The 113,013-nt window shown below is 61.1% G+C and carries 108 protein-coding genes and 4 pseudogenes (2 of these 112 running past the window's edge); 54 read left to right on the top strand and 58 right to left on the bottom strand.

The features are described 5' to 3' along the window. The 8 genes and pseudogenes from ACS4RR_RS25230 to ACS4RR_RS25195 form a co-directional block, all read left to right on the top strand. Positions 1–1,302: the 3' portion of an extracellular solute-binding protein gene (locus tag ACS4RR_RS25230; RefSeq protein WP_017969236.1), read on the top strand. It extends 45 nt beyond the left edge of the window; 1,302 of the gene's 1,347 nt are visible here — the last part of the coding sequence; its start codon lies beyond the left edge, outside the window; it ends in the stop codon at positions 1,300–1,302. A gap of 177 nt (positions 1,303–1,479) precedes the next feature. Next, positions 1,480–2,781 (top strand): carbohydrate ABC transporter permease, encoded by a 1,302-nt coding sequence (locus ACS4RR_RS25225; protein ID WP_456190346.1) that lies wholly within the window; start codon positions 1,480–1,482, stop codon positions 2,779–2,781. Between the two features lie 2 nt (positions 2,782–2,783). Beyond that, the gene (locus tag ACS4RR_RS25220) at positions 2,784–3,626 is read left to right on the top strand and encodes a carbohydrate ABC transporter permease (RefSeq protein ID WP_456190345.1); all 843 of its coding nucleotides are present in this window, start codon (positions 2,784–2,786) and stop codon (positions 3,624–3,626) included. After that, positions 3,626–4,047 (top strand): annotated as a pseudogene (locus tag ACS4RR_RS25215) (ATP-binding cassette domain-containing protein); the annotation flags it as partial. The gene ACS4RR_RS25220 and the pseudogene ACS4RR_RS25215, both read left to right, overlap by 1 nt. An 87-nt stretch (positions 4,048–4,134) precedes the next feature. Then, positions 4,135–4,680 (top strand): TOBE domain-containing protein, encoded by a 546-nt coding sequence (locus ACS4RR_RS25210; RefSeq protein WP_456190380.1) that lies wholly within the window; start codon positions 4,135–4,137, stop codon positions 4,678–4,680. Continuing rightward, positions 4,680–5,459, top strand: coding sequence for a glycerophosphodiester phosphodiesterase (locus tag ACS4RR_RS25205; protein WP_456190344.1), 780 nt, complete (start codon positions 4,680–4,682; stop codon positions 5,457–5,459). Before ACS4RR_RS25210 ends, ACS4RR_RS25205 begins: the two co-directional genes overlap by 1 nt. After that, positions 5,443–6,447: a LacI family DNA-binding transcriptional regulator gene (locus ACS4RR_RS25200; RefSeq protein ID WP_456190343.1), complete on the top strand. Its 1,005-nt coding sequence runs from the start codon at positions 5,443–5,445 to the stop codon at positions 6,445–6,447. Before ACS4RR_RS25205 ends, ACS4RR_RS25200 begins: the two co-directional genes overlap by 17 nt. After that, a complete protein-coding gene (locus ACS4RR_RS25195) occupies positions 6,447–7,256 on the top strand; it encodes an inositol monophosphatase family protein (RefSeq protein WP_456190379.1) in 810 nt (269 codons plus the stop codon). The genes ACS4RR_RS25200 and ACS4RR_RS25195 overlap by 1 nt, the downstream gene beginning before the upstream one ends. 47 nt (positions 7,257–7,303) lie before the next feature. Here ACS4RR_RS25195 and ACS4RR_RS25190 read toward each other — a convergent pair whose 3' ends face one another. The 11 genes from ACS4RR_RS25190 to ACS4RR_RS25140 all read right to left on the bottom strand — a co-directional run bounded on the left by ACS4RR_RS25190 (position 7,304) and on the right by ACS4RR_RS25140 (position 20,245). Then, a complete protein-coding gene (locus ACS4RR_RS25190; protein ID WP_456190342.1) occupies positions 7,304–8,959 on the bottom strand; it encodes a GGDEF domain-containing protein in 1,656 nt (551 codons plus the stop codon). 129 nt (positions 8,960–9,088) lie between these two features. Beyond that, the gene (locus ACS4RR_RS25185) at positions 9,089–9,952 is read right to left on the bottom strand and encodes a glycerophosphodiester phosphodiesterase (RefSeq protein WP_456190341.1); all 864 of its coding nucleotides are present in this window, start codon (positions 9,950–9,952) and stop codon (positions 9,089–9,091) included. A gap of 72 nt (positions 9,953–10,024) precedes the next feature. Then, the gene (locus tag ACS4RR_RS25180; RefSeq protein WP_456190340.1) at positions 10,025–11,119 is read right to left on the bottom strand and encodes a pyridoxal-phosphate-dependent aminotransferase family protein; all 1,095 of its coding nucleotides are present in this window, start codon (positions 11,117–11,119) and stop codon (positions 10,025–10,027) included. Between the two features lie 11 nt (positions 11,120–11,130). Continuing rightward, on the bottom strand, positions 11,131–11,910 hold the full coding sequence (locus ACS4RR_RS25175; protein ID WP_456190339.1) for an ABC transporter ATP-binding protein: 780 nt from the start codon (positions 11,908–11,910) through the stop codon (positions 11,131–11,133). Next, positions 11,907–12,698, bottom strand: a complete 792-nt coding sequence (locus ACS4RR_RS25170) for an ABC transporter ATP-binding protein (protein WP_456190338.1) — start codon at positions 12,696–12,698, stop codon at positions 11,907–11,909. The genes ACS4RR_RS25175 and ACS4RR_RS25170 overlap by 4 nt, the downstream gene beginning before the upstream one ends. Beyond that, on the bottom strand, positions 12,695–13,528 hold the full coding sequence (locus ACS4RR_RS25165; protein ID WP_456190337.1) for an ABC transporter permease: 834 nt from the start codon (positions 13,526–13,528) through the stop codon (positions 12,695–12,697). Before ACS4RR_RS25165 ends, ACS4RR_RS25170 begins: the two co-directional genes overlap by 4 nt. Beyond that, positions 13,525–14,514 carry an ABC transporter permease gene (locus ACS4RR_RS25160; RefSeq protein ID WP_456190336.1) on the bottom strand — a complete coding sequence of 330 codons (990 nt, stop codon included), beginning with the start codon at positions 14,512–14,514 and terminating at the stop codon, positions 13,525–13,527. Before ACS4RR_RS25160 ends, ACS4RR_RS25165 begins: the two co-directional genes overlap by 4 nt. 40 nt (positions 14,515–14,554) lie before the next feature. Next, positions 14,555–16,165 carry an ABC transporter substrate-binding protein gene (locus ACS4RR_RS25155; RefSeq protein ID WP_456190335.1) on the bottom strand — a complete coding sequence of 537 codons (1,611 nt, stop codon included), beginning with the start codon at positions 16,163–16,165 and terminating at the stop codon, positions 14,555–14,557. Between the two features lie 122 nt (positions 16,166–16,287). After that, the gene (locus ACS4RR_RS25150) at positions 16,288–17,685 is read right to left on the bottom strand and encodes an LLM class flavin-dependent oxidoreductase (protein ID WP_456190334.1); all 1,398 of its coding nucleotides are present in this window, start codon (positions 17,683–17,685) and stop codon (positions 16,288–16,290) included. Positions 17,686–17,702: 17 nt separating this feature from the next. Then, positions 17,703–18,764, bottom strand: coding sequence for an ABC transporter permease (locus ACS4RR_RS25145; protein WP_456190333.1), 1,062 nt, complete (start codon positions 18,762–18,764; stop codon positions 17,703–17,705). Then, on the bottom strand, positions 18,761–20,245 hold the full coding sequence (locus tag ACS4RR_RS25140; RefSeq protein WP_456190332.1) for a sugar ABC transporter ATP-binding protein: 1,485 nt from the start codon (positions 20,243–20,245) through the stop codon (positions 18,761–18,763). Before ACS4RR_RS25140 ends, ACS4RR_RS25145 begins: the two co-directional genes overlap by 4 nt. 235 nt (positions 20,246–20,480) lie before the next feature. On the opposite strand from ACS4RR_RS25140, the gene ACS4RR_RS25135 reads away from it, so the two are divergent. Then, positions 20,481–21,527 carry a substrate-binding domain-containing protein gene (locus ACS4RR_RS25135; protein ID WP_456190331.1) on the top strand — a complete coding sequence of 349 codons (1,047 nt, stop codon included), beginning with the start codon at positions 20,481–20,483 and terminating at the stop codon, positions 21,525–21,527. A gap of 45 nt (positions 21,528–21,572) precedes the next feature. Then, a complete protein-coding gene (locus ACS4RR_RS25130) occupies positions 21,573–22,781 on the top strand; it encodes an acyl-CoA dehydrogenase family protein (protein ID WP_456190330.1) in 1,209 nt (402 codons plus the stop codon). 79 nt (positions 22,782–22,860) lie between these two features. Here ACS4RR_RS25130 and ACS4RR_RS25125 read toward each other — a convergent pair whose 3' ends face one another. After that, complete coding sequence (locus ACS4RR_RS25125; protein WP_456190329.1) at positions 22,861–24,078, bottom strand: SfnB family sulfur acquisition oxidoreductase; 1,218 nt, start codon at positions 24,076–24,078, stop codon at positions 22,861–22,863. Positions 24,079–24,399: 321 nt separating this feature from the next. On the opposite strand from ACS4RR_RS25125, the gene ACS4RR_RS25120 reads away from it, so the two are divergent. After that, entirely contained in the window at positions 24,400–25,734 is a 1,335-nt protein-coding gene (locus tag ACS4RR_RS25120) for an LLM class flavin-dependent oxidoreductase (RefSeq protein ID WP_456190328.1), read from the top strand. Between the two features lie 40 nt (positions 25,735–25,774). Here the strand turns inward: ACS4RR_RS25120 and ACS4RR_RS25115 are convergent, their stop codons facing one another. Further along, complete coding sequence (locus tag ACS4RR_RS25115) at positions 25,775–26,818, bottom strand: substrate-binding domain-containing protein (RefSeq protein WP_456190327.1); 1,044 nt, start codon at positions 26,816–26,818, stop codon at positions 25,775–25,777. 215 nt (positions 26,819–27,033) lie between these two features. On the opposite strand from ACS4RR_RS25115, the gene ACS4RR_RS25110 reads away from it, so the two are divergent. The 16 genes from ACS4RR_RS25110 (at position 27,034) to ACS4RR_RS25035 (ending at position 42,832) form a co-directional block, all read left to right on the top strand. Further along, the gene (locus ACS4RR_RS25110; protein WP_222335759.1) at positions 27,034–28,068 is read left to right on the top strand and encodes a Gfo/Idh/MocA family protein; all 1,035 of its coding nucleotides are present in this window, start codon (positions 27,034–27,036) and stop codon (positions 28,066–28,068) included. Between the two features lie 11 nt (positions 28,069–28,079). After that, a complete protein-coding gene (locus ACS4RR_RS25105) occupies positions 28,080–28,979 on the top strand; it encodes a TIM barrel protein (RefSeq protein ID WP_170260242.1) in 900 nt (299 codons plus the stop codon). 102 nt (positions 28,980–29,081) lie between these two features. After that, on the top strand, positions 29,082–30,344 hold the full coding sequence (locus tag ACS4RR_RS25100; protein ID WP_017969211.1) for an ABC transporter substrate-binding protein: 1,263 nt from the start codon (positions 29,082–29,084) through the stop codon (positions 30,342–30,344). Positions 30,345–30,410: 66 nt separating this feature from the next. Beyond that, positions 30,411–31,319 carry a carbohydrate ABC transporter permease gene (locus ACS4RR_RS25095; protein ID WP_456190326.1) on the top strand — a complete coding sequence of 303 codons (909 nt, stop codon included), beginning with the start codon at positions 30,411–30,413 and terminating at the stop codon, positions 31,317–31,319. A 3-nt stretch (positions 31,320–31,322) separates the two neighbouring features. Then, positions 31,323–32,210 carry a carbohydrate ABC transporter permease gene (locus tag ACS4RR_RS25090; protein WP_456190325.1) on the top strand — a complete coding sequence of 296 codons (888 nt, stop codon included), beginning with the start codon at positions 31,323–31,325 and terminating at the stop codon, positions 32,208–32,210. Positions 32,211–32,271: 61 nt separating this feature from the next. Continuing rightward, positions 32,272–33,348: an ABC transporter ATP-binding protein gene (locus ACS4RR_RS25085; protein ID WP_020486319.1), complete on the top strand. Its 1,077-nt coding sequence runs from the start codon at positions 32,272–32,274 to the stop codon at positions 33,346–33,348. A 246-nt stretch (positions 33,349–33,594) separates the two neighbouring features. After that, positions 33,595–34,617 carry a LacI family DNA-binding transcriptional regulator gene (locus tag ACS4RR_RS25080; RefSeq protein ID WP_456190324.1) on the top strand — a complete coding sequence of 341 codons (1,023 nt, stop codon included), beginning with the start codon at positions 33,595–33,597 and terminating at the stop codon, positions 34,615–34,617. A gap of 38 nt (positions 34,618–34,655) precedes the next feature. Then, the gene (locus ACS4RR_RS25075) at positions 34,656–35,609 is read left to right on the top strand and encodes an ABC transporter substrate-binding protein (RefSeq protein WP_456190323.1); all 954 of its coding nucleotides are present in this window, start codon (positions 34,656–34,658) and stop codon (positions 35,607–35,609) included. Next, positions 35,606–36,427 carry an ATP-binding cassette domain-containing protein gene (locus ACS4RR_RS25070; RefSeq protein WP_456190322.1) on the top strand — a complete coding sequence of 274 codons (822 nt, stop codon included), beginning with the start codon at positions 35,606–35,608 and terminating at the stop codon, positions 36,425–36,427. Before ACS4RR_RS25075 ends, ACS4RR_RS25070 begins: the two co-directional genes overlap by 4 nt. Beyond that, on the top strand, positions 36,424–37,428 hold the full coding sequence (locus ACS4RR_RS25065; protein WP_456190321.1) for an ABC transporter permease: 1,005 nt from the start codon (positions 36,424–36,426) through the stop codon (positions 37,426–37,428). Before ACS4RR_RS25070 ends, ACS4RR_RS25065 begins: the two co-directional genes overlap by 4 nt. Positions 37,429–37,432: 4 nt before the next feature. Beyond that, a complete protein-coding gene (locus tag ACS4RR_RS25060) occupies positions 37,433–38,512 on the top strand; it encodes a phosphotriesterase family protein (protein ID WP_222386029.1) in 1,080 nt (359 codons plus the stop codon). 36 nt (positions 38,513–38,548) lie between these two features. After that, positions 38,549–39,322, top strand: a complete 774-nt coding sequence (locus ACS4RR_RS25055; protein WP_222386028.1) for a glutamine amidotransferase — start codon at positions 38,549–38,551, stop codon at positions 39,320–39,322. A gap of 35 nt (positions 39,323–39,357) precedes the next feature. Beyond that, positions 39,358–40,200: a BtpA/SgcQ family protein gene (locus ACS4RR_RS25050; protein ID WP_162116676.1), complete on the top strand. Its 843-nt coding sequence runs from the start codon at positions 39,358–39,360 to the stop codon at positions 40,198–40,200. Positions 40,201–40,202: 2 nt separating this feature from the next. Then, positions 40,203–40,850, top strand: a complete 648-nt coding sequence (locus tag ACS4RR_RS25045) for a TenA family protein (protein ID WP_456190320.1) — start codon at positions 40,203–40,205, stop codon at positions 40,848–40,850. A 149-nt stretch (positions 40,851–40,999) separates the two neighbouring features. Beyond that, positions 41,000–41,893, top strand: a complete 894-nt coding sequence (locus tag ACS4RR_RS25040) for a ribokinase (protein WP_456190319.1) — start codon at positions 41,000–41,002, stop codon at positions 41,891–41,893. Between the two features lie 105 nt (positions 41,894–41,998). Further along, positions 41,999–42,832: an inositol monophosphatase family protein gene (locus ACS4RR_RS25035; RefSeq protein ID WP_260111716.1), complete on the top strand. Its 834-nt coding sequence runs from the start codon at positions 41,999–42,001 to the stop codon at positions 42,830–42,832. Positions 42,833–43,013: 181 nt separating this feature from the next. Here ACS4RR_RS25035 and ACS4RR_RS25030 read toward each other — a convergent pair whose 3' ends face one another. The 6 genes and pseudogenes from ACS4RR_RS25030 to ACS4RR_RS25005 all read right to left on the bottom strand — a co-directional run bounded on the left by ACS4RR_RS25030 (position 43,014) and on the right by ACS4RR_RS25005 (position 49,575). Next, complete coding sequence (locus tag ACS4RR_RS25030) at positions 43,014–43,487, bottom strand: chemotaxis protein CheW (RefSeq protein WP_456190318.1); 474 nt, start codon at positions 43,485–43,487, stop codon at positions 43,014–43,016. Next, the gene (locus tag ACS4RR_RS25025; protein WP_456190317.1) at positions 43,487–45,277 is read right to left on the bottom strand and encodes a methyl-accepting chemotaxis protein; all 1,791 of its coding nucleotides are present in this window, start codon (positions 45,275–45,277) and stop codon (positions 43,487–43,489) included. Before ACS4RR_RS25025 ends, ACS4RR_RS25030 begins: the two co-directional genes overlap by 1 nt. Before the next feature lie 321 nt (positions 45,278–45,598). Further along, positions 45,599–46,686, bottom strand: a pseudogene (locus ACS4RR_RS25020) (ABC transporter ATP-binding protein). Between the two features lie 29 nt (positions 46,687–46,715). Continuing rightward, positions 46,716–47,543: an ABC transporter permease gene (locus ACS4RR_RS25015; protein ID WP_456190316.1), complete on the bottom strand. Its 828-nt coding sequence runs from the start codon at positions 47,541–47,543 to the stop codon at positions 46,716–46,718. Next, positions 47,540–48,430, bottom strand: a complete 891-nt coding sequence (locus ACS4RR_RS25010) for an ABC transporter permease (RefSeq protein WP_456190315.1) — start codon at positions 48,428–48,430, stop codon at positions 47,540–47,542. The genes ACS4RR_RS25015 and ACS4RR_RS25010 overlap by 4 nt, the downstream gene beginning before the upstream one ends. After that, complete coding sequence (locus tag ACS4RR_RS25005; RefSeq protein ID WP_456190314.1) at positions 48,430–49,575, bottom strand: extracellular solute-binding protein; 1,146 nt, start codon at positions 49,573–49,575, stop codon at positions 48,430–48,432. Before ACS4RR_RS25005 ends, ACS4RR_RS25010 begins: the two co-directional genes overlap by 1 nt. A gap of 159 nt (positions 49,576–49,734) precedes the next feature. Here ACS4RR_RS25005 and msrA point away from each other — a divergent pair, with 159 nt between their 5' ends. Beyond that, the gene (gene msrA, locus ACS4RR_RS25000; RefSeq protein WP_012760071.1) at positions 49,735–50,244 is read left to right on the top strand and encodes a peptide-methionine (S)-S-oxide reductase MsrA; all 510 of its coding nucleotides are present in this window, start codon (positions 49,735–49,737) and stop codon (positions 50,242–50,244) included. A 6-nt stretch (positions 50,245–50,250) separates the two neighbouring features. On the opposite strand, the gene ACS4RR_RS24995 is transcribed toward msrA, so the two are convergent. Next, on the bottom strand, positions 50,251–51,123 hold the full coding sequence (locus ACS4RR_RS24995) for a LysR family transcriptional regulator (protein WP_260111709.1): 873 nt from the start codon (positions 51,121–51,123) through the stop codon (positions 50,251–50,253). Between the two features lie 97 nt (positions 51,124–51,220). Here ACS4RR_RS24995 and ACS4RR_RS24990 point away from each other — a divergent pair, with 97 nt between their 5' ends. Together ACS4RR_RS24990 and ACS4RR_RS24985 are read left to right on the top strand one after the other, a co-directional pair. Beyond that, the gene (locus ACS4RR_RS24990; protein WP_456190313.1) at positions 51,221–52,006 is read left to right on the top strand and encodes an SDR family oxidoreductase; all 786 of its coding nucleotides are present in this window, start codon (positions 51,221–51,223) and stop codon (positions 52,004–52,006) included. Positions 52,007–52,033: 27 nt separating this feature from the next. Next, positions 52,034–52,732 (top strand): ribonuclease activity regulator RraA, encoded by a 699-nt coding sequence (locus tag ACS4RR_RS24985; protein WP_260111707.1) that lies wholly within the window; start codon positions 52,034–52,036, stop codon positions 52,730–52,732. Positions 52,733–52,941: 209 nt separating this feature from the next. Here the strand turns inward: ACS4RR_RS24985 and ACS4RR_RS24980 are convergent, their stop codons facing one another. Genes ACS4RR_RS24980 through ACS4RR_RS24955 form a run of 6 tightly spaced genes read right to left on the bottom strand, consistent with a single transcriptional unit; the run spans position 52,942 to position 60,171 of the window. Beyond that, positions 52,942–54,231: an amidohydrolase family protein gene (locus ACS4RR_RS24980; protein WP_456190312.1), complete on the bottom strand. Its 1,290-nt coding sequence runs from the start codon at positions 54,229–54,231 to the stop codon at positions 52,942–52,944. A gap of 23 nt (positions 54,232–54,254) precedes the next feature. Then, positions 54,255–55,199 (bottom strand): ABC transporter permease, encoded by a 945-nt coding sequence (locus ACS4RR_RS24975; protein WP_456190311.1) that lies wholly within the window; start codon positions 55,197–55,199, stop codon positions 54,255–54,257. Further along, positions 55,196–56,245, bottom strand: coding sequence for an ABC transporter permease (locus ACS4RR_RS24970; protein WP_456190310.1), 1,050 nt, complete (start codon positions 56,243–56,245; stop codon positions 55,196–55,198). Before ACS4RR_RS24970 ends, ACS4RR_RS24975 begins: the two co-directional genes overlap by 4 nt. Beyond that, positions 56,235–57,767, bottom strand: coding sequence for an ABC transporter ATP-binding protein (locus tag ACS4RR_RS24965; protein ID WP_456190378.1), 1,533 nt, complete (start codon positions 57,765–57,767; stop codon positions 56,235–56,237). Before ACS4RR_RS24965 ends, ACS4RR_RS24970 begins: the two co-directional genes overlap by 11 nt. Beyond that, positions 57,764–59,176, bottom strand: coding sequence for an amidase (locus ACS4RR_RS24960; protein ID WP_456190309.1), 1,413 nt, complete (start codon positions 59,174–59,176; stop codon positions 57,764–57,766). Before ACS4RR_RS24960 ends, ACS4RR_RS24965 begins: the two co-directional genes overlap by 4 nt. Before the next feature lie 8 nt (positions 59,177–59,184). Next, entirely contained in the window at positions 59,185–60,171 is a 987-nt protein-coding gene (locus ACS4RR_RS24955) for a BMP family protein (protein WP_260111702.1), read from the bottom strand. A gap of 207 nt (positions 60,172–60,378) precedes the next feature. Here ACS4RR_RS24955 and ACS4RR_RS24950 point away from each other — a divergent pair, with 207 nt between their 5' ends. Genes ACS4RR_RS24950 through ACS4RR_RS24940 form a run of 3 tightly spaced genes read left to right on the top strand, consistent with a single transcriptional unit; the run spans position 60,379 to position 62,551 of the window. Then, complete coding sequence (locus ACS4RR_RS24950) at positions 60,379–61,008, top strand: CDP-alcohol phosphatidyltransferase family protein (protein ID WP_260111822.1); 630 nt, start codon at positions 60,379–60,381, stop codon at positions 61,006–61,008. Next, a complete protein-coding gene (locus tag ACS4RR_RS24945; protein WP_456190308.1) occupies positions 61,005–61,625 on the top strand; it encodes a lysophospholipid acyltransferase family protein in 621 nt (206 codons plus the stop codon). The genes ACS4RR_RS24950 and ACS4RR_RS24945 overlap by 4 nt, the downstream gene beginning before the upstream one ends. Further along, complete coding sequence (locus tag ACS4RR_RS24940; protein WP_260299853.1) at positions 61,622–62,551, top strand: phosphatidate cytidylyltransferase; 930 nt, start codon at positions 61,622–61,624, stop codon at positions 62,549–62,551. Before ACS4RR_RS24945 ends, ACS4RR_RS24940 begins: the two co-directional genes overlap by 4 nt. A gap of 14 nt (positions 62,552–62,565) precedes the next feature. Here the strand turns inward: ACS4RR_RS24940 and ACS4RR_RS24935 are convergent, their stop codons facing one another. The 3 genes from ACS4RR_RS24935 to ACS4RR_RS24925 form a co-directional block, all read right to left on the bottom strand. Continuing rightward, positions 62,566–62,889 carry a chaperone modulator CbpM gene (locus ACS4RR_RS24935; protein WP_260060111.1) on the bottom strand — a complete coding sequence of 108 codons (324 nt, stop codon included), beginning with the start codon at positions 62,887–62,889 and terminating at the stop codon, positions 62,566–62,568. Between the two features lie 2 nt (positions 62,890–62,891). Further along, positions 62,892–63,806, bottom strand: coding sequence for a DnaJ C-terminal domain-containing protein (locus tag ACS4RR_RS24930; RefSeq protein WP_260299854.1), 915 nt, complete (start codon positions 63,804–63,806; stop codon positions 62,892–62,894). A gap of 118 nt (positions 63,807–63,924) precedes the next feature. Next, positions 63,925–64,392 carry a universal stress protein gene (locus tag ACS4RR_RS24925; RefSeq protein WP_260299855.1) on the bottom strand — a complete coding sequence of 156 codons (468 nt, stop codon included), beginning with the start codon at positions 64,390–64,392 and terminating at the stop codon, positions 63,925–63,927. Between the two features lie 208 nt (positions 64,393–64,600). Here ACS4RR_RS24925 and ACS4RR_RS24920 point away from each other — a divergent pair, with 208 nt between their 5' ends. Further along, positions 64,601–65,449: an NAD(P)-dependent oxidoreductase gene (locus tag ACS4RR_RS24920; RefSeq protein WP_456190307.1), complete on the top strand. Its 849-nt coding sequence runs from the start codon at positions 64,601–64,603 to the stop codon at positions 65,447–65,449. A 31-nt stretch (positions 65,450–65,480) separates the two neighbouring features. Here the strand turns inward: ACS4RR_RS24920 and ACS4RR_RS24915 are convergent, their stop codons facing one another. Both ACS4RR_RS24915 and ACS4RR_RS24910 read right to left on the bottom strand, forming a co-directional pair. Further along, positions 65,481–65,771: a type II toxin-antitoxin system RelE/ParE family toxin gene (locus ACS4RR_RS24915; protein WP_456190306.1), complete on the bottom strand. Its 291-nt coding sequence runs from the start codon at positions 65,769–65,771 to the stop codon at positions 65,481–65,483. Beyond that, positions 65,768–66,016 (bottom strand): type II toxin-antitoxin system ParD family antitoxin, encoded by a 249-nt coding sequence (locus ACS4RR_RS24910; protein WP_260299858.1) that lies wholly within the window; start codon positions 66,014–66,016, stop codon positions 65,768–65,770. Before ACS4RR_RS24910 ends, ACS4RR_RS24915 begins: the two co-directional genes overlap by 4 nt. A gap of 213 nt (positions 66,017–66,229) precedes the next feature. Here ACS4RR_RS24910 and yghU point away from each other — a divergent pair, with 213 nt between their 5' ends. After that, positions 66,230–67,105: a glutathione-dependent disulfide-bond oxidoreductase gene (yghU, locus tag ACS4RR_RS24905; protein ID WP_407767814.1), complete on the top strand. Its 876-nt coding sequence runs from the start codon at positions 66,230–66,232 to the stop codon at positions 67,103–67,105. Between the two features lie 84 nt (positions 67,106–67,189). Here yghU and ACS4RR_RS24900 read toward each other — a convergent pair whose 3' ends face one another. The 5 genes and pseudogenes from ACS4RR_RS24900 to ACS4RR_RS24880 form a co-directional block, all read right to left on the bottom strand. Continuing rightward, positions 67,190–68,704, bottom strand: a complete 1,515-nt coding sequence (locus ACS4RR_RS24900) for an ABC transporter substrate-binding protein (RefSeq protein WP_170256929.1) — start codon at positions 68,702–68,704, stop codon at positions 67,190–67,192. Between the two features lie 19 nt (positions 68,705–68,723). Further along, positions 68,724–70,432: pseudogene (locus tag ACS4RR_RS24895) on the bottom strand (dipeptide ABC transporter ATP-binding protein). Continuing rightward, a complete protein-coding gene (locus ACS4RR_RS24890; protein ID WP_407767811.1) occupies positions 70,429–71,280 on the bottom strand; it encodes an ABC transporter permease in 852 nt (283 codons plus the stop codon). The pseudogene ACS4RR_RS24895 and the gene ACS4RR_RS24890 overlap by 4 nt, the downstream one beginning before the upstream one ends. Continuing rightward, a complete protein-coding gene (locus ACS4RR_RS24885) occupies positions 71,277–72,215 on the bottom strand; it encodes an ABC transporter permease (RefSeq protein ID WP_407767810.1) in 939 nt (312 codons plus the stop codon). Before ACS4RR_RS24885 ends, ACS4RR_RS24890 begins: the two co-directional genes overlap by 4 nt. Positions 72,216–72,266: 51 nt before the next feature. After that, on the bottom strand, positions 72,267–73,157 hold the full coding sequence (locus tag ACS4RR_RS24880; RefSeq protein ID WP_222386004.1) for a proline iminopeptidase-family hydrolase: 891 nt from the start codon (positions 73,155–73,157) through the stop codon (positions 72,267–72,269). A gap of 159 nt (positions 73,158–73,316) precedes the next feature. Between ACS4RR_RS24880 and ACS4RR_RS24875 the strand changes: the two genes are divergently transcribed. The 4 genes from ACS4RR_RS24875 to ACS4RR_RS24860 all read left to right on the top strand — a co-directional run bounded on the left by ACS4RR_RS24875 (position 73,317) and on the right by ACS4RR_RS24860 (position 76,759). Then, complete coding sequence (locus tag ACS4RR_RS24875; protein ID WP_026154676.1) at positions 73,317–74,114, top strand: helix-turn-helix transcriptional regulator; 798 nt, start codon at positions 73,317–73,319, stop codon at positions 74,112–74,114. Positions 74,115–74,179: 65 nt separating this feature from the next. After that, a complete protein-coding gene (locus ACS4RR_RS24870; protein WP_222386003.1) occupies positions 74,180–75,082 on the top strand; it encodes a proline iminopeptidase-family hydrolase in 903 nt (300 codons plus the stop codon). Between the two features lie 90 nt (positions 75,083–75,172). Further along, complete coding sequence (locus ACS4RR_RS24865) at positions 75,173–75,517, top strand: hypothetical protein (RefSeq protein ID WP_407767809.1); 345 nt, start codon at positions 75,173–75,175, stop codon at positions 75,515–75,517. A 132-nt stretch (positions 75,518–75,649) separates the two neighbouring features. After that, positions 75,650–76,759, top strand: coding sequence for a DegT/DnrJ/EryC1/StrS family aminotransferase (locus tag ACS4RR_RS24860; protein WP_456190305.1), 1,110 nt, complete (start codon positions 75,650–75,652; stop codon positions 76,757–76,759). 277 nt (positions 76,760–77,036) lie between these two features. Here ACS4RR_RS24860 and ACS4RR_RS24855 read toward each other — a convergent pair whose 3' ends face one another. Both ACS4RR_RS24855 and ACS4RR_RS24850 read right to left on the bottom strand, forming a co-directional pair. Continuing rightward, a complete protein-coding gene (locus ACS4RR_RS24855; protein ID WP_260111691.1) occupies positions 77,037–78,251 on the bottom strand; it encodes a Gfo/Idh/MocA family protein in 1,215 nt (404 codons plus the stop codon). Next, positions 78,248–79,429, bottom strand: a complete 1,182-nt coding sequence (locus tag ACS4RR_RS24850; protein ID WP_456190304.1) for an ATP-grasp domain-containing protein — start codon at positions 79,427–79,429, stop codon at positions 78,248–78,250. Before ACS4RR_RS24850 ends, ACS4RR_RS24855 begins: the two co-directional genes overlap by 4 nt. A 323-nt stretch (positions 79,430–79,752) precedes the next feature. Here ACS4RR_RS24850 and ACS4RR_RS24845 point away from each other — a divergent pair, with 323 nt between their 5' ends. Next, positions 79,753–80,586: a hypothetical protein gene (locus tag ACS4RR_RS24845; protein ID WP_456190303.1), complete on the top strand. Its 834-nt coding sequence runs from the start codon at positions 79,753–79,755 to the stop codon at positions 80,584–80,586. Positions 80,587–80,627: 41 nt separating this feature from the next. Here the strand turns inward: ACS4RR_RS24845 and ACS4RR_RS24840 are convergent, their stop codons facing one another. The 5 genes from ACS4RR_RS24840 to ACS4RR_RS24820 all read right to left on the bottom strand — a co-directional run bounded on the left by ACS4RR_RS24840 (position 80,628) and on the right by ACS4RR_RS24820 (position 85,416). Further along, positions 80,628–81,596, bottom strand: a complete 969-nt coding sequence (locus ACS4RR_RS24840) for a fatty acid desaturase family protein (RefSeq protein ID WP_170280670.1) — start codon at positions 81,594–81,596, stop codon at positions 80,628–80,630. Between the two features lie 23 nt (positions 81,597–81,619). Then, complete coding sequence (locus ACS4RR_RS24835; protein ID WP_162116645.1) at positions 81,620–82,357, bottom strand: class I SAM-dependent methyltransferase; 738 nt, start codon at positions 82,355–82,357, stop codon at positions 81,620–81,622. Between the two features lie 67 nt (positions 82,358–82,424). Then, a complete protein-coding gene (locus tag ACS4RR_RS24830; protein WP_017969158.1) occupies positions 82,425–83,297 on the bottom strand; it encodes a glycosyltransferase family 2 protein in 873 nt (290 codons plus the stop codon). A 413-nt stretch (positions 83,298–83,710) separates the two neighbouring features. Beyond that, positions 83,711–84,367, bottom strand: a complete 657-nt coding sequence (locus ACS4RR_RS24825; protein ID WP_260111687.1) for a class I SAM-dependent methyltransferase — start codon at positions 84,365–84,367, stop codon at positions 83,711–83,713. 167 nt (positions 84,368–84,534) lie between these two features. Continuing rightward, a complete protein-coding gene (locus ACS4RR_RS24820) occupies positions 84,535–85,416 on the bottom strand; it encodes an alpha/beta hydrolase (protein WP_456190377.1) in 882 nt (293 codons plus the stop codon). Positions 85,417–86,017: 601 nt separating this feature from the next. Here ACS4RR_RS24820 and ACS4RR_RS24815 point away from each other — a divergent pair. Further along, positions 86,018–87,250, top strand: a complete 1,233-nt coding sequence (locus ACS4RR_RS24815) for a protein-L-isoaspartate(D-aspartate) O-methyltransferase (RefSeq protein WP_456190302.1) — start codon at positions 86,018–86,020, stop codon at positions 87,248–87,250. A 10-nt stretch (positions 87,251–87,260) separates the two neighbouring features. Continuing rightward, positions 87,261–87,713 (top strand): DUF421 domain-containing protein, encoded by a 453-nt coding sequence (locus ACS4RR_RS24810; RefSeq protein ID WP_260299865.1) that lies wholly within the window; start codon positions 87,261–87,263, stop codon positions 87,711–87,713. Between the two features lie 78 nt (positions 87,714–87,791). Here ACS4RR_RS24810 and ACS4RR_RS24805 read toward each other — a convergent pair whose 3' ends face one another. The 7 genes from ACS4RR_RS24805 to ACS4RR_RS24775 form a co-directional block, all read right to left on the bottom strand. Further along, positions 87,792–88,556 (bottom strand): FadR/GntR family transcriptional regulator, encoded by a 765-nt coding sequence (locus tag ACS4RR_RS24805; protein ID WP_170256962.1) that lies wholly within the window; start codon positions 88,554–88,556, stop codon positions 87,792–87,794. Positions 88,557–88,580: 24 nt separating this feature from the next. Continuing rightward, positions 88,581–89,645 carry a four-carbon acid sugar kinase family protein gene (locus ACS4RR_RS24800; RefSeq protein ID WP_456190301.1) on the bottom strand — a complete coding sequence of 355 codons (1,065 nt, stop codon included), beginning with the start codon at positions 89,643–89,645 and terminating at the stop codon, positions 88,581–88,583. Beyond that, positions 89,642–90,634 carry an ABC transporter ATP-binding protein gene (locus ACS4RR_RS24795; protein WP_456190300.1) on the bottom strand — a complete coding sequence of 331 codons (993 nt, stop codon included), beginning with the start codon at positions 90,632–90,634 and terminating at the stop codon, positions 89,642–89,644. Before ACS4RR_RS24795 ends, ACS4RR_RS24800 begins: the two co-directional genes overlap by 4 nt. Further along, a complete protein-coding gene (locus ACS4RR_RS24790; RefSeq protein ID WP_260299868.1) occupies positions 90,634–91,641 on the bottom strand; it encodes an ABC transporter ATP-binding protein in 1,008 nt (335 codons plus the stop codon). The genes ACS4RR_RS24795 and ACS4RR_RS24790 overlap by 1 nt, the downstream gene beginning before the upstream one ends. Then, entirely contained in the window at positions 91,638–92,594 is a 957-nt protein-coding gene (locus ACS4RR_RS24785) for an ABC transporter permease (RefSeq protein ID WP_130676566.1), read from the bottom strand. Before ACS4RR_RS24785 ends, ACS4RR_RS24790 begins: the two co-directional genes overlap by 4 nt. A 2-nt stretch (positions 92,595–92,596) precedes the next feature. Further along, the gene (locus ACS4RR_RS24780; protein WP_026154671.1) at positions 92,597–93,553 is read right to left on the bottom strand and encodes an ABC transporter permease; all 957 of its coding nucleotides are present in this window, start codon (positions 93,551–93,553) and stop codon (positions 92,597–92,599) included. A gap of 130 nt (positions 93,554–93,683) precedes the next feature. Beyond that, positions 93,684–95,318 (bottom strand): ABC transporter substrate-binding protein, encoded by a 1,635-nt coding sequence (locus ACS4RR_RS24775; RefSeq protein ID WP_260299869.1) that lies wholly within the window; start codon positions 95,316–95,318, stop codon positions 93,684–93,686. Positions 95,319–95,640: 322 nt separating this feature from the next. On the opposite strand from ACS4RR_RS24775, the gene ACS4RR_RS24770 reads away from it, so the two are divergent. The 7 genes from ACS4RR_RS24770 to ACS4RR_RS24740 all read left to right on the top strand — a co-directional run bounded on the left by ACS4RR_RS24770 (position 95,641) and on the right by ACS4RR_RS24740 (position 101,369). Next, positions 95,641–96,546, top strand: coding sequence for a dihydrodipicolinate synthase family protein (locus ACS4RR_RS24770; RefSeq protein ID WP_456190299.1), 906 nt, complete (start codon positions 95,641–95,643; stop codon positions 96,544–96,546). Positions 96,547–96,557: 11 nt separating this feature from the next. After that, on the top strand, positions 96,558–97,745 hold the full coding sequence (locus ACS4RR_RS24765; protein ID WP_456190298.1) for a sialidase family protein: 1,188 nt from the start codon (positions 96,558–96,560) through the stop codon (positions 97,743–97,745). Positions 97,746–98,101: 356 nt separating this feature from the next. Next, entirely contained in the window at positions 98,102–99,235 is a 1,134-nt protein-coding gene (locus ACS4RR_RS24760) for an iron-containing alcohol dehydrogenase (protein WP_456190297.1), read from the top strand. 29 nt (positions 99,236–99,264) lie between these two features. Further along, entirely contained in the window at positions 99,265–100,251 is a 987-nt protein-coding gene (gene pdxA / locus ACS4RR_RS24755; RefSeq protein WP_456190296.1) for a 4-hydroxythreonine-4-phosphate dehydrogenase PdxA, read from the top strand. A 101-nt stretch (positions 100,252–100,352) separates the two neighbouring features. Beyond that, entirely contained in the window at positions 100,353–100,607 is a 255-nt protein-coding gene (locus ACS4RR_RS24750; protein ID WP_456190295.1) for a type II toxin-antitoxin system Phd/YefM family antitoxin, read from the top strand. After that, the gene (locus ACS4RR_RS24745; RefSeq protein WP_456190294.1) at positions 100,607–101,014 is read left to right on the top strand and encodes a type II toxin-antitoxin system VapC family toxin; all 408 of its coding nucleotides are present in this window, start codon (positions 100,607–100,609) and stop codon (positions 101,012–101,014) included. Before ACS4RR_RS24750 ends, ACS4RR_RS24745 begins: the two co-directional genes overlap by 1 nt. A 58-nt stretch (positions 101,015–101,072) precedes the next feature. After that, a complete protein-coding gene (locus ACS4RR_RS24740; protein ID WP_456190293.1) occupies positions 101,073–101,369 on the top strand; it encodes a hypothetical protein in 297 nt (98 codons plus the stop codon). A 270-nt stretch (positions 101,370–101,639) separates the two neighbouring features. On the opposite strand, the gene ACS4RR_RS24735 is transcribed toward ACS4RR_RS24740, so the two are convergent. Beyond that, positions 101,640–102,122 (bottom strand): RES family NAD+ phosphorylase, encoded by a 483-nt coding sequence (locus ACS4RR_RS24735; RefSeq protein WP_456190292.1) that lies wholly within the window; start codon positions 102,120–102,122, stop codon positions 101,640–101,642. Continuing rightward, positions 102,119–102,550, bottom strand: a complete 432-nt coding sequence (locus tag ACS4RR_RS24730) for an antitoxin Xre-like helix-turn-helix domain-containing protein (RefSeq protein ID WP_170280656.1) — start codon at positions 102,548–102,550, stop codon at positions 102,119–102,121. Before ACS4RR_RS24730 ends, ACS4RR_RS24735 begins: the two co-directional genes overlap by 4 nt. Positions 102,551–102,640: 90 nt before the next feature. On the opposite strand from ACS4RR_RS24730, the gene ACS4RR_RS24725 reads away from it, so the two are divergent. Next, a complete protein-coding gene (locus tag ACS4RR_RS24725) occupies positions 102,641–103,567 on the top strand; it encodes an alanine--tRNA ligase-related protein (protein ID WP_260111675.1) in 927 nt (308 codons plus the stop codon). Positions 103,568–103,655: 88 nt separating this feature from the next. Here the strand turns inward: ACS4RR_RS24725 and ACS4RR_RS24720 are convergent, their stop codons facing one another. The 5 genes from ACS4RR_RS24720 to ACS4RR_RS24700 form a co-directional block, all read right to left on the bottom strand. Next, a complete protein-coding gene (locus tag ACS4RR_RS24720; protein ID WP_456190291.1) occupies positions 103,656–104,426 on the bottom strand; it encodes an ABC transporter permease in 771 nt (256 codons plus the stop codon). After that, on the bottom strand, positions 104,423–105,211 hold the full coding sequence (locus ACS4RR_RS24715) for an ABC transporter ATP-binding protein (RefSeq protein ID WP_260111673.1): 789 nt from the start codon (positions 105,209–105,211) through the stop codon (positions 104,423–104,425). Before ACS4RR_RS24715 ends, ACS4RR_RS24720 begins: the two co-directional genes overlap by 4 nt. Before the next feature lie 8 nt (positions 105,212–105,219). Then, entirely contained in the window at positions 105,220–106,266 is a 1,047-nt protein-coding gene (locus ACS4RR_RS24710) for an ABC transporter substrate-binding protein (protein ID WP_260299874.1), read from the bottom strand. A 52-nt stretch (positions 106,267–106,318) separates the two neighbouring features. Beyond that, positions 106,319–106,756 carry a VOC family protein gene (locus tag ACS4RR_RS24705; protein WP_130676558.1) on the bottom strand — a complete coding sequence of 146 codons (438 nt, stop codon included), beginning with the start codon at positions 106,754–106,756 and terminating at the stop codon, positions 106,319–106,321. A 107-nt stretch (positions 106,757–106,863) separates the two neighbouring features. Beyond that, positions 106,864–107,727 carry a helix-turn-helix transcriptional regulator gene (locus ACS4RR_RS24700; protein WP_260111670.1) on the bottom strand — a complete coding sequence of 288 codons (864 nt, stop codon included), beginning with the start codon at positions 107,725–107,727 and terminating at the stop codon, positions 106,864–106,866. 418 nt (positions 107,728–108,145) lie between these two features. Here ACS4RR_RS24700 and ACS4RR_RS24695 point away from each other — a divergent pair, with 418 nt between their 5' ends. The 4 genes and pseudogenes from ACS4RR_RS24695 to ACS4RR_RS24680 all read left to right on the top strand — a co-directional run bounded on the left by ACS4RR_RS24695 (position 108,146) and on the right by ACS4RR_RS24680 (position 112,784). Further along, positions 108,146–109,159: a sugar ABC transporter substrate-binding protein gene (locus tag ACS4RR_RS24695; protein WP_407767621.1), complete on the top strand. Its 1,014-nt coding sequence runs from the start codon at positions 108,146–108,148 to the stop codon at positions 109,157–109,159. Between the two features lie 65 nt (positions 109,160–109,224). After that, positions 109,225–110,775 carry a sugar ABC transporter ATP-binding protein gene (locus tag ACS4RR_RS24690; protein ID WP_456190290.1) on the top strand — a complete coding sequence of 517 codons (1,551 nt, stop codon included), beginning with the start codon at positions 109,225–109,227 and terminating at the stop codon, positions 110,773–110,775. Then, positions 110,765–111,784 (top strand): ABC transporter permease, encoded by a 1,020-nt coding sequence (locus tag ACS4RR_RS24685; protein ID WP_456190289.1) that lies wholly within the window; start codon positions 110,765–110,767, stop codon positions 111,782–111,784. Before ACS4RR_RS24690 ends, ACS4RR_RS24685 begins: the two co-directional genes overlap by 11 nt. A gap of 2 nt (positions 111,785–111,786) precedes the next feature. Continuing rightward, a pseudogene (locus ACS4RR_RS24680) lies at positions 111,787–112,784 on the top strand (ABC transporter permease). Positions 112,785–112,801: 17 nt separating this feature from the next. Here the strand turns inward: ACS4RR_RS24680 and glpK are convergent. Continuing rightward, on the bottom strand, positions 112,802–113,013 hold the end of the coding sequence (gene glpK / locus ACS4RR_RS24675) for a glycerol kinase GlpK (protein WP_456190288.1). Its footprint extends 1,291 nt past the window's final position; only the last 212 of its 1,503 coding nucleotides appear in the window; its start codon lies off the right edge, out of view — the gene reads right to left on this strand; the stop codon is at positions 112,802–112,804.

Raw genomic sequence — 113,013 nt, 5'->3', positions numbered from 1 at the left:
ATCCTGGCCTCGACCTCCGCAATTGCACTCGCCAAGGACGTTCACATCAGCGTCTGGGCCGGCGGCACCGGCCCGAACGACGTTTATCGCCTCGACGCGATCGAGATCGCAGCCCAGCAGCTGCAGCGCGAAGCTGCTCTCAAGGGCGAAGACCTGAAGATCACCGTCGAGAAGAAGCCCTATTCGGCCTGGGAGGACTTCAAGCAGGCGCTGACGCTTGCCGCCGAAGCCAAGACCGCCCCGAATATCGTCGTCAGCGGCCATGAAGACATCGCGCCCTGGTCGCAGGCGGGCCTCATCGTTCCGATCGAAGATTATGTCGATCTCGACTCATGGCCGCTCAGCGACATCTATGAAAACCTGTTGAAGATCGCGTCCTATAACGGCACCGTCTACGGTATCCCGCAGGACGCTGAATCCCGCCCGATGTTCTTCTGGAAGCCTTACATGAAGGCGATCGGTTACAGCGATGCCGATCTGGATGCGCTGCCGCAGAACGTCCAGGACGGCAAGTACACCATGAAGAACCTGCTCGAGGACGCCAAGAAGATGCAGGACAAGGGTCTCGTCCAGGCCGGCTACGGCTTTTATCCGCGTACGAGCAACGGCCCTGATTACTGGCAGTTCTACACCAGCTTCGGCGGTACGATGGAAGAAGGCGGCAAGCTCGTTTTCGATAAGGCGGCGATGACCCGCACCTATCAGTTCTTCGCCGATGCCGTGAAGGCAGGCGTCACCAAGAAGAACCACATCGGCATGCCGGGCGACCAGTGGTGGAAGGAAGTCGCCACCGGCAAAGCCGGCATTTGGGACGGCGGCACCTGGCACTATGCCCGCCTCGTCAACCAGGAAGGCCTGAAGGATTTCTTCGGCAACGTGATCTTCACGCTGATCCCCGCCGGCGAAGGCGGCAAGGCCAACACGCTGACCCATCCGCTCGTCTACCTGCTGACCGCGGGTCACGACCAGGAAGACACCGAGATCGCCGCCCAGCTGGTCAAGATCGCCTCCGAGCCGCGCACCAACGCGCTGCATGCGGTCAAATCAGCCCATCTCGGCATCTCCAAGTCGGAATCGACGGTCGACTTCTACTCGGCCGACCGCTGGACCCGTGAAGCCACCGAGCGCCTGCTGCCGCATGCCAATGCGATGCCGAACAATTCCGATTTCGGCAAATATTGGAACATCATGTGGAAGAACCTCGAGGCATCCTGGACCGGCGCCAAGACCGTAGACGCCGCGGTCAGTGATGCAGAGAGCGAGCTGAAGAGCACGCTCGGCGACAAGATCGTCATCCGCTAGAACAGGATGATTCCAGGCCGGCTCGGCCTTGAATCTGAAATCTTGTTTTAAATTAAATGATTAGAGCAGGACGTCGTCCGAAAACCGTTCACACTTTTCGGCATCATGCTCTGGGATCGAAGCACTCTTCCGGGCGGCGGCAGCGCCGCCCGGTCGGTCCGCGACGAGGGGGCTTCCATGAAATCGTCCAGAACGCTCGGACTGGTAATGATCGCGCCCGCCGCGATCATGATCATCCTCTTCTTTCTGATGCCGGTCGTTCTGACGGCGGTGTTTTCGATGACCAGCATGACGACGGCGACCGGTATTTCGGGCGGCGTCTACCAGATCGCGCCGAATTCTCTGATCGCGCTGAAATCGGCGCTGCCCGATATCGCCGCCGAGATGGCCGAGCCGCGCTACACGATCGACGAGGCGGGGATCAAGGCTGTCGAAGGTCTCGGGCTCGCGCCGGGGATTGCCGCGGAATTGCGCGCCAAACATGCAGGTGAGGTGTTCACCGCACGCCGCGACGTCGAGCGCATGCTCAAGGATCTTGCCGACCGGCCTTCGACGCGCGACGTCAAGCAGATTTCCGAACAGTTCAACCGCTCCGTCCTCAACACCCGCTTCGACAGCAAGGAGCAGCTCTTTTCGGCGCTGGACAGTCTGGGTTTCAAACTTACACCCGAGCAGAAGGAAACGGTTGCCAAGGCCACTTATACCGGCTGGGTTTGGACGACCGACAATTTTTCGCGCATGACAACCTCGCCCGACATGGCGCGCGTGCTCTTGAATACCGTGCTCTACGTCGCGCTGGTGCTGATGCTGTTCAATGTCGGCTATGCGCTGCTGCTGGCCATCTGGACGCATTACATGCCGCCGACGCCAGCCTCGATCTTCCGCGGCATCTGGCTCCTGCCGCGGATCACCCCCGTCGTCATCTACGTCATGCTATGGAAGTGGCTTGCCTGGGACACGGGCTTCATTTCGATCCTGATCGGCAAGTTCGGCTATCCGCCGAAGAACTATCTTCTCGACAACGCCTATAACGCCTGGTTCTTCGTCGTGCTGATCAACGGCTTCATCGGCGCTTCGATGGGCATGCTGGTCTTCTCCTCGGCGATGAAGGCCATTCCGAAGAGCCAGTTCTATGCGAGCGAGGTCGATGGCGCCTCGCGCTGGCAGCAGATCCGCTACATCATCCTGCCGCAGATGCGTTGGCCGATCCTCTTCGTTACCTGCTACCAGACCTTGTCGCTGCTTGCCTCCTTCAATGAAATCCTGCTTGCCACCAATGGCGGACCGGGCAACGCGACCGAGGTCTGGGCGCTCTCCGCCTATCACACTGCGCTCAGAAACTATGCCGGCAATCTCGAATACGGCCTGGGCGCGGCCATGGCGCTGGTGCTCGTCGTCATCGGCGTCGTGCTGTCGCTGCTCTATCTGCGCGTCTTCAACTACGGCACGCTTGTCGCCAAGCCCTTGATCGAGGATTGACCATGGCCGAACGATCGCAGCCCTCGGCAAATTACCGCAGCTGGCCTGTCATAACGGCGCTGACCATCGTCAGCATGCCGCTGCTCCTGATGTATGTCTATCTCTTCCTCGACACCGTGACCGTCAAGCAGGCGGACGCGCTGCTGCCTTCGGGCTTGACGCTCGACCACTGGCGCTTCCTCTGGCAGACGGCGGAGGGCAAGGCGAACATCTGGCAGGTGACTGTGAATACGCTGCTCTTTGCTGCCTGCACCACCAGCCTCGTGCTTATCGTCTCGTCGATGGCGGGCTACGTGCTGTCACGGCTGAACGTCCCGGCGCGCGGCTTCTTCCTCGCCGGCGTCATGGTGCTGCATGCCTTCCCCTCAGTGACGCTGATCATCGCTATCTTCATCGTGCTGCAGATGATCGGCCTCTACAATTCACTGATCGGCGTTATCCTGGTAAAGGCGGCGATCGACCTGCCGCTCGGCATTTGGTTGATGAAGGGCTTTTACGACACCGTACCATGGGAAATCGAGATGGCCGGCGTCGTCGACGGCGCCTCGCGCTTCCGGGTCTGGCGCAGCCTCGTGCTGCCGCAGGTCAAGCCCGGCATCATGGCGCTCGGCCTCTTCTCTTTTCTCTCCGGCTGGGGCGAGTTCATCCTGCCGCAGGTGCTGGCGCCTGGTAATCAGGTGCAGGTGCTCTCGGTCTATCTCGCTGCCTTCCTGGCCGATGACAACAATTATGACTTCAACATGTTCAAAGCAGTCGGCGTCTTCTACCTCGTTCCGGTGCTGATCGTTTACGCACTCTTCAACAAATACCTCATGAACATCTACGGCGGCGGGAGCAAAGGCTGATGCGCATCCTCCTCGACAATTTTTCGAAGAGCTTCGGCTCCACCAAGGTCATCGAGAACATGACGCTCGAAGTCGGCAACGGCGAGATGCTGGCGCTGCTCGGCCCTTCCGGCTGCGGCAAATCGACGACGCTGTTTTCCGTCTGCGGCATCCATCGGCCAAGCGGCGGACGCATCCTCTTCGGCGACCGCGACGTCACCGACCTGCCGAGCCAGGCTCGCAATGTCGGCGTCGTCTTCCAGTCCTATGCGCTCTATCCGCACATGACGGTCACCGAGAACATCGGCTTTCCGCTGAAAGTGAAGGGCATGCCGGCCGCCGAGATCCGCAAGGGGTCGACCGTATCGCCGCCCTCGTTCAGATCGGTAACCTGATGGGCCGCAGGCCGGCCGAGCTTTCCGGCGGCCAGCAGCAGCGCGTGGCCCTGGCGCGCGCGCTGATCCGCAAGCCCGATGTCCTGCTGCTCGACGAGCCACTCGCAAACCTCGACGCCAAGCTGCGCCTCGAAATGCGATCGGAAATCCGCCGCCTGCAGCGCGAAACCGGCATCACCGCCATTCTCGTTACCCACGACCAGGTGGAGGCGATGAGCATGTGCGACCGCATCGCCATCATGAAGGAAGGCGAGATCGTCCAGGTCGCCACGCCGGCCGAAATGTACAATGATCCGAGGACCGCCTTCGTCGCCGGCTTTCTCGGCAATCCGCCGATCACCTTCCTGCGCGGCGTCGCGGACAAGGGCGCCTTCACAATCCCGCAAAGCGAGATCCGCGTGCCGCTGCCCGATACCGTCGGTGCCGCCGAGGGCACGAAGCTGATACTCGGCGTCCGGCCGGAGCATTTCACGCCGGCAGGCGACATCGCCGTGCCGGGCAAGGTCACCTTTGCCGAAACGCAGGGCCGCGAGAACCTCTATGACGTGGCTCTTGCCGGCGGACCACTGCTGCGCTCCATCCAGCCGGTACGCAGTGATATCCACGTCGGCGACGACGTCCGCTGGGCGATCGACAGCCGCGGCGTCTTCGTCTTCGACGAAAACGGCAGGAGGCTCTGATGCCCCGCGATTTCTCGGCATTCTTCGAGCGTTACGGCTGGCCGTCGGGCAAGGGCAAGCTTCCCTTCTGCATCGGCCATCGCGGCGCCAGCGGCCATGAACGTGAAAACACCATCACCGCCTTCCGCCGCGCCGCCGAACTCGGGGCTGAGATGTGGGAGCTCGACACGCAGTTGACCAAGGACGGCGTGGTCGTCGTCTCGCATGATGACCACCTCGAGCGCGTCTTCGGCATCGACCGCCGCATTTCCGACATGACGGCGGCGGAGCTTGCAGGGCTCGACGGCGTCGACGTGCCAAGTTTTTCGGAGGTGGCCGCTCTTGGCCGCCAGACCGGAACCGGTCTCTACGTCGAACTCAAAGCGCCCGGAACCGGCTTGCTTTGCTGGCGGCACCTTGCCGAGATGAACCAGCATTTCGCCTGTCTCGGTTCCTTCGATACGGCGCAGGTGCGCGAACTTCGCGATGCCGCCTGCGATTTTCCGCTTTCCGTGCTGATCCGGGTCGGCCACGATCCGCATGCGCTCGGCGACGAGGCCGGGGCCGATATCCTGCATCTTTGCTGGGAGAGGGCAGGCGAGCGTCCGCAGGATCTGGTGACCGACGCGTTGATGCGTCGCGCCTTCGAGGAAGGCCGCGAGATCGTGCTTTGGCACGAGGAACGGCCGGCCATCCTCGCTGATATCATGAAACTTCCGGTTCTCGGCATCTGCACGGATCTGCCCGATCTGATGCGGCCACCGGCAGGCAGGGAAAAAGCAGTTGGCAGACAGGGATAAGGGACCGCGCAAGGTAACCTCCTTCGACGTGGCGCGCGTGGCCGGCGTCTCGCGCGCTGCCGTGTCGCGTGCCTTCACGCCGGATGCCAGCGTCTCGCCGAAGACGCGCGAAAAGGTCTACCAAGCCGCCAAGGAACTCGGCTATCGGGTGAACTATCTTGCCCGAAGCCTGACCAACAAACGCTCCGATCTCGTCGGCCTCATCGCTGCCGGACTCGACAATCCGTTCCGCACGCTGCAAATCGAGAATCTGGCAAGAGTGCTGCTCGCCCGCAATTTCCGCCCCATCCTGCTGCCGACCTCGCCGGAGGCCGACACTTCGACGGTCATCGGCCAGCTGCTGCATTACGCCGTATCAGGCGTCATCGTCACCTCGGACGCACCGCCGACCGAGATCTGCGAGCAGTGCGCGGGCGAAGGCGTGCCAATCGTGCTGATCAACAAGGGCAACGACATTCCCTTCGTCGACCGCATTATCTCCGATGACCGTATGGCCGGCCAACTCGCCGCAATCCACCTGATCGACAGCGGCGTGAAAAAGCCCGCCGTGATGGCCGCCCCTGCCATATCCTATACGGCGCGGCGACGCAGCGAGGCCTTCATCGCGCGCTGCAAGCAGCTCGGCGTCGAGGCCCAGTTCCTGCAGATCAGGATCAACGACTACCGGAGCGGCTATGATGCGGCAGCCGAACTTGCCGCATCCGGGATAGACGGGCTGTTTTGTGCCAACGACTACATGGCCTGCGGCGTCATCGACCGCGTCATGCAGGGCCGCGGCCGCGATGATGCGCCGCCGCTCTCCATCATCGGCCATGACGACATTCCTCAGGCGAGCTGGACCGCCTACGATCTCACGACCATCCGCCAACCCTGCGACGTCCAGGCCGAAAAGACGGTCGACCTGCTGATGAGCCGCATCGTCGAGCCGGACCTTACGGCGCGTGTCGAATTTACGCCGGTGACACTGATCAGAAGAAGGACTGCGTGATGAATGCCGCATTCGACGCCGCCGCCATCCGCGCACGGGCGGAGGTCGCGATCACCGTTGCTCTCGAAGTCGGGCGGGAAACGGCCCGGTTTCGGCACGATTCCGACTCCGGCTCGCTTGTCGTCGAGAACAAGGGTTTGCAGGATTTCGTCACCATCGCCGACAGGAGGGCCGAGCAGGCAATCCGCGACGGCCTGCTCTCGCGCTTTCCCGATGATAGGTTCATGGGCGAAGAGAGCGGCGGACGATCGGGTAAGGGCGGCACCTGGGTCGTCGATCCGATCGACGGCACGACCAACTATATCAGGGGCTTCCGGCACTGGGGCGTCTCGATCGCCTTCGTCATCGGCGAAAAGGTGGAGATCGGCGTGGTCTACGACGCTGCCGGAGACAAAGTCTTTCACGCCGTGCGCGGCGGTGGCGCCTTCAAGGACGGGATTCCGGTCCATGCGGCTGCGACCGTCGATCCGGCCAATGCGCTTGTCATTCTCGGCCACTCCCGCAAGACGAGCTTCGACGACCATCTCGCGCTCTCGCGGCGGCTCCACGAACGGGGCATGGATTATCGCCGCATGGGTGCTGCCGCCATCGACCTCGTTCGTGTTGCCGAGGGTGCTGCCGACCTTTATTATGAACGCCATCTCAATGCCTGGGATATGCTCGCCGGCGCGCTGATCGCCGAAGAGGCCGGCGCTGTGGTGGCGATGCCGCCGGTCGACAGGCTGCTTGCGCAGGGCGGACCTGTCATCGCCCACTCGCCGGGGCTTGCCGGCGAATTCGGCTTTATCCTCGACATCGAGGGGTTATAGACACACCATTACCGCAGACACGACACCCGATTGGAGAACTGCGAGCGCTACGAAACAACGCGATTGCGACCGGTCTTTTTCGCCGCATAGAGATTCTGATCGGCGATCGCCAAAACCTCGTTCGGAGACTTGGCAGACAGGGTACTGGCGAGACCTATGCTGATCGTGACGTGCAGCCCGTTGCAGATATCAGACCATTCCCATCGTTCAATGGCTGAACGCAGCCTCTCGCAGAGATCTGCAGCGCCTCGGGGAGCGCCGGCGAACAGGACCACGAATTCCTCGCCGCCAAACCGAATTGCCTGATCGGTAATGCGTAGCTGGCCGCGCAATATAGTTCCGATGGCACCCAGGACCCGGTCGCCGATCATGTGAGAGAAGTTGTCGTTGATCGACTTGAAGTGGTCGACATCCAGCATAGCGATGGAATATGGGCGCTTCTCAGATGTCAACTCTTTGAAGCGGCTGTCGAGATATTTGCGGTTATAGAGCCCGGTCAGTACGTCCAGATAGACGGCACTGGCAAGGATATCGGTTTGCTCCTGCAATTTCTGATAGGAGGCCTCCAGCGTTTCTGCGCGCTTCGACTCCGTTTCGGCAACTTCTTTAAACCGCCTGGTCTCATAGTAGATTTCGGCGAGACGTGCGCGCTGCTGGGTTTTTTCCGCACTATTGCGCAAGTAGGCTTGGTGGTATTTTTTATGGGCCGCCAGCGCCGAATCGAACTGCCCCAGTCCCTCATAGGCCTGCGACAGATAGAGATAGATCTGAATACAGGCATCGAAACTGCCGCCGGCGTCGATCAGCTCCATCGCCTCGAGGAGCGGCGACAGGGCTTCTTCGAATTTTCCGGAATTGTTGTAGATCTGGCCCAAGGTGTAGAGATATTGCTGCCTGTCCCGGACGTAGTTGCTCTCCTGAAACAGCCGGTAGCGGACCATACACTGGAGCGCCTCGTCATGTTCCCCCAGGTGGCTGTGGAACTCGGCTTTGTTGCCGAGACAGATGCGAGCCGCCCAGCTGTCGCCGATCTCGATCGCCATGTCGAGCGCCTGTTCGGTCAGTTCCAGCGCTCTGACCAGCATCTGGTGTTCTTCCTCCGGCTGGCCGAGCGCCCGCGCGATATATCCGCCTTCCGAATGAGCGCCACCGAGATTGATGAGCCACCAGCATTCATAGGTCTTGTTGCCGATCGATCTGGCGAGTGCGACGGACCTCTCGCTCATCAAGATGGCTCGGTCGGGCTGCTTGTTGTACCAGAAGATAATTCCGACGACGTTGGTCGCCAGGCTTTGCGCTTTCGGGTCTGCGGTCTTGTCGGCCAGATCCAACGCGCGGGTCGCTTCTTGGATCGCTTCCTCCGGCAAGCCCAATTCCAAGAGCAACCATCCGAAATAGGCCCGGGCATAGGATTCCTGTTTGGGTTCCCCGCTCAATTTCCAGAAGTCTACCGCCCGCCGGATATGCGTCAGTCCAAGTTCGCCCTTGCCGATTTGAAAACAGTACCAGGCAATGTCGGTGTCGCATTGAGCGGCGAGGCGATCGTCGCCCCGCGCCTCAGCATCAACAAGGATTTCGCCGGCCAGTGTGAGTGCCTCAAGCGAACGGCCTGTACACCCAAGATGCCACGCTTCCTGTAAGCTGGAATTTGCTTGTCGAGTATTTGTTTCGGCATCAACAACTTGCATATCGGACACCAACATTTGTCTGCTGGCTACGGATAGCATTAGAAGTTTAAAATGATGCAAACTGCAAAAAACAGGCGACAAACCTAGAATCAGGGTCTCGAAAGCCTCTCACACCTTTCGGCAGCATGCTCCAATGTCCGCCGGTTAATCCGCCATGCGACGGCGCCAGGCACGTTCGGTCGCCGGCGCCTCGTCGGTGGTAATCTGATCCGGCTTCAGAGCCATCAGCGCCGAAAAGCCTTGCCATTCCTCTTCGCTGAAACCGGCTTCCGGATCCTTCAAGGTGAAGGTCCAGGCATCGACGCGTTTGCCTTCATCCTGGCAGAGCGCGATCAAGTCAAGGCCTTGATTGGCGGCATCCAGGATCAGCGGCCAGTGGAGATAGATCGTGTCCGGCTCGGTCGGGCCGCTGAGGTCGGCGCGCAGTTCCGTCTCGACCGCCTTCCAGCCTCGGGCCTGCCCGATATTGTAGAGCTTGTCTGTACAATCGATCCCGCGCAGGAGGTGGGGAAGTTTTTCCTTGACCGCGACGATGAGATCCAGACTGTCGGCGCTGACGATCACCGAGGCGGTGATATCCCTAAAATGCGTTGCCAGATGCGCGACGCCCCTGGCACCGATGGCTTCGTAGTCGTCCTTCATGTCGAATTGCAGCAATGCGGCTGGATGCGTCGATTGCATCATGGCAGCCAGATCCTCGCTGAGGATCAGCGGCCGGTCGCCCTCTTGCATGTTGATATTGCGGAGATCGCCGATGCTCTTTTCGGCGACCGGTCCATGTCCTGTCGTCTCGCCTTCGAGTTCGTTGTCGTGCAGCACGACGAAACCGCCGTCGGCACGTACGCGCAGATCGAGCTCCATCGAGGCGCCTGCTGAAAATCCCTCCGTCATCACCTCGGCTGAGAACAACGGATCGGCAAACCGCTTGCGCAACCGGTGCCATTTCAGGCGGGTGCGGTGCCCCTCATGTGAGATCTCCAGGCCCTGCGCATCCAGTAATCTTGTCATCTGCACCAAGTCTCCGCGATTGCTACTCTCCTGCCTTGATGAACCATGATTATCAAGGGCCGAGTATGGCTTTCATTGACTGTAGGCTGCGGATATTGCCTCCGAAGCGGCTGGTATATCCGAGGGTTGGCCTGCCTGCCTGAGGGCGGCGCCACACGCCACGACATTCGACAGCACCGTCTGGAATGTGGCGCGCGAACCCGTGTGGTTCAGCCGCACGAGACGGACCGGCGCGGTTCCGACGCCTTCGGTCAGCTCAACCCCGAGCCGCCCAGCAGTTGCGATCAGCGCAGCAGGCGCCAGCGCCTCCGGCAGCAGCACGGCCGTGACCAGGTTCGACGCTTTTACTGCCGGTACCCAAGCCGGGGCTCCGAGTGCGGCAAGCCCGGCGCGTGTCGCCGATGCCGCCAGCGCATGGCGGGCGACGACATTTTCCAGGCCTTCAGCCTCGATGCGGTCGAGCGCCGCCTCCAGCGCGAAGAATTCCAGCGGCGCCGGTGTTCCCGGCAGGCCACGCCGGCCGCCGTCGACCCAGGTCTTCAGATCGACCAAAGACAAGATCGAATCGCGCGGTGCGCCGTCACTGAGCATCAGATCCCAGGCGCGGCCGCTGACCGAAAGCGCGGACACGCCAGCCGGACCGCCGAGCGCCTTCTGTGGCCCGATCACGGCAATGTCGATGCCGAGATCATCGACATCGAGCTGATGGCCGCCGACCGACGCGACCGCGTCGACGACGGTGACGATGCCGCGATTACGGGCGAGCGCCAGTATCTCTGGCAGGGGATTGAGAATGCCGCTCGCGGATTCGGCATGAACCAGCGCGAGAACATCGATCTTCGGACCCGTCTGGAGCGCTTTGGCGACTGTTTCGATCTCGATCGGCAGGCCCGGTTCGGCGACGATATCGGCGACCGCCGCGCCACCCCGCCGCAGCCATTGACCGAACCAGCCGCCATAGGGCCCGGTGATGATGTTGAGTGCTGAAAGGCCGGGGCGCGCAAGGCTGACCGCCGCCGCCTCCAGCGCCACCACCGCCTCGGCCTGCATCAGCACTATGTCATTGCGGCTGCGCAATATGCCGCCGATTCTGTCGGCGAGAACGGCGTAGCGCTCCGCGGGATAGGAGGGCACGCCATGCAGGGGATTCCAACCAAGATCGGACATGGACACTTCCTTCAGCAAGGATCGGTCACGAGACGAGGGACGGCGGCAATAAGCGGGCGGGCGGCCTCCGATTGCGGCGCGACAACGACCGCCGCTGCCGGGCCGGTCTCGACAATCCGCCCACCATCCATGACGGCGATGCGGTGGGAGACGGCCCGGACCACGGCAAGATCGTGCGAAATGAACAGACAGGCAATGCCCTGTTCTTTCTGCAGATCGACCAGGAGCTCGAGGATCCGGCCGCGCACGGTGACATCGAGCGCCGAGACCGCCTCGTCGAACACCAGCAGCGACGGCCGCGTCGCGATCGCGCGCGCAATCGCCACACGCTGCCGCTGGCCGCCGGAGAGCGATCGCACCGGCCGGGCGGCATGATCTGCGGTGAGGCCGACACGCTCGAGCAGCCTGACGATCTCGAGGGGGCGCCGGTCTCTTGCGACGCCGTGGATGCGAAGCGGATCGTCGAGCACCGCACCGACGCTTGCCAGCGGATTGAAGGCGGCGAGCGGATCCTGAAACACCATCTGCATACGCGCCCGCCGGCGGCGCAAAGGCGCGCCGTTCAGCGCGAGCCAATCCTCTCCCTCGAAACGGATCGAGCCGGAATCGGCGCTGAGAAGCCGCAGCAGGATGCGCGACAGCGTCGATTTTCCACTGCCGGAGGCGCCGACGAGACCGAGCGTTTCCCCGGCCGCGATGGTGAGCGACACATTATCGAGGGCAGCAATCCGGCGTCCCGCAGAAGAATACCCTTTCGACAGGTTCTCGATGGAAAGCAGCCTGTCGTTCATGACGGCACCTCCGCGATCAGCGGCGGCGTCGCGAGGTCGCGATGGCTGGCGATAAGGGCGGCGGTATAGTCGCTTTTCGGCGCCGAAAGCACCGAACGGACCGGCCCTGCCTCGAGCAGCCGCGCATTGCGGAAAACGGCGATGCGGTCGACGAAGCCGGAGGCAAGCGCGATGTCGTGGGTGATGAAGACAAGCGTCAGGCCGTCCTCGCGCACCAGCCCGTCGAGCAGGCGGACGATCTCGGCCTGAACGACGACGTCGAGCGCGCTGGTCGCCTCGTCGGCGATCAGCAGGGCAGGTCTCGCGGCGATGGCAGCGGCAATCGCCACACGCTGGCGCTGGCCGCCGGAGAGCTGATGCGGAAAGGCCCGCATCGTCTTGTCAGCCTGCGGTATCCGCATCCGCCCAAGCAGCTCCTCGGCCCTGACATAGGCCTGTTTCCAGCTGAGGCCGAGATGGCGCCTGGCGCCCTCGGCGATCTGCTCGCCGATCGTCAGGACGGGATTGAGACTGGAGCCCGGATCCTGGAAGACAAAGCCGAAATCGCGGCCTGGGCGGGGCGGATGCCCAAGTGCAGGCCAGAACATCTCGCCGCCGACCTTCGCTCCCTCCGGCAGCAGACCGGCAAGGGCACGGGCGAGCGTGCTCTTGCCGGAGCCGCTTTCGCCAATGATCGCCAGCCTTTCGCCGGCGGCGATATCGAGGTCGATACCGTCGAGCGCGGCCGCGCCGCTTCTCTCGCGCCCGTAGGTGACCGAAAGCTGTCGCAGGCTGCAGAAAATGCTCATGCCGCCCTCGCATCGTCATCGCCGAGCACCTTGCCGAGGCCTTCGCTGAAGAGATGGACGCCGAGCACGGTGATGGCGAGTGCCGCACCCGGTATGACGGAGAGATAGGACGCCGAACGCAACACGCTGCGGCCCTCGGCAATCATCGAACCCCAGGTTGCGATATTGGGATTGCCCAGGCCCAGGAAGGACAACGCTGCTTCGGTGAGGATCGCGCCGGCGACGATGGTGGCCGAAAGCGCCAGCACCGGCGGCAACGCGTTCGGCAGGATTTCCCGGAAGGCGATCTCGGCCGGATGCATGCCGATCACCCTTGCCGAGGCGACATAATCCTGCTCACGGATCGCAAGCACCTGCGCCCTCGTCAGCCGCGCCGGATCGGCCCAGGTGCCGAGTGCGATGGCAAGGACGATCACCGGCGTCGAGACGCCGATGGTGCTGACGAAGGCAAGAGCGAGCAGGAAGCCCGGCACGATCTGGAAGGCGTCGACCACCCGCATCAGCGCCTCGTCGACGAGCCCGCCGGCAAAACCGGCCGCAAGGCCGACGCAGAGCCCAAGCACCATGGCCGAAAAGGCCGCCGCAAGGCCAACGGCGAGCGAGGTTCTGGCACCATAGAGCAGACCCGCCAGCACGTCGCGGCCGAGCCGGTCGGTGCCGAGCGGAAAACCCCGATCGGCGAACGGCGCCAGTAGTGCGCGGCCGGCGATCCTCAACGGATCGCCCGGTGAAAGGATGGGAGCGAGCAGCCCGGCCGAAAGCAGGACGAAAAGGATTGCAAATCCTGCCGCGCCTTCCGGCGTGCGCAGCAGTCGCCGCAGCCAGTTCATGCGCCGCCCTCCAATGCGCCGATGCGCGGGTCGAGTGCGGCATAGACGAGATCGACGAGGAAATTGACCGAGATGACCAAGACGGCGCTGGTGACGATGATGCCCATCAGCAGCGGTGCGTCGCGGCCGTTGACCGCCTCCTGCGCCAGCCGCCCGAAACCCGGGATCGCAAAGACGCTTTCGATCACCACGCTGCCGCCGAGCATGGCGGCCGATTGCAGCCCGAGCATGGTGACGAGCGGCAGCAGCGCATTGCGCGCCACGTGGCGCAGCACAATGCGGCTGCGCGACAGGCCCTTGGCGCGGGCGAAGAGCACGAAATCCAGCTTCCACGCCTCGGCCATGCCGCTGCGCATGACCCGCAGGAATAGAGCGAGATAGATCAAGGCGAGCGCGCCGACCGGCAGAACCAGATGATCCGATATGTCGAGGGCGCGTGAAAGTCCTGTCTTGCCGGAAGCGATCGTCTCGACGCCGGCGATGGGAAACCAGCGCAGTTTCACCGAGAAAGCAATGCTCAGGACCAGACCGAGCCAGAAACTTGGAATGGCATAGACGATCAGCGAGCCGATCGACAGGAGCCGGTCCCACAGGCTGCCCGGCCGCGCCCCGGCAAAGATGCCGAGCGCCGAGCCGAGGCCGAAGGACAGCGCCGTCGCACTGCCCATCAGGAGCAGCGTATTGGGCAGGCGTTCGGCAATGAGCACACCGACCGGCCGGCCGAAGGCGACCGACCAGCCGAGATCGAGCCGCGCCAGCGAGGAAAGATAGAGCCAGAGGCGCGCAAGAACGGACCGGTCGAGGCCGTAGCTCTCGCGCAGCGACTGCCTCAGTGCGGCATCGCCGCCGCCGATCGAACCGAGATAGGCGTCGACGGCATCGCCCGAGGCTGACTCAAGCAGGAAAAAGGTGAAGATCACCACGATCAGCAGCACTGGAATGCTGCTGATCGCCCTGCGCCTCAGGAGGATGATTGCACGTCTCACGCCGGACAGGGCCTCCGAAAGAGAATTGCTGCCGATTCTATCACGATTGCAGCGCGGTATCGCCCCAGTTTGAAACGGCCCAGCGCGGGTTGTTCGAGACATTGAGCACGGTGTCGCGCGCGACGGTGATGAAGCCCCATTCCGCGACGTTGATCAGCGGGAGGTCGGCGACGACCAACTGCTGGAACTTGCGGTAGAGATCGGTGCGCGCCGCCGTGTCGATGGTTTCGGATGCCTGCAGGATGATCTTGTCGAGTTCCGGATTGACGTAGCCGCCCTGATTGGAGAAGGGCACGCCGGCTGGCGTACCGGACTGGACGAGAATGGTGGTGGAGATCGCCGGATCGCCGCGGAAGACCGGCGGGCCGACGGCGAGATCGAAGTCATGATCGGTATAAACAGCTTTCTGGTGCGCGGCCGCATCGGCATTGACGATCTCGGCATTGATGCCGATGACGGCGAGCGCCTGGCGAAGGTAATCGCCGAACTGGCGGGTTTCGTTGAAATAGGGCGCTGGGCGAAGCTTCAGCGTAAAGCGGTTGCCGTCTGCCCCTTGCTTGTAGCCTGCCCTGTCGAGGATATCGTTGGCGGCGGCAGGGTTGAAATCATAGGCCGCGACATCCGGCGTGTAGAACTGCGGCGCATTCTTCGGCACGGGACCGGTGGAGGCGGCGGCGTAGCCGACGAAGATCGTGTCGACCACGAATTTCTTGTCGATTGCCTGGGCGATCGCCTGGCGCACCCTGAGATCGGCAAGCTCCTTGCGGCGATGATTGATCTCGACGACGAGTTGGTAGGTCAGGGCCTCATATCCCTTCGAGATCACCTTGATGCCGGCGACCTTCGAGATACGATCGAGATCGGCCAGCGGCACAGCCGAGAAGGCGGCAAGCTGGATTTCTTCGGCTTCGAGCGCCGAGCCCGCTGCTTCGCGATCGGGCAGCACGCGGAAGACGATCTCATCGAGTTTCGGCTGCTCCTTGTCCCAGTAATTCTCATTGCGCGTCAGCCGGTAATATTCGCCGGGTTTGTGTTCGGCGAACTTGAAGGGGCCGGTGCCGATCAGCGTGTTGTTGGCCGGGTTGGTGGCGATATCGGTCCCGTCGAAAATGTGCTTGGCGACGACGCTGGTGACGACAGGCAGCGCGTTGCGGATCAGCTGGAACGGCGTCGGCCTGGAGAAGCGGAAGATCGCGGTGTAATCGTCAGGCGTGTCGACGGCTTCGAGATTGGCGAAGACCAGGCGGCCGAGATTCTGCAGCGGTTTCCAGATGTTCAGCGCGGAAAAGGCGACATCGACCGAGGTGAACGGCTTGCCGTCGTGCCAGGTTACGCCATCGCGCAGCTTGAAGATGACGGAAAGGCCGTCGGCCGAACCCTCCCAGGAGGTGGCGAGGCGCGGCGAAAGCCCGTCCTTGCCGTCGAACGATGCTTCGGCCAGCGGCTCGATCACCTTGCTTGCGACGAAGAAGACGCCGTTCGAGACGACGATTGCGGGATTGAGGTTCTTCGGCTCGGAATCGGCGGCAACGATCAGCCGGCCGCCGCTTGGCGCTGCCTGCGCGAGCGCCTGCCGGGCGAGCGCCGTCGAGGCCAGCAGCAGGGCAGTGCCCTTCATCAGCGTGCGCCGCGAGATAGATGATACGGTCATGACCCCTCCTGATCGGTGAAATTCGGGTGCCTATATTCGGGGCGAAATGCAAATTGTCATAGAGGTTAGATTCGAATGGTTGGACTGGGCGAGATATTTTTTGTCACCCAGCCATTATTGGTTCAGCCGTTGACCGCGACACGTGCCGGCTCGCCGAAGAGATTGCGATAAGCGGCACCCGGATGCGGCGCGACGAGACGCGGCCCCTTGCCGCCCAGTTTTTCCCGCAGCGTTCCCTTGGCGTAGTCGGTCTTGTAGACGCCGCGCTTTTGCAGTTCCGGCACCAGCAGGTCGACGGTATCCTCGAAACTCTCGGGCGTCACGGCATAGGCAAGATTGAAGCCGTCGACATCGGTATCCTCGATCCATTCCTGCATCAGGTCGGCGACCGTTTGCGGCGAGCCGACGAAAACAGGGCCGAAACCGCCGACGCCGACCCAGTCGGCCATTTCGCGCACCGTCCATTCCTTGGTGGGATCGATGGTGGTGAAGGTCTCGACGGCCGATTGCACCGCATTGGTATGGCGGTGCCGCAGCACCTCGTCCGGCCCGAACTGGCCGAAATCGATGCCGGTCCAGCCGGAAATCAGCGTCAGCGCGCCCTCGAAGGAGGCATATTCGCGATATTCGTTGAACTTCCGCTGTGCTTTCGCATCGGTCTCGCCGAGGATGACGGTCTGCAGGTTGAAGGCAAGGATTTCGCGCGGGTTGCGGCCGATGCGTTCGGCCGCCTCGCGGACATTGGCGACGTAGCGCTTCAGCACCGCCTTCGATGGAGAGGCGACGAAGATGCATTCGGCATGGGCGCCAGCGAAGTCCTTGCCGCGGCTCGAGGCGCCGGCCTGGTAGAGCACCGGTGTACGTTGCGGCGAGGGTTCGCTCAAGTGAATGCCGGGCACGTTGAAATGCTTGCCGGAATGGCGGATCGGGTGGACTTTTTCTGGATGGGTGAAGATGCCGGTTTCCCGGTCGCGGACAACGGCGCCGTCCTCCCAGCTTCCCTCCCAGAGCTTGTAGCAGACCTCGAGATATTCCTCGGCGAGATCGTAGCGATCGTCATGCTTCGTCTGTGCCGGCTGGCCGATATTGAGCGCGCCGCTGTTGAGATAGGAGGTGACTATATTCCAGCCGACGCGACCCTTGGTCAGGTGGTCGAGTGTCGAGATGCGGCGGGCGAAGGTATAGGGATGCTCGAAGGAGAGCGACGCCGTCAGGCCGAAGCCGAGGTGCTCGGTCTCGTAGGCCATGGTGGGGACCAGCTGTAGCGGGTCGTTGACCGGCACCTGCGCCGAATGGCGAAGTGCGGCATCGACATTGCCGTTCAGCACATCGTAGACGCCGAGCACGTCGGCGATGAACAGCCCGTCGAACTTGCCGCGCTCCAGCGTCTTTGCCAGATGCACCCAGTAGTCGAGATCCTTGTAGGTTGATGACTTGTCGCGCGGATGGCGCCAGAGCCCTGGCGACCGGTGTCCGACGCAATTCATGTCGAAGGCGTTCAGCCTGAATTCGCGGGTCATGTCTTTCTTCCTTGGAATTAGGGATTGCTGCGGCCGAGGCCGTAGGTTAGCGCCAACGCGCCGACGAGCACGGCGCCCTTGACGAAGTCCTGGGTGTAGTAAGGGGCGTTCAGCATGGTGAGGCCGTTCAGCAGCACGCCGACGAAGACGGCGCCGGCAATGGTGCCAAGCACGTTTGGACGCCGCAGGTTGAAGACGGCAAAGCCGATCAACGCGGCGGCGACCGAATCCATCAGCAGCGAGCCGCCGGAGGAAATATCACCGCGCCCGACGCGGGCAGCGATGACGATGCCGCCGAGCGATGCCAACGTGCCCGATAGGACATAGGCAAGCGTCTTCAGCCGCACCGTCGAGGCGCCGGCAAGCCGGGTCGCGACCTCGTTGCCGCCGGTCGCAAACAGCAGGCGGCCGATGCGGGTGCGTTCGGTGAGGATGAAGAGTGCGATGGCGACCACCGCCATCAGCACCACGGAAACGGGCAGGGTGCCGAGGATGCTGTAGCGGCCGATCAGCAAAAAGGCGGGGTCGTAAGCGCCTGTCGCCTTCGATCCGTCGGGCAGGGTGAGGCCTGATGAAATCGACCGGCCGGCGGTCGGGATCAGCTGCAGCCCGGAAAGCAGGAACATCATCGCCAGTGTCGCGAGCAGATCCGGCACCTTCAGGCGCACGATGAGGAAGGCATTGACGAGACCGACCAGGGCGCCGAAGGCGAGCACCAGCGGCACCGCCGCATAGGCATCAAGATGCCAGACGATCATCGCGTAACTCGCCGCCATCACGCTCGATGCGGCGACCGCGCCGATCGACAGGTCGAAACCGCCAACGGCAAGCGTGACGGTAACGCCGGCGCCGAGAATGGCGACGACGGACACGGCCTGCAGGATGCTCATCAGATTGGCGATATTGATGAAGGCGGGCTCGGCGATGGTGAAACCGACGACGAGCAGTGCCAGCAGGATGAACACTGCGCTCGCCCGGAGGAACGCCCCGAGTGCCGCAAGACGACCGCTATCGGCTTGCGGCGATGGCCTTGGCCGGGTGTTTGCCTGTGGAAGAGTGTCGTCGTCGATCGTCGTCATGCGGATATTCCCTGGATGGCGGAAGGAGCGGTAATTCCGCCTGCAGCGGGCATCAAAACGTGGCGGTCGATGACGAGGATGCGATCTGCCACCTCATAGGCCTCCTCCGGCTCGGAGGTCGCAATCAGCGTTGCCCGGTCGCTGCGGGCGCGGATTGCCCGGATGATGTCATGACGGGCGCCGACATCGACGCCCTGGAAGGGTTCGTCGAGCAGCAGCAGCCGGCTCGGCTCCGCCTCCCAGCGGGCGATCACCGCCTTCTGCTGGTTGCCGCCGGACAGCGACCACACCGAGGCGAACGGACCCGAGGCATTGATGCCAAAACGGGCGATCGCCTGTTCGGCCTCGCGTCGTTCACGGCCGCCGATAAGGAAACCGCGCGGATACCATTTGCCAAGATGCGGCAGGCTGATCGTCGCCGACAGCGAATGGCCGGGCCATCCCGGCGGCATGAGCGAGGAACGATGACGGTCTTCGGCCGCCATGGCGACACCCGCCGCAATTGCCTCGGCGGGGCTATTCGGCCGGTAGGGCCGACCGCCGAGGAACATCGCACCACCGGCAAGCGCCGTCACGCCGAAGATCGCCTGGAGCAACCGGCTTTTGCCGGCGCCGAGTACGCCTGTTACCGCGACCACCTCGCCTTCATGCAAAGACAGGTCGAAGGGTGCGCCCGTCGGCAATAGGCTGATATCGCGCATCTCGAAGATCGCCGGGCCGGTCGCGGAACGCGCATCCGGCCGCGCCGCATCCAGTCTGCGGCCGATCATCGTTTCGATGGCGCTCGAAAAATCGATCGGCCGCGAGAAGGTGCCGACGACGCGGCCGCCGCGCATGACGAGCGCGCGATCGGCGATGGCTTCGAGATCGGCGGTGCGATGCGAGATATAGAGGATCGACAGGCCCTTCTGGCGAAGCCCAAGCAGAATATCGAAGAGACGGCGGCTTTCCTCTCCAGAAAGGCTTGCCGTCGGCTCGTCTAGGATGAGCAGGTCGGCGCGGTTGGCAAGCGCACGGGCGATCGCCACCAGTTGCCGGTCGGCGCTGGCGAGGTCACCGAAATCACGGTCCAACGGCAGGGTGAAGCCGGCGGCATCGAGCATCGCCTGCGCGGCGCGGCGGATGCCGGCGCGCGAGACGAAGAAGGGTGTGCTGCGATCGGCGTACCGGTTGAGCAGCAGGGCATCGGCAACGCTCAGACCGGCCGCGCCGACGAGATCCGTCGACTGATGCACCGTGACGACGCCGGCCCTTGCCGCTTCGGCCGGGCTACGCGGCGCAAAGGGACGGCCATCCAGTCTGACCATGCCGCCATCAGCCGGAAGCACGCCGGAGAGGATCTTGACCAGCGTCGATTTGCCCGCTCCGTTTGCGCCCATCAGCGCCACGATCTCGCCGCGTTCCATAGAAAAATCAGCGCCGGCAAGCGCCCGCGTCGACCCGAAACTGCGGGTGATATTTTCAATGTGAAGAAGCGGCATCTACAAAGGTCCGGGACTGCAATCGAAGCCGGAGTGTGCCCTGTCCGAGCGGTCGAATTCCAGGCACGCCTTTCCCCCGCGAACTGCCCTCGGGAAACAAAGAATCTCCCACAGCCCATAAAATCGGATCATTTACTCTACTAAAAACATAGAGATTATATCTAATAATCCGACGCGTCGCGAGGGCTTCCAGACCTGTCAGACGACGCCTCCGATTGCTAGAAGGAACGCGACGATGAAATCCCTCGCACGGCTCGCACTGTCTGCCGCCGTCATTCCGTTCATTTTCATTCAAGGCGCAAAAGCCGACGGTCTGTCCGGCGCTCCTGCCCCTTTCGACAAGGGCGGCGTCAAGGTCGCGCTGATCAGCTACATCTCGGCCGGCGATTTCTTCCAGGCCTATCAGGCGGGGGCTGAAGCCCAGGCCAAGGCGCTGGCTATCGACCTGCGCATCTTCCCCGGCCGGCAAGACGCCGCCGAGCAGCGCGAGCAGATCCTCCAGGCGATCAATCTCGGCGTCTCCGGCATCGTCATCGACCACGGTCTGCCTGAATCGCTCGGCGACGTCGTGCAGCAGGCGCTCGACAAGGGAATCAAGGTCGTGGCCTTCGACGTCAACCTCAACAATCCCAAGATTCCGCAGGTGGAGCAGAGCGATCACGGACTCGCATCATCGGCGCTTGAACAGGTGGTGAAGGACAACGGCAACAGCTTCAGCGCCGGTTATGTCTATGTTGCGGGCTTCGCGCCGCTCGACCGCCGCAACGAGGTCTGGGACAAGTTCAAGACGGACAATAAAGGCGTGGTCGAAAAGGCCCGCTTCGGCAATGTCAGCGACACGACGGCGACTTCGACCGCCGATCAGGCGAAGGCCGTGCTCACTGCCAATCCCGATATATCGGTCGTCTTCGCCCCCTATGACGAATTCGCTCGCGGCGTGAAGCTCGCCGCCAACGATCTCGGCATCGCCAAGAAACTGAAGATCTATTCGGCCGACGTGTCGACGGCCGATATCCAGGAAATCACCGAGGAAGGCAGCCCGTGGGTTGCGACCGTCGCGACCAATCCTGCCGTCGTCGGCGCCGTCTCCATTCGCGCCGCAGCCCTCGAAATCGCCGGGCAGACGGTTCCCCACCAAATCACCGTGAAGCCGACGCTTCTGACGCAGGAGAGCCTGCGTGCAGCCGGCGTCAAGACGATCGAGGAACTGGCCGAAAAGATCCCGGCCTTCAGCACGAGCGATGCGGCGACCGCCAGCTGGATCCCGGACAAGCTGTTCTGAGACCTCGCACTCGGATCATCTTTTTGGAGAATTGGAGTTCCGCCCATGAGCCAATCCAATGTCGTCTTCGCGGCCAGCCGCAACCCGACGCGCGAAGACCTCTTTGCCCGTGCGGAGGATATCTCTGCCGACCTTTCCAGGCGCGCCGCAGACCTCGATCGCGAAGGCCGACCGCCGCTTGGCGAAATCGTCAAATTGAAGAATGCCGGCCTGCTCAATGCGCTGCATCCCCGTGAGATCGGCGGCGGTGGCCTCGATTGGGTGGACGGGCTGAGGCTGGTGCGCATTCTCGCCCGTGGCGAGAGCTCGATCGGCCAGCTGCTCGGCTACCACTATGTCAACAGCCAGTACATCTATTGGGCGCTTGATGCCGCCCGCGCCCATGCGCTGGGTAGCGATACGGTCGCCAGGAACCTCTATTGGGGTGCGGCCGTCAATCCGCGCGATCCCGGGCTGGTGCTCACCCGTCGCGGCAATGGCTATGTGCTGAACGGACGCAAGTCCTTTTCCACGGCGGCTCGGGTCTCCGATTACATCAATGCCAATGCGACGCTCGACGACAAGATCGCCGGTTTCGCCGTGCCGACCAATCGTCAGGGTTACGTCGCCAATGACGACTGGGACAATATCGGCCAGCGCCTGTCCGACAGCGGCAGCGTCGAGTTCCGCGACTTCCCGGTCTACGAGGAGGACTTCGTCGGCGCGCCGGCAGCAGCCGACGCAGCGCCGCCGGTGCTTTCGACCTTCAATACGCCGTTCATCCAGCTGGTCTTCGTCAACTTCTATCTCGGCACCGCCGAAGGCGCGCTGCAGGCTGCCGTCGACTATGTCCGCACCACCACCCGGCCGTGGATCACCTCCGGCGTCGAGCGTGCGGCGGATGATCCTTATATCCTCGAACGCGTAGGCGAATTCACCGCAGCTGTGAAGGCCTCGGCAGCCCTTGCCGACAATGCGGCATCAGCCGTGCAGGCGGGCCTTGCCCGCGGCCGCGATGTGACGGCGCGCGAGCGCGGCGAGGCGGCGGCGGAAGCCTATGCCGCCAAGGTCCACGCCACCCATGTCTCGCTCGACATCACCTCGCGCGTCTTCGAGCTGACGGGCGCGCGCTCGACGGTCGACAAATACCGTTTCGACCGTTTCTGGCGCAATGTGCGCACCCACACTCTGCACGATCCGGTCTTCTACAAGGCGAAGGAAGTCGGTGAATTCGTGCTGAACGACAAGATACCGGAGGTCAGCCTCTATAGCTGAGGCGCCACGCTGTCATCGAAAGCAAAAACCCCGCTGCCGGCACCGGCGGTGGGGTTTTCGGTTGGAAGACGGGGAGATTTCAGAGCGCGCCGTTCTTCGGCGGCGTTACGCCGTTCAAATGGTAATTGCCGACGACGTGATATTTCCAACGCACGGGATCGTGCAGCGTATGGGTGCGGGCATTGCGCCAGTGGCGGTCGAGGTTGAGGCCAGCCTGCACCGACGAAGTTCCGGCTAGCTCAAAAAGCGTGTTCGAGGCCTCGAGCGCCACTTCGGTCGTCAGCACCTTGGCGGCGGCAACCGCAAGCGTCGCTGCGATCACCTTTTCCTCCGTCGTCTCGACCTGCGCGGCATCGACCTTGTGGCCGGCGCGCTCCACCAGAGCCGTTGCGGCTTCCAGCCGGATGGCAATCTGGCCGACCTTGGCGATCGTCAGCGGATCGTCTGAGGCACGCTCAAGGCCGCTGTCCATCCAGGGGCGCGATTTCGTCCTGACGAACTCAAGCGTTTCGGCAAAGGCCGCCCGTGCGATACCGAGATCAACGCCGGCATGGATGATCTGGCCGACGGAGCCGATCGTCGTCGGCCGCTCGAAGCCCTTGTGATGGGAGACCACGCAATCGGCACTAACATAGACATTGTCGAGGATCGTCGTGCCGCTGCCGGTAGTGCGCTGGCCAAAACCGTCCCAGTCGTCGACGATCTCGACGCCTTCGGTGCCCTTCGGCACGAAGGCCATGGTCAGCCGATCCTCCGGATCGAGCGCGAAGATGGTGATCCAGTCGGCGAAGAGGACGCCGGTCGAATAGAATTTTCGGCCGTTGATCCGGTAACCCGGACCGTCGCGGGTGATGCGCGTGTTGTAGTGGCCGACCGTCTTCGTGCCGCGCTCGGAAAGCGCATTGCCGAAACGATCGCCGGCCAGCACGCGGCCGAAGAAATAACGCTGCTGCTCCTCGCCGCCGTCGGTTCTGAGCGCCTCGAGAATATAGAAGTGGTTCTGCGGGATTTGGCCGATCGAGCCGTCCGCCTCCGACAGGATCGCAGTGATCTCGCCAAGCACGGCGTTGGAGACGTCGAGCCCGCCATATTGCGCAGGCACGGTGATCGCCAGAAGGCCGGACTGGGCGAGAAGATCGAGTTCACCAAACGGCAGGATCCGGCCGGCGTCGCGCTCGGCTGCGCGTGCGGCAAATTGCGCCGCCAGTCTGTGGGCGGTGGCGATTGCTTCCTCGTCGCTGCCGATACGGTCGGCCACGGGCCGGATCTGGTCTGCTTGCCTCAGCACGGTGTTCATCGATGTCTCCCATTCTGACGAGCCTATCGGTGAAAGAAATTAAGCGCCAAGATAAGATTACAAATTCTATAGATGCAATAGAAAATGAAAAGTGTTTGCTTATCGGCGTCTGACTGCCGCGATTCGTGTCTCAGTCGGGCGGTTCTGCCAAAACGTGGCCGGAAAAGCGCCGAAATCGCCACCGGAAATTGGCGGAGCCGGCCTCGATTTGAATTCGTCGAGTTCCTACGTAACCGATATGCGATGCGTCGCTGCAGCGGCTTCAGTCAGAACGCACAATGCAGGGCAGGCGGCCGCCTTGCCCGATCCATGAGGAAGATTATGACCCCACGGCAGTTGCGCCTCGGCGCCTTCATGCGTCCTGTCAGCCTGCATACCGGCGCATGGCGCTATCCCGGCTCCTATCCCGACGCCAATTTCAATTTCGCCCATCTGAAGTCCTTTGCGCAGGCGCTGGAACGGGCGAAATTCGACGCCTTCTTCATGGCCGATCATCTTGCCGTGCTCAATATGCCGGTCGAGGCGCTCAGGCGCAGCCACACCGTCACCTCCTTCGAGCCCCTCACGCTGCTCTCGGCGCTGGCAGCGGTAACGGAGCGCATTGGCCTCGTCGCCACCGCCTCCACCACCTTCGACGAGCCCTATCACATCGCCCGTCGTTTCGCCTCGCTCGACCATATCAGCGGCGGCCGCGCCGGCTGGAACATCGTCACAACGTCTAACCCCGATGCCGCGCTCAATTTCGGCCTCGACGAACATGTGGAGCACGGCGAGCGCTATCATCGCGCCCGGGAATTCTACGACGTGGTAACCGGGCTCTGGGACAGCTTCGCCGATGATGCTTTTATCCGCGACCGTGAGAGCGGCCTATTCTTCGATCCGGAGAAGATGCATGTGCTCGGCCACAAGGGCGAGGAACTGAGCGTCCGCGGACCGCTCAATATCGCCCGGCCGCCGCAGGGCTGGCCCGTCATCGTCCAGGCCGGCCAGTCGGACCCCGGCCGCCAGCTTGCCGCTGAGACCGCCGAGATGGTCTTCTGTTCGCCGCGCGATCTTGCCGCGGGCAGGGCGCTTTATGCCGATATCAAGGGTCGCATGGAAGCGATCGGCCGCAATCGCGAGCATCTGAAGATCCTGCCTGCCGCCTTCATTGTCGTCGGCGACAGCATCGAGGAGGCCCGCGCCAAACGCGCTACGCTCGACAGTCTGGTGCATTACGACAGCGCCATCGCTTCGCTTTCGATCGCGCTCGGCCATGACGCTTCGGGCTTCGATCCCGACGCACCGCTGCCATCAGATATTCCCGACACCAATGCCAGCAAGACCGGCCGGGCGCAGGTGCTGAAGCTTGCGGCGGAGGAAAATCTGACGGTGCGTCAGCTAGCGCAACGTTATGGCGGTTATGCCGGCCTTGCCTTCGTCGGCACGCCGGCCAGCATCGCCGACGAGATGGAGCGCTGGCTTGACGAGGAGGGTTCGGACGGTTTCAACGTCGTCTTCCCCTATCTGCCGCAGGGTCTCCTCGATGTCACCGAACGGCTGGTACCGGAACTGCAGCGCCGCGGCCTGTTCCGCAGCGAATACGAGGGCACGACGCTGCGCGAACATCTCGGATTGCCGCGACCGGAGAACCGGTTCTTTGCATCAGGTACGTGAGGGGGCTCGCTTCTGCTTTCCGGAAGCAAGCCGATAGTGCTCAGGCCATGACCCCAACCCGAAACGCATCGCTTTCGCCCGGCATCAGTTCGAGCGGCCAGATGATGTTGCGCTCGCCTCCCGGATAGAAATCTCGATAGACCGGCATGTTGGCGAGAAGCATCTGGCCGAGCGCAACACCGAGATCGTAGAGCGAGATGCGGAAGCAGCTCAGCGACGGCTGCAGGAACCGTGCGCGCGGAGCGTCGCGGAAGCCGATCACCGCAAGGTCGCGGCCGGGCATGACGCCCGATTCCATCAGGCGGCGGTAAAGGCCGATCGCCATCAGCTCGTAGATCAGGATCACCGCCGTCGGCCGCTCTTCGAGCAGCAGCAGCTCATGGGCCGCCTGATAGCCGCCCTGTTCGCTTGACCTGACGCGGATGACGAGTGAGGGGTCGAAGGCAATATCGTGCCGCTCGAGCGCCCGGCGATAGCTGTCGATAAAGAGATAGCCGAGGTTGGCCTCGCTCGATGGTGCGGTGATTGCGATCCGGCGATGTCCCAGCGCGATCAGCCGCTCGACGGCACGCTCGGCCACGCCCTCGAAATCGAGATCGATCCAGGGGAAATTGCTGGCCGAAAGGCTGCGGCCGAGCGCGACGAAGGGGATCTTCGCCCGCGACAGAAAGTCGATGCGTCGGTCGACGCACTGCGTGTCCGAGATGATCATCGCATCGACGATGCGCCGCGCCACCATCCGCTTCAGATATTCGTGCGGATCCTCATCGCTCGGACAGGGCAACATGATGAGGTCGAGCTTGTGACGAGCAAAGACGCTCTGTAGACCGCTGGTGACGCCGAGGAAGAAGTTGTCGGCATTCTCGACCGTCTCCTTGCTGGATCTGATCATCAACCCGATGACCTTCGTCTCCCCCTGCCTCAGGCTCCGCCCAGACTGGTTGGCGACGTAGCCGAGTTCCTCGGCCGCCGCCAGCACCCGCCGGCGGGTTTCCTGATTGACATCAGGCTTGCCGTTCAGCGCGCGGGAGACCGTGCCGATCGAGATATTCAAGTGTTCGGCAAGCTGGCGAATCCCCTTCATCGCTGACGATTTTCCCCGGAGCATGACGCCGAAAAGTGTGCGCGGTTTCCGTACGACATCTTGCTCCCTTTCTTTAGTTCAGATCCGTCCGGATCTGGGCCTGTAATTTCCCAGTTGGCGTCTATTGACACCGCAAAATGTTTCCGCATACAGTCGTAAACGTTTACGGAGTGCGTGTCACGAGGAGAGTTGACACCATTCCCCTGGAGGAAGTCGTGAAATTCAGTGCCATTCTGTGCGGGTGCGGAGCTATGTCCAAAGGTTGGTTGCGAGCCATCGCTTCCAACCCTCTGCTGGCCGACTCCATCACCATTGTCGGCCTCGTCGACCTGAACCGGGAGACGGCGGAAAAGCTTGCCGGGGAGTTCGGCCTTGAAGGCGCCGTCATCGGTTCGGACCTGTCCGACGTGATCGCGGCCACGAAGGCCGACCTGGTCTTCGACATCGTCATTCCGGCGGCCCGCTATGACGTCGTTTCGACGGCACTCAAGGCCGGCTGCCATGTGCTCAGCGAAAAGCCGATGGCGGCCTCGCTTGCCGAGGGCGCCGCACTGATCGATCTTGCCGCCGAGACCGGCCGCATCCACGCCGTCATCCAGAACCGCCGCTTCATATCGGGCGTCAGGCGCCTGCGCCGCTTCGTCGACAGCGGCGCGATCGGTGAACTCACCGGCATCCATTGCGACTTCTTCCTGGCGCCGCATTTCGGCGGCTTCCGCGAAGAGATGGACAACGTCCTGCTTCTCGACATGGCGATCCACACCTTCGATGCAGCGCGCTACGTCGCCGACAGGAAGCCGCTCGCCGTCTATTGCGTCGAGCGCAATCCGAAGGGTTCGTGGTACCGGCACGGCGCCGCAGCCAACGCCATCTTCGAATTTTCCGACGACATCGTTTTCACCTACCGCGGCTCCTGGTGCGCCGAGGGCGAGCGCACCAGCTGGGAAAGCCAATGGCGTCTCGTCGGCTCGAAGGGAATGCTCACCTGGGATGGCGAGGAGAGTTTCAAGGCGACTGTCGCCGGTGAAGAACCCGGCCTTTTGCATGGCTCTGCTGCCGTTAACGTTCCCGGTCCGGAACATGACGAGGAAACCCATGGCCACGCCAGCGTCATCGCCGACTTCATCGCGGCGATCGGCACCGGCAGACGGCCCGAGACGGTCAATTCCGACAATATCAGAAGCCTTGCCATGGTCTTCGGCGCGATCGAAAGCGCCAAGACGGGCAAGCGCGTCGAAATTTCAGCATAGGATCAAGTGACGTGAGCAACCCTGCAAAATCCATTCGTATCGGCACCATGGTCAGCGGCAACAACGGCGATGCCGCGGCGCGCATCGGCGAGATCGCCGATATGGGCTTCGAAAGCTTTGAGCCCTTCTTCTGGCAAACGACCAAGGGCCAGGACCTTGCCGAGCTCGGCAAGCGCTGCCTCGATGCGATCGGCGACCGCGACATCACCATCTCGACGCTCGGCATGTTCGGCAACCCGCTGGAAGAAACCGCAATCGACCTCGAAACGCTGGACGGCTGGAAGCACTGCATCGACAATGCCCATCACTTCGGCGCCACCTGCGTTGCCGGCTTCACCGGCCGCATCCGCGGCAAGCCGCTGACCGACAGCCTGCCTCGCTACAAGCAGGTCTGGAGCGAGCTTGCCAAGCGGGCGGCCGACAAGGGCATCAAGATCGCCTTCGAGAATTGCGCCATGGACGGCAATTGGGCAAGCGGCGACTGGAACATCGCCCACAATCCCGATGCGTGGGAACTGATGTTCAACGAGACGGCGGACGAGAATATCGGTCTGGAATGGGAGCCGTGCCATCAGATGGTCTATCTGATCGATCCTTTGCCGCAGATCCGCAAATGGGCGCACAAATTCTTCCACGTCCACGGCAAGGATGCGACCATCCGCTGGGAGGTCATCAAGGAACACGGCATCTTCGGCAAGGAGAAGTTCGTCTTCATGCGCACGCCGGGCTTCGGCGACAGCAACTGGACCGACATTATTTCAGAACTGCGCCTTGCCGGCTGGTCTGGCTCGATCGACATCGAAGGCTGGCACGACCCGGTCTATCGCGACGCGCTTGAGATGACTGGTCAGGTTCACGGGCTCAACTATCTGAAGAAGTGCCGGGGCGGAGATTTCGTTGTTGATCCCTGATCGACCGCCTAAGCTAGCGCCGCCGGGCTGGGAGGCCCGCCGGCGCCACGCCTGACTAACTTGGGATTTTTCGCGGCGCAGCCGCTTTTTTGGGAGGAAAGCATGAAAAGAATTGCAAGACTTGCGCTAGCGCTCGGCACGGCGATGCTGATGACATCGGTCGGCCATGCCGAACAGAAGACCTTCAAGATCTGGTGGTTCGAGGAGCCGACCACGGCTCAGGGCATTGTCTGGAAGAAAGCGCTCGAGGAGTTCAAGACGAAACATCCAGACATCAACGTCAGCTTCGAGCAGAAGACCTTTCAGCAGTTGCAGGCCTCAGGCGGCATGATCCTCAATTCCGATCAGGCCCCCGACGTGCTTGAGTACAACAAAGGCAATGCGACCGCTGGCTTGGTTGCAAGCCAGGGATTGCTCACCAACCTGGATGACTATGTGAAGAAAGAAGGCTGGGACAAGATCCTTAACGAAGGCGATTTTGTCCTGAGCCGTTATGACGAAAAGGGCATCTATGGCTCCGGCCCTGTTTGGGGCGTTTCGGTCTTCGGCGAATATGTCTCGTGCTTCTACAATATTGACATGTTCGAAAAGGCAGGCCTCAAGCCGCCGACGACGCTCGAAGAGTGGGTCGCTGACATGGAAGCCTTCAAGCAGAAGGGTCTCACGCCTCTCGCGCTCGGGGCGATCGACACCAGTGGCCAGCACTTGCTAGCCTCTCTAGCCTATACCAAGGCCGACGACGCCTGGGTCCAGAATTATCAGGGCTTGAAGGCTCCCCTCGACGGCGCGCCCTATCTCTATGCGGCGCAAACATTGCTCGACTGGGTCAAAAAGGGCTACATCAACAAGGACTCCACGGGCATGAAGGACCCGGACGCGGCTCTGCTCTTCACCTCCGGCAAGGCGCCGATGTACGTCTCGGGCACTTGGAATCTCGGCACCTTCGCCTCGACCATCAAGGACTTCAAGTGGGGTCAGTTCGTCATTCCGACGCCGAAATATTCGGTTGGCTCGACAGGCAATCTCTGGGTCGTTCCCAAGGGTAGCAAGAATCCCGATCTCGCCGCCGAGTGGATCAGCCTGACCTTGTCGCCGAAATACCAAGCTGAACTCGGCAATGCCGGCGGCGTGCCGATCGCCGCTGATCTTTCCGTCATCACCAACCCCATCGGTAAGAACGCCGCAGCGGTTTTCAAGCAGATCTCTGACAAAAACGGCCTCGGTTTCTATCCTGACTGGCCGGTTCCCGGCTACTACGACGTGCTCAACCAGAAGGACACCGGTCTCTTCCAGGGCAGTCTTACTGCGGAGCAGTTCGTCGAACAGATCAAGCAGGTTTACGACGACACGCAGGAAAATCAGTAGCGCGACCTTGAACGCTGGGCTGCGCCGAAGGCGCGGCCCAGCGGGCGAGGCTGAAGGAAGAATGATATGGCCATATCCAGCCAGCGATCGAGCGACGGTTCACGAAGCTATAGCCTCTATCTCATTCCGGGGACGATCGGCTTCATTCTGATCGTACTCATACCGCAGCTTGCAGATCTCGGGCTGAGCTTCACGGCATGGAAAGGCGTCGGCACGCCACGACCGGTCGGCCTGCAGAACTATCATCGCCTGCTGACGGATGATCAATTCTGGGGATCGATGTATCACACGCTGCTGTTCATCGTTTCGATGACCGTGATACCGGTGTGCATCGGCCTGGTCCTGGCCGCTCTGCTATTCGACTATGTCAGGGACCAATTCGGTGAATGGGTCTCGAGCTTTTTCAGGGCCGGCTTTTACCTACCGCAGATTCTGCCCGTAACGGTCGCGGGCGTCCTCTGGGGCTGGATCCTCAATCCCGTCGGTGTCATCAACATTACGCTAAAGGCCATCGGCCTTGATAATCTCGCGCAGAACTGGATCGGCGATGCGACATACGCACTTGCTGCCGTCTCGCTCGTTATTGTCTGGATACAGGTCGGCTACTGTCTGGTGGTTTTCATGGCCGGTCTTTCGCGCATCGACCCTTCGCTCTACGAGGCTGCCGAACTCGATGGAGCAAACTGGTGGAGCCGGCTGGTGACGATCACTATTCCACTTCTGGCGCCGGAGATTTTCGTCGTTGTGCTGACCACGCTGATCGCAGCGCTTAAAGTCTTTGCGCCAATCTTTGTCATCACCGCCGGCGGCCCCGATAATGCCACCCTCGTGCCATCCTATCTGACTTACTACCACTTCTTCACAACACAGCGCGTCGGCTATGCCGCAGCCATCGCGGTCGTGCAAACGACTCTGACGATCGCTTTGGCTGTCATTTTCCTACGCTTCCAGAGCCAGCAGGAGTCGAAGGAGTAGATCATGGCTTACTCAGTTCTCAGCGATGATACGACCAAGGCAAAGGCGACGGTGGCAGCCGATCGCGCGCGACGCGATCCCATGCGGTGGGTGGTGCTGGCCATCCTTATTCTACTCCTCGCCTTTACGCTCTTTCCCTTTTTCCTTGCTCTGCTCAACGCCGTCAAGGCGAGTGCCGAATACGCGGTAGGCGGACCGCTTTCGATTCCCCGGTCGATCGATCTCACGGCGATCGAGAAATTCTGGACCGTGTCTGATTTCAGCCGCAAGCTGCTCAACAGCGTGGTGATCAGTCTCGCCGTGTCGGTGTTGGGGGTACTGATAAGCCTGTTCAACGCCTATGCGATTGGGGTCGGCAAGGTGCCCGGTTCGCGCCTGATTTTGGTGGTCTTTCTTCTCGGCATTATGGTGCCGCAGGAATCGATCATCTACCCACTTTACTACATGGCGAAAGCGAGCGGTCTCTACGATACGCAGCTTTCCGTGATCATTATTTTCGCGGTCCTGCAAAGCGCGTTCGGGACTTACCTGCTCTCGACCGTGCTGAGCACCTTTCCGAAGGAAATCCTCGAAGCGGCCGAGATGGATGGTTCGACCCACTGGAAAACGCTGTGGTTCGTGGTCGTCCCAGTACTGCGGCCGACACTCATGGTCCTCGGAACCTTCTTTTTCATCTGGACTTGGAACGAATTCTTGATCCCGCTCGTCATGCTGGTGTCCAACAACAACCAGACGGTCTCGGTCGCCATGGGCCTCACCCGCGGTCAGAATATGTCGGACCCGGTGCTGCAGGCCTCGGCGGCTTTCCTGGGTATAATACCGACCGTGATCTTCTTCTTGATCTTCCAGCGCACGTTAACGCGCGGCATCGCCGCCGGAGCAGTCAAATGACAACGTTTTTCACCCTTGGCCATCTCATCGGCCCCGCTTGGGGACCAGCAAGGTTTTCGGCATGAGCCAGGACATCCAGATCGAACTCTCGGGCATCGAGAAGCACTACGGCGCCTTTCATGCGCTTAAGAATGTCAACCTTTCAATTCCCAAGGGCACGTTCGTCGCGCTGGTCGGCCCGTCCGGATGCGGCAAGTCCACGTTGCTCCGCTCGCTTGCCGGGCTGGAAAAAATTACCGGCGGCACGCTGAAGATTGCCGGCGAGGTGATGAACGACGTGCCGCCGCGGGAGCGCAATATCGCCATGGTTTTTCAGAGTTACGCGCTGTATCCGCATATGACGGTGGAACAGAACCTGACCTATTCGCTGAAAATGCACGGCGTCCCCAAGGCTGAGGCAAAGCGGAAAGCCGAGGAAGTCGCTGTCATCACCGGTCTTTCCCGGCTGCTCGACCGTTATCCGCGCCAGCTTTCGGGAGGCCAACGGCAGCGTGTAGCCATGGGCCGCGCCATTATCCGCAACCCCCAGGCCTTCCTGTTCGACGAGCCGCTTTCCAACCTTGATGCAGCGCTACGCGTCTCGATGCGCAAGGAAATCCGCGCCCTGCACGACCGGCTGGGCGCCACCTCGGTGTATGTTACCCATGACCAGATCGAAGCGATGACGATGGCCGACCATGTGGTGGTGATGCGCGACGGCATCATCGAACAGCAAGGCGCGCCGCTTGATCTCTATGACCGGCCGGCGAACCGGTTCGTCGCCGGTTTCATCGGTTCGCCAGCCATGAATTTCATTCCCGCGATTGCCGCGGAAGACGGCAAGAGCCTTATCCTGGATTTCGGCGCGGTGAAGCAGACGCTTGCGATCACCCGCGCCATGGAACCCGGGCGTAAGCTCATCGCCGGCATCCGACCGGAACATATCGGCGTCGTCGAGCCCGGGCATGGCAGCTTCGACGTGCCGATCGCTTTCGTCGAATCGACCGGCTCATCGACCTTCATCGCCGCAGCCACCCAGCCGGAACTGACGATCGTCGAGACGCGCCGCGACAGGGTCAAGGCGGGGGAGATGATCGGACTTTCGGTCGATCCGGACCAGATCCATCTCTTCGACGCGTCGACGGACCACGTCATCTAACGACACCAGCGCGCCGGCTTGGCAATGTCATAAATCGAACCCAGTGACGCCGTCGAGCCAGATCTCGAAGCCATCACCGGCGACTGGCTGCGCTCGAGCCGAGGATCGGCTGGCGGCCTCCCGGTCGAGCTTCGATCGGCTCGCAAGAAAAACAGATCCTGCACATTCATCGATGTTGACAATGGCGAGCAATCGATATTGTCTTGTAAAGCGTTTTACTAAACCGCTTTACAACAGGTCCAGTCAATGGCCAAGGGAACGACACCAAGCTTGAAGGATGTTGCGGCGGCTGCGGGCGTGTCGGTCACGACAGTGTCGCGTTTCGTCAACGGAAGCCTCGACCTTCCCTTTCAGACCAAGAAGCGCATCGAGGATGCGATCAAGACGCTGAACTACCGGCCGAACCCGCATGCGCGTCGCTTAAGCAGGGGGCGCTCGGACACGATCGGCCTCGTCGTACCCGATATCGCCAACCCTTTCTTCGCGACCCTGGTCGCCGCCGTCGAACAGGCGGCCGATGAAAAGAAGCTCGCGGTCTCGTTGCACGCGACGCTCAACCGGCCGGGGCGCGAGATCGAATATCTGCAGCTGATCGAACGCAATCACGTCGACGGGCTGATCTTCGTCACCAACCACCCCGATGACGGCGCGCTTGCCGCGCTGATCAACGGCACCGGCAAGGTCATCATCGTCGACGAGGACATTCCCGATTCGAAGGCGCCGAAGCTGTTCTGCGACAATGAGCAGGGCGGTTATCTCGCCGGCCAGCATCTGGCCGAGCAAGGCCATCGCCATGTCCTCTTCATCGGCGGCGACGAGCGCATGATCAGCGCCCGCAGGCGTTATGACGGCCTGCTGAAGGCGCTCAGAGAACGGTATGGCGACGAAGCCCGGGCCGATCGTTATGCCGGCGAATACACGATCGAATACGGCCGCGCGGCGGCACTCGACTATCTCTCCGGGGACCGAAAGGCGACGGCGATCTTCGCTAGCTCCGACGAGATCGCCATCGGGCTGGTCGAGGTCTTCAGAAGCCGAGGCGTCTCGATTCCTGATGACATCTCGGTCATCGGCTTCGACGATGTCGGTCCGCTTCATCTTTTTGCACCGCCGCTGACGGCCATCCGCCAGCCGGTGCGCCAGATCGGAAGGCGATCGCTGGAGCTGCTTCTGGAAACCAATTGGCACGAGTGGAAACCATCCGCTTCGGAGGAGCTGGTGCCCGTCGAAATCGTGGTGCGGAACTCCGTTGCGCCGCCTGCGAAATAACAATCAGCAACGTCAAAAAACCAAAAGAGGATGAGAACATGACACGGAATTTGACAAGACGGACGATGATCGCAGCCGCCGGATTTACGGCATTGACCTTCATCGGCCTGTCCGGCGCTGCGGCACAGGAAAAGAAGACCATCGCGCTGGTGCAGATCAACCAGCAGGCGCTTTTCTTCAATCAGATGAATGGGGGCGCCCAGAAGGCGGCCGATGCCGCCGGAGTCAAGCTGGTGATCTTCAACGCCAATAACGAGACGACGGCGCAAAACAGCGCGATCGAAACCTACGTCCAGGAAAAGGTCTCCGGCCTTGCCGTCGTGGCAATCGACGTCAACGGCATCATGCCGGCGGTCAAGCAGGCGGCCGATGCCGGCATTCCGGTCGTCGCCATCGACGCCATCCTGCCGGACGGTCCGCAGAAGGCGCAGATTGGCGTGGACAATGCCGCGGCCGGCGCCGACATGGGCAAATACTTCCTCGACTACGTCAAGGCGAACATGGGCGGCAAGGCCAAGCTCGGCGTTGTCGGCGCACTCAACTCGTTCATCCAGAACATCCGCCAGGATGGCTTCGAGAAGACCCTGAAAGGCGTCGACGGCATTGAAATGGCCGGCGTCGTCGACGGACAGAACATCCAGGACAACGCTCTTGCGGCGGCTGAAAACCTGATCACCGCCAATCCTGATCTGACCGCGATCTACGCCACCGGCGAGCCGGCCCTGATGGGGGCGATCGCCGCTGTCCAGAGCCAGGGCAAGCAGGATAAAATCAAGGTGTTCGGCTGGGATCTGACTGCCGAAGCCATTGCCGGCATCGATGCCGGCTTCGTCGTCGCCGTCGTCCAGCAGGATCCGGCCGCAATGGGCGCCGCCGCCGTCGACGCGCTCGTCAAGGCCTCGGCCGGCGAGGCCGTCACAAAGACGATCTCGGTGCCGATCACCATCGTGACCAAGGAGAATGTCGAGCCGTACCGAGCCGTCTTCAAATGATCGCAAGCGGACAGCGCGACATCGCTGCCGCCGGTTCCGGAGGGGTCGCATCCTCCGGAAGCGGAACATCCGGCGGCACCCGATCCGACCCGCGTATCTCGCTGCGCGGCATCCGCAAGTCGTTCGGCTCCCACCAGGCCCTGCGCGGCGTCGATCTCGACATCTTCCCCGGCGAATGCCTGGGTCTTGTCGGCGATAACGCCGCCGGCAAATCGACGCTGACGAAAATCATCTCGGGAACCTACATTCCCGATGCCGGCACGATCACCATGGAAGGCGAAGAGGTTCGCTTCTCCGGCCCCGCGGATGCGCGTGGGCGTAACATCGAAATGGTTTTCCAGGATCTCAGCCTCTGCGATCATATCGATGTCGTCGGCAATCTCTTCCTCGGCCGCGAGCTCAGCCGCGGGCCGTTTCTCGACACCAGGACGATGCTGTCCGAGGCCCGCAAAATGCTGGATCTGCTTGAGATCTGCATTCCGAGATTGACCGGCAAGGTCGCCCAGCTCTCCGGCGGGCAGCGCCAGGCGATCGCCATTGCGCGCGCCGCCTCCTTCAAGCCGAAGGTGCTGATCATGGACGAGCCGACCTCGGCGCTTGCCGTCGCCGAGGTCGAGGCGGTTCTGGCCCTGATCAACCGCGTCAAGGCAAATGGGGTTTCGGTGATCCTCATTACCCACCGGCTGCAGGATCTCTTCCGGGTCTGTGACCGCATTGCCGTGATGTACGAGGGCACGAAAGTGGCCGAACGGCAGATCGGCAGCACCAATCTCGAAGATCTCGTCAGGCTGATCGTCGGTGAAGGAGCCAGGCAATGACGGCTTATATGGAACGCGGCCACGGCTCGCGCGTCGCCGATTTCTTCGGTGAACACGCACAGGTCCTGTCGATCGCCATTTTCTTCCTGGCCTGCATGATCTTCTTCTCGATCGGCAGCGAAACCTTCTTCACGCTCGGCAACATCCTGAACATCGTGCGCCAAGCCGCCCCCATCCTGATCGTCGCCATCGCCATGACCTTCGTCATCATCACCGGCGGCATCGATCTTTCGGTCGGCTCGCAGGTCGCCCTCGTCAATGCGGTCGCGGCGATCATCATGGCGATGGGTGTTCCCTGGCCGTCGGTCGTCATTGGCATGATCGTGCTCGGCGGCTTCATGGGGCTGGTTCAGGGCTGGTTTACCGCCTACCAGGGCATTCCGGCCTTCATCGTCACGCTTGCCGGCCTCTCGATCCTGCGTGGTCTGGCGCTCTATCTGACCCAGGGCTATTCTATCCCGATCAAGGATGCGCCGGGCTTCTTTGCGCTCGGCCGGGGAGAAATCCTCAGCTTCCCGATCCCGGCGATCATCGCCGTCGTCATCGCCATTCTCGGTTACGTCGTCATCACCGCGACGAAATATGGCCGGCAGGTCGTGGCGGTCGGCTCCAATGCGGAAGCCGCGCGGCGTGTCGGCATGCCGGCCAAATGGATCATCGCCTCGGTCTATATCATCTCCGGCATCGCCTGCGCCGTCGCCGGCCTGCTGATCGCCGCTCGTCTCGGCTCCGGCTCGTCCAATGCCGCCGTCGGCTTCGAGCTGCAGGTAATCGCTGCCGTCGTGCTCGGCGGAACGTCGCTGATGGGCGGACGCGGCACCATCCTCGGCACCATGCTCGGCACGCTGACCATCGCGGTCATCGGCAACGGCCTGATCCTGATGCACATATCGCCGTTCTTCACTCAGATCGTCACCGGCGCCATCATCCTCGTCGCTATCTGGCTGAACACGCGCATCTTTACGGCCAATTTCCATTTCCGGCTGGGCAGGAAAGGATGAAGCGATGAACGAGCAGACAACAGAAAGCCTGTCCGAAGCGCATGTCCGGTCGGGCAAGGTGATGACGGTCACCGGTCCAATTTCGGCGGACGCGCTCGGCGTGACGCTGATGCACGAGCATATCCTCAACGACTGCCGCTGCTGGTGGCATGCGCCGAAGACGCCAGAACGGCAGTATCTCGCCGAAAGCTTCGTGTGCATGGAGATCCTCGGCGAACTCCGGCAGGACCCTTTTGTCAACAAGCACAATATCACGCTCGACGACGAACATCTGGCGATCGCCGAGCTCAAGGACTTCGTAACAGAAGGTGGCCGCACGGTGGTGGAGCCGACCTGCAAGGGCATCGGCCGTGATCCGCTGGCGCTCCAGCGCATCTCGAAAGCATCCGGTCTCAACGTCGTGATGGGAGCGGGTTATTACCTCGGCTCCTCACATCCCGAAGGCGTCGCGGCAATGAGCGCCGATGACATCGCGCGGGAAATTGTCCGCGAGGCGAGGCAAGGCGTCGACGGCACCGGCGTCAGGATCGGCTTGATCGGCGAGATCGGCGTCTCCTCAGATTTCACCGGCGAGGAAGAAAAATCTCTGCGCGGCGCTGCCCGGGCGCAAGTGCTAACCGGGCTTCCCCTGATGGTGCATCTTCCGGGCTGGTTCCGCCTCGGCCACCGCGTGCTCGACGTGGTCGCCGAAGAGGGGGCGGATCTCCGCCACACCGTGCTTTGCCACATGAACCCGTCGCATGACGACATCGCCTATCAGAGCGAGCTGGCGGAACGCGGTGCCTTCATAGAATACGATATGATCGGCATGGATTTCTTCTATGCCGACCAGCAGGTGCAGTGCCCGAGCGACGAGGAGGCGGCGCGCGCCATCGTGCGTCTCGTCGAGGCCGGTTATCTCGACCGGATTCTTCTGTCGCACGACGTGTTTCTGAAGATGATGCTGACGCGCTACGGCGGCAATGGCTACGCGTACATCCTTCGCCACTTCCTTCCTCGTCTCCAGCGGCACGGCCTCGACAGGACGGTTCTCGACGAAATGATGCGCAGCAATCCGCGCCGCGTCTTTCAGGCCGGAGCCTAGCTCCATCCATTCAATCGATTACAGGTACGGCAGACCATGACAAAAAAAATTCTCCTCGTCGGCGAGAGCTGGGTCAGCTCCGCCACGCATTACAAAGGCTTCGACCAATTCGGCAGCGTCACCTTCCATCTCGGCGCAGAACCGCTGGTGAAAGCGCTCGCCGGCAGCGCCTTCGAACTCACCTATATGCCGGCGCATGAGGCAGTGGAGAAATTCCCCTTCGAAATGGCCGGGCTCGACGCCTATGACGCCATCATTCTCTCCGATATCGGCGCCAACTCACTGCTGCTGCCGCCGGATGTTTGGCTGCATTCGCGCACGGTGCCGAACCGGCTGAAGCTTCTGAAGGCGTGGGTGGAGAAGGGCGGCGGCCTGCTGATGGTCGGCGGATATTTCTCCTTCCAGGGCATCGACGGCAAGGCGCGTTGGCGGCGCACCCCCGTCGAAGACACGCTGCCCGTCACCTGCCTGCCTTATGACGACCGCGTCGAAATTCCCGAGGGCACCGTTGCCGAGGTAGTAAAGCCCGAGCATGCAACGATGCGGGGCCTCGAAGGCACCTGGCCGGTGCTTCTCGGCGTCAACGAGGTCGAAGTGCGAGACCGGGCCGATGTCGAGATCGTCGCGCGCCTGCCTCAGGATCAGGGCGGCCATCCGCTGCTCGTCGTCGGCATGCATGGCACTGGGCGAACGGCGGCCTGGACGTCGGATATCGGCCCCCACTGGCTCTCACCCGCTTTCTGCGAATGGGAAGGCTACGGCCGCCTCTGGAAGAACATCCTCGGCTGGCTCACCGAAAAGCAGGCGTGATGTCAGCGCCGGGCAGGAATTGGAAAGGGAATGACATGCAGGAAATTTCGGACAGGCCGTCCAACGCCATCAGGGATATCTTCGGCAGGGACAAGGTTCTGATCGGCATGATCCATTGCCCGGCCTTTCCGGGCGCGCCGCGCTACCGGGAGGCTGCGATGGATGCGATCTACGACGCGTGCATGCGCGACGCCGAAGCCTGCGTGGAAGGCGGCCTGCATGGGCTGATCATCGAAAATCACGGCGACGTGCCGTTCTCGAAGCCCGAGGATATCGGCCCCGAGACGACCGGTTTCATGTCCGTCGTCACCGACCGGATTGCGCGTGCCGCCGGCATTCCGCTCGGCGTCAACGTGCTGGCCAACGCGCCTATCCCGGCTTTCGCCATTGCCATGGCCGGTGGCGCCCAATTCATCCGCGTCAACCAATGGGCCAATGCCTATGTCGCCAATGAAGGCTTCATGGAGGGCAGGGCTGCCGAAGCCATGCGCTACCGCTCGCTGCTGAGAGCCGAGCACATCAAGGTCTTTGCCGACAGCCACGTCAAGCATGGCAGCCACGCCATCGTTGCCGACCGCTCGATCCAGGAACTGACGCGCGATCTCGCCTTCTTCGATGCCGACGGCGTCATCGCCACCGGCCAGCGGACCGGCAATTCGGCAACGATGGAGGAGATCGAGGAGATCGGTGCGGCGACGCACCTGCCGCTGCTCGTCGGCTCCGGCGTCAACAAGGACAATATCGTCGGTATTCTGAGCCGCACCAACGGGGTCATCGTCGCCTCTTCGTTGAAGCAAGGCGGCGTCTGGTGGAACCCTGTCGACATCGAGCGGGTGCGCGCCTTCCGGGCGGCGGCCGAACCGGGACTGGAGGGCTGAGCATGGCGGCAGAAAGCCTTTCAGACCGCATCCTGCGCGAGAACAACGCCGTCTTCGGCACGATGCTCAGCCACCGCTTCGTCGAGGACGTCAAGAACGACAGGCTGAGCAAGGCGGCTTTCGAGCGTTATCTCGTCTATGAAGGCGCCTTCGTCGACAGCGCCATCTCGATCTTCGCCTATGCGGCGGCGACAGCCGGAACGATAGCGCAGAAGCGTTGGCTGATCGCGGTTCTCGATGCGCTCGCCAACGAGCAAATCGCCTATTTCGAGCGCACCTTCGCCAGCCGCGGCATCAATCCCTCGTCCTTCGATACCGGCATCGCCGAAGTCGAGGCCTTTCGCACCGGCATGTTGGAGATCGCCCGCCAAGGCGACTTCCTCGACACGATCGCGGCCATGTTTGCGGCCGAGTGGATGTATTGGACCTGGTCGAAGGAAGCGGCGACCCGTCCAATCAGCGATCCGCTGCTAAAGGAATGGGTCGACCTGCATGTCGATCCGAATTTCGCCGCCCAGGCGCAATGGCTGAAAAATGAACTCGACATGACAGGAGAAACGCTGGAAGAGAATGAAAAAGCGCGGCTCAGCGCGATCTTCGCCCGGGCGATGCAGCTCGAGATCGATTTTCACGATGCGCCTTACCTCTAGAGCAATTCCAGGAAAAGCGCGCAGCGGTTTTCCCAGGCAAAGCGCGAAGCGGTTTTGCCGGGAATTGCGTAAAAACAAAAGTTTAGAACGGTGCTGCGATTTCATGAAAAGCTGAATCGCTCTAAGCCCCACCTTGCGAAAGCGGATGCATGCGCGCCTACATAATCGGTAACGTCGCCATCGACGAAACCATCGCCGTCTCCGAACTTCCCGTCATCGGCGCCTCCATTCTGGGCAATGCCGGGGGCAGCGATCTCGGCGGCAAGGGCACGAACCAGGCGGTCGTCATGGCCCGCTGCGGCGTTCCGACAACGCTGGTGGCGCCGGTCGGCAGGGATGCGAGGGCCGATACCATTCGCCATTACCTCGCGGACGAACCGCTTCAAAGCGAACTGATCGAAATGGAAAATGCATCGAGCGACGTCTCGATCATCTTCCGGCTGCCGAGCGGCGAAAATGCCATCGTCACGACGACGGAATCGGCGCAAAGCCTGTCCCTCTCCCATGTCAGGCGGACGCTGTCGGCGGCCGGTAGCGGCGATTTCATAATGCTGCAGGGCAATCTGTCCGACCGGACGACACGCGACATTCTCGAGCATGCGAGAGCGATCGGCATGGTCACCGCTTTCAATCCCTCGCCGGTGCGCGCCTATTTCTCCGATCTTTGGGGATTGATCGACATCGCCTTCCTCAACAAGGGCGAGGCGCAGGCCCTGACGGGAACGACGGGCAGGGATGCTGCCGAATATCTGCTGAGCCGAGGGCTGCGCGAAATCGTCCTGACGCTGGGCGGCGACGGCGCGACGCTGGTGAACAGGCACGATAGCATCGAAGTGCCCGCCCAGGTCTGCGATGTTGTGGATACAACGGGCGCAGGCGATACCTTCATGGCCGCAGCACTTGCATCCTGCGCGCTGCGCGGACAGCGGTTGGACAGGCTAGCCATCGAACACGCAGTGGCAGCCGCAGCCATCACCGTCTCAAGACATGGAACAAGAAAGGCGTTTCCGACCATTTCCGAGCTTGAAACGATCCTGCGATAATCCGCTCGGCATGAGCGCGCTTCATAAAATCATCATCGGCCTCTGCGAAGGGATGGGCTCCTTGCGATTCACTCCGTCATATCCAGCAGCATCCGGACCTTTCTCATGACATCTTCCCCGATTTCCGCGCGTCTTTCCCCGACCGCCTCGTTCCGCCTTGTCGTGCTTGCCGAAACGGTATTGAAGGCCGGCGAAACTGCCCGCGGCTCCCTGCGGCGGCGCAGATCCCAGGAGATGCTCGCCAAGGCGCCGCGCGACTATCAGACCGAAATCGATCTCGCCGTCGAGCAAATCATCGTCGACGAGATGACGAAGGCCTTCCCGGACTACGCCATCCAAGGCGAGGAAGCCGTCGGCAACCGCACGGCGGGTCCGGAAACGCCGATCATCTATATTGACCCGATCGACGGCACGACCAATTACGCCTGGGGCGTTCCGCATTTCGGCATGACGATCTCGATCGTCGAAAGCGGCAGGCTCGTCATGGGCGTCGTCTATGACGCCATGCAGGACGAGCTGTTCAGCGCCGAGATCGGTGGCGGCGCCTATCTGAACGGCGAGCGTATCCACTGCGCCGATGTCGGCGACGTCGAGAACGTGCTTGTCGGCGCCGGGCTGCCGATCCCTGGCCAGGTCACGGCGGTTGCGGAAGAGACCTATTTCGAGGCCATCAAACGCCTGATGGCGAATACGGCGGGTGTGCGCCGCCTCGGCTCGGCGGCCCTGTCGATCGCCTATGTCGCCTGCGGCCGACTGGACGGATTCTTCGAGGACGGGCTCGCGATCCATGATTTCGGCGCCTCGGCTCTGATGGTCGAAGAGGCCGGCGGCATCGTCACCTGTTTTTCCGGCGCTAAGGTTGTCGGAAAGAGCGACATCCTGGCTGCCAGCAAGGCGCTGCATCCCTGGCTGCTGGAAGGCTTCCAGATCAGGACGTGAACCGATGCATTCCGGCGCAATTATCCCGGTTTCGCATAGGCGAATGCCGCGCCGACAACTGTGTTGGCGCGGTACTAGAGGACGATGCCTATGGGCGGTTTTCGGACGACATCATGCTCTATTTATTTGATTTAGATGCTGATTCAGATTTTAGGCCGAGCCGGCCTAAAATCATCAGCATCTAAGCGGCCAATGCTTCGTCATCGTCAGCGAACATCCGGGTCAAGCTGAGGAAGCAAATCATCCCAGACTGGTGAGTGATAATTCCTTCACAGTATGAGCGGTCCTGCGAACTGACAATCTCTGGAGCCTGTTGCAGATCATCGGCGTTGATCGAAAGCATATCGGTGACCTGATCCACCATAAGGCCGATCGGTTTGCCGTGAACTTCAGCGACCACGATTGCGCTGCGTTCGGTCGCTTCCGACGAAGGCATCCCCAGCTTGCGACATAAGTCGATGGTGGGAATGACGACGCCTCGCAAGTTAATGATGCCGACCATTTCCGGCGGCGCGTGCGGGATCGGCGTCGAAGCTGCCCATCCACGGATCTCTCGAATGGAGGTGGTTTCGATACAGAAGCTCTGACCATGCAATTGGAATGCAATGATTTCGAGAGACGTGCGTCCATCGCGATTTTTGGATATCGACGCCATCAAAACTCCTCCCAGCTGTCGCCGCCTTTGAGCGCCACATTGCCGCTGAATGCTCGGGCAACCTTCGCCGTCATCTGACGGGCTGGCGACGGCATAGCCCGCAAATGCCGGTCGGCTGCAACCGGGACGGCGCGAGGTGCACCGGCACCTGTCCCGATGTTGAACTGACCGAGGAGATCGAAGAGCTGATCTGCTTCCTTGGCAAGGCTATGCGCCGCGGCCGTCGTCTCCTCGACCATGGCGGCATTTTGCTGTGTGCCCTGGTCCATCGTATTGACGGCGGTGTTGATTTCCTTGAGACCCGTTGCCTGCTCTTTGGAGGCTTCGACGATGGCGCCGACATTACCGTTCACCTGGACGACCTGGGTCACGATTTCCTGCAATGCCTTGCCGGTGTTACCAACCAATGTGACACCGCTTTTGACGTGTTCGTTCGAGGCGTTGATCAGCTCCTTGATCTCCTTTGCTGCCTTGGCCGATCGCTGGGCGAGTTCGCGAACTTCCTGAGCGACGACGGCGAAGCCCTTGCCAGCGTCGCCGGCCCGGGCCGCTTCAACACCGGCATTGAGCGCCAGGAGATTCGTCTGGAAGGCGATTTCGTCGATCACGCCGATAATGTTGGCGATCTCGCCCGCGGACTTTTCGATCTTGCCCATCGCGTCCACGGCTTGACTGACAATGTTGCCGGAATTCTCCGCATTCTCCTTGGTCTTGCGAACAAGCTGCCCTGCTTCCTGGGCGCGGGAACTGGAATCAGCGACGGTGGTTGTAATCTCCTCCAGCGCTGCGGCCGTCTCCTCGACGGAAGCAGCCTGCTGCTCGGTACGCTTGGACAGATCGTTCGAGGCGGATTGTATTTGTTGCGATGCCGCAGCGATGGCGCCAGCGTTCTGCGAGATTGTCTGCAATGTAACGCGAAGCTTCGATGAAGCGTCGTTAAAATCAGCGCGCAGCTTCTCCAAGGCGGGCAGGAAGGGCATGGCGATGGTCTGCATCAGATCGCCCTCTGACAAAGCCTTTAGCGCTCCCGCGAGCTGGTCGACATTTCCGACGCGCGTGGTGACATCGGTCGCAAATTTGACGACCTTGAACACTTTGCCGTTCATGTCGAAGATCGGATTGTATGATGCCTGGATATGGGCCTTCTTGCCGCCCTTGCCGATGCGCAAGAACTCATCCGCAACAAATTCTCCCGCGGCAAGCTTCGTCCAGAACCGACGATAGTCTTCACTGTTGCTATAGCTTGGCTCACAGAACATCGAGTGATGTTTGCCCTGGATTTCCGCCAGTTCGTAGCCGAGTGTCGTCAGGAAATTCTCATTTGCGGTGAGAATATCGCCTTTCGGAGTGAACTCGATGACTGCCTGGGCGCGCGAGATGGCGTTCAGCTTACCGCTATCTTCGGCCGCCTTGAGCTTCTGCGCGGTGATATCGGTCGCGAATTTGACGACCTTATACGGCTTGCCCCCGCGAATCACCGGGTTGTAGGAGGCCTCGATCCAGACCTCCATGCCGCCCTTGCCGATGCGCTTATATTGCCGTTGATCGAACTGGCCGCGCGCTAGTTTTGCCCAGAAGTCTTTATAGTCGGAGCTGGCTGCCTCAGCCGGATCGACAAAGAGGCGATGATGTTGACCGACGATTTCGGAAAGCTGATAACCGAGCGCCCGGCAAAAGTTTTCGTTCGCGGTGATGATTGTACCATCCAGCTTGAACTCGATGATCGCCTGAGACTTGCTCATCGCTTCGAGAACGGCCCTTGCATCGGCGCCTGCGCCAAATCCCAACATTCATTCCTCCATAGTTTCACAATGGCCAATTATCGCAGGCGGGAAGCCATCAAATACCATCACTTTTGATAGGGCCAATTCTTAAATGAAGACATTTATAATATGTAAATGTACGAATGCATTCGTGTAAGATTCGCGCATTTCTATTTGAATTGTTTCAGATAATCGAAATGGCGGTCGCTCCGCACAACCATGGATACATAAAAAGCCTATGGAAAACGCAGAATAAACTTTAACTTTAGTTCGAAACGCCGGACCTGGCATCAGATCACACGGCGCGAGCCGGCGCAGTCACCAGCTTGAAGCGCCGCTCATGCCGAATCAAAGGCACGTATTCGACTTGATGCACTCATCGACATACTGCGGCAGGATCTGCAACTCGGAATGGACAAGCTCGTTGTGACGGAAGATAAAAAAGCGGGAGAAGCACGGCTCGACCCTCATCCCGGCCCGGATCCGATCGTCCGGCGCCATCATCGCCTTCAGACGGGTGCCGTCGGCAAGATCGACATCGACCATCTTGTGGGTGCCGAAATCGATGATGCGATTGACTGTCGCGGCATCGACGCGGTCCGAGGAACGGATCGTCAGCGCTTCCGGGCGGGCGGCCAGCGTCACCGGCCCATCCTCGACGGGAACCGCAAGCGGGAACAGCGGATGCTCGCAGACACCGTTTCTAACGCGGCTCTGGACAAAATTCATCGAGCCGATGAAACCGGCGACGAAAGCGGTCTGCGGCTGCCGGTAGATAGTGCTTGGCGGCGCGATCTGTTCGGTGCGTCCGTCGCGCATGACGACGATGCGGTCGGCGACCGCTAAGGCCTCGTCCTGGCCATGGGTGACGAAGAGCGTGGTGATGCCGAGGCGCTGCTGGATATCGCGCACTTCCTCCCGCAGCCTTTCGCGCAGATGCTGGTCAAGGCTGGCGAAGGGCTCATCGAGCAGAAGGATCTTCGGCTCGAGCACGAGCGAGCGGGCAAGCGCGACGCGCTGCTGCTGACCGCCGGAGAGCTGAGTCGTCATCCGCCGTCCGTAATCGGCGAGACCGACCAGGGCTAAAGCATCCTCGACACGCTGGCGAATCTCCGCTTTCGGCAGCCGGCGGAGCTTCAGGCCGAAGGGATGTTGTTGAAGACATCCATGTGCGTCCAGAGCGCATGGCTCTGAAACACCATGCCGGTCGGGCGCCGCTCGGGCGGCAGCGCCGTCACATCCTTCGCATCGATGCGGATCGTTCCGCCGCTCGGGCGCTCGAAACCGCCGATCATTCTGAGAAGCGTCGACTTGCCGGAACCGGATGGGCCGAGCAGGCAGACGAGCTCGCCATCGCTCACTTCGAGCGAGAAGTCGCGAACGGCAAAGGTGGTCCCGAACAGCTTCGAAACGCCCTCGATCGAAAGATGTGCCATTCTCAAACCCTTTCCTGATAAGCGATGCCTTAGGCGCCGAAGCCTCTCGCAAAGGCGCCGGTGCCGATCACCCGGCGGGCAAACATCAACGCGATGAAGGACGGCACCCACAGCATGACTGACAGTACGGCACCGTATTGCACGACGATCTGATTGTTGATGAAGCTGATCATCAGCACCGGCATGGTGCGGACTTGAGGCGCGCCGATTAGCCATGCGCCTTCGGTCTCGTAGAATGTGCCGACGAAGGTCAAAAGCAGTGCAGCTGCGATCGTCGGTGCGGCCTGCGGCAGCGTGATCGACCAGAAGACGCGCAGCGGCGTGGCACCCGCATCGCGCGCCGCCTCTTCCATGCGCCGGTCGACATTCTGGAAGGCTGCGACCGGGATCCAGATCATCAGCATCAGCGTGCCGACAAGCTGGATCAACACAACGCCCCAGAAGGTGCTGATCAGGCCGAGCTGCAGGAAGATGCCGGCAATGGCGACGAGCAGGCCGAATTTCGGAAAGGCATGCGATGAGAGGAACGACAGGAACAGGATGTTCCTGCCGGGAAAGCGCATGCGCGCGAAGGCGTAAGCCGCGGGAAGGCAGATGACGGCGGAAAGAATGGTCACCGTGGCGGTCAGCCGCAGGCTGAGGAAAAGCGCGTCCCAGACATCCGGACGCGCCAGCGTCTGGCCCCAGAAACGCAAGCCGAACTGCTGTGGGATCACCGAGGGGTAACGCCAGACCTCGGTGAAGGCCCATGTCCCGACGACGATCAGCGGCAGCGCGATGAACAGCGTCAGCAGGCAGGCGAAGAGAAAGCCGATCCAGTCGAAGCGCAGGCCGAAGCTCGATCTGACGGCACTCATGGCCGGGCCTCGCGGTTGCGGGCGATCGACCTGATGTAGAGGATGCCGAAGATCAGGCAGAAGCCGAAGGTGATGACGGCCTGGGTCATGGCGTTCAGCGGGTCGTTCATGTCGGCGAAGGTGCGCTGCATGAACGGTCCCATCATCTCCGGCGATGCCGAGCCGAGCACATAGGGCAGGGTGAAGGCAGAGAAGATGCCGAGCACGGCGAAGGACGCGGTCACCAGCAGGGAATTGCCCATGCGCGGCAGGATGATCGAGATGAACACCCGGAGCGGCCTTGCACCGACATCGCGGGCGGCTTCGATGGCGCTGTTCGAGACGGAGGAGAGCCCTGATGTCAGCATCAGCACCGTCAAGGGAAGATTGTCCCAGACGAGGCCGATGACCGGCCCCCACGGCGTCAGGTAGGGCGTGCGCAGCTTGGGCAGGCCGATGGCGTTCAGCAGCAGGTCGACGGTGCCGTTCGGCCCGATGGTGCGGATCAGCGCATAGGCCAGAATGATCGACGGCACGAACATCGGGAAGATCGCGAGAGCCTGCACATAGGCGGCGAGACGCCCTTGCGAAAACCGGAGGTAGAGCGCGATCGGAAGACCGATCGCCAGAAGCAGAATGCCGCAGACGGCAGTGGTCCAGAGCGTCAGCCACAGATTGCCGAGGCTGTAGCCGTCGGTGAAGAAGAAGCGATAGGAGGCAAGCGAGAATTCCGTCGCGCCGTCAGGGCCTCGAACGAAGATCGTGCCGAGGACCGCCGAAAAGATCGGAAAGACGATCAGCCATGCCAGCAGGAGGACCGGCAGGGCAACGAGGAGGAGCCCGATCGAGCTCCCCCTTCCCATGGACCGGTGACGGCGCAGAACCGCCGGCGCAGTGTCAGTGGACATCAGGTGCGGCTGATGCCCGGCGCGACGTTGCGGTACCAGCCGTCGGCGATCGCCTTTTCCCAATCGCCGCCCGGGAAGGTCGGGATGGTCGAGGGGATGACGTCGGCATATTTCTTGCGAAGATCGTCGGAGATGTGATCCCAGGAGATGGCGGGGAAACCACCGATCTCCGTGATGATCGCTTCCTGCATTTCCTTCGTCAGCATGAATGCAGCCAGCTTCAACGCCGCATCCTTGTTGGCGCCGTTCGAGAACACGGTGATGCTGGAGAAGCCGCCGCAAAGGGCAAGATCGGTAAGCTGCACGAGGCCGGTTGTATCAGGCAGCACGCCCTGCGAGATCGCCTGCAGCACCTGGTCCGACCAGACCGGCACCATGGTAACGACGCCCTGGGCGAGCAGCTGGATCGACTGGGTGTTGCCTGATGTATAGGCGCCCTTGTCGTAGAGCGCGGGCGCGAGGTCGTTGAGGATCTTCCAGGCCGGCGTCAGCGTCTCAGTGGCGAAGTCGGCTGTGAAATTATCGATCTTGAACTTCTTCGGATCGCGGCCATTGGCCTCATGGATCGCGCGGCGGACGAAATTTCCGCCTGAACCGCCCTTGTCGGGACGGTTGTAGATGAACTGGCCCGGATTGGCCTTGATCCATGCGGTGAGCTGATCCCAGCTCTTTGGCGCATCCTTCGGATCGAGCTTGGTCGTGTCGTAGGCGAGAAGCACCTGCGAACCGCGATAGGGAAGGAAGTAGGGGGTATCGAAAGCAAGCGGGTTGATATGCTCGTAGCCTTCGATGTTCTCGGCGGAGAATTTGACCCAGAGCCCGGCATCGATGCCGCCGGACGGCAGGCGCGGATCGAATTGCTCGAAAAGGTCGGCCTGCGGATCGGTCTTCGTCTTCAGTGCGGCGAGCGCACGGTCGGCGATGGCGCGCAGACCATTATTGTCGCCGGCATCGGTCACCTTCAGCGCAACACCCGGATGCGCCTTTTCGAAGGCCGGGCGGATGACGTTGTTCCAGAGGTCGACGATGTTGGCATCCGAACCGCTGTAGAGATCGATCGTGCCGGCCGCAGCCGATGCGAACCGCGGAAGAGCCAGCAGACCGGCTGCAGCTGACGATGTGATCAGAAATTCGCGTCTATTCATAACCCGTCTCCATCAGTCCAAGGCTTTGCTAGCGCCGGTGCGTAACATCGACATGACAGGATCAGGCGTATAGGCAGGGAAATTGCACAGCTGTGCTGATTGCCCCGAGTGGAAATCGGCGGCAGGAGATACTATCTCTTGCGGAAAAGGAGATATCCAATGACCGAAGAACGTGCAGTCCTCGCCGGTGGTTGCTTCTGGGGCATGCAGGACCTCATCCGCCGATATAAGGGCGTGATTTCGACCCGCGTCGGCTATACCGGCGGCGATGTGCCGAATGCCACCTACCGCAACCACGGAACCCATGCCGAGGCGATCGAGATCATCTTCGATCCCGCAAGGATCAGCTATCGGGAAATCCTCGAATTCTTCTTCCAGATCCACGACCCAAGCACGCGCAACCGCCAGGGCAACGACGTTGGCTTGAGCTACCGCTCGGCGATCTTCTACGTCACCCCTGAGCAGGAGCGCGTCGCCAGGGATACGATCGCCGATGTCGATGCATCAGGCCTGTGGCCCGGCAAGGTCGTCACCGAAGTCGTGCCGGTCAGCGATTTCTGGGAGGCCGAGCCCGAACATCAGGATTATCTGGAGCGGATTCCGAACGGCTATACCTGCCACTTCGTCCGGCCCGGCTGGAAGCTGCCTGTCCGTCAGAAGATCGCCTGAAATTGATCAGAGCTCCATCGCCGCACGGCTGGTTTCCAGAAGTGCGGCGATGAGATTTGCCCGTGGCGAGGATCGCGTCGCGACGATGCCGACGGTGCGCACGGCGGACGAGCGGGGCAGGGGCAGCTTGAGGATATTAAGCCCAGCCGGCCAGGGCGGCGCCCAATCCGGCACGATCGAGATCCCGAGACCACGGTCTACCATCACCGCGATCGCCTCCAGCGCGTCGAGCTCATAACGCTCGACCGGATGGATGCCGATCTCGCGCAGATATTCATCGGCGATGTGACCACCCCACTGGTTGCGGTCGTAGCGGATGAAGGGCAGGGTCTGCAGCAATTCAAGCGGATCCGCCCCTTCGCAGTCCCGCGGGACGATCAGCACCAGGGGTTCCTGGCGCAGCGTGTTGAAGGTCAGCGTCTTCTGCATCGGAAAGCGCGGTTCGATGATGAAGGCCACATCCAGCGCGCCGTTCAAAACCTCGGCATAGAGATCCATCGAAGCGCCCGGCTTGAGGAAGATTTCGATCAGCGGATAGTCTTGGGCCAGACGGTGAAGAATACCGGGAACGAGGCCGGTCAGCGCCGTATTGATCGCCCCGATCCGCATCTCGCCGGAAATCGTCGCGGTGCCGGCCATCGCCTTCAGGTCGCGTGTATCGCGCACCAGATCCCTGCAGCGGTCCAGAATGGCAAAACCCGCCTCCGTCGGCCGCATCACGCGGCCGGAGCGCACCAGCAGCCGCACCCCGAGCTCGGCCTCCAATGCTCGGATGCGCTGGGCAACGGCCGCAGGCGTGAGGTTCAGCCGCTGGGCGGCCTCCGCCAGCGAGTGCCGCTCGGCGACGACGATGAAAGTTTCGAGAAAACGTGTGTCCATCGATAGTTTTTCTATCTTCTGAACGAAGCAGAAGCCATATTTTATTTACGATCCTTTGCTCCGAAAGATGGCTCGACCATACGAGGAGACTAGCGGAATGGATTTCGGCCTGAAGGACAAGACGGCCCTGGTGCTTGGCGCCGGCGGCGGACTGGGCAGCGCGATTGCCGCCAAGCTTGCGCGTGAAGGCGCCAGAACTGCCGCGGCGGATATCGATCTCACCGCCGCTGAGAAGACCGCGGCTGCGATCGAATCCGAAGGCGGCAAGGCGCTGGCGCTGCAATGGGACCTTTCCGATCTCGGTTCGATCGATGCCCATGTCGCTGCAATCGAGCGCCAGTTCGGACCGGTCGATATCCTCGTCAACAATACCGGCGGCCCACCTCCGACCACCGTCTCCGGTCAGGATCCGACGCTCTGGAACCAGTATTTCCAAAGCATGGTGCTTTCCGTCATCGCCATTACCGATCGCGTGCTGCCGCAGATGCGGGCGCGCAAATGGGGGCGCATCGTCACCTCGACCTCGTCGGGCGTGGTCGCGCCGATCGCCAATCTCGGCATCTCGAATGTGCTGCGGCTGTCGTTGGTCGGCTGGTCGAAGACACTGGCGCGCGAGGTCGGGCGCGACGGCATCACCGTCAACATCGTCCTGCCCGGCCGGATCGCCACCGGCCGCATCACCTTCCTCGACGAGCAGAAGGCCAAACGCGAAAACCGCTCCGTCGATGACGTCGTCACCGAGAGCACCGGCAGCATTCCGCTCGGCCGCTATGGCCGGCCGGACGAATATGGCAATGTCGTCACCTTCCTTGCAAGCGAACCTGCCTCCTATCTCACCGGATCGGTGATCCGCGTCGATGGCGGCATGATCCAGAGCATCTGACAGAAACCGAAGTGGAACCGATACCCGATGGCCCTCAGCGCTGAAGCGATAGCAACCCTCAAGACCGTCTCGACGGCGACACTGACGACCGTTCTTCTCAAGAAGGGCCTGCGGAACGTCTGGATCCGCGGCGCCGTTCCGCTGAAGCCCGGCCAGCCGCGCATCGTCGGTCCGGCCTTCACCCTCCGCTTCGTTCCGGCCCGCGAAGATCTGGCGACGCCGGCATCCTGGGCCTCGCCGATCTCGACACGCGCCGCGATCGAGGCGATGCCGGAAGGCTGTGTCGCCGTCGTCGACGCGATGGGCGTCACCGATGCCGGCATCTTCGGCGATATCCTCTGCGCCCGCATGCAAAAGAGAGGCGTTGCAGCCCTCGTCACCGACGGCGTCGTGCGCGACCTTGCCGGTGTGCTCGACACCAACCTGCCGGTCTGGTGCCGCGGCGTCTCGGCCCCGCCTTCGGTCGCCGGCCTCACCTTCGTCGCCTGGCAGCAGCCGATCGGCTGCGGCGGGGTTGCAGTCTTTCCCGACGACATCATCGTCGTCGACCAGGACGGCGCTGTGCTGATTCCGGCCGATCTGCTCGAGGCGGTGCTTGATGAAGCGCCGGAACAGGAGCGCATGGAAGCCTGGATCATGACCAGGATTGATGAGGGTGTGTCGCTGCCCGGCCTCTATCCGATGAACGCCGAAACCAAGGCGCTCTATGAGGCTTCGAAGAAATAGGCTGCAGGTCGGGGCGTTCTTTACTCGGCGTCATCCTCGGCCTAGTGCCGAGGATCTGCTGAGCCGGCTGTAGATACTCGGGACAAGCCCGAGCATGACGAAAGAGGAGTTGGCCGATTTGGTCAACAGTCAGACGGGTCGCAGCTTCGCGACCTTTTTGCTGACCGATCTAAAGCTCCCGCGGTAAGCAGGAAAGCTTCCGTCGCAGCTCAATACCGAGGCACATAATCCAACCCGCCGTCGATCTGTGCCGGGCGTCCGTCGAGGAAAAGCTCGCTGATGCGCGGCGCTGAGCGAGCGATGACCTTGCCGCGGCGGATTACCGCCAGCCGGTTGGGTTTCAGCCGTAGCGCTTCCAGTGTGTCGCTCGCCTGAAGGATGACGAGGTCGGCGTTGCGTCCCTTTTCCAGGCCGTAGCCTGCAAGCCCCATCGTCTTCGCCGAATTGACGGTCAGCGCGTCGAAGATCCTCTTCTTGTCGTCGATGCCGGCCATCTGCGCGACATGGATCGCCATATGGCCGACCTCCAGCATGTCGCCCGATCCCATCGAATACCAGGGGTCCATCACGCAGTCGTGCCCGAAGGAGACGTTGAGCCCGGCATCCATCAGCTCCCGCACGCGAGTCATGCCGCGGCGTTTCGGATAGGTATCGTGCCGGCCCTGCAGCATGATATTGATCAGCGGATTGGGGATGACGTTGATCTCGGCCTCCGCCATCAGCGGAATGAGCTTGGAGACATAATAATTGTCCATCGAATGCATCGAGGTCAGATGCGAGCCGGCGACGCGCCCTTGCAAGCCGAAGCGGATGGTTTCTGCAGCCAGCGTTTCGATATGGCGCGAGAGCGGATCGTCGGTTTCGTCGCAATGGATATCGACCGGCAGGCCGCGATCGGCGGCGATGCGGCAGAGCGCCTCGACCGACGCCGTACCTTCTCCCATCGTCCGTTCGAAATGCGGAATGCCGCCGACGATATCGACGCCCATGTCGAGAGCGCGGTTGAGCGCATCGATTGCGCCCGGCGAGCGGTAATAGCCGTCCTGGGGGAAGGCGACCAGCTGCAGATCGATGTAGGGCGCGACCTTCTCGCGAACCTCGATCATCGCCTCGACGGTCACCAGCCTGGGATCACTGGTATCGACATGGCTGCGAATGAAGAGCAGCCCCTGGGTGACCGCCAGATCGCAATAGCGCAGGGCACGATCGACCAGTTCCTCCTTCGTCACAATCGGGCGCAACTCTCCCCAGAGCGCGATGCCTTCGAGCAGGGTGCCGGAGACGTTCATGCGCGGCAGGCCGAGCGACAGGGTGGCGTCCATGTGAAAATGCGGATCGACAAAGGGCGGACTGACGAGCCGGCCGGTTGCGTCGATTTCTTCCCCCGCCTGCGCTTGGAGAGTGGGCTCGACAGCGATGATCTTGCCGCCCTGGATGCCGATATCGACCCCCTTTCGGCCATCAGGGAGATTTGCATTTCTGACGATCAGATCGAACATCGGAGCCTCATTGCAGAAGTGTTTCAGCGTTCGCCGCGGCGATAGGGCTGCATCAGCGCCTGCGGAACGCGGGCGCGGCGGGCCATCACGGCAAGAGCGGCAATGGAAAGGATATAGGGCGTCATCAGAAAGAGCTGATAGGGCACGAGCCCGCTCAGCGCGGTTTGCAACCGAAGCTGAAAGGCATCGAAGAAGGCGAAAAGCAGGGCGCCGAACAGCGCTCGGCCAGGCCGCCAGGAGGCGAAGACGACGAGCGCGATGCAGATCCAGCCGCGCCCCTGCACCATGGTCGGGAAGAAGCTGTTGAACGCCGACAATGTCAGGAAGGCGCCGCCCATTCCCATCAGCGCGCTTCCGGCAATTACCGCGCCATAGCGCACCTTCATCGGATTGACGCCCTGGGCTTCCGCCGCATGCGGATTTTCGCCGGTCATGCGGATTGCAAGGCCGACTGGGGTGCGGAAGATGATGTAGGCCATCAGCAGGGCGATCATGATCGCGAGATAGGTCGGCTCCGTCTGGGTGAAGAAGGCCGGCCCGATGAAAGGCAGCGTCGATAAGCCGGGAATGGCGATCGGCTGGAACGGCACGATGGTGGGCGGGGTATTGGCAAGCGGCACGATCAGCCGGAAGACATAGTAGCTGAAGCTGGAGGCAAACAGTGTGACGCCGAGACCGGAGACATGCTGGGAGAGGCCGAGCGTCACCGTCAGCCCCGCATGCAGCAGGCCGAAGACGCCGCCGGCCACCGCCGCAATCAGCAGGCCGGTCCAGAGATCGGCGCCGTGATAGACCGAAAGCCAGCCAATCATCGCACCGAAGGTCATGATGCCTTCGATGCCGAGATTGAGCACACCGGCCCGTTCGCAAAGCAGTGCGCCGAGCGTGCCGAAAATCAGCGGCGTGGCGATCCGCAGGATTGCCGCCCAGAGCCCTGATGAAGCGATGATGTCGAACAGTTGCATCATCGCCGGATCCTGTATTGGGTAAAGAACAATGCGATCAGCATCGTCAGCAGCGACAGCGCCACCGTGACATCGGCGATATAGGTCGGGATGCCGAGGCCGCGGCTCATACCATCCGCGCCCACGAACATGGTGGCGGTGAAAATGGCGGCGAAGACAACGCCGAGTGGATTGAGGTTGGCGAGCATGGCGACGACGATACCGGCATAGCCGAAGCCCGGCGACAGGTCGGTCGTCACATAACCCTTGACGCCCATGACCTCGATCGCTCCAGCGAGCCCCGCAAGCCCGCCGGAGAGACAGGCGACCTTCACCAGCGTTCTGCCGAGCGGGACGCTGGCAAAGATTGCACCGGTGGGATTGAGGCCTGCGGCGCGCGACTGCATGCCAAACACGGTGCGCGACTGGATGAAATGGACGACGATGGCCAGCGCGATCGCGATCGCAAAGCCGATATGCATGCGCGAGCGGGCAATCAGCTTCGGCAGCATGGCGTGATCGCTGACGGATTGCGACTGCGGCCAGCCGAAGGCCAGCGGATCCTTGAGGACGCCGTCGATCAGCATCGAGACGAACAGCACGGCGATGAAATTCAGCAGCAGGCTTGTGACGACCTCATCGACGGAGAAGCGCAGCCTGAGCCAGAGCGGGATCAGGATCAGCACCATGCCGGCGATGGCGCCGATCAGCAGCAGCAGTGGAATGAGGATGGGGGCGGGAAGATTGCCGAGCACCTTCGAGCTTGCCGCGGCAACGGCGATGGCGCCGAGATAGAACTGGCCCTCGGCGCCGATATTCCAGAGCCGCGCCCGGAAAGCGACGGCGGCGGCAAGCCCCGTCAGCATCAGCGGCGTTGCCCGCGTCAGCGTTTCGGTCGCCGAGAGCCGCGACCCGAAGGCCCCGGTGACGATGCGCCAATAGGCATCGAGAACAGGTGCGCCGGCGATTGATATCAGGATGCCGGCTAGCGCGAGCGCTGCGATGACCGCGATAACGGGCGTGACGATCAGCAGGTAAAGCGGACGGTGCTCGCGGCGCTCAAATCGCATGGCCGGCCTCTAGGCTTTCCTGCCATTCGCCGGCCATCATCAGCCCCAGCCTGCTGGCATCGGCGCTTTCGGCCGCGACGGGCGGGGACAGGCGGCCGCCGACGATTGCCTGTATGCGATCGGCAAGCGCGATCACCTCATCGAGGTCCTCCGAGATCAGCAGCACGGCGGTACCCTGCCGGCGGGCTTCGAGCAGGCGGGCGTGGACAGCGGCCACGGCCCCTTCGTCGAGACCGCGCGCCGGCTGCGCGGCAATCAGGATGCGCGGCCGCCGATGCAGGTTCCGGCCGAGAATAAGCTTTTGCATATTGCCGCCCGAGAGCAGCCGGGTGCGGATGGCCGGGCCGCCGCCGCGGACATCGAATCCGTCGATAATTTCCCTGGCAAAGGCCATGCCCGCCTTGCGGTTGACGAGGCCACGGCGCGAAAAACCCGGTGAGGCGATGCGCTCCAGCACGGCGTTTTCCCAGATCGCCATTTCGCCGATCACGCCCTCCTCATTGCGATCCTCGGGAATACGGCCGATGCCGGCTTCGACGACATCGGCGACACCGAGATTGCCGATCGCTTCCCCGAACAGCAGAAGGTCGCCGGCACTGCGCGCCAGCGTGCCGGAGAGAAGATGCGCCAGTGCCGCCTGGCCATTGCCGGAAACGCCGATAATGCCGAGGATCTCGCCCTGGTGCAGCCGGAAGCTGATCGATTTCAATCGATCGACGCCGTCGATACGCACTGTCACATCGGCGGCTTCAAGCGCAACGGCGCCCGGTGTCGACGGCTCGCGCACGGGCCGCGTCACGCGGCGTCCGACCATCAGTTCGGCCAGTTCCGCCTTGCTGGTGTCCGACGCCCTGCGTTCAGCAACCATCTTGCCGCCGCGTAAGACCACGATGCGGTCGGCCGCGGCCATCACCTCGTCGAGCTTGTGCGAGATGAAGATCAACGACAGCCCCTGGCGGGCCATTTCCTTCAGCGTTGTGAACAGCCGCTCGGCCTCGATATTGGTCAGCACCGCCGTCGGCTCGTCGAGGATCAGGATGCGGGCATCGTTGTAGAGCGCCTTGAGGATCTCGACCCGCTGCTGCTCGCCGACCGACAGGTCGCCGAGGCGCGCATCCGGATCGACCTTGAGCCCGAAGCGCTCGGAAATTGCGAGCAGCTTTGTCCGCGCCGCTGTTGTTCCCGAGCGCCAGGACCACAGTCTTTCTGTGCCGGTCATGACATTTTCGAGAACGCTCAGATTGGGCGCCAGCGAAAAATGCTGATGCACCATGCCGACGCCGGCGCGGATCGCCGCACGCGGCTTGCCCTGCGGAACCTCCGCACCCTCGATCAGAATTCGCCCGGCATCCGGCATGTAATGGCCGAAAAGGATGCTCATCAGCGTGGTCTTGCCGGCACCATTCTCGCCAAGCAGGGCCACGACCTCGCCCTTGGCAAGCGTCATGGAAATATCGTCATTGGCCAGATTGTCGCCGAAGCGCTTGCTGACGCCGATAATTTCCAGCACAGGCCCGGTCATGACGGCAATCCCGCAACGGGAAAACGGTGCTGCCATCGCCCCTCGGCCTCCAGGCGTGCGGCAAGCGACAGGAGACGCGGCTCGTGACCCATCGGCGCCATGATTTGCACCGGCAGCGGCATGGCGTGCACATCCTGTCCGAAAGGCAGTGTCAAAGCAGGAAAACCCGAAATATTGGCGAGGCAGGCAAGCGGCGCAAATGCCGCCATCCGCTCGAGATGCAGATCCGTGTCGGCATGATCGGATGGAAAGGAGCCGATCGCAAGAGGCGCAGAGGATAGCATCGGCATGAGGATGCAATCGACGCTGTCGAACAGTGCCCAGAGGTTACGGCTCACCAGGACGGCATCGTTCAGACTGTTCCAGAGCGATGTCGCGGAAATCGCTCGTCCCCGCGCCGCAAAGGCCTGCGTCAGAGGCTCGGCCCTGCTGTCATCAAGCGCCGCTGCCTCGATGAGTGCTGCAAGATTGACCGAGACGATATCGGCGAAGGCGCGGCCGCTTGAAGTGACGCTCCATTCGAACTCGGCCCAGCTCAGCGGCACGATAAGGTGTCCGTCACTCTCGAGGGCACGGGCCGCATCCTCGACGGCTCCGCGCCGATCGCTCTCTGTCGGGTAGTCCGACCCGGTATCGGCGAGCAGACCGATCCGCAAACGGCCGTTATCGCTATCGACAGGGGAGGGGTCGGGAAAAGGTCCTCGCGATTTGCCGGCCAGCCTGTCGAAGATCAGCGCCGTATCCCGCACGGAACGGCAGATCGCGAGTTCACTCGCAATGCCGGCGAGGTGGTTACCGAAGGAGGGGCCGCCGGGGATGGCGCCACGCGTCGGCTTCATCCCGACAAGGCCGCAGCAGGCGGCGGGTACACGGATCGAGCCGCCGGCGTCGGTGGCATGCGCAATCGCGGCGATTCCGGCGGCAACCGCTGCCGCCGCACCGCCGGAGGAGCCGCCTGCGGTCCGTGCCGGATCGAGTGGGTTGCGGCAGATCGGCCCGATCGCCGGTTCGCTGGCGAGCGACAGGCCGAATTCCGGGCTGGTCGTCAGGCCGAACAGGCAGAAGCCGGCGTTGCGGAAACGAGCAGCGAGATCGGAATCCGCTTCGCTGCCCTTTCTTTCGAACAGGTAGGAACCGGCCGTCACCGGCAGCCGGGCGAAGGGGCCGCCGAGATCCTTTGCTAAGGTCGGCACGCCGGCAAAGGGCCTGGCGGCAAAGCGATCGGGGTCGCCTTGCCGTTCCCGGTCGCGGTCGTCGGCCGAGGCGAGGCCCATGGCGACATCGAGATAGGCGATCGCGCCGAGCGGCTCTTGCAGCACGGCTGCGGCAAGAGAAGCCTGCATCGCCTCCGCAGCGCTCAGCTTGCCATGCCTGATCGCTGCCGCCAGATCCGTCGCATCGCCCTGCATGATCCGAATTACTTCGGCTCGTCCATCTTCTTCGGAACTTCGAAGGTGCCGGCCTTGATCTCCGCCCGCTTGGCCTCCATCGCAGCCTCGGCATCGGCGGGCGCCACGCCCTTGACGAAGACGATATCGCTGCCGCCTTCCTTCATCAGGCCGTAGGACGTGTAGTTCCTGCCGACCGGCTTTCCGGCCGCGACATCGGCGATGGCGGCATTCAGGATCGGGCGGAAATACCACATGGCGTTGGCGAACACCGTATCGGGATAACGCGGCGTATAGTCGATCAGCGAGCCGACCGATTTGATGCCGCGCTCCTTGGCGGCATCGGCGGTGCCGATGCGCTCGCCGAACAGGATATCGGCGCCGGCGTCGATCTGGGCAAGACCGGCTTCACGGGCCTTCGGCGGATCGAAGAAGGTGCCGATGAACGAGACAAGATGCTTGGCATCGGGATTGACCGCCTTGACGCCGGCCGCGAAGGCATTGATCAGCATGTTGACCTCGGGGATCGGAATGGCGCCGACCGAACCGACGACATTCGACTTGGTCATCTTGCCGGCCAGCATGCCGGCAAGATAGGCGCCGTCATGGTTCCAGGTGCCGAAGACACCGAAATTGTCGCCGGCCTGCTCACCGCTCGAACCCAGCACGAAAGCGGTATCGGGATAGTCGGCTGCGACCTGCCGGGCCTCTTTTTCCACCGCATAGGCCTCGCCGATGATCAGCTTGTTGCCCTGTTCGGCATATTCGCGCATGGCGCGCGGATAATCGGTGCCGGAGACGCCTTCGGAGAAGACATATTCGATCATGCCTTCCTTAGCCGCGTCCTGCAGGGCTTTGTGCAGACAGGAATTCCAAGCATTTTCCACCGGCGACGCATGAATGCCGGCAACCTTCAGTGGCGCAGCCGCCCTTGCCAGCGGGGCGAAGCCGCTGACGCCGAGCGCAATGCCCGACGCAATCACTGCCCGGCGTGAGATCAGCATATCTTTGGTCATTGTTTTGCTCCCCTTTTTTTACCATTTGGTTCAAAAATCATAGTAGCGCCCAAAAATGTGTCAAGCGGTAAACGGGCTTAAAAATCAGGCTGTTCGACCCATGCTCGCCGAAGCGCTGAGGCGATGGGCTGGATTTACAAGGTGTTATATCTTGGCGTGAGGACATCGGCAGGATATGCAAGCATCACTGGGGTTGGGGGACATGAAATGGGGGAAGAAGAGGACGCCTCTCGGCGACCGATCGCGAGCCGGTCGTCGTCCTGGGCCATCGGCCTCAGCGCGTGGCTGGCGCGGAGCGGTGCGACACCGAACGGCATTTCGCTTTTATCGGTTGTATTCGCGGGTATAGGCGCAGCGCTCATTGTTTTCACAACACATCCGATTGCCATGGTTTGTGCCGCGATCTCGGTACAACTGCGGCTCGTCTGCAATCTGCTGGACGGAATGGTCGCGATCGAGGGCGGAAAGAAAACCAAGAGCGGGCCGATCTACAACGAATTCCCAGACCGGGTCGCCGACAGTCTGTTTCTGATCGCGGCTGGTTATGCCTGCGGCTTTGGCTGGCTTGGCTGGTTGTCTGCGCTGCTCGCAACCCTTACTGCCTATATCAGGGTGTTCGGCGGATCGGTGGGCCTGCCGCAGGATTTCAGCGGCATCATGGCCAAGCAACGCCGCATGGCGGTGCTGACAGCGGGTCTCCTTGCCCAGAGCGTTGAGACGCTGATATCCCCCAGCCATTGGTCGCTGATCCTTGCATCCGCGATCATCGCGGCTGGCAGCCTCGTCACCTGCATCACCCGCACGTTAAGGCTGAAACATTCCCTGGAGAGACTATGATCGCGATTTTCCGTCGGTTTCTCGTGCTGCTCGTCCGTATCCTGGTCGGCGCCCGAAGCGAGTGGCGGGGCTGCGCGCCCGATCCCAGCCGCCGCATCTATTTCGCCAATCACAACAGCCATATCGATACCGTCGCCGTCATGGCCGCCTTGCCCTGGCCGGTGCGTCGGATGACCCATCCGGTTGCGGCGCGCGATTATTGGGGAACGAGCGCCTTTCGCCGTTTCATCGCAGAGAAAGGCCTGCGCGCCGTCTTGATAGACCGCAAGCCTCTGCCCGATACCGACCCCCTGGCTCCGATAGAGCGCCTGCTTGAGGAGGGGCGCTCAGTCCTGATTTTCCCGGAAGGAACGAGAAGCACCACCGATGAGATCGCCCCGTTCCGCAGCGGCATCTTTCGCCTTGCCTGCCGTTTCCCCGATGTCGATCTGGTGCCGATCCATCTCGACAACCTCCAGCGCATCCTGCCGAAGGGAAGCATGCTGATTGTGCCGATCACCTGCACGGCGCGCTTCGGCAAACCGCTGCGCGTCGAAGCGGGCGAGGAAAAGGCTGAATTCCTGGCGCGCGCCCGTGCCGCCGTCATCGAACTTGCGGACGGAGGGCACACGGCATGACCAGTATGTTCTCTCTCGTGCTAGCCGCCATCCTCGGCCTGCTTGCGGTCGCCTCTGCCATCGGCTTCATTCTTCAGCGACGCGCGACGGAGCCCGGCTCCGTCGCCACCGTCCATAATCTGAACGCCCGCATCCGCTCCTGGTGGATCATGGTCGCAGTCTTTGGCGGCGCGATCCTGCTCGGCGAAACGTCAACGGTCATCCTGTTCGCATTTCTATCCTTCATGGCGCTTCGCGAATTCTGGACGCTGACGCCATCGCGACGCGGCGATCATCTGGCGCTTTTCCTGTCGTTCTTCGTGGTCCTGCCGATCCATTACGTGCTGCTCGGAACCGAGTGGTACGGCCTCTTTTCCATCTTCATCCCGGTCTATGCCTTCCTGATCCTGCCGGCGGTGGCGACCCTGACCGGCGACGTCAACGAATTTCTCGCCCGCAGTGCAAGGGTGCAATGGGGATTGATGCTGACGGTCTATTCGATCAGCCATGCTCCCGCCCTCCTCATGCTGGACACCGGCACGCCGTCGGCACTTCTTCTCGTCTATCTGGTCGTGGTCGTGCAACTCAGTGACGTCTTCCAGTATGTCTGGGGCAAGCTCCTCGGAAAGCACCGGTTCTCGCCGAACATCAGCCCGTCGAAGACGATCGAAGGGCTGGTTGGAGGCGGCGCCTCGGCCATCCTCGTGGGAACACTGCTATATCGCCTGACGCCGTTCTCGCCGCTGCAGGCAGCTACCATCAGCACGGTCATCGTCGTCGCCGGCTTCTTCGGCGGTTTCGTGCTCTCGGCCATCAAGCGCGATCTCAATGCCAAGGACTGGGGCTATGTGATCGAGGGTCACGGCGGCGTGCTCGACCGTCTGGATTCCATCACCTTCGCAGCGCCGCTGTTCTTTCATATCATCCGCTATTGGTTCACCGTGTAGAAAATTGGTTCTGGCTAAAACCGGTCGATCTCCTCGAGGCTATCGAACAGCCGGCGCTGAACATCCCGCTCCTGCATGCTGATGGCGGTCATCAGCTTGCCCATCGTGCCCCGCAGGCCGTGCAACTGGTCGACCAGGTCCATGATGACATCGACGCCGGCTTCGTTGACACCCATGTTTCCCATGAGATCCAGGATCAACCGGGCGCGCGCGACATCGGCGTCACGAAATTGGCGTTGGCCGCCTGACGTCTCCGGGATCAGCCAACCCTCTTCGACCCAGAGGTCGAGCTGGACGATGTCGATTTTCAAGTAAAGACGGAATTCGAGATCATCCATGATCAGGCCTCCATGTTCTTTCTCGGATCGTATGGGTTTGCCGTCGCCCATTCCTGGACGAAGGCCGTCAGTCGTTCATCCGGGGCATCGGGCAGCACGATCTTCAGGGAGATATAGACGTCGCCATGTTCACCGCCGCGTTTTGCAACACCCTTGCCCTTGAGACGCAGGACCTTGCCGGTGTTGGAATGAGGCGGCAGCGTCAGATTGACAGGTCCTGACGGCGTTGGCACACGAACCTTGCCGCCGAGCACGGCCTCGCCGAGCGAGATCGGCAGTTCGAGCCGGATGTCGTCGCCGTCGCGCGTGAAGAAGCGGTGCGGCCGCACACGGATGTCGATGAGGGCATCGCCCGCCGGCCCGCCGCCGAAGCCCGGCTCGCCCTTGCCGCGCAGCCGCAAAGTCTGGCCGTCGCGCGTTCCCGGCGGGATCTGTACATCGAGCGCTGGGCCCTCTGGCAGCTTGATCTCAGTCCTGGTGCCGTTGACGGCGTCGAGAAAGCCGACTTCCATCGAGAAATGGCTGTCCCGGCCACGACTGCGGACCTGGCCGCCGCCGGTACGTCGCGAAAAGAAATTGGCAAAGATATCGTCGGCATCACCGAAATCGGCAAAGCCTGCGCTGTTGTGATAGGGGTCGCCAGGGCCGCTCTTCGAGGCATAGTCACGGTAATAATTGCGCTGCGCCCGCTCGGCACCTGTTATATCGATCTCGCCGCGATCGAAGCGTCCGCGTTTTTCCTCGTCGCTCAAGATCTCGTAGGCGGTTGAAATTTCCTTGAACTGTGCCTCGGCTTTTTTGTCGCCGGGGTTGAGGTCGGGGTGAAGTTTCTTGGCGAGCTTGCGGAACGCGCTTTGAATGTCCTTTTGCGTCGCATCCCGCTTTACGCCCAGAAGCTCATATGGATCCTGGCTCATGCATCTCTCCGGTCAGGCAGCGAATACTGCTGGTTGGCTTGGGGATGATATAGGTTGTCGGGCCGGCCCCGGGGAGGGGAGGTCGTTCGCTGATCGACTTCATCAATCCGCAGCGGAGCTAGAGCAACGCCGCGTCTTCCACTTGAGGCGCCGAGCCTTGATGCGTGGGATCGGGTCGCCGGTCGATGAGAACCGAGCACCCGGCGTGGCGCATGACCTTGTCGACGATCGAGGAGAAGACGTAGTCGGTAATATCCGTCATATGGGATGAAAGCAGGATGAGATCAGCCGACTTCTCCCTTGCGACGGAGACGAGCAGGGAGGCGGCAATGCCGACGCGCACCTCGATCGTCGCCTGAATACCCATCTCCTTGCAGAGCGATGCAAGTTTCTTTTCTGCGTCGACGATGGCGGTCGTTTCGAATTCCTCGGGAAGCTCCGTCAGGTGACGGCGCGGGATATTCTCGATGACGTGCATGACGACGATGCTTCCACTTTCGTCCACCAGCGCAGCAGCCCGGCGCAGAAGGCGGCTTGCCGTTTCCCTGGAACCCATGCCGATGCCGCAGATGATCGTCCGATACATTGAAATCCATACCCTTGAATGCGAATGATAGCACCGATCATACCGGTGTCGACCGTCCCGACATTGACGAATATCAAGCAAAAGTGCCGCAACGGCACGCATGAAACGGCCAGCTGCTTCGGAACGGACCTCCGGCTGAATCGTCGCAGTTGACGGCAGGGCCCTCAGCAACATTTTTCACCTGATGTCGTCACTGATTGAGGTTCACATGCCGAATTTTGCGATTATCGGATCGGGTGCGATGGGAAGTGCCGTTGCCAAACGACTGATCGACCACGACGCCACGGTGCTGACTTACCTCGAGGGCAGAAGCGAGCGGACGATAGCGCGGGCAAAGGCAGCCGGCATGGTGCCTGTCGGCCGCCAGGAGCTGACGAAGGCCGAGCTGATCCTGTCGATCGTTCCACCGGCGGAGGCGATCAAGGTCGCCGAATTCGTCGCGGACATATCATCCGCCATGTCGGCGCCGCCGCCATTCGTCGACCTCAACGCGATTGCGCCGAAAACGATGCGGGCGTTGGCAGCACGCTTCGAAGGCAGCGGCGTGGAAGTGCTTGACGGTGCGATCATCGGCGGGCCGCCGGTCCCCGGCAAATCAGGTCCGACCATCTATATCAGCGGCGATACCGCGGGGCGAAGCCAGCCGCTCGAGGATTGCGGCCTCAGGATCCGCAGGCTCGACGGACCGCTCGGCGCCGCCTCGGCACTGAAGATGTGTTATGCCGGCATCAACAAGGGATTTATCGGCCTTGGCACCGCCATGCTGCTCGCCGCATCGCGTTCGGGTGCTGCCGAAAGCCTGAAAGCCGAGCTCTCCGAAAGCCTTCCCGACGTCGATCGCAAGCTGTCGAGATCCATACCCGACATGTATCCGAAGGCCTATCGGTGGGTTGCCGAAATGCAGGAGATCGCCGATTTTCTCGGCGAGGATGATCCGGCCGCGACCATCTTCCGCGGCATGGCGGACGTCTTCTCCAGGATGGCCGGAGACGTGGAGGGCAGCCGCGTGCTCGTCGAGCAACTGGACGAGATCATCGGCCGCCCCGTTGGTAGCTGACCGCAATGGTCAAGCAATCCCCGCAACAGCCTTACAGGTGCTTGGCTACGTCCATTCTTCGATGAAGGATGCGCACGATGATGATCTGGCCCGCATCATTGCTTTTGAAATACAGAAAATGAGAGCCAACGGAGACCTTTCTGTACCCTTCCCGAATATCTGAGGGACGGCTCATCCGCCTTCCCTCCGCCAGTTCGTGGCAGGCGTCTCTTATGTCCTGGATGTAACGCTCCGCCTGATCGACATTCCAACTCGTCGCCGTGTAATCCCAAATCTTGTCAATATCGATTTGCGCAGCAGGAGAAAATATGATGCCTGTCATTTCGCCTCGAACGCCGCACGTTTGCGAGCGTTGAACGCATCGAAATCAAAGGGCGTGGCAGGGCCGGATTCTTCGCCTTCAATCAAGGCATCCTGTAATGCCTTCACTTTGGCTTCGTGTTCTTCAAGTAGGCGAAGGCCGGCCCGAACAACGTCAGTGGCTGAAGCATAGCGGCCAGCCTGAACCTGCGTATCGATGAAGCTGGTGAAATGGTCGCCGAGCGATATGGACGTATTTCTAGCCATGCTAAATCTCCTTTAAGCCAATATACCAATTTTTGGTACATAACAAAAATCCTGGCTTCACTGGGTAAATTTGATATCTGGCCGGCGCTTTGACGATTGTGTGAACCTGCTTCGACACCTGTGACAAAACCTCATCGCCTCTGCTATGTGAGGAATAATGCGGCGACCCAACCGGCGTCGCGCTCTGTCCGACCAATGCCAGGAGTTTGAAAGATGAGCGGTTCTTCCGAATATACACCCCCGAAAGTCTGGACCTGGAACAAGGCAAATGGTGGCCAGTTCGCCAGCATCAATCGCCCGATCGCGGGACCGACGCATGACAAGGAGCTTCCGGTCGGCCGGCATCCGCTGCAGCTCTATTCGCTCGGAACGCCGAACGGCCAGAAGGTCACCATCATGCTCGAGGAGCTGCTGGCCCTTGGCCATGAAGGTGCGGAGTATGACGCCTGGCTGATCAGGATCGGCGATGGCGACCAGTTCGGCAGCGGCTTCGTCGCGGTCAATCCCAACTCCAAGATCCCGGCGCTGATGGACCACAGCGGGCCAAGGCCGATCCGCGTCTTCGAGTCCGGCGCCATCCTGACCTATCTCGCCGAAAAGTTCGGCGCCTTTCTTCCGACCGAACCGAGCGAGCGTGCCGAATGCCTGTCATGGCTGTTCTGGCAAATGGGAAGCGCGCCTTATCTCGGCGGCGGCTTCGGTCATTTCTACGCCTATGCGCCGACGAAGATCGAATATGCGATCGACCGCTTCGCCATGGAAGTGAAGCGTCAGCTCGACGTGCTCGATCGCCGCCTCGCCGAAAGCGAATATGTGGCAGGCAGTCAATATACGATCGCCGATATTGCCATCTGGCCCTGGTACGGCGGCCTCGTGAAGGGCTGGACCTACGGGGCAGCCGAATTCCTGCAGGTCGAAGATTATAAGAACGTGCTGCGCTGGGCCGACATCATCCACAGCAGGCCGGCCGTGCAACGCGGCCGGATGGTCAACCGCCTCTCCGGCGACCCCTCGAGCCAGTTGCACGAGCGCCATGACGCCAGCGACTTCGACACCAGGACGCAGGACAAGCTCGCGGCCGCCGAGTAAGCAAGCGGCCCCGGCTACGTGCCGCAGCAATAAATGAAGCTCCGCCGCCTTTACGGCGGCGGAACGTTTGCGAGCTGCCCGAACTCAGTTCTTGACCGTGTCTTCCAGGAAGAAGCGGCCGAGCGGGTTCTGATAGAAGTTCTCGATATTTTTACGCGAGACGTTGATGTAGGGGCTGTAATAGAGGTCGATCCAGTTGACGTCGTCCTTGGCCATCTTCTGCAGATCGACATACATCGCTTCGCGCTTCTTCGGGTCGAGCTCGAGGCGCGCCTTGGCCACCAGTTCCTTCACCGCCTCGTTCTTGTAATTGGTCGAGTAGTTATTGTTGGAATCGTGGCCGAGGACAAAGGTGGTCTTCTGATCCGGATCGAGAATGTCGTTGGTCCAGTAATTGACCGAGATATCGTAGTCGCCGGCGACCGTCATGTCCCATTCCTGGCTCGGATCGACCTTCTGCAAGTTGGCGGTGATGCCGGCCTTCTGCAGCTGCTGCTGGACGAGCACCGCCGTCTGTTCGTCGACTTCGTCGCCGGCGCGCACCAGATAGTTCAGCGTCAGGTCGGAGGCGCCGGCGGCCGCCAGCAACTCCTTCGCTTTTTCGGGATTATAAGGCCGCTGCAGATTGTCGGCATAATAATAGAGCGCGCCCTTCGGAATATAGGAATTGGCGACCGTGCCCTGGCCGAAGGTGACGGTATCGACGATCGCCTTCTTGTCGATTGCGAGATCCAGCGCCTGGCGGACTTCCTTCTTGCCGAGCGCGCCATGAGCATGGTTGATCAGAAGATGATCCTCGCGGGTCGAAGCGTCGATATCGACGTTGAGGTTCGGATCCTTCTTCAACTCCTCGACGCGAGAAAAGGGAACGAAGATCGCCGTATCCAGCTCGCCGGCCTGAACGTTCAGCATGCGGGTGTTGTCGTCAGGCACCGAGATCCACTCGACACCGTCGAGCTTGACGCGGTCGGCCTGCCAGAAGTTCGGGTTCTTCTTGAGAATGACGCGGTCGCCGCGCCGCCATTCCTCGACCACGAAGGCGCCGGATGCGATCGGCTTTTCGCCATAGGCATCGGCGCCCAGCGATTCCATGCCTTTCTTGGAGATGACCGAGGCATTCGGCAGCGCCAGCGTCGACAGGAACGGCGCGGACTGGTTCTTGAGCTTGATCGTCAGCGTGTGCGCGTCGGTCGCCACGGCCGTGTCGATCACCTTATAGGAATCGCTCCAGAGCGAGGCAGCGTCATCGCGGATGCGCAGCAGGCTGTAGGCCGCGTCTTCCGCCGTCAGTGGCGAACCGTCCGAGAATTTTGCGTCGCGGATCTTGAACGTGTAGGTCAGTCCGTCATCCGAGACGGTCCAGCTTTCGGCAAGGCCCGGCTCCAGTTTCGTGCCTGTCTTGTCGACGCGGATCAGCACGTCGTAGACGTTGGAGAACACCCAGTTGTCGATGTTCTGCGCGGTCTTGATCGGATCGAATGTCGTCGAATCCTCGCGGCGGCCGATGGTGAGCACACCGGCGGCCTCGGCATAGCTTGCGCTGAGCGTCAGACCGGCGAGCAAGGCTGCAAGCCCGATTGATTTCCACCTGTTTGTCATGAGTTCGTTCCCTTCGTTGTTATGGCATGCGTTTGATTGATTGAATCGGCATCGAATGCGGATCGTCCTTGCCGACGGCGTCTTGAAGCAGCCGCTTGTCAGGATCGATGTCGGGAATGGCGGCGATCAGCGCCGCCGTATAGGGGTGCTTCGGGCGCGCGAAGACTTCTTCGGAATGGCCTTCCTCGACGATCTCGCCGCGATACATCACGACGACGCGTTCGCAAAGATTGCGGACGATTGCGAGATCATGGGCGATGAAGATCAGCGTGAGGTTCATCTTCGCCGTGAGCTCGCGGAAAAGCTCGATGATCTGCGCCTGGATAGTGACATCGAGGGCCGCCACGCATTCGTCGGCGATGATCATCTTCGGATCGACGGCCAGCGCCCGGGCAATGCCGGCGCGCTGGCACTGGCCGCCACTCATGCTGCGCGGTTTGCGGCCGGCGAATTCGCGTTCGAGACCGACGAGATCGAGCAGTTCGCCGATCCGAGTCGGGATATCGGCCCTGGCGACCTTGCCCTGCACCTTCAGCACCTCGGCCAGCATCTGCCCGACCGTCAGCCGTGGATTGAGCGCATTATAGGGGTCTTGAAACACCATCGCCGTCTCGCGCCTGAGCTTTGCCAGGCCAGCGCTTTTCTGCAGCGCCAGATCGACGCCGTCGAAGGTGACGTGGCCCGAGGAAAGCGGCGTGAGGCCGAGCACGGCGCGGGCAAGCGTGCTCTTGCCGCTGCCGGATTCGCCGACGATGCCGACCGTCTCGCCCGCCATGATCTGCAGGCTGACGCCGGCAACGGCGCTGACCGTCTTGGCACCGCCCCTAAGCAGGGCGCCGCCGGCTCTGAAGCGCACATGGAGATCGTCGATTTCGAGCAACGGTCTCGCCGGGTTGCTGGCTTCGGCAATCTCGGGCAACAGCGCTGATATTGCGCCCGGCAGGAAGGGTGGCTGTTGATCAGGTTGATCGTATAGGGATGCTGCGGCCGCGCCAGGATCGTCCGCTTCGGCCCCTCTTCGAGCAGTTTGCCGCCGCGCAGCACGGCGATGCGGTCGCAGGTCTGGGCGACGATACCGAGATCGTGGGTGATCAGAATGATCGACAGGCCGCGCCGATCGCGAATGTCAATCAACAGCCGCAGGATCTGCGCCTGGATAGTCACGTCGAGCGCCGTGGTCGGCTCGTCGGCGATCAGGATCTTCGGATTGCAGGACAGCGCCACGCCGATCATTGCCCGCTGCCGCATGCCGCCGGAAAATTCGTGCGGATAATTGTCGTACTGGCGCTTCGGATCGGGGAAGCCGACCTGCGCCAGGATTTCCGTCGCCGCAGTGCGGGCCTCGCGGGCGCCGAGGCCCTGGTGATAGCGGATGCCCTCGGCGATCTGATCGCCGATCCGCATCACCGGGTCAAGATGGCTGGTCGGGTTCTGGAAGACCATGCCGATCTCGCCGCCGCGCACCTTCAGCATCTCGCTATCGTCGATCCGCATGAGGTCACGCCCTTCGAGCAGCACGCTACCGCCTTCGATCTTCAGCAGCGAGGAGGGCAGCAGGCGCACCAGGGAACGGCAAAACAGGCTCTTGCCCGAGCCGCTCTCGCCGACGAGACCGAGAATCTCGCCCTTGCCGAGGTCGAGCGAGACCGCATCGAGCAGCGTGCGCGGGCCGGAATCGACATGTGCCCTGACGGTGAGATCACGGACGGACAGCACCGAGCCGCTCATTCATGCACCCCCAGCAGTTCGCCGAGCGCGTCGCCCAGCATGCTGAAGCCGAAGGCGAGGCAGACGATGGAGAGGCCGGGAAACAACGTGATCCACCATGCCGTGGTGATGAAGCTCTGTCCTTCCGCGACCATGACGCCCCATTCGGCGATCGGCGGCTGGACGCCGAGGCCGAGATAGCTGACGGCAGCGCCGCTGAGCAGCACCAGCGTCGCGTCGGACATCGAAAAGACGACCGAGCCGGCGATCGCGTTCGGCAGCAGGTGGCGGAACATGATGCGCGGGCGGCTGAAGCCGAGGCTGACGGCGGCAACGGCATAGTCGCTGCCCTTCAGCACCAGCATCTGCGCCCGGATCAGCCGCGCATAGGAGACCCAGCCGACCAGCGCCATGGCAATGTAGAAGCTGCCGAGGCCCGGGCCGAGGATCGCGATGATCGACAGCATCAGCACGAGGAAGGGGAAGGCGAGGATGATATCGACGAGGCGCATGAACAGCGCATCGACGATGCCGCCGAAAAAGCCGGCGATGGTGCCGACCGTCGTGCCGATCACGAAGGGGAAGATGACGCCGATCAGCGCCATCTGCAGGTCGAGGCGCGCGCCCCAGATGACGCGGGAAATGATATCGCGGCCGAAATTGTCGGTGCCGAAGGGATGCAACAGCGAAGGCGCCTGCAGGCGCACCTCGGCGTTCTGCATGATCGGGTCGTAAGGCGCGACAATGGGTGCGCCGATCGCCAGCAGGACGAAGAACAGCAACAATCCGGCACTGAGAACAAGCATCGGCCGCCGGCCGAAGAACCGGCGCCAGCCAAGAGATGCCGGGGCGATCGCCTCGATGCTCATAGCTTCACCCTCGGATCGACGGCGACAGTGACGATGTCGGCGATGAAGTTGATGAGCACGGTGGCGCAGGCAAAGACCATGGCGACACCCTGGACCACCATGTAGTCGCGCGAGAAGATCGCCCTGACGAGCAGCTGTCCCATGCCGGGCAACGCAAAGACGCTCTCGACCACCACCGTGCCGCCGATCAGCCAGCCGATATTGACGGCCAGCAGATTGATCGTCGGCACCAGCGAATTCGGCAGAACATGCCGCCAGAAGACGATCCCTTCCGGCATGCCGCGGGCGCGCGCCGCGGTCGCAACATCCGATTTCAGCTGCTCGATCATCGCCGCCCGCAGGCTGCGCGTCAGCACGGTCGAGAGCGACAGCGCGACCGTCAGGCTCGGCAGCACGAGATGCGACAGCTTTTCGCCGATCGTTGCACCATAGCCCGAAACCGGCAGCACACCGAGTTCGACGCTGAAGAGGATGATCAGCATCAACCCCAGCCAGAAGGGCGGAAAGCCGATGCCGAAGGTCGAGACGATGCGCACCGCATGATCCGGCGCCCGGCCGGCATTGCGCGCGGCGATCGCCGCCATCGGCACCGCAATCAGGACCGAAAGCACGACGCTGGAGACGACGAGCGCAAGCGTCGGCTCGATACGGGTGACGATCAGCTTCAGCACGTCGATCTTGTAGAGGATCGACTTGCCCATCTCGCCATTGGCGAGATTCTTGAGGAAATAGACATACTGCAGCCACATCGGCTGGTCGAGGCCGTACTGGGCGCGGATGCTGGCAATTGCTGCCGGAGTCGCGCGCGTGCCGAGGATGTTGCGCGCCGGATCGCCGGGGATCAACCGGACCAGAATGAAAGTAATAACGCTGATGCCGAAGATGACGGGCAGGAACTGCAGCGGTCGCATCAGAATGAATTTATAGCGATGCATGACGGCGATCACCCCCTTGTCTTCGTCGGGTTCGGTCCGCTCCCTCTTGCATCAGCCTGCCTTGTGCCGGTCGAGAAAATCGAGAAGCGCCGGATAATAATCCTGCGGGTTCTCATAGAACGGCATATGGCTGGCATTGGCAAATACCTTGAGTTCGGCATTCGGCAGCGCAAGCTTCATTCTGAGCGCACAGGCTGGCGTCAGCTCGTCATGCTCTCCCGACGTGATGAGCACCGGCAGCGTCAGTCGCGGCAGATCGGGGATGCGGTTCCAATCCTTGAGGTTGCCGATATAGAGAAACTCGTTCGGCCCCTGCATCGTCTCGTAGGGCGCCATGTTCCAATCGTCGAGCGAGCGGCGCACCGGCGCCGGCCATTCCGGCAGACGGCAGACATGCCGATAGTTGAGGATGGTGACGGCGGCGAGATATTCCGGATGATTGTAGGTGCCCTGCGCTTCGTGCTTCTGCATCATCGCCACGGTTTCGGGACCGAGCGCTGCGCGCAACCGTTCCAGTTCCGAGATCAGATGTGGCATGTCGGCGACGGTATCCTCGAGGATCAGCGTCTTCAAGTTCTCGGGATAGGTCAGCGCATATTCGATCGCCAGCCAGCCGCCCCAGGAATGGCCGAGCATGTGGACCTTGCCGAGCCCCAGCGCCTTGCGCACCGTCTCCGTCTCCTCGACATAACGGCCGATCGTCCAGAGCGAGAGATCGTCCGGCCGGTCGGAAGCGCCAGTGCCGAGTTGATCGAAGGCGACGACACGATAGCCCTTGTCGATGAGACAGGAATGCGCCTCGCGCAGGTAATCGCTGGGCAGGCCTGGCCCGCCGTTCAGGCAGAAAACCGTCTCGCTGCCGGTCCCGAAGCTATAGGCAACGACGCGATAGCCATCGACATCGATCTCGAATCGCTCGTCCGGCCGTATTTCACGCCACATTGATCGCTCCGGCAGAAGATTTCGCTTGCTCAATATTTGGGCATGGCTAAATTTTTACCTCAAATCCCATTCTGTGCCAGCTATAAGAAGTGATAGGGTGGGCCGCCATGCCGAACCTGGGAGCAGCCCATGCTTGACGACCCCATTCGTGACGACCCCATTCTTGACGAGATCGGAACGATCAGACGGCAGTTTACAGTACATGAAACGCTGGACGGCAGGATCGACCAGGCCTTCGAGGCGATGAAGCAGATCGGCTTCGAGGCGCTGATCTACGACTATACCCCTGTGCCCTACGATCTCGATGGCGCGATCATGATACCGTCGCTGCTGAAGCTGCGAAATATCTCGGACGACATGCACGACTACTGGTTCAATCGCGGCTATTTCCGTATCGATCCAGTGCAGCAGGTGGCGCTGCGCACCTCCGCACCCTTCTTCTGGAACTATGACCCGGACGCCGACACGCTGATCAACCGCTTCATGAACGACGACACCGCGCCGGTGACGCGCTATCTGAGCGAACGTGATATGTCGACCGGCGTCACCGTGCCGGTTCATATGCCACGCGGCGACTATGCGACCGTCACCGGCATCCGGTTCGGCCGGAACAAAGAGTTCGAACGGCACGCGTTGCGCTATATCGCCGACTTCAACCTGCTTGCCCATGTTTTCCATGAGACCGCCTATTCGCTTTTCGACACGCGGGCGAAAAGCGTCGGCACGATCCGCCTGACCGAGCGGGAACGCGAATGCCTGCGCCATTCGGCGGAAGGTTATTCCGCCAAGGAAATTTCCCGCATCATCGACCGTTCCGTACCGACGGTCGTGATGCATCTGAACGCCGCGGCAAAGAAACTCGGCGCCCGCAACCGCACCCAGGCGGTGGTGCGTGCCACCCATTACCGCCTGCTCGAAGACCGGCCGACCCATAATTGGCCACCCTATAACTTGTGATAGCTGCCTTGGCCGTCGCCGCCGCGTTATGATTTTTTTCATGACGCCAAGAGATGGAGACGCCCGTGGGCGAAGTCACGACCAACGAAGCCTATCTGCCCTTTCGCGACTATCGCACCTGGTATCGCGTCACCGGTTCGCTGGAGAGCGGCAAGCTGCCCCTCGTCGTCGCCCATGGCGGGCCCGGCTGCACCCATGATTATGTCGATTCCTTCAAGGATATCGCCACCCTCGACGGCCGTCCCGTCATCCATTACGACCAACTCGGCAATGGCAATTCCACCCGACTTCCGGAAAAGGGCCCGGATTTCTGGACCGTCGAACTGTTCCTCGAGGAGCTGGATGCCCTGCTTTCCCATCTCGGCATTCGGGATCGTTATGCCTTCATCGGCCAGTCCTGGGGCGGCATGCTGGGTGCGGAACACGCAGTGCGCCGGCCGCAAGGCCTGAAGGCGCTTGTCATCGCCAACTCGCCGGCCAACATGCATACCTGGGTTTCGGAGGCGAACCGGCTGAGGCAGGAACTGCCGAAAGAGGTGCAGGACACGCTGCTGAAGCATGAACTGGCAGGAAGCCTCGCCGACCCGGAATATATCGCCGCCTCGCGTGTCTTCTATGACCGCCATGTCTGCCGGGTGGTGCCGTGGCCGCCTGAAGTGGCGCGGACCTTTGCGATCATGGACGAGGACAACACCGTCTACCGCAACATGAATGGCCCGACGGAATTTCACGTCATCGGCACGATGAAGGACTGGACGATCGAGAACAGGCTCGACCGCATCGAAGCCCCAACGCTGCTGATCTCGGGAAAATACGACGAGGCGACGCCCTTGGTGGTCAGGCCTTATCTCGAACGCGTTCCGGGCTGCGAATGGGTGCTCTTCGAAAACTCCAGCCACATGCCGCATGTCGAGGAAAAGCAGCTTTGCCTGGCGACCGTTTCCGGTTTCCTGTCCCGGCACGATTGAGGAAGCGCGTGCGCCGGCAACGCCGTTTCTTGCCGCGAAGGCGACGCTTGGGATAGTCTTGGTCCCATTGGAGAACGACGGAACGGACCGATGAACGATCATACGCAGGCAGGGAGCGCGACAATCCTCGCATCAAGCGCGGGACGCGGCTGGCGCGGTCTGGAGGCCGATCTTGTGCGCATCCCGCCTGGCCGCACGCATATTTCAGGCACGCCCTATCATCGCCTCGGAATCCATGTCGGCCGGCCGGTGCGGGCCCAATGCCGCTGTGACGGGCGGGAGCATCGCCGACTGCAGAAGCATGGCGATACCGACGTGGTGCCAGCCGGCCTTGATGGAGTCTGGGAGGACGACCGCGAATGCATGATTCTGCGGCTGAAGATCAGCAAGGATCTTTTCCATCGGGCTGCGATCGATCTCGGCCGCGATATATAATTAGAGCATAATGTCATCCGAAAACCTCCCACACTTTTCGGCATCATGCTCTGGTCAGCTTGGGAACAGGTTAAGCCGCGATGTTCGGACCAGGCCCATTGCGCGATAATGCCCAACCTCCTCGACGGCGTCATGAAAAACGAAAAGATCTATGTAACGAAGCCCAGCCTGCCGCCGCTCGAAGAATTCATTCCGTCGCTGGAAGCGATCTGGAACAACCGCATCCTGACCAATGGCGGGCCATTCCACCAGCAGCTGGAGCAGGAGCTCTGCGGCCATCTCGGCGTGAAGCACATCAGCCTCTTTTCCAACGCCACGGTCGCGCTGTTGACGGCGCTTCAGGCGCTGCGCGTCACGGGCGAAGTCATCACCACGCCTTATTCCTTCGTGGCCACTTCGCATTCGCTTCTCTGGAACGGCTTGAAGCCCGTCTTCGTCGACGTCGACCCGGTGACGCTCAATCTCGATCCGGCGAAGATCGAGGCGGCGATCACGCAGCAGACAACGGCGATCATGCCGGTGCATTGCTACGGCCACCCTTGCGACGTCGATGCGATCCAGAAGATCGCCGATCTCTACAATCTCAAGGTCATCTATGACGCTGCCCATGCCTTTGGCGTGGAAGACGAGCGGGGAAGCATTCTCAATCACGGCGACCTTTCGATCCTGAGCTTCCACGCGACGAAGGTTTTTAACACATTCGAAGGCGGAGCCATCATCTGCCCTGATATCAAGACAAAGACCCGAATCGACCAGCTGAAGAACTTCGGTTACGTCGACGAAGTGACCGTGGTGGCACCAGGCACAAACGGCAAGATGAGCGAGTTCAACGCTGCGCTCGGCCTGTTGCAGCTGAAATATATCAAATTCGTCCTTGAAAGGCGTGGACTCATCGACAGTGCATACCGTGAGCGGCTCCGCGGCGTGGCAGGCATAGAATGCCTGGAGCGTTCCGGCGAGACCGTCTCCAACTTCTCTTATTTCCCGATCCTCGTACGTCCCGGCTATCCCATTTCACGCGATGGGCTCTATGAACTGTTGAAGGAAAACAGCATTCATCCGCGCCGCTATTTTTATCCGCTGATTTCAAGCTTCTCGATGTACCGCAGCCTGCCTTCCTCGCAGCCGTCAGATCTGCCGGTCGCAACCGAAGCCGCACAACAGGTGCTCTGCCTTCCCATCTATCCGGACATGGAGATGGAGATCGTCGACAAGGTCTGCGCGCTGATCGAGTCGGCTTAAAAAACGGTGTTTCGACCGTCATCTCGCACTGCAGATCGAAAGTATCTGCGGTGCGAGGTCGTGCGCCAATAGGCCGGTTAGAGCGTGATGCCGAAAAGCATAAGCGGTTTTCGGGCGACATCCTGTTCTAGCCGCCTCACTTGTCAGCAAAGACTTGAAGCGCGAGTTCTGCCTGCCAGATAAGAAAATCGCGAGCCGGCGCGTTGCAGGTGGCTGCTCATACGAAAGCGGCGTGACCATCGATCACGCCGCTTTCGTCATCTCATAGACGCCAGATTTAAAGCGCCAGTTGCGGAGGTCGGATTTCGAGCCGCTCCGTCGCCGGGCGCTGTACGCCTCGCGGTTCAATCTCGACCCAGCGGTGTTCAAGCCGCGAGCATTCGATCGCTTCCAGCAGCCGTAATCCTTCCTCCGCCTCCTCTAGCCCAAGCACGTAGGGATGGGGCAGGCGTGCGGTATTGATCTTGCGTTGCAGCAGGGCGTCGGCAAGGTCGACATAATAATTCGCGAAGGCTTCGATGAATCCCGACGGATGGCCTGGCTTGAACCGCTCGTAGCGGATATTGTTAGCGATCATGATATCCGGGCTGGCGCGATCGAGGATCTGCTTGCGGCCGTTGCAGTCATAGAAATAGGCAAGCTCGGGGGTTTCCTGAAGCCATTCGATCGATGCCTTGGAGCCATAGAGCCGCACACGCAGTCCATTGCGTTGCCCGAGCGCGGTCTTGCCGTACCACATGCTGCAATGCAGGCCGCCGGCGCAGCGCACGAGCGCCTGCACATTGTCGAGCACCTGCGGAAAGTGACCGAAACTGTGGCTGGTTGCGCAGACTTCTTCCGACTCCCGCTGCGTGAGGAAATGAAGCAGCGAGTGCACATGAACGCCGAGATCGAGCGAAACCGTCGGCACGGCGCCGTCGCGCAGGCGCCAATCCTGCGGTGTCATCGGCGTGCCGTCACGGCGGAGCCGGAGAAAACTCTCCTGCGGCATCTCAATATGGATCTGCTGCAATTCGCCGAAAACACCATGCTCGACCATGCCGCGGATTTCACGGAGCATGGGATATCCCGTGTAGTTGTAGGTTACGGCCAAAAAGGCCCCGTTACTGCGAGCATTGCCGATCATGCGCGTCTCGGCGCTCGAACCGGCAAGGGCCTTTTCCGAGATCACCGAAACACCTGCCTCAAGTGCGGCGACAACCTGCTTCGTATGCTGCTGCGTCGGCGTTAGCACGACGAGAGCATCGATGTTGTCGGCCTCTTTCGAGAGCAAGGTATCGAAGTCGGCGTGGCAGCGCTCCGGCGAAATGCGGTACTGCCCCGCCGTTTCGCGATTGATGTCGCCATGGCGGCTGAAGCAGCCGGCGACAAGATCGAATTTCTGATCAAGCTCGATCGCATCGCGATGAGCGCGACCCACAGCGGAATTGACGGCACCGCCTAGAAAGGCGAGGCGCAGCTTCTCCGGTACTCCCTGATTTGAGCGGATCATGCGAGATCTCCTTGCATCGTTTGGAGCGAAATGAACGTTTTGAAATCCGGCGCCACCTTCAGCATCTCGTCCCGCGACTCGAAACGGGCGTATAGGATGGCGAGCTTGTCGAGCGGTGCCGCATTCATTGGTTTGCCGGTGGTCTTGAGCTGCGTGATGCGGACATCGGATGATGGAATGGAATGCGAGAAGGAAAACGGCGTCGAGGGCGTGTCGGAGGTGATGGTGTGGCGCCCGAAGAACAGCGGTGGATCGAAGCGCGGTTCGGCCGAAAATTCCTCACCCAGCAGCAGCGTTATGACGAGATCGGCGTAATCGATGCCGAGAGACTGATCGACAAGTGAGCCGTAAAGATCGCCCGGGCAGCGCCGCATGCATTCGACGATCCAGACATCGTCGCCATTCGACAGGAACTGCGTGTGAATGAGGCCGTCCTGCAGTCCGAGCAGCTTGACGACGCGCGCCATAATGGCCCGCGTCTTCGAGCGGACGGTTTCGGAAAGGCGCGAGGGATGGTTCGATGAATCGACCTGGTATGGATAGACCGTGCAATATTCGTCGACGAAGACGTCGAAGACGATCTCCTGGTCCTTGATGAAGGCGGAATGGCTGTGCAGGCTGCCTTCGATGAATTCCTCGATAACGATCTCCGCCGCGCGCGAGTTTCGCCGGGCATCGGCGATGGCGGCGGCAAGTTCAGTCCGGTCGAAAACCTTTGTGACGCCGCGGCCGCTGAAACTATCGCTCGGCTTCACCAGCAGCGGATAACGCAGCGCCTCGGTCTCGATTGGCGAATCGCCCTGCAGGCGCACCGAGCGCGGGGCAGGGATATCGTGCTGCTCAGTAAAGCTACGGAATGCCTGCTTCGTGTGAATGATGGTCGCAGTTTCCATCAGATCGAAGCGTGGGAATCCGAGTTTTTCGGCAACGAAGCTGGTCGACATATATGCAACATCATTGCCCGTCGGCACGATGAAATCGAAATCACCGTTCTCGACGAGGGCGAGCAGCGCGTTCGGATTGCTGTAGTCGATGAAATGCGATTGATGCGCATGCGCATGGCAGGGCTCGTCCGGCCGATTTCCGCAAACGGAAATATGGAGGCCGCGCCTTCTCAAAGCGAATAGAAGAGGAACTGCGCTGAAGTTACTGCCGACGAGCAATGCTCTCTTGGTCATTTTCAAATCCATTCCACGCACCCCGGCTGGCCTGTTGAAACGGCACAGCCGAAACAGGGTGTGCAGTCCCACTTCGTCCGTTTTCGATATGCGAAAGACTAAAACGGCCGCGATAGCGAGAGTCATAGGATGCGGGCGTTACCCGAGGCTTGCCGCCTGGAGGTCTGGGCGTCTGTGTTCACCCCGGCGTCGTTGCCTTGCTTGTGGGAAGCAGACGGGCCGCCTTGTTAAGCCGAGTACCATCTCATACGCTTTCGGCTGTGATTCCAACGTCGGCATCGGACAAAGATGCAGACTGCAGCTGCGAAAAGAGACACCGCGCAATGAACGAGAAACTGCCTGATCTGATTGAAGGCGAGCGTATTTTCTTCCAAAAGGTGTTCGAACGGCAGTCCCGCGCGACAATGGAGATGCGGGAGCGATGGCGCGCGGAAACGATTCTTCAGCGTAGAAGACGCGTGTCGTCTGAGATCTACGATCTACTTGGTGGGGTGGTGAAATACGGTCCGTTCAAGGGGCTGTCGCTTGCGAAGAACAACTGGTGGGGCGGTGGCGACTTCGGGTCGATGCTCTTGGGCCTTTATGAGAAGGAAGTACTGGATTTCCTGTTCTCCGAAAGATTGGATGCCGTTGAGAGCTTCGTCGATGTCGGCGCCGCCGACGGATATTACGCGATCGGCATGGTTCGGTCGGGTCGGGCGAAAAACGCCGTTTGCTTTGAACTGAGCGAGGAAGGGCAGCGCACCATTGCATCGAACGCCGAGGCGAATTCGACGTCGGACAGGATCGAAATATTCGGCGCCGCAGACAGGCTATTTCATGAAAAGCTCAGCCATCTTGATCTGGCGAAAACAGTCGTCCTCGTTGACGCCGAGGGTGCGGAGTTCGAAATCCTGGACGATGACTCCTTATCGGCATTGAAACAGGCGACGATTGTCATCGAGATTCACAACTGGGTCGAGGGTTTCTGGGAGAAGTACACCCGTCTCCTCACATCGGCTTCAGCGTTATTCAATGTCGAATTCATTGCGCCCGCCATCAGAGATCTGACGCAATTTCCGGAATTGAACGATTTCACCGACGACAACCGCTACCTCATTTGCTCCGAGGGGCGGCCAAATATTATGCGCTTCATGCTCTTGACGCCCAACGGCTGATTGCGTCGACAGGTTGGTGCGCACACAAGCGCTCCAGCCTGTCATTCAGGCACGGCATTGCCTTCCAATCTTGCCGATATTCCCACCGAGCTCCAGAAGTCCCGGGTGAAGAGGTAGCCGAATTCCTTTTCCTCGCGCTCTACTTTGAGCTTGGCATTCAAGATATCGTGCAGCTTCGGCAAATTGTAATAGGGAACCGACGGCAGCAGGTGGTGCTCGGCGTGATAATTCATGTTGGCATAGAAGAATGCAATCGGTGTCGGCAGATTGACCGTTCTTGAAAAAAGAAGCGCGCTTTCGTCCTTGTGATCTTCGAGGCCGACGTGCTGCGCTAGCGCCAGAACACGATTTGGGAGCGATCCGACGAACGGTGTGATGAAAAACATGAACGTCAGGGCAGGCGATCGCGTCGCAAGGAAAAACAGCGCCAGCCAGATGGCGTTGAGCGCAAGCATAAAGATCGCATCGGATTGCGCAGCGCGTCGTTCGGCGGGCATCAGTTTCAATCGGATGCCTTTGCCGAAATACGCTTCGTAGCCGAAGGCGTTGCAGAGCGCATAGAGGATCCGCCTGCAAAGGCTTTGATAATCAAGCAGGACGAGACGCGCTGCGCCCAGCAAGTCGAGCGGAAAATCGCGATAGATTTCGCTGTCATCCTCATGGAAAGTGGAAGCGTGGTGGAACTGATGGCTTTTTTCGAAATAGCTCGGATTGTTCCAGGTCACATAGGAAAACAGCTTGAAGAACAGAGTGTTCAGCCATTTCCTGCTGAAGACCTTCTTGTGAAACAGCTCATGGCCGATGCCGGCATAGCCGGCGAACTGCCATAGGACGGCGTTAAGATAAAAGGCTGCGAAAGCAAGCGCAGGATAGCCGCCTTCCCATGCGCGGACCATCGCGAAAAGCAGGCCGGCATGGATGCCGATCCTGAGCGCAAGGTGGGAATAAGCGATCCGGTCGTTCGATGCCGTGAGGTCCCGGAACTCGTCCTTCGTCAACAGGCTGCCCATTCTGATCTCGCTAGCACCCATGATCAGAGCTCTATATTAACCAACGCAAAGGCCACAAGGCTGTTTGCGACATGGAAGACCACCTGCGATTTCGAGAACTCCGCCAAATACTCGGTGACGTCCCCGTGGATCTTGGAATTGTAGTCATGCCAGACGATGACGCCGCGCTTGACGATGCCGAATGCGTTTTCCGTATCCGCCCGGACGATCTGGTTCTCATGTCCGCCATCGATGAAGATCATCTCGGCCGACTGGAAGGCCTCCTTGAAATTGATCGTCGTTGAGTCTTCCTTGACGAGTGTGAGGCGCTTCCTTTGCGTCTCGGTGATCGACGCCAGATAGGCCTCGCCATCGATTTCCTGGCGCTTGCGGAGATAGTCGTCATTCTGCTCGGCGGATGACAAGGCGCTACGCTCGTCCGTCTCGGCTAGATGCGCCGTGAGGCCCTTCGGCAGGTCGATGGAGACCACGTCGCAGTCTTCCGGCGTGTTTTCGATGAAAAGGCGTGTGGTGAAACCTTTGTACGTGCCGATCTCGATGATCTTCCGGGGCTTCACGATCTTGGCGAGCAACACCAGGACAACCTGGTCGACAAGCGTGATGCTGCCGATATCAATCGGCGGCAGACTGGCGGTGTACTCGTTCGCAATTTTCAATTCGTCGGCGAGTTCCAGAAGCGCTCGCAATTTCAGTTCGTAAACTCCCGATTTCGCAGCAAGCGCCGGGCGCAACGCCGCGGCACTTTCAATGAGCTTCTGCATCTCTGATCCCGTGATTCCGTCCATCGTGATTTAATCCTTTGCGATTTCTATTGCGCCTGCGTGGGACTTAGAGACGTGTGCTGATGCGGGCGATCCGTTCATCCAGTTCCGGGAACGATCCTCTCCAGTAGGAATAGTGATTGATGAGGTTCCGATAGGCGATGGGCAGATCGGAGGGCTGCAGGTAGCCCTTCTCGATCGCGAGATCGAGCACTTCCTCGTAGTAGGTGATCGAGTAGATGAAATAGCGGTTGGCCGCTGGATTGGACTGCGAATTGGAATGCTGACGGAAATAGGAGAGGGGCATGGGATGCCCGACGATCGCTCCGCGGAGGGAGAGCCCAACCCAGGATGAAAGATCGAGCGGTCCGGAAATGATGCCGTCCACGACCTTGAAAAGACTGAAACGGCCGGATTCATCAAAGCAATCGGCCGTTCTCAAGAGCGCCGATGAGAACTCGCCAAGCAGATTATGATGCTTGACGGCAGTGATGCGTATGAAGTCGCGGCCCTCGATCACCTTCAGCGAGCCTTCGACCATCAATCCGTTGCCGAGATTTGTAACCTGGTTCCGCTCGTCGATGAAATAGCGCGGGGAAAACGCGAGTTTCGTTCCTCTGTTCTGTGTGGCTTCAAGCGCTTGGAGCAGGTACTGGATGCAGAACGGATTAAGGACGTCGTCGTCGAAGAGATACTTGATGTACTCGCCGCCGGCGAGCCCGGCGAGCCGTATGACGTTCTTGTACTCGGCCGGATCCGGATTGCGGCTGTACTGGATAACGCCTGAGTATCTCTCGCAGATTTTCTCGATTGCATCCGTCGGGCAATCGTCAGAGACTATGATTTCCGTGTCATCGAAACTTTGCGCGATTGCGCTCTTCAGGGCGAGTTCAAAGAAATCGGGCTTATAGGCCGGGATACAGATCGATACGCGCGGCAAATGTTTCTCCCCTTGAGACGCCCCCTCCAGCCTCCGTCGGCGAGAGCGGTGATCGGCGCTCCGAACGACCGAAGCAGACTACTTGCCATGATCATAGAGCGCGGACGTTACGCGAGGCTTGTGCAGAGGAAGAGGCACAAGCGGAAAAAAGGCCTTGATCTCGCCCAATACATAGATAATTTTTGGGAGAAACGGGGCACGCCCTCGGGCATTCGCAAGTGCGTTCCACGAGATTCTTACGTATTCAATTCAATCACGAAAATCTGCGATTATCTCGGCATCAAGACAGAATTCATCGTCTCTTCCAAAATGACAATAGATCTTTTCTAAGGCAATTCAGGCGGCTCGAAAGCTGGCTGAGGGTAAAGACAGAATGCTCGCTGGCGTTCGAGAAGCGGCGAATTTCACTCGCCCTATCGCTTTCGCAGGACGTAGCTGTGCTCGTACTCCGGCAATTGACCCAAGATATCATAGCTTTCGAATAAGCCCGCTGCACGTATCCGATCTACGGCGGGTCCTACTTCTGGTGAATGGGCAAAATCGCCATAGTCGTCGAAGACGATATAGCCACCAGGTACGACAAATCGCTCATAAAGAAGGAAATCTGCCCATACATTCTCGCTCGCATGACCGCCATCAATATGCAAAATCTTGAACCGTTGGGAAGCCTGCAGCGTGCGCTCGACTGCATTCTGCGAGTAACCTCTTATCAAAATGCAGGTTCTATAAAGAATGTTTCGAAAATAATCGACTTCTTGAAGCTGCCCTTGCAGTTCGAATGGATCAATTCCAACGAGTTTTGTTGAAGGTGACGAAAGCCTTTGCATAAAGGCGAGAGACTTGCCTTTCCAGACTCCGATCTCAACGATGTCTGCCTCCAGTGAGGCCACGTCGATACTGAGAAATCCCAAAAGCTTGACGTAAGAATGAAAAGACAATTCTGTCCGCGACATGTACTTGGCTGGCATCGCGGCATAAGCTGCGGCAAAATCTGTCCCCAGCTTATCCCATTCATTGTCCACGCGTGCCCGCGTTGCAGGGTCCGTCATCAGCGTTTTAAGACTATCCATTACCCTGTCCATGATTGGCCTGCCAGATTTCTACCATTTCTTCGATGTGTTATTGCTCTGATTCTGTCAATATGGAGTGCCCCATTTCGGCCCCAGCCGGAACCGACTTCAAGTACGATCGCCTAACCGCCGGATCGTATTCACTGATGAAACCCCTGTATAGAGCGTCACCTGTCGGTCAAATCCTGGACGGCGAATGCGATTCCAACCGCACGATTCACGGCCGCCGCAAGAACGGACATGTGGGTCTCGCCGGCATAAAGCTCGAATTCCGTACGCACTCCGTCTGCAGTGCCGTCTAATCGCTCCGCCATCTCCCGCGCCAGGAGGACGGTCCGCTCCGTCTTCCTCTTCTCCAGACGCGCAGGGGCATCCTCGTTTCCGTACTGGAAGGGCGCCAGCTCATCGCCTTCGTATTCTCCGGCGGACAAATGCAGAAAGGGTGAATTCCTCGGCGCCTCTTGACGTTGCGCCTCGTTCTTGAGGATTTCGCTGTTCTCCCAATAGATGGTGGGGCTGGCCGCAATCCAATCGGCAAACAGAGCTGGACGCTCGAACAGGTCATAGAGAGTAAAGAGGCCGCCGAAGGAATGTCCGAAAAGCGATCGGCGTCTCGGATCCAGGATCACCCTCTCTGCAATCCGCGGGATAAGCTCGTTCTCGATGAAATCCAGCAGCTTGCCGGTCCCTCCGATGACCACCGGCGGACCGCCCTCAACGAACGGCGGATAGGATTTGACCGGCGGAGGCCCCAGGTCCCAAGACCGGCGGAGCGGATCATAGGGCTCGTCGGACGGGTAGCCGATCGCCGCGATCACCCCCCAACCGACATTCGTCCGCGTCGGATAAGGTGCCTGCGTGACCAAGCTGGCGACCGCGAAGGGGAAAGTGGCGTTGCCGTCCGTCAGAACGAGAAGCGGCCATCCTCCCATTGGCGGTCTCTGCGCCGGAATGGAAAGGAATATGCGATAGGGCTCGCCGCCCGCAGCAGGAGCCAGATCGAAAAAACACGTTCCGGGCATCGAATAGACGCTAGTATGATTAATCATGAGAAAGTTTTCTGATGCTTGGATAGGAGGATCGGAGAAGGGAAATTGATGTTGGTGCAGTTCAACAGTGGGTTTCGAAGGTACCAAGGTTGGTGCAACGCTTGCTGATATCCAGACTTCCGCGAAAGCGCTTTATGGCAATCTCGGTCCGGACGTTTACGGAGGCTGATCTAACCTGGTTCCAGGCATGATTTGAAGACCCGGAGCTATCGAGCTGCCGGTCTCGTTCTTCGATCGCTGGCCGTGCTATTCAACGCGCGGGTGTGACATTCCAACTTTGCAGAAACAAGACACGTCAACTTTGCGGCCATGCGGCTACGAAGGATAGAGCGGAACTTAAGTCTTTGTAATAACATAGATGTATCTAGTTCCATAACACGCGTTACGCCGCAAATTTGTGTAGCCGACATTTTATTTCCAACTGCGACATGCCAATGTTTACAATGTTTCGCCTTGGTGATCTTGCGTGTCGCTTTGCTATACCCTTGGCGCTTGCCGAAAACCTGCTCCTCTCAGGAACTCGCCAGCCGCTGACTTGTTTTACATTCTGCACCACCCAGAAGTTTGCCCAAGGCGCAATCGGCGACAGTGGGACTGATCCATGGATATGACGCGCATCCGAGATCGCATGGTGGAGTACCACGTTACGCGCCGTGGCATTCGCGATCCACGCGTGACCGAAGCGATGCGCACGGTGCCGCGCGAAAAATTCGTTCCTCCAGGCTCCGAGGAATGCGCCTATGAGGATGCGCCGCTGCCGATCGGCGAAGGCCAGACAATTTCGCAGCCGTTCATCGTCGCTCTGATGCTCGAAAAGGCCAATCTGGATGCCGGCGACACAGTGCTCGAGGTCGGAACGGGCTCCGGCTACGCTTCAGCCCTCCTGAGCCGGATAGCAAGGCATGTCTATTGCATCGAGCGCCATGAAGGGCTGGCGCTTCAAGCCAAGGAACGGTTCGAGAAGCTGGGATACCGCAACGTCGACGTTCGCGTCGGCGATGGCAGCAAAGGCTGGGTGGAAGCCGCTCCGTTCGATGCCATTATCGTTTCTGCGAGCGCGCCCGAGGTGCCAACCGCCTTGAAAGAACAGTTGGGCTTCGGAGGGCGGCTCATCATTCCGGTCGGCCGCGGTGAAGGGCAGCGCCTGAAACGCCTCACCCGTACCGGGGACATCACGTTCGAAGAAGAAGATCTCGGTGGGGTGATCTTCGTTCCCTTGATCGGCGAAGACGCCTGGACTGCAACCCATCCGATGTACACGGCAACGGCCCCCTCATTGCCGGGAACGGTTGCCTCCGAACGAGCTTCTCCGCATGAAGGACAGGGAGGGGGCATGGGAAAGACACAGACATTGCTCGCGTTGCCGGAAGGTGTGGTTGACCACAGCGAATTTCAGCGAACCTTCTGGGCAGTTCAACGTATTTCCTGGATCGTGTTCACGCTTCTTCTGCTGACCTGCTTGCTGGGTTTGCTTGGAAGAGGCGGTCCGTTTTCACGGCAAACACTTTTGTTGCCCGAAGGATCCGTGGATTTTCCGGTCATCTCCCGATGGAATGCTCCCGAGGACATGACGGTGACCTTCGCGCCGTCATCCGAAGACAGGGTCTTCACGATCGATGCCGCCTTTCTTCAAGGCTTTTCGGTCCAGGGCATCGATCCGCCTCAAAAGGCGACCTTCGCGCGCGGTGGCCGGATAGGCTATGTGTTTCCTGCCGACCCGGCAGAACCGACACAGATCGTCTTCCGTCTGCAAACGCAACTCGCCGGCCCTCGCCGCGCCACTATCGGCATGGGCGGGGAGACTCGCAGCCAATCCACGTTCATCTTTCCATGAGGGCGGCACGGTGGATGCAGTATTACGCGGATTGGCAATCTATTTCACGCTGCTTGTGATCACCCGTCTGTCGGGAAGACGGACATTGGCCCAGATGACCCCGTTCGATCTAGTCATCGTGCTGGTGATCTCCGAGACTACCCAGCAGGCGATGCTGGGCGATGACTTCTCGATCACCAACGCCGTTATCCTGATCCTCACGCTGTTTACGACCGACATCGGTCTGTCTTACGTGAAGAGGTGGTGGCCTGGCGCAGCTCATATCATCGATGGCGTTCCGACCGTTCTGGTGACGGATGGCGTCTACGATGAGCGCGCGCTCAAAGGCGCCCGACTGCAGAAGGAAGACGTCATGCAAGCGGCTCGAAGCCAGGAAGGCATTGAGAGTGTTACGGAGATAAAATTTGCCATCCTCGAAGTGAGCGGCAACATCAGCATCATCAAGAAGCAGAAATCCGGCTGACAATTGCCAGCGAAGGAGCATCCCGCGGTATGGCAGGAACTCCCTGGCAATTTCGAGCTGCCAGCTGTGGGACGCGCTTCAGAAGGATAGGTCGAGCACCCTGCCCTCGAACAAGCGGTCCCGGGAGCCTTCGAGATGCGCCTTCATCAGTCTCTGTGCATCGTCAGGCCGGCCATCGGCGATCGCCTTATAGATGGCGTTATGCTCTTCGTAGACCTGTTCTAGCCCTTGGCGGGGGCCAAGCAAAGAGAGGCCATGGAGATGCATGCCAACGGCGATATGGGCCTTCAGCGCGTCGATCGAGGCCGTGTAATAATGATTGTTGGCAGCCTCCGTGACCGCGCGGTGGAAGAGGAAATCGGCGTCGGTGCGGTGAAGCTGATGGCTGGTCGCTTCGCGCAGATCCGCAAGCGCGCTGGCGATCTTTTGGATCGCCTGCTCATTGCGGCGCTTGGCGGCAAAATAGGCGGCCGCCGGCTCGATCGTCAGGCGGAATTCGTAGCAGCGCTGAATGTCGGCGATCGTCTTCACCGGCGAATAGGCAAGCTGCGTCGTCGGCGATCCATGTGCGCTGACGAAGGTGCCGGCGCCCTGCCGGGCATAGACCATACCCTGATCGCGCAGGCGCGCTAAGGCATCACGGACGATCGGCCGCGACACACCCAAAATCGAGGCAAGCTCATGCTCGCCGGGAAGGCGTGAATCCGGCGGATAGTTTCCGCCGCGGATACGCTCGAGCAACTGGTCGAAGACGCGATCGACCAGCTTGACGGCCTTGCCGCGTTCGGGCTTGCCCGGTGGGCCGGCTTCCGCGTTCAAAGATTCGCCATTCACTTCAGCCACGTCATTCTCCCCGGCGGTATCTTGCTATGCCGCCCGATTCCAAAGAACCAGTCTTAACAAACTATCGGGCTTGCCGAAGCCCCCCGACTTCACGGCGCACCGAAAATGCCGCCCGTCGGCTGCCGTGACATCGAACCACGGCACGCCGGCTTCGATTTCGCCCTGGGGCGCCAGAACTCTGACCCCGAGCGCCTGGAAAACGGCAAGCGCCGTATCGCCGCCGCCGACCATCAGCATATCAGGCCTCGTGTCGTCGATGACCGTTCTGACGCCTGCCGCAAAACGGCGAGCGACCAGTGCCGCATCGGCCGCCATATCGCCAGTGCAACGCAGCAGCGCCGGCAGCGCTATGCCCTCTCCGACTTCAACCTGCCCCTTCGGCGCGTCCACGACCATGCGTAGGACACCCGAGGCTTGGAGCCGGTCCATCTGGATAGCAGTAATCGGGTCGCGCGAGCCAAAGGCGAACAGGGTGCGCCGGGTCGCCGCAAATTCCGGCAGCGGCTGCCGCCCCATTTCGCCGAGCTGGCGGGCAAGCGCGGCCCCGAGGCCCCTTGCGCCGACAGCAAGTGTCGTCAGCCAGTCATGCCCCTCCGCGATCTGGTCGAGATCGCCATCGTCCTCGGCATCGGCAATCACGACGCCGTCCGCGCTGATTTCGAACAGCTCAGCGATCGGTAGCGGCTGGTTGATGCCGCGGCCGACGACACACCCTCGGTAGGTCAACCGCTCCTGATCGGGAATGGCGGGCGCTACTAGGATGGTCTTCAGATCGAATGCCTTCGCCAGCGCCAGGCTCTCGGCCGCGACATTGCCCTTGAGCCGGGAATCGATCTTCTTCATGATGACCGCCGGCTTCTCGCGACGAAACACCGCTGCCGCCGACCGTACTCTTTCGGCGGCTTCGCGCTCATCCAGCGCGCGGGAGGCGGTGTTGATGACGACAACGTCACAGCCGGTGGCGATCGCATCCTCTGCGGCCTCGACATCGACGGCGACCGCAACCGAAAGCCCGGCTTCGACGAAGGGCGTGCCGGTATCGAGCGCGCCCGTCAGATCATCGGCAATAATGGCCGCCTTCAGCGTCATGCGGTCTGTCCGGTGTTGACGGCGTGGCAGGCGACGAGATGGCCGGGCTTTGCCTCCTTCCACGCGGGAATGATCTTGCTGCAGACGTCCATGGCGATCGGGCAACGCGTGTGGAAACGGCAGCCCGACGGCGGGTTCAGCGGGCTCGGCACATCACCCTGCAGGATCTGGCGCTGGCGCGTGCGCTCATGCTCCGGATCGGTTTCCGGGACGGCCGACAGCAACGCCCTGGTATAGGGGTGCAGCGGATTGTCGAAGAGTTCCTCGCGGGTGGCAAGTTCGGCGAGCCGCCCGAGATACATGACGCCGACGCGGGTGCTGATATGGCGCACGACTGCGAGATCATGGGCGATGAACAGATAGGTCAGCCGGTATTTTTCCTGCAGATCGAGCAGCAGGTTGATGATCTGCGCCTGGATCGACACGTCGAGCGCCGAGATCGCCTCGTCACAGACGATAAATTTCGGCTGGCAGGCGAGCGCGCGGGCAATGACGACGCGCTGTCGCTGGCCGCCGGAAAGCTCATGCGGGTAACGCTGGGCAAATCGCTTGGGCAGGCCGACATCGGTGAGCAGCGTTGCCACCCTGTCCTTCAGCTCGGCCTTGGTGCAGAGCCTATGAAAAAGGATGGGTTCGCCGATCGCCTCACCCACCGTCATGCGCGGATTGAGCGTCGAATACGGATCCTGGAAGACGATCTGCAGGTCCCGGCGGAAGGGCCGCATCTGTTTTTCATCGAGCGTCGCGAGGTCCTGGCCCTTGTAGACGACCTTGCCGCTGGTCGCCTTGTAGAGGTTGAGGATGGTGAAACCTGTCGTCGACTTGCCGCAGCCGGATTCGCCGACGAGGCTCAGCGTCTCGCCTTCCATGATGTCGAGGTTGACATTGTCGAGCGCATAGACGGTCGCCGAGCGTTCGCCGAAGGCGCCGAGCTTGACGTGGAAATGCTTGACCAGGTTTTCGATCTTGAGCAGCGGTTGAGCGCCCATCACGCGGCCTCCTGCATTCTCTGGACGACGAAACAGGCGGCGCGGTGATTGGCGCTGCCGCTCAACGGTTCGAGCTGCGGCACCTTCTCGTGACAGATGTTTTCGGCAAGCGGGCAGCGCGGCGCAAATGGGCAACCCTTCGGCCGGCGGCCAGGCTCCGGCGGCGTGCCGCCGATCGAGCTCAGCCGGCTTGCCGGCGGATCCGAGAGTTTCGGGATCGAAGACAGCAGGCCGCGCGTATAGGGATGGCTCGGTCGGGCATAGAGCTCGTCGACCGGCGCATCCTCGACGACCGTGCCGGCATAGAGCACGGCGACGCGATCGACGAGGCCGGCGATAAGCGCCAGATCATGGGTGATCCAGACGACCGACATGCCGAGCTTGGCCCTGAGATCCTTCACCAGATCGACGATCTGGGCCTGGATGGTGACGTCGAGCGCCGTCGTCGGCTCATCGGCAATCAAAAGCTTCGGATTGCAGGCAAGGCCGATCGCGATCATCACGCGCTGGCGCATGCCACCGGAAAGCTCGTGCGGATAGGCCTGCAGACGCTCTTCCGGACCGGGAATGCCGACGAGACGCAAGAGTTCGACGGCGCGGGTGCGAGCTTCGGCCTTTTTCATTCCGCGGTGATAGATCAGCGGTTCGCAGATCTGGTCGCCGACGCGCATGACCGGATTGAGCGAGGTCATCGGATCCTGAAAGACGAAGCCGACATCGCCGCCGCGCACCTTGCGCAGCTCGCGATTTGACATCGTCTGCAGGTCGTGGCCATCGAATGTCGCCGATCCCCTAGTGACTTTGATCTTGTTCGGCAACAGCCGCATCAGGCTCAGCATGGTCAGGCTCTTGCCGCAGCCGGATTCGCCGACCACGCCAAGGGTCTCACCCCTGTCGACATGGAGATCAATACCATCGACGACCACGGCCGGGCCATTGCGGCCGTCGATCTCGACGGTGAGGTTCCTGACATCGAGCAGGCGGTCGGTGTCTTTCGTATCCATCATTTGCTGCCCCGCGGATTGAGCGCGTCGTTAAGGCCATCGCCGAGGAAGCTGAAGGCAACCGAAGCAAGGCCGAGCACGGCCGCCGGAGCGGCGAGAAGGTGGGGATAATGCTGCCAGACACGCAGGCCGTCGGAGATCATGTTGCCCCAGCTCGGTGTCGGCGGATTGACCCCGACGCCAAGGAAGCTGAAGGCGCTTTCCAGCACCATCGCCGTGCCGAGGCCGGCGCTGACCGAGACGATCAAAGGCCCCAGCGCATTCGGAATGACATAGCGCTTGATGATGATCCAGTTCGACAGGCCGAGCGCCTGGGCCGCGGTGATATAGGGCCGGCTGCGGATCGACAGCACCTGGGCGCGGACGAGACGGGCGTAAGGCGGCCAGGAGATCAGCGCCATCGAGCCGAAGACGAGGATGAAATCCACCCACATGGTTTCGCGGTAGAAGGGATTGAGGGTCGCGAGGTAACGCGCCTCCATCCATTTGCTGATCGGCGATTTCAGCGAGGCGTTGATGACGACGACGAGCAACAGGTTGGGAACCGACATCGTCACGTCGGTCAGCCACATGATGACGCGATCGAACGGATTGCCGAAGAAACCGGCGACTGCCCCGAGCACCAGGCCGATCAGCACGGCGAAGACGGTGACAATGACGGCGACGAGGAAAGCGGTGCGCGTGCCGAAAACCACCCGGCTGAAGACGTCGCGGCCGAGATCATCGGTTCCGAAGAGGTGGCTCATCGACGGCAGGACGTTGCGGGCGTTGAGATCCTGGCTCAGATAATCATAGGGCGTGAGGTAAGGCCCGAAGATCGCCGTGAAGGCGAGGATCACGACGATGACGAGGCCGAAGATGGCAAGCCTGTTGCGCTTCAGCCGATACCAGGCGTCGCGCCACAGACTGACCGGTTCTTCGACGGTTTCGATGGTGGAAAGAGGGATGGCGGACATGGTCAGCGGCTCCTTCTTGAATCGTTGGCGCGCGGATCGAGCAGCGGATAGAGCACATCCACCAGGAGGTTCGAGACCATCACCAGGAACGATCCGATCAGTGTGATCGCCAGAATGACGGGATAATCGGAATTGATCAGCGCCTGCACCGTCAATCGGCCGAGGCCCGGCAGGCCGAAGACAAGTTCGACGAAGATCGCGCCGTTGACGATGGTGATCATGATCAGGCCGAGCTGCGTGACGACGGGCGTCAGCACCGGCCGCAAGATGTGGCGGAGCGCCACGATGATCTCTGGCACGCCCTTGGCGCGGGCGGTGCGGACGAAATCCTCCGACAGAACCTCGATGACGGCGGCGCGCGTCTGACGCACGATTAGCGCGATCGGCTGGAAGGAAAGGACGAGCAGCGGCAGCAGGATACGGACATCGAGGATGCCGCCCCAGCCATAGGGCACGCTCGCACCCGGCAGCAGCACGATCAGGCCGACCATCAGCAGCGGACCGGCGACATAGGCCGGGATCGCCCAGAGGAAGAGCGCGGAGCCCAGAATGGCATAGTCAATGCGCGAATTCTGGTTGAGCGCGGCGATCATGCCGAGCGGGATCGCAACGACGGCGGTCAGGATGATGGAACAGAGGGCAAGCTGGAAGGAGACGGGTGCTGCGGCGGAGACCATCGCCCAGACAGAGCGGCCCGAGGTCAACGAATTGCCGAACTGACCGTGCAGCAAGTTCCAGATGTAAAGGCCGAACTGGATGATGAAGGGTTTGTTGAGGCCGGCACTTTCGCGAATGGCTTCGATGCGCTGCGGATTATAGGCGACGTCGCCCGGCGCGCGCAGGAAGATCAGCTTGATCGGATCGCCGGCGCCATAGAAGGCCAGCGCGTAAACCGCCAGCATCACCACCAGAACGGACGGAATCCAGATGGCAAATCGGGTTAGCACGTAGCGCAGCAAGGCCACCTCCCACCTGTTGTTCGATGCGTTCCCGCTTTTGGCTGCGATCGCATCTCTTCTTCTTGAAACTTGCGCGAAGGCCTTGCGGCCTTCGCGCGGGTTATTGCCGATTGGAACGATTTCCGCCGGATCAACCGATGGAAATGTTCCAGGGTTCGACGACCTGCCAGTCAAGGTTCTTTTCCAGGCCCTTGACGTCCTTGGTGGCCCAGCGCGACATCGCCTGAGAATACCATGGAATGAAGGCCCAATCCTCGCGGAACGCCTTCTGGGCTGCCTGAGCGAGAGCGATACGCTGCGGATCATCCGCAGCCTTGGTCGTGGCTTCGGCCAGAGCGCTGTCGACCTTGTCGTTTTTGTATCCGCCAAGCTTGTTTTGCGCATTCGACGAGGTCGAGGCGATGCTGCCCGCCAGATAGGAGACGGCATCCGGCACACGGGTGCCGACGTCGTCGCGAAAGATCTGGATCGAATTCTGATCCGGACCCGCATAGGCGTCCTGCTGCGGCTTCATGTCGACGGCCGTGATGCCGAGATTCTGGCGCCACTGCTCGGCGATGAACTGGGCGGCAGCCTGAATGGCCGGCCCCGAGATGCCGACGAATAGGATCTTCGGCAAGCGCTCCGGGCCGCCATAGGTCGATTCCGCAAGCAGCTTCTTGGCAGCCGCCGGATCGTAAGGGTATGGCTCGAAACCGGAATTCTCCGCACCCGGAACCGCGTTGAGGATCTGGTCGGCCTTCTTGTGCGGCCCGTCGGGGTAGGACGCCTTGAACAGGCCATCGCGATCGACCGCCATGATCAGTGCCTGGCGGACCTTCGGATCGTCCATCGGCGCACGGGAGATGTTGAACCAGAAGTGCTGGCTGGTCGGGATCAGCGGGCCGGCGGAAAATTCCGGGCCGAGATCCTGGATGATGGTCGAGGTGATCAGTTCGGTATGAGCGTTGAACTCGCCCGACTTGATCAGCGACGTCGCGGAGACATTGTCCTCGATCGAGGTGATGTCGATGCGCGCAAGCTTCGGCTTCGGTCCGAAGAAGTTCTCATTCGGCTCGAACGTGATCTTGCCGGCGTCGATGTCGATGCTGGTGAGTTTGAACGGACCCGAAAAGACCGGCTTGTTGTCAGGCTTGTACCAGTCGATAATCTCCTCGCCGTCGCTGCCGCGCGACTGCGACGCCTTGGTGATCGGCGCGATGTGGTTTGCCAGGCGCATGAAGAAGATCGGATCGGCGGCTGCCAGCGTCACGACGACCGTTCCATCGTCGGGCGTCGCGACACCCGTCAACTCGTTGCCGGAGCCGGAGGCGATTTCTGCATAACCCTTGACCTTGCTCAGCACCTGGTCGGCGCGCTGGCTCTTGGTGTTCGGCATCGAGGCGACTTCCCACGATCCCTTGACGTCCGCCGAGGTGATCTTGCTGCCGTCGGAGAAGACGGCCTTGGGGTCGATTTTGAACGTCCAAACGGTGTTGTCAGCCGATTCCCAGCTGGTGAAGACGTAAGGTTTGATATTGCCTTTGCTGTCGAAATACATCGGCGATGCCCACCAGATCGAATTCCAGCGGAACGTCCTGCCGCCGCCGCGCAGCGGCGACCAGTCCTGGTCGAAGGCCGGATGCGCGACCTTCAGGACCTGGCCTTCATCGGCCATGACGATGCGGGCATTCATCCCGAATACGGTGAGGCCGACGCCGGCTGCAAGGCCGAGCTTCAGCGCGTTGCGACGTGATATATTGGTTTTATCCGATTGATCAGACATGGCATTCCTCCCAAAGTGAATTCGGCAGCGCTCTCCCTGCACCTGCCAGGCGCAGCACAATCCGTTCCGTATCGTTCTCTCGTTATTGTAAATATGTCAACAAAAAATCTCTATTTTCATCCAATCAATATTTTATCTTAAAAATATACAAATTATAACAGACAGATAGGTTTTAGCAGCTGCATCGCCGCGTTTTGTCTTCTTGACAAAAGCGCGGCGATGGAAAAGTTCTTGCTCTCCATGGCGACAAACGAATGACATCGAATGCGCAGCCGGGCGTTCGAACACGGATCCCCGGACAGGACGCGCCGAGGAGGGCAAAATGAGCCATCACAGGATTACAGGCGTATTCAGCGCGTCCGCAACGCCGCTGACTGCAGACAATTCACCCGATCTCGCACTATTCACCGATCATTGTCGACAACTGCTGGCCGAGGGATGCCATGGCGTGGCGCTGCTTGGCACGACGGGCGAGGCCAATTCGTTCTCCGGAGCCGAGCGCCGCGCCATTCTGGAAGCAGCACTTGAGGCTGGTATTCCCGCCGACAGGCTTTTGCCGGGCACCGGCGTTGTGGCCATTCCCGAGACCGTGGAATTGACTCGGCACGCGCTGTCGCTTGGCGTCACCAAGGTGGTGATGCTGCCACCCTTCTACTACAAGGGCGTCTCCGACGATGGTCTCTTCGCCGCCTATTCGCAGGTGCTGGAAAAAGTCGCCGACACCCGCCTGCAGGTCATCCTCTATCATATTCCGCAGGTTTCAGGCGTTCCGCTATCCATTCCGCTGATCGGGCGGCTGATTGCGGCCTTCCCGGAAACGGTCGTCGGCATCAAGGAATCTGCCGGAGATTTCAATAACATGCAGGCGATCATCGCCGCCTATCCAGGCTTCTCGGTGCTAGCGGGCGCCGACCCGCTGCTGCTGCCGTTGCTGAAGGCGGGCGGCGCTGGCTGCATCACGGCCACCTCCAATCTCGTGGCGGATTCGCTCCGCACCGTCTACGACCATGTCCATGACGAGGCGCGCGCCGCCGATGTCGAGGCGGCACAGGCCCGGATCAACGCCTATCGCACGCTTTCCAATTCCTACGTCCAGATACCCGCCATCAAGGCGATGGTGGGGCTGAAGACCGGCAATCCCGCCTGGAAGCGCACGCGCGCACCGTTGATGCCGCTCGGCGATGCCGACTATGCCGCACTCGCCGAAAGCTACGCCAGGCTACCTTGAGGAGATCCGTCATGAGTTTTACCGGCCTGCCTCCGGAAGCCGTTCCGGCCCTAATGACCGGGGTCATCGCCCCCCACCCCACGGTCGAGGGTCGTGCGGATGCCTATCTGCCCTCCCCCTGCATCCAGAACCATGCCGCAAATCTCGCTTTTCTGCCCGACGGCAGGCTAACCTGCGTCTGGTTCGGCGGCACGATGGAGGGCATGGGTGATATCTCGATTTACATGTCGCGGCTGGCGCCGGGCTCCGAGCGCTGGTCGGTGCCGGAAAAGATGAGCGACGATCCGGAGAAATCCGAACAGAACCCGTTGATTTTCAAGGCTCCGGACGGAAAAATATGGCTGCTCTATACGTCGCAGACTTCCGGAAATCAGGATGGTTCAGTTGTCAAATGCCGGATTTCAGGCGACGGCGGCCAGACCTTCGGCCCGGTTCGTATCCTTTGCGACAGTCCCGGCACCTTCGTTCGACAACAGATCGTCGTCAACGGCAAAGGCGACTGGCTGCTTCCGGTGTTCCGCTGCGTCGGCCTGAATGGCCAGCGCTGGAGCGGCGATGCCGATACGGCAGCCGTGCTGGTGTCGCGTGATGGCGGCGCCAGCTGGCAGATGCGCGATATTCCAGGCAGTATTGGCGCGGTGCACATGAACATCCTGCCGCTTGGCGGCGACGCGATGATCGCCTTCTACCGCAACCGTTTCGCCGAAAGCATCCTGTCCAGCCGATCATCCGATGGCGGCGAGACATGGAGCGCGCCCGAGCCCGCCGAATTGCCGAACAACAATTCCTCGATCCAGGCCACTGTCCTGAATGATGGAGCAATCGCAATGGTTTACAACCATTCGAATGCCGCCATGTCGGATGCACGGCGCCAGTCTCTCTATGACGAAATCGACGGTGGCGAGGCTGGAGAGACAGCCGTGGTGGCCGATACCAGTGCACGTAAGGCCGTCTGGGGTGTTCCGCGTGCGCCGCTGAGCCTTGCGATATCAAGGGATGGCGGCAAGAGCTTTCCGCATCGCATCGACCTCGATACCGGCGACGGCTTCTGCCTCAGCAACAATTCGAAGGATTCGCTGAACCGCGAATTCTCCTATCCGTCGATCGTCCAGGGCAGCGACGGCACGCTCCATATCGCCTACACCTACTACCGGCGCGCCATCAAATATATCAGTCTCGCCCCCAAATACCTGCCGTGAACAAAGCGGCAGCCGGAAAATTGTAAACCTGCGTCCGACCGCATACGAGAGGATGTAGAATGACAACGCCTGCGGGTTGACTGACGGAAGAAAATGACAACAGAATCGGATTATTCACCGCCGTCGCAAAGATAATGGCCAGCGGTGCCTGACGTGCCGTTTTCATCGATATATTCCATAAATCACTGACATATTTACCTATATTAGAATGGAAGCGCCGCCTTGAAGTGCGATTGATCGCAAATCTGGCGACAAAAAATTCCGCTTGCTGGAATGTCGGCTTGACATTGATCTTACAACTTTACATTAAAGAGGGCGACGATAGTGCCGCAAGATCTTGCAGGGAGGACTGGTTCATGGCCAGCTTGGATTCGCCGATCACGATAGTTCGGCCGCATCTGATCGAATTCGGGGTCGGCACGGCGGGAAAGCTTGGCAAATGGGCTGATGAAAAGGCCTATCGGCGCACGCTCGTCATCTCCGATGCCTTCAACGCTTCGCGCATCGACGTGCTGGAGCTGAAGGGCGAGGTAACCGTCTTTGCCGAAGTGACGCCTGAACCGGATACGGTCAATCTCGAAAAGGTCCTGGCGGCGGCAAGCGCCGCCGATGCCGAACTGATCGTCGGCTTCGGCGGCGGCAGCGCCATGGATCTGGCAAAACTCGCCGCAGTGCTTGCCGGTTCCGCCCAGACGCTGCGGGAGGTCGTCGGTCCGAACAAGGTGCATGGGCCGCGCAAGGTCGCGCTCGCCCAGGTGCCGACGACATCGGGCACCGGCAGCGAGGCCGGCATCCGCGCGCTGGTCACCGATCCGGCGACGATGGCAAAGCTTGCCGTCGAAAGCCTGCATATGCTGGCCGATATCGCCGTCATCGATCCTGCTTTGACCTTCAGTGTCCCGGCCCGCACGACGGCGGCAACCGGCGTCGATGCCATGGCCCATTGCGTCGAGGCCTTCACCAACCGCAGGGCCCATCCGATGGTCGACATCTATGCGATCGAGGGAACGCGCCTGGTCGGCAAATATCTCGCCCGCGCCGTCAAGGATGGCAATGACGCCGAGGCGCGTGCCGGCCTCTCGCTCGCCTCGCTCTACGGCGGCCTCTGCCTCGGCCCGGTCAACACCGCCGGCGGCCATGCGCTCGCCTACCCCCTCGGAACGCGCTGGCATGTGGCCCATGGCGCGGCCAATGCGCTGATCTTTCCGCATGTTCTCGCCTTCAACACACCATCCGCGCCTGAGAAAACCAGGGCGGTGATGGAAGCGCTTGGGCGTGAAACTTCCGAAAACGTCACCTCCGTCTTCGATGCGGCTTACGCTTTCTGCGCCGAACTCGGCATCGAGATGAAGCTTTCCGGCCTCGGCGTGCCGGAAAGCGATCTCGACGCCATGGCCGAAGACGCCTTTGCCATTCGCCGTCTGCTCGATAACAATCCGCGCGATCTCACGCGCGCCGACATTCGCTCGATTTATGCGGCCGCCTTCTAGGCGACGGGTCTTTGGAAGGAACTCGATTGATGGACAGGAATGCGAAAGTCGCGGTAACGCTCGGCGATCCGGCCGGCGTCGGCCCCGAGGTGATCGTCAAGGCCTTGGCTGCCCTTCCAAGGGAGGAGCGCCGCGATTTCGTCATTGTCGGCAATGTCGAAGCGCTGGAGCGCGCCGACCGGGTCACCGGCACCGGACTGCGGTTCGGACCCGCCGATGCACTCAGTGACGACAGGATCGCCGTCGACGAAGTCGCGCTCAGCGCGGCCCTCCCCGAAATCGGCAAGGTCAGCCCGGTCGCCGGCGATGCCTCGGTGCGCTACATCACCCGCGCCGTCGATCTCGCCATGTCTGGTCAAGCCGACGTCATCGTCACCGCGCCGATCAACAAGGAGGCGATGAACCTTGCCGGCCATCACCATGACGGCCATACCGGGCTGCTCGCGCATCTCACTGGCTCGAAGAGCTCCTTCATGCTGCTTGCCTCCGAGCGGCTGAACACCATCCACGTCTCCACCCATATCTCGCTGAAGGGTGCGATTGAGCGCGCCAAGACCGAGCGGGTGCTGGCGACTATCGAAGCCGGTCACCGGCACTTCCTGCGCCTCGGCAAAACAGCGCGTATCGCCGTCGCCGGCCTCAATCCCCATTGCGGCGAAAACGGCCTGTTTGGCACCGAGGACATGGAATTCCTGGCGCCCGCCGTCGAGCAGGCGCAGGCAAAGGGTATCGACGTGGTCGGGCCGATCTCGGCCGATACGGTGTTTGCCCGCGCCTATAACGGCGCCTTCGATCTCGTCATCGCCCAGTATCACGACCAGGGTCATATCCCGATCAAGCTCGTCGCCTTCGACACGGCTGTCAACGTCTCGCTCGGCCTGCCGATCGACCGCGTCTCGGTCGATCACGGCACGGCCTTTGACATTGCCGGCACCGGCAAAGCCAACCACGTCAACATGCTCTCAGCGATCGCCTATGCCCGGCTGATGGCCCGCTCGCCGCGGCAGAGAGCGTGATCGCGGCTTCCAGTAAGACCGATGTTCAGGAACGTCCCGTTGTTGACGCACCAGCATTCCGCGCGTACATAGCTAGACAGTCTAGCCAGGAGCGGAAATCGATGGAATGGCAACTGCAGGACGCTAAGAACCAATTTTCGAAGGTCGTTCAGAAGGCACGACAAGAAGGCCCACAGGTGGTGACCGTGCGTGGCGAGCGCACGGCCGTCGTTCTGTCGGCCCGCGACTACGACGCCCTGCTCGCCGGCAGGCCGACGCTCGTCGACGACCTTCTCGGTGGCCCCGCCTGGGACGATGAGTTCGCCGATGCGGTCGAAGCACGCAACAAGACGCCAAGCCGCGACGTTGCCTTCTGATGTATCTGGTCGACACCAGCATCATCTCGGAGGCGCGACGCGGCACGCCGCAGGCGGTCTCCTGGCTGCGCTCCGTCGATCCCCTCACCATCCACCTGAGCGCGCTGACGCTTGGCGAGATCATGCGCGGCATTGCCCTCAAACAGAAATCGGATCCGAAGACCGCGGCGCATCTCGCCGAGTGGCTACGCAAGCTGCGTTATGATCATGGCGACCGGATCCTGCCGGTGACCGACGAGATCGCCGTCGAATGGGGCCGTATCGCCGGTATCCGGCCGCGTGGCGATATCGACGGGCTGATCGCCGTAACCGCGATCGTTCATGATCTGATTGTCGTCACTCGCAATGTCGGTGATTTCGATGACACCGGCGCAGCGGTGATCAATCCATGGGAGACGGACGCGTGAGCAGTCGAAGCAGCGCTCACCGCAGAAACCCAGTCTGGCGGCACCTAAAGGGAAGAAAATGTTTTCAGCAGAGAAATATCTTGATACCGGTGGCGTTGTTGCCGGCGCGATAATCTTGTCGATTGTGGTTTTATTTTTGGTTATTCAGGAAGTTCGAGAGGTTATATTCTATAAAAAAAATAATTGGAACTTTGATTTAGACAGCAACGTCGGGATTAGGTTGTATAATGGCGATTCAACCGACGAAAAAGATCTAGTTTCGAACAAATCAAGGGTTTGTTTCGGTACTCCGTTTATGATTTTCGGATTCGGAGTACTGCTGACCGCGTGTGGGGCGATTATATTGTCGCAGTAAATTTCGTTTTATCTAACCGGGAATTTCAGGGTTCGCGATGGCAAGCCAAGGCGCAATGTACATTCTGCTACAACGGACGATGGGTTCTTTTCGGTCCATGATTCCCAATTTACTAAGTGCCTGGCATCCTCAACGGTAAGATTGCCGGGGCTCGCGACCGATGCCATTCCGGAGCCCGATGCACAGCAGCTTGAAGGCCAGCCCGCAAAGGAGCTGCAGAGCGTGATCCCGATCGGGGATGCAGGAGCGCTGACTGAAGGGCCCTCCCCATCACATGCCGAACAAGCGACGATCCCAGAAGACCGGTTGGTGGAGGCTTACCGCGATCGAGGCGAATTCCGGATGGGCCGGATTGATCAATATGTTGCGGTCGACTCGGGCGACGACGCTTGGGACCAGCAGGATGGCGCTGCGTTTTTCCTGGCACCATTTTTCGCCGAAAACCTTGCTGACAACAGCCGGCATGCTGTCCCAGCCGGGCAGCGCGGGCTCGGAGAAGACTTCGTAGCTTAGCCCACGCGGCAGGGTGATCGTGACATAGTGCTGGTTGGGCGGCAGCCGCCCGCTGCCATGGACGAGCTTTTCCAGCAGCGCCGTCGAATAGTGCTCGCTCGTATAGATGATCGGGCTGCCCGACATGTTCCACCGTCCCGGCGCGATGGTCGAGCCAGTGGCGTCGAAGATCGGATAGCTTCCGTTGGGATCTCCGATGCGCACGGATGTCAGTGTGCGGTCAAGAACCTGTGCGCTCACGCAGCGCTGCCGTATTTCAGGCTTCCGAGAATATCGAGCACGAGCTCGCCGCCGATCTCGCTCTGGATGACCACGTCGATTGGCCGCCTGTCCTCCAGCATTGCATGCGGCCGAAACAGGAAATCACGTGCCTCGGTCTCGGTCTGCCAGACATCGAGCGCCGATCCCCAGACGCGCGCCAGACGGGCGAGCTTTATGCCCTCGTCGGAGGAGAGCCGATGCTTGGTCTTGCGCCGCTCATAGGTGGCCTTTGGAACGAGCCTATATTTGAACTGGGTATCATCAGGCGCCAGAAGCAGCGCCATGCGATCAAGCGCCTTGACCGGCAAGCCTTCCTCAATGCTGGAGAGCAGGCCAAAGGCTGAGCGCGATGCGGGTTCCCTGGCGGGCAATCCGAGAACGTCGGCGATGACTGCAAATCCCATCATGGCAAAGCTCCTTCCCACTTGAGGCTATATTTAGTCTCAAGTGAGCCAATCTTCAAGAGCGCCATTCGGCTTATCTTCGATAGCGGCAGGTTGCCGTGCACGCCGGAGACCACTATCTTTTCCAAAGGCACACGAACAACGAAGGAGGTTGCCTATGTCACCGCGGGACGCCTGATCCAGCAATATCAACAGTTCTGCCTTTCCAAAGGCATCGATTTCATACGCATCCAATCCGTACGGCCGCATGATGATACCACGCTCTTCTGCAGCGCTGGAATGCAGCAGTACAAGCCCCTCTTCTCCGATCCCTCCCATAGTGGAACCGTCGCAAACAGCCAGGCTTGCCTGCGCATGGGCGACCTCGACGAGATCGGCGACGGAACCCATCTTCTCCATTTCACCATGCTCGGCCTTTTCTCCTTCAGGGAAATGACCGTCGGCAACGCCATCGATTTCTGGCTCGAATTTCTGGGAACGCTGGGGCTCGTGCCGGATCATGTAACGATCCATCCGGACCGCCTGGTGGAATGGACGCCGCTCTATGGTGGGCGCGTGCCCATCATGCCGGATCCGGAATGCATGTGGAGCGATGGCAGCATCAGCGGATACTGCACCGAGTTTTACAAGGATGGCGTCGAGATCGGAAACATCGTCAATCCGCTCGGAACCTGCATCGACGTCGGCTTCGGCGCAGAACGGCTCGACATGATCGTCAACGGCACGCCGCAAGACGATGCGCTTGGGACACTGTGCGAGACAGTCATGACAATCGTGGAAAGCGGCTACCGGCCGAGTAATAAGGAGCAGGGATATGTCTTGCGAAAACTGCTCCGTCGCATCCACAAGATGGGCGGCACGCTCGATCACCCCTTCTTCAAGGAAGAGGTCGAGCGCCAGAAGCGGCTGCGCGCCAAATATCTGCGTCTGCGTGAACGCCATTCCGAGATGAGTCCCGACTGGTGGTTCGACACCCATGGCATCGATCTCTTCGACATCAGTGAGAGCATGGAGGAGTAGCAACGGACAAGGCTTCCCGCAGATAACACCGGGAGGCCTTGTCATATTCTGGAAAGCGTCAGCGTTGCGGCGCCCGCATCGAACGCTTTCAGCTCTGCCCCGGCTGCAGCCGACGGAAAATCCGCTCGATCTGGGCAATAGCGGCAAAAAAGACGATGCCGGAGAAAGAGGCGAGCACGACAGCGGCAAAAAGCCTTTCCGCCTGATAGTTGAATGTCGACTGGATGATGACAGCGCCCAGCCCCTGGTTCGAACCGATCCACTCCCCGACGATCGCGCCGATCACACAGGTGGTTGCCGAAATGCGCAGCGACGCAAAAAGCAAGGGGGCAGACCGTGGGGCGCGCAGGCGCCAGAACGTCTCCCACCCGCTCGCCGAAAGCACATGCATCAGGTCAAGCTCGCTCGCAGTAGCCAGATTGAGGCCCCGGGCGGTATTCACCAGGGTTGGGAAGAAGCAGATCAGAGCGGCAATGATTACCTTCGGCAGCATGCCGAGGCCGAAGATGAGGATGATGATCGGCGCGAGCGCCAGCACGGGAATGGTGTTGAAGAGCAGGACAACGGGAAAATAGGCGGCCTGGAAGCGCGGATTATAGACAAAGGCAATTGCAATGATCACGGCGAGACTGTTGCCCAGGAGGAAGCCGAGGCCCGCCTCACCCCACGTCGGGATCGCATTCGACAGAAGGAAGCGCCATTCCGTTCCGAGCGTGCGCAGGATCGCCAGCGGTGTTGGAACAATATAGGCCGGAATACCGAGCGCTGGCACCAGCCATTGCCAGGCGAAAAGCAGCGAGAGGGCGCCGATCACAGGAAGGCCGATTGCCTCGGCGAATGACAACGGACGATGCATCATGCAGCCGAACTCCCCTGCTGCAGCAATTGGCGCAGATGGGCGGCGGTCTCCTGGACATCGAGGCTCTCGCGCCGACAGAGCCCACGCTCGTCTTTCAGCGGTGCAAGGTCGATCAGCGCCTGAACGCGGCCCGGATTGGCCGCCAGGACCAGCACGCGTCCGCCGAGATAGATCGCCTCGACGACGCTGTGGGTGACAAACAGGATGGTCGTGCCGGTCCGGCGCCAGACGTCCAGAAGCTCGTCGTTCAGTCGTTCACGGGTGATCTCGTCGAGCGCACCGAAGGGTTCGTCCATGAGCAGGATATCCGGCTCGCATTGAAGCGCGCGCGCTATGGCGACGCGTTGGCGCTGGCCCCCGGACAATTGATGCGGATAGCGATCGGCCAGATGCGACAGGCCGACCAGTTCGATCCAGTGGTCGGGCCGCGGATCGACCGATCGCGAGACGCTCTTCTTCCCCACCTGCAGCGGCAGCGCGACATTCTCCCTCACAGTCCGCCACGGCAGCAGCGTTGCGTCCTGAAAGACGAAGGCGACCTCGCGCCGCCGGCGCGCCTCCGACGCTGTCCTGCCGAGCACCGACAGCCGCCCGTCAAGCGGCGGAAGAAGTTCCGCCACCGCACGCAGCAAGGTCGACTTGCCGCAGCCGGAAGGGCCGAGAATGGTCAGAAACTCGCCCCTGCCGACGCTGAGGTCGACGCCGGACAGAATGCGGGTCGTCTCGGCGGTGCCAGCATACCCGACAGCCAGATCCTTGGTTTCGATGGCCGCTGCTTCAGGCAAATTCGCTCTCACGCAATCTTCGGGCGGTCACCCGCCGTCATGTCGAGTATCTCAGTCGTATAGCAGTCCTCCAGCTTCGGAGCGCCGCTCTTGAACTGACCGATCTTGTCGTAAACGGAAATCTGCTCGCCAAGGGCGGCCGGATCAAAGCTGCCCCAACCATCCTTGCCGGTCGCTGCGTCGAAGCTCAGTGACAATATGCGCGGCACCGTCTTCAGCTCCACGGCAAGGTCGAGCTGCGGATAGGCCTCCACCGTCAATTTGACCGCCTCTTCAGGATGTTCATGCGTCCAGGCCCAGCCCTTGGCGACGGCACGCAGCACCTTTGCCAGCGTCTCGGCATGGCCGCTCACGGCATCGTCGGTGGCGAAATAGACATTGGCATAGGAGGGCAGGCCCGTGTCCTTCATCATCAGATCGATGCGGTCGGGGCCGATGATGGAAAGGGCCTGTGTGTTGGTGATCCATCCGGTCACGGCATCGACCTGGCCGGTCATCAGCGGCGTCATGTCGAAGCCGATATTGGTGATAGTCAGGCTGGAAGGATCGATATTGTTCTTCAGCAGGATGGCATCGAGCACATAACGGGCCGTCGGCTGGATGCCGATGCGCTTGCCGATCATGTCTTTGACGGTGCGGATCGGCGCCTTCGGCAGCGAATAGAAGGCGAAAGGCGCCATGCGGAAACCGCAGGCGAAGATCTTGATCGGCACGCCGGATGACCTGGCCAGAAGAAGCTGTGCCGAATCCGAGAATTGGCCGAGTTGCGCATCACCCGTGATCACGGGCGGCACCGTTGCCGAATTGGGACCGCCGGGGGAAAACTCGACCTCGAGACCCTCGGCCTGGAACAGGCCCTGCTTGACTGCGACGATATCGCCGATCTGTCCGTTGCTCATCAGCCAGTCATATTTGATGACGACCTTGGATGCGGCGGCTTTGGAGTGACGCGGCACGAACACGCTGATCCCTGCCGTCGCTGCAGCAAGGGCAAAGGCTCCGCCCTTCAGGACGGTACGCCTGCCGACCACGATTTGCTTGTCATCCCCGTTCATTTGCTTGCCTTTCCCATTGTTGGATTGTTGGACGACCGGCCGATTGCGCTCGCTATTGCGGGCCGATGTCACCGATCGGGCCACCTGCGGACCACGCATAGATTTCCCAGAGATTGTCGTCAGGATCGGCGAAATAGACGCATCGCGCGTTCCAGACATAGTCCTGCGGCGGCGCGTGGAAGAGCACGCCCGCAGCTTTGAGCTCCGCATAGGCAGCATCGACCTGCTCTGGCGAGGCGAGCTCGATGGCCGCGCAGGCCTTGTGCGCACCTGGAGGGGCACGGCGGCTTGAGACACCGGTATTCTCGGCAATATGCTCGATCTCCCAGAGCGCCAGCGTCACGCCCGCCCCTTTGAAATCGGCAAAGCCGGGAGCACGGCGGCGTGGTTTGAAGCCAAGACGCTCGACATAGAAAGCCGATGCTTTGTCGATATCCTCGACCAGGAAGCAAATGTCGGTAATCGGATTGGTTTGGGCAAAAGCGGTCATATGGGCCTCCTGATGGGAAAAGCCTCGCAGACCGCAGCCTCAAGAGATTTCAAATTCGTGCGGTTGTCTTTCGCAAAGCTGCTGATCTGTCATCGGCAAGAGCCGTCTCAAAGACGGACCGAACGCTGGTATTCCTTCGGGGTCGCCCCCATCAGACGGCGAAAGACGCTGGAGAAATGCGCCTGGCTGGAAAAGCCTGTGGCATAAGCGATGTTTGCGAGCGTCTCCTTGCTATCGGCGAGGTAAAGTCGCGCCCGCTCGATCCTGCGTTCGAGAACGAAGCGATGCGGCGCCATGCCGGCTGCCCGTTTGAATTCCCGGCTGAAGTGAAAGGGGCTCATATGGGCCACCCCGGCCAGCTCCTCGACACTCAGATCGGATTTGCCAAGCAGGTTCTCGATGTAATCGATCACACGCCGGAGATTGTCCGATGTCAGCGGACGATCGCCGGCTTCAGGTTTGGCGCCCAGCAGTTTTACGACGCAACAGGCGAGCGCCATCCCCAGGTGCTGCATCAAAAGCGGGTCGTCGCACCCGGTCTTCTCGGCGGCAAATGCAAGGGAAAGCGCGACCTGCAGCGTTGTCGGATCAGTCGTCGCGCTGAGCGCGTCACTATCCCAATGCTCGGGATCGAAGCGAGAGCCGCCTATGCCGCTGTAGAGCGCAGGTGACTGGAAGATCGAGATATAATCCGCTGCATCGCCATCGACTTCGAGGACCGTGGCGGCCGGTTGAAATCCCAGGGTGAACGGCGGCCTCTCAACTTTGCGGAACGCCCCGCTTCCAAGCCGATAGGCATATTTGCCGTGCGCCGTGCGGTTGATCGAAATTCTATGAAGGGAGCCCCTCGAAACCATTTGCCCCGCGGCGCTGCGATAGGTCTCAACGATCATGTCGCGTTGAACGAAGGCCTTGTAGCCTCCGAGGGATGGCCGGCTTATTGAGAAAATCTGCGGGTCGATATCGGGCATTGTTTCATTCTCCCTGCCAGCAGAGAGGCAAGTTGCGCGCCAAGTGGAGCCAAGCGTTGCGCTAGATATCAACGTCGCAGCCCAAAACCCAACGGTACCCATTAAATCGTGATTTTACGCCTGCTGTCGCGCCGCACGGCACCGCGGCCTGGCAGGAGTTCGCCTTCGGCAACTTTGGTCGCATGCGCAAGAATTATGCAGTGCATGTTCTTCTTGATCGGTGGCTGCAGACTCATCTGACCGCTCTGAAAACCGCCGAGGCCTCCGAAATCATCCCTGGTCGCGGGAAACCGCGGCCAGGGATGAGCTTTAATTCCGTCCACTCTTTCCCCCGGAGATCGTTCTTTTGGAAATTCGTTCCTATCCACCGGCATTAATCTATTTAATCTATAGACATAATTAATTGGAGAGAAATGCGATGCGTATCGAAAAGTCTGAAAGCGGTCTCGGAAGACGAGATCTGCTGAAACTGTCTGCCGCGGCCGGGGTCGCCGTCGCTGGTGCTTCGCTGATCGGTCAGAAACCGGCTTTTGCCGCGGGCGAAGAACTGTCGCTGAAAGGCAAGCGTATCGCCATCAGCGCAACCGGCACCGATCACTTCTTCGATCTGCAGGCCTATAATGCCCAGATCGAAGAGGTAAAGCGCCTCGGCGGCGAGCCGATCGCCGTCGATGCCGGTCGCAATGACGGCAAGCTGGTCTCGCAGCTGCAGACACTGATTGCCCAGAAGCCGGATGCGATCGTTCAAATCCTCGGCACGCTCAGCGTCATCGATCCCTGGCTGAAGAAGGCGCGCGATGCCGGAATCCCGGTTCTGAGCGTCGACGTCGGTTCGACCAATTCGATCAACAACACCACTTCCGATAACTGGGGCATCGGCAAGGACCTGGCGCTGCAGCTCGTCTCCGATATCGGCGGCGAAGGCAATATCGTCGTCTTCAACGGCTTCTACGGCGTAACGCCCTGCGCGATCCGCTACGACCAGCTGGTCAATGTCGTCAAATATTTCCCGAAGGTGAAAATCCTCCAGCCGGAACTGCGCGACGTCATCCCGAATACTGTGCAGGATGCCTTCACGCAGATCACGGCCATCCTCAACAAATATCCGGAAAAGGGTTCGATCAAGGCGATCTGGTCGGCTTGGGACATTCCGCAGCTTGGCGCGACCCAGGCTTTGGCAGCCGCCGGGCGGACCGAGATCCGCACCTACGGCGTCGATGGCAGCCCGGAAGTGCTGCAGCTCATCGCCGATCCGAATTCGCCGGCCGGCGCCGATGTCGCCCAGCAGCCGGCGGAAATCGGCCGCACCGCCATCCGCAATGTCGCCAAGCTGCTCGCCGGCCAGACCCTGCCGCGCGAAACCTATGTTCCGGCCCTGCTCGCCAACAAGACCAATGTCGGCGAAGTCACCAAGAAACTCGGCATCGGCTGACACTGAACACGAGCGATCCGGTCATCGCCGGATCGCTCGCAATCTGCCCGCCCGGAGAGATCGACATGACGGCCATTTCGTTGAAGCAGCCGGTGACGGCACGCGACGACATCATCCGCTTTGAAGGCATCGTCAAGCATTTCGGCGGTGCGCAGGCGCTTGCCGGTGCGTCGCTGATCGTCAGGCGCGGCACCATCCACGGTCTCGTCGGCCAGAACGGCGCCGGCAAGTCGACGCTGATCAAGCTGCTTGCCGGTCTTCATCAACCGGATGGCGGCCGGATCGAGATCGAAGGGCAAACATTCGACAGGCTGACACCGCATCTTGCCGAAGAGCTTGGCATCCATTTCATTCACCAGGATCGGCTGCTGGTGCCAACCTTCACCGTTGGCGAAGCCCTGTTCCTTGGTCGGGAGCCGCGAATATCGGGCACGCCGTTCCTCGACCGGCGACTGATGCAGCGCCGGGCATCTGACATTCTCAACGACTATTTCGGTATCCGGTTGCCAAACGCCGCCTTGATCGGCGAATTGTCGACTGCCGAAAAGCAGATCGTGCAAATCACCCGCGCGCTCCTCAATCAGCCGAAGGTGCTCGTCTTCGACGAGCCGACGGCCGCCTTGGTGCGCCGCGAGGCCGATATCCTCTTCCGGTTGATCCGCCGTCTGCGCGACGAAGGCGTCACCATCATCTATATCTCGCATTACCTGAACGAAATCGAAGAGCTCTGCGATCACGTCACTGTGCTGCGCAATGGGCTCGACGTCGCCTCCGTGCCGATCGGGGAGACTTCGGCCGGTGCGATTGCGCGGCTGATGGTCGAACGTGATATCAAGAAGATGTTTCCAAAGCCGCAGGTGACACCGGGCGAAGACATCCTCAAGGTCGAGCAGCTGTCGGCGCCAGGGAAATATAGCGACATCAGTTTCACGCTTCGCCGCGGCGAGGTGCTCGGCCTCACCGGCCTGCTCGGCTCCGGCGCAAAGGAGCTGGTCCGCACGCTCTTCGGTCTGGAGACCCCGGCTTCCGGCCATGTCGAAATCAGCGGCAAGGCGGCCCGTTTCACCAATCCCACCCAGGCGGCCGGCCGCGAGATCGCCCTGGTGCCGGAAGATCGGCGTCGCCACGGCGTCGCGCTCGACCTCGGCGTCGCGGAAAATATCAGCCTTTCGAGCCTTGGCCGCTTCACCCGTTTCGGCTTTCTCGATCGCAGACGCGAACAGAGAGAAGTGGACGCTTTGATTGCGCGGCTGCAGGTGAAGACCAATGGGCGCGATGTCCTGCTGCGCACGCTTTCGGGCGGCAACCAGCAGAAGATCGCCATCGCCAAGTGGCTGAGCCGCCATTCCGAGGTCTATCTGCTCGACGAGCCAACGGTCGGGGTCGATATCGGCTCCAAGGTCGAGATCTATACGCTGATCGGCGAACTCGCGTCGCGTGGCGCCGGCGTCATCGTGCTGTCTTCGGATCTGCCCGAACTCGTCGGTATCACCGATCGCATCCTGGTGCTCTTCCGGGGTCGCGTGGTGCGGGAATTCATCTCGTCGCAGACCACGGCAGATGCGGTGCTGGCTCAATCGACCGGATCATCCGAGGGACAACGCCATGTCGGCTGAAGTGGAATTCGCGCCTTCCGTTTTTTCCGCTGCGGAACCGCCTCTCCGGCCGGCCGGCAATATTGCGGCTGCGGCATTGCGCTTCGGATCGCTGATCGCATTTGCCGCCATCCTGCTCATCTTCTCGCTGACCGCACCCTATTTCCTCAGCATCGGCAATATCGGCAACGTGCTTGGCCAATCGGCCATCTCCGGTGTGCTTGCCATCGGGTTGACGATCGTGCTGATTGCCGGCGGCTCCAATGTCGTCACCGGCGGCATCGACCTGTCGCTCGCGGCCAATATGGGCCTCAGCGCCGCCGTCTATGCGAGCCTGACGCAACTCGGCTACGGCGATGCGACGGCGATCGCCGCGACAATCCTCACCGGCGGGCTGATCGGCACGGTCAATGCCATTGCCGTCGTCTATGCCGGCGTCGTGCCGCTGCTGGCCACGCTGGCCGTCATGAACGTCGTCGCCGGCCTGGAATTGGTGCTGACCGGCAATACGGTCCTGCCGGCCTCGACGCCTTTCCTGTCGGCGCTCTCGGCCTCGGATCCTTTCGGCATCCCGGTTCTTGCCTATGTGCTCCTCGGCTTCACGACGATCACCACGGCGATCGCGCAATATACGCCGCTTGGCCTGCGCCTCTATGCCGTCGGTGAGTTTCCGGATGCGGCGCGTGCCGCCGGTCTGCCGCTTCGCCGGCTGCTGGCCGGCGCCTTCGTCGCCAGCGGCGTCTCCGGCGGCATCGCCGGCATCCTGTCGGTTTCCTATCTGAGCGGCAGCACGACCGGTGCTGGCGAGATGCTGTTGCCCGTCGTCGTGACGGCCCTGCTCGGCTCGGTCTTTTCGCGCCGGCTGATTCCGACGATCACCGGGACGCTGCTTTCGGCCCTTTTGGTCGGCTTCCTGGTCAATGGTTTCCAGCTGCTGAACATTTCGAGCACGCTGGTCAGCGGCGTCCAGGGCGTGCTCATTCTCATCGTCGTTTCCGCGACCACGCTGCTGCGCCGGCAGGAGGCCTGACCATGTCGCTCCAGATCCCTCCCCCGCCAGCATCGACTTGCCGCGTCTCATCGCCGGCGGCCTGGTGCGCTATGGGCTGATCCTCGCCCTGGTTGCGGTGTTTGCCGCCTTTTCCGTGGCAACGCCGACGTTCCTGTCGCCGGCCAACCTGCAGAGCATCCTGGTCAACAATTTCACGCTGCTTGCCATCGTCTCCGTCGCCATGACCTTCGCCGTCGCGTCGGGCGGCATCGATCTTTCGGTGGGAACGGCGATGGATTTTGCCAGCTTTGCCTTCGTCTCGCTCGTCCTCGCCGGGCAGCCGGTGGCAGTCGCTGCACTCGCGGGAATGGCCGCCGGAGCGTTCGTCGGTGCCTTCAATGCGCTGCTGATTTCAGGGATCGGCGTGTCGCCGTTCCTCGCCACGCTCGGCACGCTGTTCATCGGCCGCAGCGTTCAGCAACTGCTGACCAATGGCGGCAATCCGGTCTATCTGCCGCCGAACGGCGTGCCGGAAGCCTTCCGTTTCCTCGGCCACGGCACGATCGCCGGCTTCCCGATGCCGCTTGCCGCGGCCATCGTCGTCATCGCCGCTGCTGCCATTGTTTTTGCCCGCACGCGTTTCGGTCGCGTCATCCTATCGATCGGAATCCAGCCGGGCGTCGTGCGCTATTCCGGCATCGCCGCGCCGGCCCATGTCGCGGTGACATTCATCCTGGTCGGGTTGATCGCGGCAATCGCCGGCCTGATCCTGACCGCAACCGTCACCACCTACATCCCTTCCTCCGGCAATGCCTTCCTGCTCAATGCCATCGGCGCGACTTTCATCGGCACGACGCTCAGCCCACTCGGACGGCCGAATGTCGGCGGGACCGTTCTCGGCGCGCTGCTGCTCAGCATCGTCGCCAATGGGCTTCTGCTGACCGATCTGAACTTCTATTGGCAGCAGGTCGGCACGGGAACGCTGATCTTCGCCGTGCTCGCGCTGAGCTTCATCAACAGAAAGGCTGCCGGCGCGTAAGAGAGCCGGAAGCGGTCCTATCCCGCGGAGGCGTCTGAAATCATTCTGGATACGGCATTCTTCCAGCCGATGATCTTGCCCTGCCGCTCGGTCTCGTCCATCGAAGGGCTGAAGCGGCGGTCGCAGGCCCAGGCCTGCGCAAAATCCCGTTTGCCGGGCCAGATGCCGACTTTCGAGCCGGCAAGCCAGGCAGCGCCGAGCGCCGTCGTCTCGCGGATCGCCGAGCGGT

It is taken from the genome of Rhizobium zaerense (genome assembly GCF_051810725.1).
Lineage (GTDB): Bacteria > Pseudomonadota > Alphaproteobacteria > Rhizobiales > Rhizobiaceae > Rhizobium > Rhizobium leguminosarum_I.
The sequence above is the reverse complement of the archived record's forward strand: the minus strand, read 5'-3'. Positions and strand labels throughout refer to the sequence as shown.

Excerpts from the sequence above, each read along its gene's own strand:
- ACS4RR_RS25225 (WP_456190346.1), top strand. The coding sequence starts at position 1,480 with ATGAAATCGTCCAGAACGCTCGGACTGGTAATGATCGCGCCCGCCGCG.
- ACS4RR_RS25220 (WP_456190345.1), top strand. The coding sequence starts at position 2,784 with ATGGCCGAACGATCGCAGCCCTCGGCAAATTACCGCAGCTGGCCTGTC.
- ACS4RR_RS25210 (WP_456190380.1), top strand. The coding sequence starts at position 4,135 with ATGCGATCGGAAATCCGCCGCCTGCAGCGCGAAACCGGCATCACCGCC.
- ACS4RR_RS25205 (WP_456190344.1), top strand. The coding sequence starts at position 4,680 with ATGCCCCGCGATTTCTCGGCATTCTTCGAGCGTTACGGCTGGCCGTCG.
- ACS4RR_RS25195 (WP_456190379.1), top strand. The coding sequence starts at position 6,447 with ATGAATGCCGCATTCGACGCCGCCGCCATCCGCGCACGGGCGGAGGTC.
- ACS4RR_RS25190 (WP_456190342.1), bottom strand. The coding sequence starts at position 8,959 with ATGTTGGTGTCCGATATGCAAGTTGTTGATGCCGAAACAAATACTCGA.
- ACS4RR_RS25185 (WP_456190341.1), bottom strand. The coding sequence starts at position 9,952 with ATGACAAGATTACTGGATGCGCAGGGCCTGGAGATCTCACATGAGGGG.
- ACS4RR_RS25180 (WP_456190340.1), bottom strand. The coding sequence starts at position 11,119 with ATGTCCGATCTTGGTTGGAATCCCCTGCATGGCGTGCCCTCCTATCCC.
- ACS4RR_RS25175 (WP_456190339.1), bottom strand. The coding sequence starts at position 11,910 with ATGAACGACAGGCTGCTTTCCATCGAGAACCTGTCGAAAGGGTATTCT.
- ACS4RR_RS25170 (WP_456190338.1), bottom strand. The coding sequence starts at position 12,698 with ATGAGCATTTTCTGCAGCCTGCGACAGCTTTCGGTCACCTACGGGCGC.
- ACS4RR_RS25165 (WP_456190337.1), bottom strand. The coding sequence starts at position 13,528 with ATGAACTGGCTGCGGCGACTGCTGCGCACGCCGGAAGGCGCGGCAGGA.
- ACS4RR_RS25155 (WP_456190335.1), bottom strand. The coding sequence starts at position 16,165 with ATGACCGTATCATCTATCTCGCGGCGCACGCTGATGAAGGGCACTGCC.
- ACS4RR_RS25150 (WP_456190334.1), bottom strand. The coding sequence starts at position 17,685 with ATGACCCGCGAATTCAGGCTGAACGCCTTCGACATGAATTGCGTCGGA.
- ACS4RR_RS25145 (WP_456190333.1), bottom strand. The coding sequence starts at position 18,764 with ATGACGACGATCGACGACGACACTCTTCCACAGGCAAACACCCGGCCA.
- ACS4RR_RS25140 (WP_456190332.1), bottom strand. The coding sequence starts at position 20,245 with ATGCCGCTTCTTCACATTGAAAATATCACCCGCAGTTTCGGGTCGACG.
- ACS4RR_RS25135 (WP_456190331.1), top strand. The coding sequence starts at position 20,481 with ATGAAATCCCTCGCACGGCTCGCACTGTCTGCCGCCGTCATTCCGTTC.
- ACS4RR_RS25130 (WP_456190330.1), top strand. The coding sequence starts at position 21,573 with ATGAGCCAATCCAATGTCGTCTTCGCGGCCAGCCGCAACCCGACGCGC.
- ACS4RR_RS25125 (WP_456190329.1), bottom strand. The coding sequence starts at position 24,078 with ATGAACACCGTGCTGAGGCAAGCAGACCAGATCCGGCCCGTGGCCGAC.
- ACS4RR_RS25120 (WP_456190328.1), top strand. The coding sequence starts at position 24,400 with ATGACCCCACGGCAGTTGCGCCTCGGCGCCTTCATGCGTCCTGTCAGC.
- ACS4RR_RS25115 (WP_456190327.1), bottom strand. The coding sequence starts at position 26,818 with ATGAAGGGGATTCGCCAGCTTGCCGAACACTTGAATATCTCGATCGGC.
- ACS4RR_RS25100 (WP_017969211.1), top strand. The coding sequence starts at position 29,082 with ATGAAAAGAATTGCAAGACTTGCGCTAGCGCTCGGCACGGCGATGCTG.
- ACS4RR_RS25095 (WP_456190326.1), top strand. The coding sequence starts at position 30,411 with ATGGCCATATCCAGCCAGCGATCGAGCGACGGTTCACGAAGCTATAGC.
- ACS4RR_RS25090 (WP_456190325.1), top strand. The coding sequence starts at position 31,323 with ATGGCTTACTCAGTTCTCAGCGATGATACGACCAAGGCAAAGGCGACG.
- ACS4RR_RS25085 (WP_020486319.1), top strand. The coding sequence starts at position 32,272 with ATGAGCCAGGACATCCAGATCGAACTCTCGGGCATCGAGAAGCACTAC.
- ACS4RR_RS25080 (WP_456190324.1), top strand. The coding sequence starts at position 33,595 with ATGGCCAAGGGAACGACACCAAGCTTGAAGGATGTTGCGGCGGCTGCG.
- ACS4RR_RS25075 (WP_456190323.1), top strand. The coding sequence starts at position 34,656 with ATGACACGGAATTTGACAAGACGGACGATGATCGCAGCCGCCGGATTT.
- ACS4RR_RS25070 (WP_456190322.1), top strand. The coding sequence starts at position 35,606 with ATGATCGCAAGCGGACAGCGCGACATCGCTGCCGCCGGTTCCGGAGGG.
- ACS4RR_RS25065 (WP_456190321.1), top strand. The coding sequence starts at position 36,424 with ATGACGGCTTATATGGAACGCGGCCACGGCTCGCGCGTCGCCGATTTC.
- ACS4RR_RS25060 (WP_222386029.1), top strand. The coding sequence starts at position 37,433 with ATGAACGAGCAGACAACAGAAAGCCTGTCCGAAGCGCATGTCCGGTCG.
- ACS4RR_RS25055 (WP_222386028.1), top strand. The coding sequence starts at position 38,549 with ATGACAAAAAAAATTCTCCTCGTCGGCGAGAGCTGGGTCAGCTCCGCC.
- ACS4RR_RS25050 (WP_162116676.1), top strand. The coding sequence starts at position 39,358 with ATGCAGGAAATTTCGGACAGGCCGTCCAACGCCATCAGGGATATCTTC.
- ACS4RR_RS25045 (WP_456190320.1), top strand. The coding sequence starts at position 40,203 with ATGGCGGCAGAAAGCCTTTCAGACCGCATCCTGCGCGAGAACAACGCC.
- ACS4RR_RS25040 (WP_456190319.1), top strand. The coding sequence starts at position 41,000 with ATGCGCGCCTACATAATCGGTAACGTCGCCATCGACGAAACCATCGCC.
- ACS4RR_RS25035 (WP_260111716.1), top strand. The coding sequence starts at position 41,999 with ATGACATCTTCCCCGATTTCCGCGCGTCTTTCCCCGACCGCCTCGTTC.
- ACS4RR_RS25030 (WP_456190318.1), bottom strand. The coding sequence starts at position 43,487 with ATGGCGTCGATATCCAAAAATCGCGATGGACGCACGTCTCTCGAAATC.
- ACS4RR_RS25025 (WP_456190317.1), bottom strand. The coding sequence starts at position 45,277 with ATGTTGGGATTTGGCGCAGGCGCCGATGCAAGGGCCGTTCTCGAAGCG.
- ACS4RR_RS25015 (WP_456190316.1), bottom strand. The coding sequence starts at position 47,543 with ATGAGTGCCGTCAGATCGAGCTTCGGCCTGCGCTTCGACTGGATCGGC.
- ACS4RR_RS25010 (WP_456190315.1), bottom strand. The coding sequence starts at position 48,430 with ATGTCCACTGACACTGCGCCGGCGGTTCTGCGCCGTCACCGGTCCATG.
- ACS4RR_RS25005 (WP_456190314.1), bottom strand. The coding sequence starts at position 49,575 with ATGAATAGACGCGAATTTCTGATCACATCGTCAGCTGCAGCCGGTCTG.
- msrA (WP_012760071.1), top strand. The coding sequence starts at position 49,735 with ATGACCGAAGAACGTGCAGTCCTCGCCGGTGGTTGCTTCTGGGGCATG.
- ACS4RR_RS24995 (WP_260111709.1), bottom strand. The coding sequence starts at position 51,123 with ATGGACACACGTTTTCTCGAAACTTTCATCGTCGTCGCCGAGCGGCAC.
- ACS4RR_RS24990 (WP_456190313.1), top strand. The coding sequence starts at position 51,221 with ATGGATTTCGGCCTGAAGGACAAGACGGCCCTGGTGCTTGGCGCCGGC.
- ACS4RR_RS24985 (WP_260111707.1), top strand. The coding sequence starts at position 52,034 with ATGGCCCTCAGCGCTGAAGCGATAGCAACCCTCAAGACCGTCTCGACG.
- ACS4RR_RS24980 (WP_456190312.1), bottom strand. The coding sequence starts at position 54,231 with ATGTTCGATCTGATCGTCAGAAATGCAAATCTCCCTGATGGCCGAAAG.
- ACS4RR_RS24975 (WP_456190311.1), bottom strand. The coding sequence starts at position 55,199 with ATGATGCAACTGTTCGACATCATCGCTTCATCAGGGCTCTGGGCGGCA.
- ACS4RR_RS24970 (WP_456190310.1), bottom strand. The coding sequence starts at position 56,245 with ATGCGATTTGAGCGCCGCGAGCACCGTCCGCTTTACCTGCTGATCGTC.
- ACS4RR_RS24965 (WP_456190378.1), bottom strand. The coding sequence starts at position 57,767 with ATGACCGGGCCTGTGCTGGAAATTATCGGCGTCAGCAAGCGCTTCGGC.
- ACS4RR_RS24960 (WP_456190309.1), bottom strand. The coding sequence starts at position 59,176 with ATGCAGGGCGATGCGACGGATCTGGCGGCAGCGATCAGGCATGGCAAG.
- ACS4RR_RS24955 (WP_260111702.1), bottom strand. The coding sequence starts at position 60,171 with ATGACCAAAGATATGCTGATCTCACGCCGGGCAGTGATTGCGTCGGGC.
- ACS4RR_RS24950 (WP_260111822.1), top strand. The coding sequence starts at position 60,379 with ATGGGGGAAGAAGAGGACGCCTCTCGGCGACCGATCGCGAGCCGGTCG.
- ACS4RR_RS24945 (WP_456190308.1), top strand. The coding sequence starts at position 61,005 with ATGATCGCGATTTTCCGTCGGTTTCTCGTGCTGCTCGTCCGTATCCTG.
- ACS4RR_RS24940 (WP_260299853.1), top strand. The coding sequence starts at position 61,622 with ATGACCAGTATGTTCTCTCTCGTGCTAGCCGCCATCCTCGGCCTGCTT.
- ACS4RR_RS24935 (WP_260060111.1), bottom strand. The coding sequence starts at position 62,889 with ATGGATGATCTCGAATTCCGTCTTTACTTGAAAATCGACATCGTCCAG.
- ACS4RR_RS24930 (WP_260299854.1), bottom strand. The coding sequence starts at position 63,806 with ATGAGCCAGGATCCATATGAGCTTCTGGGCGTAAAGCGGGATGCGACG.
- ACS4RR_RS24925 (WP_260299855.1), bottom strand. The coding sequence starts at position 64,392 with ATGTATCGGACGATCATCTGCGGCATCGGCATGGGTTCCAGGGAAACG.
- ACS4RR_RS24920 (WP_456190307.1), top strand. The coding sequence starts at position 64,601 with ATGCCGAATTTTGCGATTATCGGATCGGGTGCGATGGGAAGTGCCGTT.
- ACS4RR_RS24915 (WP_456190306.1), bottom strand. The coding sequence starts at position 65,771 with ATGACAGGCATCATATTTTCTCCTGCTGCGCAAATCGATATTGACAAG.
- ACS4RR_RS24910 (WP_260299858.1), bottom strand. The coding sequence starts at position 66,016 with ATGGCTAGAAATACGTCCATATCGCTCGGCGACCATTTCACCAGCTTC.
- yghU (WP_407767814.1), top strand. The coding sequence starts at position 66,230 with ATGAGCGGTTCTTCCGAATATACACCCCCGAAAGTCTGGACCTGGAAC.
- ACS4RR_RS24900 (WP_170256929.1), bottom strand. The coding sequence starts at position 68,704 with ATGACAAACAGGTGGAAATCAATCGGGCTTGCAGCCTTGCTCGCCGGT.
- ACS4RR_RS24890 (WP_407767811.1), bottom strand. The coding sequence starts at position 71,280 with ATGAGCATCGAGGCGATCGCCCCGGCATCTCTTGGCTGGCGCCGGTTC.
- ACS4RR_RS24885 (WP_407767810.1), bottom strand. The coding sequence starts at position 72,215 with ATGCATCGCTATAAATTCATTCTGATGCGACCGCTGCAGTTCCTGCCC.
- ACS4RR_RS24880 (WP_222386004.1), bottom strand. The coding sequence starts at position 73,157 with ATGTGGCGTGAAATACGGCCGGACGAGCGATTCGAGATCGATGTCGAT.
- ACS4RR_RS24865 (WP_407767809.1), top strand. The coding sequence starts at position 75,173 with ATGAACGATCATACGCAGGCAGGGAGCGCGACAATCCTCGCATCAAGC.
- ACS4RR_RS24860 (WP_456190305.1), top strand. The coding sequence starts at position 75,650 with ATGAAAAACGAAAAGATCTATGTAACGAAGCCCAGCCTGCCGCCGCTC.
- ACS4RR_RS24855 (WP_260111691.1), bottom strand. The coding sequence starts at position 78,251 with ATGATCCGCTCAAATCAGGGAGTACCGGAGAAGCTGCGCCTCGCCTTT.
- ACS4RR_RS24850 (WP_456190304.1), bottom strand. The coding sequence starts at position 79,429 with ATGACCAAGAGAGCATTGCTCGTCGGCAGTAACTTCAGCGCAGTTCCT.
- ACS4RR_RS24845 (WP_456190303.1), top strand. The coding sequence starts at position 79,753 with ATGAACGAGAAACTGCCTGATCTGATTGAAGGCGAGCGTATTTTCTTC.
- ACS4RR_RS24840 (WP_170280670.1), bottom strand. The coding sequence starts at position 81,596 with ATGGGCAGCCTGTTGACGAAGGACGAGTTCCGGGACCTCACGGCATCG.
- ACS4RR_RS24835 (WP_162116645.1), bottom strand. The coding sequence starts at position 82,357 with ATGCAGAAGCTCATTGAAAGTGCCGCGGCGTTGCGCCCGGCGCTTGCT.
- ACS4RR_RS24825 (WP_260111687.1), bottom strand. The coding sequence starts at position 84,367 with ATGGATAGTCTTAAAACGCTGATGACGGACCCTGCAACGCGGGCACGC.
- ACS4RR_RS24820 (WP_456190377.1), bottom strand. The coding sequence starts at position 85,416 with ATGATTAATCATACTAGCGTCTATTCGATGCCCGGAACGTGTTTTTTC.
- ACS4RR_RS24815 (WP_456190302.1), top strand. The coding sequence starts at position 86,018 with ATGGATATGACGCGCATCCGAGATCGCATGGTGGAGTACCACGTTACG.
- ACS4RR_RS24800 (WP_456190301.1), bottom strand. The coding sequence starts at position 89,645 with ATGACGCTGAAGGCGGCCATTATTGCCGATGATCTGACGGGCGCGCTC.
- ACS4RR_RS24795 (WP_456190300.1), bottom strand. The coding sequence starts at position 90,634 with ATGGGCGCTCAACCGCTGCTCAAGATCGAAAACCTGGTCAAGCATTTC.
- ACS4RR_RS24790 (WP_260299868.1), bottom strand. The coding sequence starts at position 91,641 with ATGATGGATACGAAAGACACCGACCGCCTGCTCGATGTCAGGAACCTC.
- ACS4RR_RS24785 (WP_130676566.1), bottom strand. The coding sequence starts at position 92,594 with ATGTCCGCCATCCCTCTTTCCACCATCGAAACCGTCGAAGAACCGGTC.
- ACS4RR_RS24775 (WP_260299869.1), bottom strand. The coding sequence starts at position 95,318 with ATGTCTGATCAATCGGATAAAACCAATATATCACGTCGCAACGCGCTG.
- ACS4RR_RS24770 (WP_456190299.1), top strand. The coding sequence starts at position 95,641 with ATGAGCCATCACAGGATTACAGGCGTATTCAGCGCGTCCGCAACGCCG.
- ACS4RR_RS24765 (WP_456190298.1), top strand. The coding sequence starts at position 96,558 with ATGAGTTTTACCGGCCTGCCTCCGGAAGCCGTTCCGGCCCTAATGACC.
- ACS4RR_RS24760 (WP_456190297.1), top strand. The coding sequence starts at position 98,102 with ATGGCCAGCTTGGATTCGCCGATCACGATAGTTCGGCCGCATCTGATC.
- pdxA (WP_456190296.1), top strand. The coding sequence starts at position 99,265 with ATGGACAGGAATGCGAAAGTCGCGGTAACGCTCGGCGATCCGGCCGGC.
- ACS4RR_RS24750 (WP_456190295.1), top strand. The coding sequence starts at position 100,353 with ATGGAATGGCAACTGCAGGACGCTAAGAACCAATTTTCGAAGGTCGTT.
- ACS4RR_RS24745 (WP_456190294.1), top strand. The coding sequence starts at position 100,607 with ATGTATCTGGTCGACACCAGCATCATCTCGGAGGCGCGACGCGGCACG.
- ACS4RR_RS24740 (WP_456190293.1), top strand. The coding sequence starts at position 101,073 with ATGTTTTCAGCAGAGAAATATCTTGATACCGGTGGCGTTGTTGCCGGC.
- ACS4RR_RS24730 (WP_170280656.1), bottom strand. The coding sequence starts at position 102,550 with ATGATGGGATTTGCAGTCATCGCCGACGTTCTCGGATTGCCCGCCAGG.
- ACS4RR_RS24720 (WP_456190291.1), bottom strand. The coding sequence starts at position 104,426 with ATGATGCATCGTCCGTTGTCATTCGCCGAGGCAATCGGCCTTCCTGTG.
- ACS4RR_RS24710 (WP_260299874.1), bottom strand. The coding sequence starts at position 106,266 with ATGAACGGGGATGACAAGCAAATCGTGGTCGGCAGGCGTACCGTCCTG.
- ACS4RR_RS24705 (WP_130676558.1), bottom strand. The coding sequence starts at position 106,756 with ATGACCGCTTTTGCCCAAACCAATCCGATTACCGACATTTGCTTCCTG.
- ACS4RR_RS24700 (WP_260111670.1), bottom strand. The coding sequence starts at position 107,727 with ATGCCCGATATCGACCCGCAGATTTTCTCAATAAGCCGGCCATCCCTC.
- ACS4RR_RS24695 (WP_407767621.1), top strand. The coding sequence starts at position 108,146 with ATGCGTATCGAAAAGTCTGAAAGCGGTCTCGGAAGACGAGATCTGCTG.
- ACS4RR_RS24690 (WP_456190290.1), top strand. The coding sequence starts at position 109,225 with ATGACGGCCATTTCGTTGAAGCAGCCGGTGACGGCACGCGACGACATC.
- ACS4RR_RS24685 (WP_456190289.1), top strand. The coding sequence starts at position 110,765 with ATGTCGGCTGAAGTGGAATTCGCGCCTTCCGTTTTTTCCGCTGCGGAA.